Annotated in this window: 106 protein-coding genes, 2 tRNA genes and 1 riboswitch (1 of these 109 running past the window's edge); of the genes, 63 read left to right on the top strand and 45 right to left on the bottom strand. The window is 64.1% G+C overall.

Annotated elements, in window-relative coordinates; translation table 11 throughout:
* Positions 1-1,110: the 3' end of a DNA-binding protein gene (locus D7S86_RS01505; RefSeq protein ID WP_121082528.1), read on the top strand. 1,329 nt of this gene lie to the left of the window's left edge; 1,110 of the gene's 2,439 nt are visible here — the last part of the coding sequence; the start codon falls outside the window, past its left edge; its stop codon occupies positions 1,108-1,110.
* Positions 1,111-1,286: 176 nt separating this feature from the next.
* Here D7S86_RS01505 and D7S86_RS01500 read toward each other — a convergent pair whose 3' ends face one another.
* Entirely contained in the window at positions 1,287-2,252 is a 966-nt protein-coding gene (locus tag D7S86_RS01500) for a glycosyltransferase family 2 protein (protein WP_240647949.1), read from the bottom strand.
* A gap of 507 nt (positions 2,253-2,759) precedes the next feature.
* Between D7S86_RS01500 and D7S86_RS01495 the strand changes: the two genes are divergently transcribed.
* On the top strand, positions 2,760-4,004 hold the full coding sequence (locus D7S86_RS01495; RefSeq protein WP_240647992.1) for a TIGR03862 family flavoprotein: 1,245 nt from the start codon (positions 2,760-2,762) through the stop codon (positions 4,002-4,004).
* A 76-nt stretch (positions 4,005-4,080) separates the two neighbouring features.
* Here the strand turns inward: D7S86_RS01495 and D7S86_RS01490 are convergent, their stop codons facing one another.
* Positions 4,081-5,235 carry a methyltransferase gene (locus tag D7S86_RS01490; protein WP_121082519.1) on the bottom strand — a complete coding sequence of 385 codons (1,155 nt, stop codon included), beginning with the start codon at positions 5,233-5,235 and terminating at the stop codon, positions 4,081-4,083.
* Positions 5,236-5,644: 409 nt separating this feature from the next.
* On the opposite strand from D7S86_RS01490, the gene D7S86_RS01480 reads away from it, so the two are divergent.
* Positions 5,645-6,424 (top strand): glutathione S-transferase, encoded by a 780-nt coding sequence (locus D7S86_RS01480; RefSeq protein WP_121082516.1) that lies wholly within the window; start codon positions 5,645-5,647, stop codon positions 6,422-6,424.
* Positions 6,425-6,903: 479 nt separating this feature from the next.
* On the opposite strand, the gene D7S86_RS01475 is transcribed toward D7S86_RS01480, so the two are convergent.
* A complete protein-coding gene (locus D7S86_RS01475; RefSeq protein WP_121082514.1) occupies positions 6,904-7,320 on the bottom strand; it encodes a transcriptional regulator in 417 nt (138 codons plus the stop codon).
* A 412-nt stretch (positions 7,321-7,732) separates the two neighbouring features.
* Between D7S86_RS01475 and mnmE the strand changes: the two genes are divergently transcribed.
* The 19 genes from mnmE to D7S86_RS28965 all read left to right on the top strand — a co-directional run bounded on the left by mnmE (position 7,733) and on the right by D7S86_RS28965 (position 21,895).
* Positions 7,733-9,124: a tRNA uridine-5-carboxymethylaminomethyl(34) synthesis GTPase MnmE gene (gene mnmE / locus D7S86_RS01470; protein ID WP_121082512.1), complete on the top strand. Its 1,392-nt coding sequence runs from the start codon at positions 7,733-7,735 to the stop codon at positions 9,122-9,124.
* 169 nt (positions 9,125-9,293) lie between these two features.
* Positions 9,294-10,523 carry a tyrosine-type recombinase/integrase gene (locus D7S86_RS01465; protein WP_121082509.1) on the top strand — a complete coding sequence of 410 codons (1,230 nt, stop codon included), beginning with the start codon at positions 9,294-9,296 and terminating at the stop codon, positions 10,521-10,523.
* 167 nt (positions 10,524-10,690) lie between these two features.
* Entirely contained in the window at positions 10,691-11,725 is a 1,035-nt protein-coding gene (locus D7S86_RS01460) for a hypothetical protein (protein ID WP_147432192.1), read from the top strand.
* Positions 11,726-11,854: 129 nt separating this feature from the next.
* Complete coding sequence (locus tag D7S86_RS01455; protein ID WP_121082503.1) at positions 11,855-12,112, top strand: helix-turn-helix transcriptional regulator; 258 nt, start codon at positions 11,855-11,857, stop codon at positions 12,110-12,112.
* Between the two features lie 3 nt (positions 12,113-12,115).
* Positions 12,116-12,340, top strand: a complete 225-nt coding sequence (locus D7S86_RS01450; RefSeq protein ID WP_121082500.1) for a hypothetical protein — start codon at positions 12,116-12,118, stop codon at positions 12,338-12,340.
* Positions 12,337-12,510: a hypothetical protein gene (locus D7S86_RS29735; protein WP_166444083.1), complete on the top strand. Its 174-nt coding sequence runs from the start codon at positions 12,337-12,339 to the stop codon at positions 12,508-12,510. Before D7S86_RS01450 ends, D7S86_RS29735 begins: the two co-directional genes overlap by 4 nt.
* Before the next feature lie 123 nt (positions 12,511-12,633).
* Positions 12,634-12,909: an XRE family transcriptional regulator gene (locus D7S86_RS01445; protein ID WP_121082497.1), complete on the top strand. Its 276-nt coding sequence runs from the start codon at positions 12,634-12,636 to the stop codon at positions 12,907-12,909.
* A gap of 160 nt (positions 12,910-13,069) precedes the next feature.
* Positions 13,070-13,528 carry a hypothetical protein gene (locus D7S86_RS01440; RefSeq protein WP_121082494.1) on the top strand — a complete coding sequence of 153 codons (459 nt, stop codon included), beginning with the start codon at positions 13,070-13,072 and terminating at the stop codon, positions 13,526-13,528.
* The gene (locus D7S86_RS01435; protein WP_121082491.1) at positions 13,521-13,787 is read left to right on the top strand and encodes a hypothetical protein; all 267 of its coding nucleotides are present in this window, start codon (positions 13,521-13,523) and stop codon (positions 13,785-13,787) included. The genes D7S86_RS01440 and D7S86_RS01435 overlap by 8 nt, the downstream gene beginning before the upstream one ends.
* Positions 13,784-14,683 carry a hypothetical protein gene (locus D7S86_RS01430; RefSeq protein ID WP_121082488.1) on the top strand — a complete coding sequence of 300 codons (900 nt, stop codon included), beginning with the start codon at positions 13,784-13,786 and terminating at the stop codon, positions 14,681-14,683. Before D7S86_RS01435 ends, D7S86_RS01430 begins: the two co-directional genes overlap by 4 nt.
* A complete protein-coding gene (locus tag D7S86_RS01425) occupies positions 14,680-17,478 on the top strand; it encodes a DUF927 domain-containing protein (RefSeq protein ID WP_121082485.1) in 2,799 nt (932 codons plus the stop codon). The genes D7S86_RS01430 and D7S86_RS01425 overlap by 4 nt, the downstream gene beginning before the upstream one ends.
* A gap of 262 nt (positions 17,479-17,740) precedes the next feature.
* Positions 17,741-18,118, top strand: a complete 378-nt coding sequence (locus D7S86_RS01420) for a hypothetical protein (protein WP_147432189.1) — start codon at positions 17,741-17,743, stop codon at positions 18,116-18,118.
* Between the two features lie 218 nt (positions 18,119-18,336).
* A complete protein-coding gene (locus D7S86_RS01415) occupies positions 18,337-19,134 on the top strand; it encodes a hypothetical protein (protein ID WP_338069141.1) in 798 nt (265 codons plus the stop codon).
* Entirely contained in the window at positions 19,131-19,691 is a 561-nt protein-coding gene (locus D7S86_RS28975) for a hypothetical protein (protein ID WP_147432187.1), read from the top strand. Before D7S86_RS01415 ends, D7S86_RS28975 begins: the two co-directional genes overlap by 4 nt.
* A 76-nt stretch (positions 19,692-19,767) precedes the next feature.
* On the top strand, positions 19,768-19,983 hold the full coding sequence (locus D7S86_RS01410; protein WP_121082479.1) for a helix-turn-helix transcriptional regulator: 216 nt from the start codon (positions 19,768-19,770) through the stop codon (positions 19,981-19,983).
* Positions 19,984-19,994: 11 nt separating this feature from the next.
* Positions 19,995-20,231, top strand: a complete 237-nt coding sequence (locus tag D7S86_RS01405) for a hypothetical protein (RefSeq protein WP_121082476.1) — start codon at positions 19,995-19,997, stop codon at positions 20,229-20,231.
* Positions 20,232-20,258: 27 nt separating this feature from the next.
* Positions 20,259-20,693, top strand: coding sequence for a hypothetical protein (locus D7S86_RS28970; protein ID WP_147432185.1), 435 nt, complete (start codon positions 20,259-20,261; stop codon positions 20,691-20,693).
* 23 nt (positions 20,694-20,716) lie between these two features.
* Positions 20,717-21,472 (top strand): hypothetical protein, encoded by a 756-nt coding sequence (locus D7S86_RS01400; protein WP_121082473.1) that lies wholly within the window; start codon positions 20,717-20,719, stop codon positions 21,470-21,472.
* A 147-nt stretch (positions 21,473-21,619) separates the two neighbouring features.
* Positions 21,620-21,895: a hypothetical protein gene (locus tag D7S86_RS28965; protein ID WP_147432183.1), complete on the top strand. Its 276-nt coding sequence runs from the start codon at positions 21,620-21,622 to the stop codon at positions 21,893-21,895.
* Here the strand turns inward: D7S86_RS28965 and D7S86_RS28960 are convergent.
* Both D7S86_RS28960 and D7S86_RS29390 read right to left on the bottom strand, forming a co-directional pair.
* Positions 21,848-22,183 carry a hypothetical protein gene (locus D7S86_RS28960; protein WP_147432181.1) on the bottom strand — a complete coding sequence of 112 codons (336 nt, stop codon included), beginning with the start codon at positions 22,181-22,183 and terminating at the stop codon, positions 21,848-21,850. The two genes, D7S86_RS28965 and D7S86_RS28960, sit on opposite strands and share 48 nt — an antisense overlap.
* Positions 22,184-22,901: 718 nt before the next feature.
* Positions 22,902-23,072 carry a hypothetical protein gene (locus D7S86_RS29390; RefSeq protein WP_158601831.1) on the bottom strand — a complete coding sequence of 57 codons (171 nt, stop codon included), beginning with the start codon at positions 23,070-23,072 and terminating at the stop codon, positions 22,902-22,904.
* A gap of 558 nt (positions 23,073-23,630) precedes the next feature.
* Between D7S86_RS29390 and D7S86_RS01385 the strand changes: the two genes are divergently transcribed.
* On the top strand, positions 23,631-24,260 hold the full coding sequence (locus D7S86_RS01385; protein ID WP_121082466.1) for a hypothetical protein: 630 nt from the start codon (positions 23,631-23,633) through the stop codon (positions 24,258-24,260).
* Positions 24,261-24,870: 610 nt separating this feature from the next.
* Here D7S86_RS01385 and D7S86_RS01380 read toward each other — a convergent pair.
* Positions 24,871-25,401 carry a hypothetical protein gene (locus D7S86_RS01380; RefSeq protein ID WP_121082464.1) on the bottom strand — a complete coding sequence of 177 codons (531 nt, stop codon included), beginning with the start codon at positions 25,399-25,401 and terminating at the stop codon, positions 24,871-24,873.
* Between D7S86_RS01380 and D7S86_RS01375 the strand changes: the two genes are divergently transcribed.
* Entirely contained in the window at positions 25,382-25,912 is a 531-nt protein-coding gene (locus tag D7S86_RS01375; RefSeq protein ID WP_147432179.1) for a hypothetical protein, read from the top strand. The two genes, D7S86_RS01380 and D7S86_RS01375, sit on opposite strands and share 20 nt — an antisense overlap.
* A 643-nt stretch (positions 25,913-26,555) precedes the next feature.
* Here D7S86_RS01375 and D7S86_RS01370 read toward each other — a convergent pair.
* Positions 26,556-27,353, bottom strand: coding sequence for an alpha/beta fold hydrolase (locus D7S86_RS01370; protein ID WP_147432177.1), 798 nt, complete (start codon positions 27,351-27,353; stop codon positions 26,556-26,558).
* 140 nt (positions 27,354-27,493) lie between these two features.
* Positions 27,494-28,240 carry a YdcF family protein gene (locus D7S86_RS01365; protein WP_121082456.1) on the bottom strand — a complete coding sequence of 249 codons (747 nt, stop codon included), beginning with the start codon at positions 28,238-28,240 and terminating at the stop codon, positions 27,494-27,496.
* A gap of 860 nt (positions 28,241-29,100) precedes the next feature.
* Here D7S86_RS01365 and sap1 point away from each other — a divergent pair.
* Positions 29,101-29,451 carry a surface attachment protein Sap1 gene (sap1, locus tag D7S86_RS01360; RefSeq protein WP_121082453.1) on the top strand — a complete coding sequence of 117 codons (351 nt, stop codon included), beginning with the start codon at positions 29,101-29,103 and terminating at the stop codon, positions 29,449-29,451.
* Positions 29,452-29,584: 133 nt separating this feature from the next.
* Here the strand turns inward: sap1 and D7S86_RS01355 are convergent, their stop codons facing one another.
* The 7 genes from D7S86_RS01355 to D7S86_RS29880 form a co-directional block, all read right to left on the bottom strand.
* Positions 29,585-31,027: a sugar efflux transporter gene (locus D7S86_RS01355; protein ID WP_147432175.1), complete on the bottom strand. Its 1,443-nt coding sequence runs from the start codon at positions 31,025-31,027 to the stop codon at positions 29,585-29,587.
* Between the two features lie 408 nt (positions 31,028-31,435).
* The gene (locus D7S86_RS01350) at positions 31,436-31,825 is read right to left on the bottom strand and encodes a type II toxin-antitoxin system VapC family toxin (RefSeq protein WP_121082449.1); all 390 of its coding nucleotides are present in this window, start codon (positions 31,823-31,825) and stop codon (positions 31,436-31,438) included.
* The gene (locus D7S86_RS01345; protein ID WP_121082446.1) at positions 31,822-32,064 is read right to left on the bottom strand and encodes a type II toxin-antitoxin system Phd/YefM family antitoxin; all 243 of its coding nucleotides are present in this window, start codon (positions 32,062-32,064) and stop codon (positions 31,822-31,824) included. Before D7S86_RS01345 ends, D7S86_RS01350 begins: the two co-directional genes overlap by 4 nt.
* A 213-nt stretch (positions 32,065-32,277) precedes the next feature.
* A complete protein-coding gene (locus D7S86_RS01340) occupies positions 32,278-33,396 on the bottom strand; it encodes an ABC transporter ATP-binding protein (RefSeq protein WP_121082443.1) in 1,119 nt (372 codons plus the stop codon).
* A 621-nt stretch (positions 33,397-34,017) separates the two neighbouring features.
* The gene (locus tag D7S86_RS01335; RefSeq protein ID WP_121082441.1) at positions 34,018-35,082 is read right to left on the bottom strand and encodes a LacI family DNA-binding transcriptional regulator; all 1,065 of its coding nucleotides are present in this window, start codon (positions 35,080-35,082) and stop codon (positions 34,018-34,020) included.
* 355 nt (positions 35,083-35,437) lie between these two features.
* On the bottom strand, positions 35,438-36,565 hold the full coding sequence (locus D7S86_RS01330) for a porin (RefSeq protein WP_121082438.1): 1,128 nt from the start codon (positions 36,563-36,565) through the stop codon (positions 35,438-35,440).
* 146 nt (positions 36,566-36,711) lie between these two features.
* On the bottom strand, positions 36,712-37,290 hold the full coding sequence (locus D7S86_RS29880; protein ID WP_205962725.1) for a hypothetical protein: 579 nt from the start codon (positions 37,288-37,290) through the stop codon (positions 36,712-36,714).
* On the opposite strand from D7S86_RS29880, the gene D7S86_RS01325 reads away from it, so the two are divergent.
* The 4 genes from D7S86_RS01325 to D7S86_RS01310 all read left to right on the top strand — a co-directional run bounded on the left by D7S86_RS01325 (position 37,267) and on the right by D7S86_RS01310 (position 41,991).
* The gene (locus D7S86_RS01325; RefSeq protein WP_147432173.1) at positions 37,267-37,788 is read left to right on the top strand and encodes a DUF6622 family protein; all 522 of its coding nucleotides are present in this window, start codon (positions 37,267-37,269) and stop codon (positions 37,786-37,788) included. The genes D7S86_RS29880 and D7S86_RS01325 overlap by 24 nt on opposite strands.
* The gene (locus D7S86_RS01320) at positions 37,785-38,906 is read left to right on the top strand and encodes a sensor histidine kinase (protein ID WP_240647948.1); all 1,122 of its coding nucleotides are present in this window, start codon (positions 37,785-37,787) and stop codon (positions 38,904-38,906) included. Before D7S86_RS01325 ends, D7S86_RS01320 begins: the two co-directional genes overlap by 4 nt.
* Positions 38,907-38,980: 74 nt before the next feature.
* Positions 38,981-39,805, top strand: a complete 825-nt coding sequence (locus D7S86_RS01315; RefSeq protein ID WP_121082432.1) for a LytR/AlgR family response regulator transcription factor — start codon at positions 38,981-38,983, stop codon at positions 39,803-39,805.
* A gap of 308 nt (positions 39,806-40,113) precedes the next feature.
* Entirely contained in the window at positions 40,114-41,991 is a 1,878-nt protein-coding gene (locus D7S86_RS01310) for a methyl-accepting chemotaxis protein (RefSeq protein ID WP_121082429.1), read from the top strand.
* 198 nt (positions 41,992-42,189) lie between these two features.
* On the opposite strand, the gene D7S86_RS01305 is transcribed toward D7S86_RS01310, so the two are convergent.
* Positions 42,190-42,265, bottom strand: a tRNA-Lys gene (locus tag D7S86_RS01305).
* Positions 42,266-42,435: 170 nt separating this feature from the next.
* On the opposite strand from D7S86_RS01305, the gene D7S86_RS01300 reads away from it, so the two are divergent.
* Complete coding sequence (locus tag D7S86_RS01300) at positions 42,436-43,305, top strand: patatin-like phospholipase family protein (protein WP_121082426.1); 870 nt, start codon at positions 42,436-42,438, stop codon at positions 43,303-43,305.
* Positions 43,306-43,861: 556 nt separating this feature from the next.
* On the opposite strand, the gene D7S86_RS01290 is transcribed toward D7S86_RS01300, so the two are convergent.
* The 4 genes from D7S86_RS01290 to dprA all read right to left on the bottom strand — a co-directional run bounded on the left by D7S86_RS01290 (position 43,862) and on the right by dprA (position 50,869).
* Positions 43,862-44,884 carry a D-2-hydroxyacid dehydrogenase family protein gene (locus tag D7S86_RS01290; RefSeq protein ID WP_121082421.1) on the bottom strand — a complete coding sequence of 341 codons (1,023 nt, stop codon included), beginning with the start codon at positions 44,882-44,884 and terminating at the stop codon, positions 43,862-43,864.
* Positions 44,885-45,632: 748 nt separating this feature from the next.
* The gene (locus D7S86_RS01285) at positions 45,633-48,377 is read right to left on the bottom strand and encodes a DNA topoisomerase III (protein ID WP_121082418.1); all 2,745 of its coding nucleotides are present in this window, start codon (positions 48,375-48,377) and stop codon (positions 45,633-45,635) included.
* A 292-nt stretch (positions 48,378-48,669) separates the two neighbouring features.
* Positions 48,670-49,047: a thioredoxin family protein gene (locus tag D7S86_RS01280; protein ID WP_121082415.1), complete on the bottom strand. Its 378-nt coding sequence runs from the start codon at positions 49,045-49,047 to the stop codon at positions 48,670-48,672.
* A 403-nt stretch (positions 49,048-49,450) separates the two neighbouring features.
* Positions 49,451-50,869 (bottom strand): DNA-processing protein DprA, encoded by a 1,419-nt coding sequence (dprA, locus tag D7S86_RS01275; protein ID WP_121082413.1) that lies wholly within the window; start codon positions 50,867-50,869, stop codon positions 49,451-49,453.
* A 470-nt stretch (positions 50,870-51,339) separates the two neighbouring features.
* On the opposite strand from dprA, the gene def reads away from it, so the two are divergent.
* From def to D7S86_RS01190, 14 genes are all read left to right on the top strand, one after another.
* Positions 51,340-51,843, top strand: a complete 504-nt coding sequence (def, locus tag D7S86_RS01265) for a peptide deformylase (RefSeq protein WP_121082407.1) — start codon at positions 51,340-51,342, stop codon at positions 51,841-51,843.
* The gene (gene fmt / locus D7S86_RS01260; RefSeq protein WP_121082405.1) at positions 51,843-52,832 is read left to right on the top strand and encodes a methionyl-tRNA formyltransferase; all 990 of its coding nucleotides are present in this window, start codon (positions 51,843-51,845) and stop codon (positions 52,830-52,832) included. The genes def and fmt overlap by 1 nt, the downstream gene beginning before the upstream one ends.
* Positions 52,833-53,114: 282 nt before the next feature.
* Positions 53,115-53,834, top strand: a complete 720-nt coding sequence (locus D7S86_RS01255; RefSeq protein ID WP_121082402.1) for a LysE family translocator — start codon at positions 53,115-53,117, stop codon at positions 53,832-53,834.
* Between the two features lie 288 nt (positions 53,835-54,122).
* Positions 54,123-54,983 carry a zinc metalloprotease HtpX gene (gene htpX / locus D7S86_RS01245; protein ID WP_121082396.1) on the top strand — a complete coding sequence of 287 codons (861 nt, stop codon included), beginning with the start codon at positions 54,123-54,125 and terminating at the stop codon, positions 54,981-54,983.
* 346 nt (positions 54,984-55,329) lie between these two features.
* Positions 55,330-56,694 carry a 16S rRNA (cytosine(967)-C(5))-methyltransferase RsmB gene (gene rsmB / locus D7S86_RS01235; RefSeq protein ID WP_338069139.1) on the top strand — a complete coding sequence of 455 codons (1,365 nt, stop codon included), beginning with the start codon at positions 55,330-55,332 and terminating at the stop codon, positions 56,692-56,694.
* Positions 56,695-56,750: 56 nt separating this feature from the next.
* Positions 56,751-57,284, top strand: coding sequence for a DUF4390 domain-containing protein (locus D7S86_RS01230; RefSeq protein WP_121082388.1), 534 nt, complete (start codon positions 56,751-56,753; stop codon positions 57,282-57,284).
* Positions 57,271-59,655 (top strand): sensor histidine kinase, encoded by a 2,385-nt coding sequence (locus D7S86_RS01225; protein WP_121082386.1) that lies wholly within the window; start codon positions 57,271-57,273, stop codon positions 59,653-59,655. The genes D7S86_RS01230 and D7S86_RS01225 overlap by 14 nt, the downstream gene beginning before the upstream one ends.
* Positions 59,656-60,324: a response regulator gene (locus D7S86_RS01220; protein ID WP_121082383.1), complete on the top strand. Its 669-nt coding sequence runs from the start codon at positions 59,656-59,658 to the stop codon at positions 60,322-60,324.
* Positions 60,325-60,418: 94 nt separating this feature from the next.
* Positions 60,419-60,494, top strand: a tRNA-Phe gene (locus D7S86_RS01215).
* Between the two features lie 294 nt (positions 60,495-60,788).
* Positions 60,789-61,835 (top strand): patatin-like phospholipase family protein, encoded by a 1,047-nt coding sequence (locus D7S86_RS01210; RefSeq protein ID WP_121082380.1) that lies wholly within the window; start codon positions 60,789-60,791, stop codon positions 61,833-61,835.
* A gap of 218 nt (positions 61,836-62,053) precedes the next feature.
* On the top strand, positions 62,054-62,788 hold the full coding sequence (gene queC, locus D7S86_RS01205) for a 7-cyano-7-deazaguanine synthase QueC (RefSeq protein WP_121082377.1): 735 nt from the start codon (positions 62,054-62,056) through the stop codon (positions 62,786-62,788).
* A gap of 59 nt (positions 62,789-62,847) precedes the next feature.
* A complete protein-coding gene (gene queE, locus D7S86_RS01200; protein ID WP_121082374.1) occupies positions 62,848-63,480 on the top strand; it encodes a 7-carboxy-7-deazaguanine synthase in 633 nt (210 codons plus the stop codon).
* Between the two features lie 10 nt (positions 63,481-63,490).
* Positions 63,491-63,937: a 6-pyruvoyl trahydropterin synthase family protein gene (locus D7S86_RS01195; protein WP_121082371.1), complete on the top strand. Its 447-nt coding sequence runs from the start codon at positions 63,491-63,493 to the stop codon at positions 63,935-63,937.
* 108 nt (positions 63,938-64,045) lie between these two features.
* Positions 64,046-64,945, top strand: a complete 900-nt coding sequence (locus D7S86_RS01190; protein ID WP_240647947.1) for a tetratricopeptide repeat protein — start codon at positions 64,046-64,048, stop codon at positions 64,943-64,945.
* A 22-nt stretch (positions 64,946-64,967) separates the two neighbouring features.
* On the opposite strand, the gene rodA is transcribed toward D7S86_RS01190, so the two are convergent.
* From rodA to D7S86_RS01165, 5 genes are all read right to left on the bottom strand, one after another.
* Positions 64,968-66,116, bottom strand: a complete 1,149-nt coding sequence (gene rodA / locus D7S86_RS01185; protein WP_121082369.1) for a rod shape-determining protein RodA — start codon at positions 66,114-66,116, stop codon at positions 64,968-64,970.
* Between the two features lie 11 nt (positions 66,117-66,127).
* Complete coding sequence (gene mrdA / locus D7S86_RS01180) at positions 66,128-68,536, bottom strand: penicillin-binding protein 2 (protein WP_121082366.1); 2,409 nt, start codon at positions 68,534-68,536, stop codon at positions 66,128-66,130.
* Positions 68,537-68,550: 14 nt separating this feature from the next.
* Positions 68,551-69,063, bottom strand: coding sequence for a rod shape-determining protein MreD (gene mreD / locus D7S86_RS01175; protein ID WP_121082363.1), 513 nt, complete (start codon positions 69,061-69,063; stop codon positions 68,551-68,553).
* Positions 69,060-70,352 carry a rod shape-determining protein MreC gene (gene mreC, locus D7S86_RS01170; RefSeq protein WP_121082360.1) on the bottom strand — a complete coding sequence of 431 codons (1,293 nt, stop codon included), beginning with the start codon at positions 70,350-70,352 and terminating at the stop codon, positions 69,060-69,062. Before mreC ends, mreD begins: the two co-directional genes overlap by 4 nt.
* A gap of 181 nt (positions 70,353-70,533) precedes the next feature.
* Positions 70,534-71,577 carry a rod shape-determining protein gene (locus D7S86_RS01165; RefSeq protein WP_121082357.1) on the bottom strand — a complete coding sequence of 348 codons (1,044 nt, stop codon included), beginning with the start codon at positions 71,575-71,577 and terminating at the stop codon, positions 70,534-70,536.
* A 467-nt stretch (positions 71,578-72,044) separates the two neighbouring features.
* Between D7S86_RS01165 and gatC the strand changes: the two genes are divergently transcribed.
* The 6 genes from gatC (at position 72,045) to D7S86_RS01130 (ending at position 77,811) form a co-directional block, all read left to right on the top strand.
* Positions 72,045-72,344 (top strand): Asp-tRNA(Asn)/Glu-tRNA(Gln) amidotransferase subunit GatC, encoded by a 300-nt coding sequence (gene gatC, locus D7S86_RS01160; protein ID WP_121084176.1) that lies wholly within the window; start codon positions 72,045-72,047, stop codon positions 72,342-72,344.
* Positions 72,345-72,609: 265 nt separating this feature from the next.
* Positions 72,610-74,103, top strand: a complete 1,494-nt coding sequence (gene gatA, locus D7S86_RS01150; RefSeq protein WP_121084174.1) for an Asp-tRNA(Asn)/Glu-tRNA(Gln) amidotransferase subunit GatA — start codon at positions 72,610-72,612, stop codon at positions 74,101-74,103.
* The gene (gatB, locus tag D7S86_RS01145) at positions 74,100-75,578 is read left to right on the top strand and encodes an Asp-tRNA(Asn)/Glu-tRNA(Gln) amidotransferase subunit GatB (RefSeq protein ID WP_121082351.1); all 1,479 of its coding nucleotides are present in this window, start codon (positions 74,100-74,102) and stop codon (positions 75,576-75,578) included. The genes gatA and gatB overlap by 4 nt, the downstream gene beginning before the upstream one ends.
* A gap of 64 nt (positions 75,579-75,642) precedes the next feature.
* The gene (locus D7S86_RS01140) at positions 75,643-76,491 is read left to right on the top strand and encodes a polyphosphate kinase 2 family protein (protein WP_121082348.1); all 849 of its coding nucleotides are present in this window, start codon (positions 75,643-75,645) and stop codon (positions 76,489-76,491) included.
* Positions 76,492-76,585: 94 nt separating this feature from the next.
* Positions 76,586-77,362, top strand: a complete 777-nt coding sequence (locus D7S86_RS01135; protein ID WP_121084172.1) for an exodeoxyribonuclease III — start codon at positions 76,586-76,588, stop codon at positions 77,360-77,362.
* A gap of 17 nt (positions 77,363-77,379) precedes the next feature.
* Positions 77,380-77,811, top strand: a complete 432-nt coding sequence (locus D7S86_RS01130) for a PGDYG domain-containing protein (RefSeq protein ID WP_121082345.1) — start codon at positions 77,380-77,382, stop codon at positions 77,809-77,811.
* Between the two features lie 2 nt (positions 77,812-77,813).
* Here D7S86_RS01130 and D7S86_RS01125 read toward each other — a convergent pair whose 3' ends face one another.
* From D7S86_RS01125 to argB, 8 genes are all read right to left on the bottom strand, one after another.
* Positions 77,814-78,278 (bottom strand): hypothetical protein, encoded by a 465-nt coding sequence (locus tag D7S86_RS01125; protein WP_147432171.1) that lies wholly within the window; start codon positions 78,276-78,278, stop codon positions 77,814-77,816.
* Positions 78,279-78,514: 236 nt separating this feature from the next.
* Positions 78,515-79,453, bottom strand: coding sequence for a M48 family metallopeptidase (locus D7S86_RS01120; RefSeq protein WP_158601830.1), 939 nt, complete (start codon positions 79,451-79,453; stop codon positions 78,515-78,517).
* A complete protein-coding gene (locus D7S86_RS01115) occupies positions 79,450-80,766 on the bottom strand; it encodes an AmpG family muropeptide MFS transporter (RefSeq protein ID WP_121082336.1) in 1,317 nt (438 codons plus the stop codon). Before D7S86_RS01115 ends, D7S86_RS01120 begins: the two co-directional genes overlap by 4 nt.
* A gap of 21 nt (positions 80,767-80,787) precedes the next feature.
* On the bottom strand, positions 80,788-81,411 hold the full coding sequence (gene metW / locus D7S86_RS01110; protein WP_121082333.1) for a methionine biosynthesis protein MetW: 624 nt from the start codon (positions 81,409-81,411) through the stop codon (positions 80,788-80,790).
* Positions 81,408-82,556: a homoserine O-succinyltransferase MetX gene (gene metX / locus D7S86_RS30050; RefSeq protein WP_121082329.1), complete on the bottom strand. Its 1,149-nt coding sequence runs from the start codon at positions 82,554-82,556 to the stop codon at positions 81,408-81,410. Before metX ends, metW begins: the two co-directional genes overlap by 4 nt.
* 190 nt (positions 82,557-82,746) lie before the next feature.
* The gene (gene slmA, locus D7S86_RS01100; RefSeq protein ID WP_121082326.1) at positions 82,747-83,418 is read right to left on the bottom strand and encodes a nucleoid occlusion factor SlmA; all 672 of its coding nucleotides are present in this window, start codon (positions 83,416-83,418) and stop codon (positions 82,747-82,749) included.
* Between the two features lie 67 nt (positions 83,419-83,485).
* Entirely contained in the window at positions 83,486-84,298 is an 813-nt protein-coding gene (locus tag D7S86_RS01095; protein WP_121084170.1) for a pyrimidine 5'-nucleotidase, read from the bottom strand.
* 17 nt (positions 84,299-84,315) lie between these two features.
* Complete coding sequence (gene argB, locus D7S86_RS01090) at positions 84,316-85,215, bottom strand: acetylglutamate kinase (protein WP_121084168.1); 900 nt, start codon at positions 85,213-85,215, stop codon at positions 84,316-84,318.
* 205 nt (positions 85,216-85,420) lie between these two features.
* Here argB and D7S86_RS01085 point away from each other — a divergent pair, with 205 nt between their 5' ends.
* Both D7S86_RS01085 and D7S86_RS01080 read left to right on the top strand, forming a co-directional pair.
* The gene (locus D7S86_RS01085; RefSeq protein WP_121084166.1) at positions 85,421-86,704 is read left to right on the top strand and encodes an ATP-binding protein; all 1,284 of its coding nucleotides are present in this window, start codon (positions 85,421-85,423) and stop codon (positions 86,702-86,704) included.
* A 272-nt stretch (positions 86,705-86,976) separates the two neighbouring features.
* Positions 86,977-87,519 carry a response regulator transcription factor gene (locus tag D7S86_RS01080; RefSeq protein WP_121084164.1) on the top strand — a complete coding sequence of 181 codons (543 nt, stop codon included), beginning with the start codon at positions 86,977-86,979 and terminating at the stop codon, positions 87,517-87,519.
* 133 nt (positions 87,520-87,652) lie between these two features.
* Here D7S86_RS01080 and hslU read toward each other — a convergent pair whose 3' ends face one another.
* Both hslU and hslV read right to left on the bottom strand, forming a co-directional pair.
* On the bottom strand, positions 87,653-88,990 hold the full coding sequence (gene hslU, locus D7S86_RS01075; protein WP_121082323.1) for an ATP-dependent protease ATPase subunit HslU: 1,338 nt from the start codon (positions 88,988-88,990) through the stop codon (positions 87,653-87,655).
* A gap of 9 nt (positions 88,991-88,999) precedes the next feature.
* A complete protein-coding gene (hslV, locus tag D7S86_RS01070) occupies positions 89,000-89,536 on the bottom strand; it encodes an ATP-dependent protease subunit HslV (protein ID WP_121084162.1) in 537 nt (178 codons plus the stop codon).
* A 428-nt stretch (positions 89,537-89,964) separates the two neighbouring features.
* On the opposite strand from hslV, the gene D7S86_RS01065 reads away from it, so the two are divergent.
* Positions 89,965-91,131 carry a porin gene (locus D7S86_RS01065; RefSeq protein WP_121082320.1) on the top strand — a complete coding sequence of 389 codons (1,167 nt, stop codon included), beginning with the start codon at positions 89,965-89,967 and terminating at the stop codon, positions 91,129-91,131.
* A 288-nt stretch (positions 91,132-91,419) separates the two neighbouring features.
* Here the strand turns inward: D7S86_RS01065 and dksA are convergent, their stop codons facing one another.
* From dksA to D7S86_RS01020, 7 genes are all read right to left on the bottom strand, one after another.
* The gene (gene dksA / locus D7S86_RS01055; RefSeq protein WP_121082315.1) at positions 91,420-91,836 is read right to left on the bottom strand and encodes an RNA polymerase-binding protein DksA; all 417 of its coding nucleotides are present in this window, start codon (positions 91,834-91,836) and stop codon (positions 91,420-91,422) included.
* 219 nt (positions 91,837-92,055) lie between these two features.
* Positions 92,056-93,126, bottom strand: coding sequence for a CobW family GTP-binding protein (locus D7S86_RS01045; protein ID WP_205962742.1), 1,071 nt, complete (start codon positions 93,124-93,126; stop codon positions 92,056-92,058).
* Between the two features lie 194 nt (positions 93,127-93,320).
* Positions 93,321-94,520 carry a class I SAM-dependent rRNA methyltransferase gene (locus tag D7S86_RS01040; RefSeq protein ID WP_121082306.1) on the bottom strand — a complete coding sequence of 400 codons (1,200 nt, stop codon included), beginning with the start codon at positions 94,518-94,520 and terminating at the stop codon, positions 93,321-93,323.
* A gap of 14 nt (positions 94,521-94,534) precedes the next feature.
* Complete coding sequence (locus tag D7S86_RS01035; protein WP_121082303.1) at positions 94,535-95,578, bottom strand: tyrosine recombinase XerC; 1,044 nt, start codon at positions 95,576-95,578, stop codon at positions 94,535-94,537.
* Positions 95,579-95,590: 12 nt separating this feature from the next.
* Complete coding sequence (locus tag D7S86_RS01030) at positions 95,591-96,328, bottom strand: DUF484 family protein (RefSeq protein WP_121082300.1); 738 nt, start codon at positions 96,326-96,328, stop codon at positions 95,591-95,593.
* A 14-nt stretch (positions 96,329-96,342) separates the two neighbouring features.
* On the bottom strand, positions 96,343-97,188 hold the full coding sequence (gene dapF / locus D7S86_RS01025) for a diaminopimelate epimerase (protein ID WP_121082297.1): 846 nt from the start codon (positions 97,186-97,188) through the stop codon (positions 96,343-96,345).
* A gap of 226 nt (positions 97,189-97,414) precedes the next feature.
* Positions 97,415-98,299 carry a lipid A biosynthesis lauroyl acyltransferase gene (locus D7S86_RS01020; RefSeq protein ID WP_121084161.1) on the bottom strand — a complete coding sequence of 295 codons (885 nt, stop codon included), beginning with the start codon at positions 98,297-98,299 and terminating at the stop codon, positions 97,415-97,417.
* Between the two features lie 322 nt (positions 98,300-98,621).
* Here D7S86_RS01020 and metK point away from each other — a divergent pair, with 322 nt between their 5' ends.
* Complete coding sequence (gene metK / locus D7S86_RS01015; protein WP_121082294.1) at positions 98,622-99,809, top strand: methionine adenosyltransferase; 1,188 nt, start codon at positions 98,622-98,624, stop codon at positions 99,807-99,809.
* 236 nt (positions 99,810-100,045) lie between these two features.
* Here the strand turns inward: metK and D7S86_RS01010 are convergent, their stop codons facing one another.
* Together D7S86_RS01010 and D7S86_RS01005 are read right to left on the bottom strand one after the other, a co-directional pair.
* Positions 100,046-101,497: a coniferyl aldehyde dehydrogenase gene (locus D7S86_RS01010; protein ID WP_121082293.1), complete on the bottom strand. Its 1,452-nt coding sequence runs from the start codon at positions 101,495-101,497 to the stop codon at positions 100,046-100,048.
* Positions 101,498-101,537: 40 nt separating this feature from the next.
* On the bottom strand, positions 101,538-103,229 hold the full coding sequence (locus tag D7S86_RS01005; protein WP_121082291.1) for an isovaleryl-CoA dehydrogenase: 1,692 nt from the start codon (positions 103,227-103,229) through the stop codon (positions 101,538-101,540).
* A 331-nt stretch (positions 103,230-103,560) separates the two neighbouring features.
* On the opposite strand from D7S86_RS01005, the gene D7S86_RS01000 reads away from it, so the two are divergent.
* Positions 103,561-105,234, top strand: coding sequence for a GMC family oxidoreductase (locus tag D7S86_RS01000; RefSeq protein WP_121082288.1), 1,674 nt, complete (start codon positions 103,561-103,563; stop codon positions 105,232-105,234).
* A 92-nt stretch (positions 105,235-105,326) separates the two neighbouring features.
* Here the strand turns inward: D7S86_RS01000 and D7S86_RS00995 are convergent, their stop codons facing one another.
* Positions 105,327-106,280: a LysR family transcriptional regulator gene (locus tag D7S86_RS00995; protein WP_121082285.1), complete on the bottom strand. Its 954-nt coding sequence runs from the start codon at positions 106,278-106,280 to the stop codon at positions 105,327-105,329.
* A 152-nt stretch (positions 106,281-106,432) separates the two neighbouring features.
* Positions 106,433-106,529, top strand: a riboswitch (S-adenosyl-L-homocysteine riboswitch).
* 34 nt (positions 106,530-106,563) lie between these two features.
* On the opposite strand from D7S86_RS00995, the gene ahcY reads away from it, so the two are divergent.
* From ahcY to D7S86_RS00955, 8 genes are all read left to right on the top strand, one after another.
* On the top strand, positions 106,564-107,976 hold the full coding sequence (ahcY, locus tag D7S86_RS00990) for an adenosylhomocysteinase (RefSeq protein WP_121082282.1): 1,413 nt from the start codon (positions 106,564-106,566) through the stop codon (positions 107,974-107,976).
* A gap of 112 nt (positions 107,977-108,088) precedes the next feature.
* Positions 108,089-108,454, top strand: a complete 366-nt coding sequence (locus D7S86_RS00985; RefSeq protein ID WP_121082279.1) for a phage holin family protein — start codon at positions 108,089-108,091, stop codon at positions 108,452-108,454.
* A 10-nt stretch (positions 108,455-108,464) separates the two neighbouring features.
* Positions 108,465-109,301: a methylenetetrahydrofolate reductase [NAD(P)H] gene (metF, locus tag D7S86_RS00980; protein ID WP_121082276.1), complete on the top strand. Its 837-nt coding sequence runs from the start codon at positions 108,465-108,467 to the stop codon at positions 109,299-109,301.
* Between the two features lie 167 nt (positions 109,302-109,468).
* A complete protein-coding gene (locus D7S86_RS00975) occupies positions 109,469-111,208 on the top strand; it encodes an ABC transporter substrate-binding protein (protein WP_121082273.1) in 1,740 nt (579 codons plus the stop codon).
* Positions 111,205-112,215 (top strand): ABC transporter permease subunit, encoded by a 1,011-nt coding sequence (locus D7S86_RS00970; RefSeq protein WP_121082270.1) that lies wholly within the window; start codon positions 111,205-111,207, stop codon positions 112,213-112,215. The genes D7S86_RS00975 and D7S86_RS00970 overlap by 4 nt, the downstream gene beginning before the upstream one ends.
* Before the next feature lie 5 nt (positions 112,216-112,220).
* The gene (locus tag D7S86_RS00965) at positions 112,221-113,135 is read left to right on the top strand and encodes an ABC transporter permease subunit (protein ID WP_121084159.1); all 915 of its coding nucleotides are present in this window, start codon (positions 112,221-112,223) and stop codon (positions 113,133-113,135) included.
* A gap of 12 nt (positions 113,136-113,147) precedes the next feature.
* On the top strand, positions 113,148-114,170 hold the full coding sequence (locus tag D7S86_RS00960; protein WP_121082267.1) for an ABC transporter ATP-binding protein: 1,023 nt from the start codon (positions 113,148-113,150) through the stop codon (positions 114,168-114,170).
* Positions 114,167-115,255 carry a dipeptide ABC transporter ATP-binding protein gene (locus D7S86_RS00955; RefSeq protein ID WP_121082264.1) on the top strand — a complete coding sequence of 363 codons (1,089 nt, stop codon included), beginning with the start codon at positions 114,167-114,169 and terminating at the stop codon, positions 115,253-115,255. Before D7S86_RS00960 ends, D7S86_RS00955 begins: the two co-directional genes overlap by 4 nt.
* The last annotated feature ends 88 nt before the right edge of the window (positions 115,256-115,343 follow it).

The following is a 115,343-nucleotide window of genomic DNA, read 5'->3' as shown; positions in this document are numbered from 1 at the left end:
TCGTCGGCTTCGCATGCCGACGGCCTCGCGCAGCAAGTGGCCGCGCAATCCGAAAACCTGAGCTCGCAAGCCGCCTCGTCGGCGGCCAGCGTCGAGGCGCTCGAACGTCAGGTCGCGGCCGCGCAGTCGAAGATCGACGCGTTGAATGCCGAGATCGCCGAATTGTCGCCGGCCGCGGCGCACGCCGACACGAACGCGGCCAAGGTGGCCGAGCTCGAAGCGCAGATTGCCGCGCAATCGCAGCGCATCGAGTCGAGTGAAGCCCGCGCGTCCGAACTCCAAGCGCACTCGTCTGAACTCGAAGCGCGTTCGTCGACGCTTGCCGCGTCGCTCGAACAGGCTCAGGCGGATCTCGAGAACGAACGCACGAATCATGTCGCGTCGATCGGCGAGGCTTCGCGTCAGAGCGAGCTGCAGTCGCGCGTGACCGAACTCGGGATCGAACTTGCCCAAGCGCACGCCGAACTCGCCGAGCATCGCGCGAGCCATGCCGAATCGCTCGCGCAGGTCACGCGCGAGAACGACGATCTGCGCCGCTCGATCCAGATGCTCGACGCCGAACGCGAGCAGCTCGCCGCCGCCGCGCCCGCCGGATCGGCCGTTTCGGGCGACCAGCAGGCCGAGATCGATCGTCTGTTGAATGAACTCGACTATGCGGACTCGCGCGTCGTCGCGGCGGAAACGCGCGCGAACGAGTTCGATGCACGCCTGGCCGAACTCGCGACGACGATCAATGCGGCGCAGCAGGACCTCGTCTCCGAACGCGAAGCGAGCAACGACGCGGTGAAGAAGGCCACGGAGCTCCAGCGCGAACTGGCGTCGCAAGTCGAACGCCGCAACGCCGAGATGGAAGAAGTCCACAGCAACTACGAGAAGTGGGACGCGTATGCGAAGAAGCTCAAGCAGCATCTGAACGACGCGATGGAACGCAACGCGCTGTTTGAATCGCGTGCGGCCGGCGAAGCGGCGCTGCGCAACCAGCTCAGCGCCGAACTCGGCGCGATGAACCCGACGCACCCGTTGCTGCGGCTCGACGTCCAGGAGCAGACGATTGCCGCCGGTCAAGCCGAGCAGGCGCAACGGCAGCGTCAGGCGGAACCGGCGCGCTGATCGGGTCGAGACGGGCCAATACGACTCGATACGCTTGATTGCAGCGGCTTCGCGGCCGCGCCACCCTCACCCTACGCGCGCGTTGCGCCGTAGGGTGTTTGTTTTTCAGGGGGCGATGCCGCGATCGGGCGGCTTGCATCGAATGCTTTATGACCTTCGATGCTCGACGATGGCGTTCACGTATTCGCGAGGCGGCCGCGCTTGCGATGCAGCATCGATTTGCCGATCAGCAGCATGTGGTAGTAGAAGCGCGGACTCAGCCCGTAGTTGTACGCATGCAGATGCATGAGCGCGAGCTTGAGGCTTTTGACCGGTTCGTCGTGCCGCGAGAGCGTCGAGACGACGATCGGCACCATGCGTTTGTACGCCACGCGCCGCGCCGGTTCGAGTTCGCGCGCGAGCCGCAATCCATGCACGATCCGATAGGCTTCGACCGCGGCCGAATTCATCGATGCCCCGGTGGTCTGCGAAATCGCACCCGGCGTCACGCGATACGACGAGACGTATCGCTTGAGGTAGTAGATCTTCGACGCCGCGAGACAGACCTCGACGCCGAACGCGAAATCGCAGCCCGAACCGAATTGCGCCTTGTAGTTCACGCGCTTGACGAGATCCGCGTTCGCGAGCCAGCCGTTGTTCGGAAACATCGAAACGAGGCCCGTGCGGCCCGGCGCTTTCTGCAGCCCTTCCGCGGCCTTCGTACGATAAAACGCGATATTACCCGCGCGGCTTTGTTCGAGATCGACGGCGCCGTGGATATCGATCACGTATTGATCGCCGAACGCGATCTCGAGATCGGGATGCCGTTGCCAGAGTCCGAGCAGCGATTCGATCGCATCGTGTTCGAGCAGATCGTCGTCGTGCAGCAGCAGAATCTTGTCGCCTTCGGCGCGCGTGAACAGACTCGCGACGTTGAGGCCCTGGCCCAGCGGCGGCGTGTTGCGCACGTAGTGGATACGGCTGTCGTTACCGTAGCGCGTGCGCATCATCGTCTGCGTCGCATCGTTGCGCGAGTCGTCGCCGACGACGATCTGGATCGGCGCGTGGGTCTGGGCGAGGCATGACGCGAGCGCAAGTTCGAGCAACTCCGGCCGATCGCAGGTCGGAATGCAGATTGAAACGAGCACTTCTCTGTCGTTCACGTCGGACTCCCCTTCGCACGGGACATACGCTTTGAGTCTAGGTCACGAACCGGCTACCGGCGCGGCGATCCACTATCCGCGATCCGTTCTCGCGCAACCTTTCCGAAAGGAGTCTCGCAGGTGCGCCGACACGCGTCCGTGCCCGACCGCACAATAGGGCCCGACGACGGCCTGAGCCGCGCCGTGCGGCGCGGCACTCGCGCGGCGCTGGCGTTCGCGGTATGGTCTCGTCCGCGCTTCGTTAGATCGGATCCTATCGATCCAGCGTACGGGTCGAAAGGCATTCGGACGACACCGAGCGCCGCCGCGCGTCGCGTCCGGGACGTGCGATGGACCGTCGCACCGTCGCACCGTCGCACCGTTTAATCAGAGCATTGCATGGAAAACGAGGAACATCGCGGCCAGGCCGCGCATTCGACACTGCCCGCCGATGCGTCGCATCGCGCACCGACGCACGATGCGACGCGTCCGGTCATCGCCGTCATCGGCGGCGGCCCCGCCGGTCTGATGGCCGCCGAGACCATCGCGCAAGCCGGGTTCGCGGTCGATCTGTTCGACGCGATGCCGTCCGTCGGGCGCAAGTTCCTCATGGCGGGCAAGGGCGGCATGAACCTCACGCACGCCGAGCCCTATGAGGCCTTCCTGTCGCGATACGGCGCGCGACGCGACGCGCTCGCGCCGATCGTCGAGTGCATGCGTCCCGAGGCGCTGCGCGCGTGGACACATGCGCTCGGTTTCGAAACGTTCGTCGGAACGTCCGGACGCGTCTTCCCGACCGATATGAAAGCCGCGCCGATGCTGCGCGCCTGGCTGCATCGACTGCGCGAACTCGGTGTGCGGTTTCATATGCGTCATCGATGGACGGGCGCGTTTGAAACGACGGATGCCGCACGCGGGTCCGCTACGGCGGGGACGCACGACGCAGGCAGGCCGTCGCCGTTCGCGCTTCGGTTTCAAACGCCTGACGGTGAAAGGCCGTTCACGGCCGACGCCGTCGTGCTTGCGCTCGGAGGCGGCAGTTGGCCGCGACTCGGTTCCGACGGCGCGTGGGTTGCATGGCTGCGTGCAGCGGGGATCGACGTCGAGCAACTTCAACCGGCGAACTGCGGCTTCGACGTGGCGTGGAGCGAGCACTTTCGCACGCGTCACGCGGGCGACTTCATCAAATCCGTCTCGCTCGGCGTCGTGACTGCACAGGGCACGACGCCGATGCGCCAGGGCGAATGCGTCGTGACCGAGACGGGCATCGAGGGGAGTCTCGTCTACGCGCTATCGTCCGTGATCCGTGAAACGATCCATGAGCACGGACACGCGACGATCGTGCTCGATCTCGCGCCTGGACTCAGCGAGGCGCGCGTCTTGGACGAGGTCCGTCATCCGCGCGGATCGCGATCGATGTCGAGTCATCTGCGAAGCCGGCTCGGGATCGCGGGCGTCAAGGCCGGACTCGTATACGAATGCGTGGCGAAGGCGGATTTCAACGATCCGGCGCGGCTGGCCGCGGCGATCAAGCGCCTGCCGCTGCGCGTCGAGCGCGCGCGGCCGATCGAGGAAGCGATCAGCAGCGCGGGCGGCGTGAGGTTCGAATCGCTCGATGAACGGCTCATGCTGCGCGGACGCGCGGGCCTGTTTTGCGCGGGCGAGATGCTCGATTGGGAAGCGCCGACAGGAGGCTATCTGTTGACCGCCTGTTTCGCGAGCGGCCGCGTGGCGGGGCGCGGCGTCGTGGCGTATCTCGGAGAGACGCGGTAGCGGCGCGAAGCCGTCGTCCGCCGTCCGCTTCTTCACGGTTGGACGCCGAACGCATCGACTCAAACCCGCTTGCGACTCACGACGCGGGCCCGTCCGATGCGGCCACGCCAAGCCGCCAGAGCGAGGTCATTTCGCGCGAACGTACCGCATGAAGCGGATCGTCGGCGTCGCTCGCCTTCGGATGCCGCGGTCGGATGCTGCGCTTGTCGAGCACCTTGAGACCGGCGTGCGAGAACGCATTCGTCAACGTGTCGTGTTCGCGCAGACCGATATGTTCGGCGAGATCCGAGAGGATCAACCATCCCTCGCCATTCGGTGTCAGATGCGCGGCAAGTCCGGCGAGAAAGCCCTTGAGCATGCGGCTCTCGGGATCGTAGATCGCGTGTTCGAGCGGCGAACTCGGCCGTGCGGGCAGCCACGGCGGATTGCAGACGATGAGGGGCGCCCGGCCTTCAGGGAACAGGTCCGCCTCGACGATCGAGACACGCTTGGCATAGCCGAGCCGGTCGATGTTGTCGCGCGCGCATGCGAGCGCGCGCGGGTCCTGATCGGTTGCCACGATGCGCTCGACGCCCCGTTTGGCGAGCAATGCCGCGATGACGCCCGTGCCCGTGCCGATATCGAATGCGAGCGTGGTCGCGGGCAGCGGCGCTTCGGCGATCAGATCGAGATATTCGCCGCGCACCGGAGAGAAGACGCCGTAGTGCGGATGGATCCGCTCGCCGAGCGCGGGGATCTCAACGCCCTTCTTGCGCCACTCGTAGGCGCCGACGAGCCCTTGAAGTTCGCGCAAGGAGGCGACCGAGGGCTGATCGTCGGCGGGGCCGTATGCCTGTTCGCATGCGGCGCGCATATCGGGCGCACGACGCAAGGCGATGCCGTAGTCGGGCTCGATCGGGATCAGCAGTGCGTTGAGTGTGCGCGCGCGTTGGGATTGCGCCTGCCGATGCTGATTGAACGCATCGATCGGCGTCGCGGGGGCGGCCTTCTTTTTCTTGGGCGGACGGTCGACGCGACGCGCGATTGCTTGAAGAAGCTGACGCGCGTTTTGAAAGTCGCCGTGCCAGAGCAGGGCCGTGCCTTCGCTGGCCAGGCGATAGGCGGTGTCCGCGGTCAAGGTGTCGTCGGCGACCACGACGCTGCGCGGCGGGGGCGATCCGGCTTCCGAGCGCCAACGCGCCGAATGCGTGAGATCGCCGTCGGTCCATTCGATTGTCGGGTTCGCGCTCATGAGGTGACGGGCCTGTGAAACAGCGGATTCTACCGTGGCGGCCGTGGCGTGAGCGCACGGCGGGGCCGGCCGGCCGTTGGGCTCTTGGTCCTTGGTCCTTGGTCCTTGGTCCTTGGTCCTTGGTCCTTGGTCCTTGGTCCTTGCTCCTTGCTCCTTGCTCCTTGCTCCTTGCTCATTCGTCATTGGTCCTTCGTCCTCGGCACTTGGCCTTTAAGCTCCTGGCCCTTAGCTCTTGCCTCTCCGCTATCGGTGCGCGACACCGGGCTTCGGGCTTTCGGCTTTTGCCGCTCGCCGTTTGCGCGATCGAGCTCGCATGGCGCGTTCTGTTATGGTGAACGCGCGTGCCGTAGCACCCGGCCCGAGCCCGTTTGATACGGGATTCCGAGATCCCTTGAGTCACGGAGAATCCATGTCCGACACACGAAGCAAACGTCCGCACTACGAACTTCACTATTGGGATGGGCTGCCGGGACGCGGCGAGTTCATTCGACTCGCGCTTGAAGAAGCCGGCGAACCCTATGTCGACGTCGCCCGCGAGTCCACGGCGGAGCACGGCGGCGTGCGAGCGATGTTGGCGCCGATGAAGGACCGGCAGGCAGCCGTCATCCCATTCGCACCGCCGTTTCTCAAGATCGGCGATTTGACGCTTTGCCAGACTGCGAACGCGCTCCTCTATCTCGGTGAGAAACACGGACTCGCCCCATCCGACGAGCAAGGCAAGTATTGGGCGCACGGACTGCAACTCACGATCGCCGATTATGTGAGCGAGGTACACGACACGCATCATCCGCTGTCGAACGCGTTGTATTTCGAAGATCAGAAGCCCGCCGCGAAGGCCCGTACGAAGGCGTTCCTCGAGCATCGCGTGCCGAAGTTCATGAATTACTTCGAGCGGGTGCTGGCTCAAAATCCCGCGGGTGACGCGTGGATGGTCGGCGCATCGAGAAGCTATGTCGACTTATCGATATTCCAGATCGTCGAAGGCACGCAGTACGCATTCCCGCTTGCCGTCGAGGGATTCGATCGCGCATGGCCGCGCCTCGCCGCGCTGCGCGAACGCGTGCGCGCACTCGCGCGGATCGCCGCTTACCTCGAGTCTCCACGCCGGCTTGCGTTCAATGAGTCCGGCATCTTCCGGCACTACCCGGAACTCGATCACCGCGGGCTCGCGACGAGCCAGCCCGGCTGAACCCTCAAGTTCAGCGCGGTAAAAGCGCCCGATCGAGTCGTATGTGCACCACACCATTTTTGGGGAGTCGGGCCGCTAGAGGAAGGCCTCGATTGCTCGATTACATCCGTTTGCGCAAACGATTACATGTCGTCAGCTTGACGATGATCCTTGCCCCGCAAGGCTCACCCGGCGGGCGATTGCAACGCATTGACTGTGCCAGAGCGCAAAGAAGCACCATGGTCGGTAAAGCGTTTAATTTTTTGTTGTTGCAACGCAAAAAACGAATCGGTACATTGGAACTGTCTCCTCCATGTCCTCCGATATGGATTTAGCCCGGCGTAGCCCATCTACACCGGGCTATTTTTTTGCCTGAATTTTTTGCCTGGATGAAGCGCGCCGTGAGCGGATTCGCGCCGCGAGCGTGGCGCACGACGGCTCGCGTGCCCTTCGGACGGTCCGCGTGCCTTCGGTGTGGCGCGCTCCCACATCGACCCACTTCAATTCGTCGATATCGCGTGGAACTGCATGACGATCTCTTCGACGAGCAAACGATGTCGCGGCGACAACGCTTCGATCCGGCGCGCGAGCGACACGCATTCGATCGATCCGTAGCGCGCCTTGTCGCCCGATGGTCCGGCGAGCGCGCTCGACGCTTCGGCGTCCGGGGGCGGACCGTAGTGCAACCAATGTTCGGTCACGCCGAGCCAGCGCGCGAGCGTCCCCAACTTGTCCGCGGTCGGAATGGCTTTCCCGCTCAGCCATTTATGGGCGCTTTGAACGCTCACACCCTCGCCATCGCGATGCTGAAGGTTGAACTCACGCGCAAGATCGGTCGCGCCCCTAACCCGTGTCGCATGATCGAGCGCGGCACGCAGGCGAAGCGAGAACGACTGTTTTTCGGTATTTGAGGGCATGGGCGAATTCTGCAGTCAGGAATTCCGTGATGCTCAACTACCCAAGCGATCGTTCGTTCAGACTCGGATAGGCGCCATCGCGGACGCGCGTGCGCGATCTCGCACACGCATCCGTCTCTATCGAATGCCGTCCAATCCATCGCTTGCGGGTTCCGCGCACACCCTTCCGAGCATACGTGCGACAGCCGTGCGACATCTTGTCGCGGATATCCCGCCTGGTTTAAATCAGCGCCGATCCAGTGTCGACTGAGTCGCGCACTGAGCGCGAATCAGCCTTTTCTGTACAGGAGGTCCATCCGTGCGATCGCGGGCCCGGTACTTGGCTACGCGCGCCGCGTCGATTGACGACACGCTACAATGCGCCGCCACCCCATCGTGCCCCGACCGGTGCGCGATTGATTGAGAGCCGACCATGCTTGCGACCGACCACGATCCGATTGCCGCGATAGCGACTGCCGCCGGCCGAGGCGGTATCGGGGTCGTGCGCGTGTCGTTCGGCGGGCATCGTGGCGAAGTCGTCGAAGCGATGATCGAGGCGATTTGCGGCCAGCCGCTCACGCCGCGCCATGCGCACTATTGCGGGTTTCGGGATGCGCGCAACGCGGTGCTCGATCGCGGTATCGCGTTGTATTTCACCGGCCCCCATTCGTATACGGGCGAAGCCGTACTCGAACTGCAGGCGCACGGCGGGCCGGTCATCATGCAGTTGCTGCTTCAGCGCTGCCTCGATGCGGGGCGCGCGATCGGCGTGCGTCTTGCGGAGCCTGGCGAGTTCACGCGGCGCGCGTTCCTCAATGACAAGCTCGATCTCGCGCAGGCCGAGGCCGTCGCCGATTTGATCGAAGCGAGCACCGAGGCTGCCGCGCGATCCGCGGGCCGTTCGCTCGACGGTGCGTTTTCGAGACTCGTGCATGCGCTCGTCGACGACGTGATCAACCTCCGAATGCTCGTCGAGGCCACGCTCGATTTTCCGGAAGAGGAGATCGACTTCCTTGAGGCCGCGAACGCTCGCGGCAAGCTGGCGGCCATTCGCGCGTCGCTTGAGCGCGTGCTCGCCGAGGCGCGGCAGGGTGCGTTGTTGCGCGAGGGAATGTCGGTCGTGCTCGCCGGCGAGCCGAACGTCGGCAAGTCGTCGTTGCTGAACGCGCTGGCGGGCGCCGAGCTGGCGATCGTGACGCCGATCGCGGGGACGACGCGCGACAAGGTCGCGCAAACGATCCAGATCGAAGGCATTCCCTTGCACGTGATCGACACGGCGGGGCTGCGTGCGACCGACGACGAAGTCGAGCGCATCGGGATCGCGCGTTCGTGGAGCGAGATCGAACGTGCCGACGTCGTGTTGCATCTGCTTGATGCGCGCACGGGCATGACGGCGGAGAACGTCGAGATCGCGACGCGATTCCCGGCGGGTGTCCCGGTGCTGCGCGTGGTCAACAAGATCGATCTCGCGGGTGAACATGCGGAGGTCGTATCGAACGATGCGGGCGAGGGCGTCGAAGTCCGGCTATCGGCGCGCGACGGCGAGGGCATTGATCTGCTGCGTGCGGCGCTGCTGAAGATCGCGGGCTGGCAGCCGGGCGGCGAGGACGTGTTTCTCGCGCGCGAACGGCATCTGTCTGCCTTGCGCGCGGCATCCGGACATCTGTCGATTGCGCACGAGCACGCCGAGCAACGCTCCGAATCCCTCGATCTGTTCGCGGAGGAATTACGACTCGCTCAGGACCAGCTCAATTCGATTACGGGCGAATTCAGTTCGGATGATTTGCTGGGGGTGATTTTCAGTCGGTTTTGTATTGGAAAATAACCGGTTGCCCAGCGCTGTCAATCTTTCGCAACCCAATCGCCGAAACTCCATTATCAGAAAGGCTCTTGCCTTCCACGTTTGCCAAACCTCTGCAATTGACAGCCAGTCCCTATTAGTACACATTTAAGTACACAAAGCGCTTGTGTACTTTCCCCTGTGTACTAACGACATGCCCAAGCTCGCCACGCCCCTGAATGACACGCGCATCAAGGCGCTCAAGCCGAAGGCGAATCGCTACGCCGTTTCGGACGGTGGCGGCCTAGTGCTTGAGGTGATGGCGTCCGGCTCGAAAATCTGGCGCTATCGGTACTCGCTACACGGCAAACAGCAACCCGTCGTCACGATTGGCGAATACCCCGCCACCAGCCTGATGGCGGCGCGGGAGCGCGCCCGTCGATATGCTGAGATCGTCGCTGGCGGTGTCTCGCCAATGGCCGATGCCAAGAAGGACCGCGGCGCAGAGAAGAGCTTGAACACGGTGCGGGACTTCGGCGCTTATTGGACCGAGCAGCAGATGAGCGACAAGTCCGACGAGTACCGAAGGACCACGAACCGCGCACTAGAAAAGGACGTATATCCAGCGATCGGCAATAAGCCGCTGCCCGATGTGACGCCCGGAGACGTGCTGGCGATCTGCGACCGGATCAAGAAGCGCGGCTCGCCAAAGATGGCGCTCCACACTCGCAACGTCATCAAGCGCATGTTCGAGTACGCGATCGCGCGCCAATTTGTGACGATCAACCCCGCCGCGGCGGTTGTCGCCCGTTTTGTAGCCACTCAGGAAAGTCGTGACCGCGTGCTGTCGCCAGAAGAGCTCGGCCGGGTACTGCGTGCCGTGTACGCGTCCAGCATCCGCCGGCCGTTGAAGCTGGCGATTCATCTGTTGGTGCTGACGATGGTCCGCAAGTCCGAGCTGATCGAAGCCCGCTGGAACGAGTTCAACCTCGACGAGGGTATCTGGCGCATCCCCGCGGAACGCATGAAAAAGGACCGTGAGCACTGGGTCTATCTTGCGCCGCAGGCCATCGCGATGCTGCGCGAACTCCACGAAGGGCGCACCAGCCAGGAATACGTGTTCCCGACCGTGCGCGGCACCGATCGACCGATCGCTAAGAGCACGCTGAACCAAGCGATCCGCGCACTTGACATGGAAGTCCAGCACTTCGTCTTGCATGACTTCCGTCGCACCGCCAGCACGCACCTGCACGAGATGGGGCAATCGTCGGACGCGATCGAGAAGGCACTCGCACACACGATCAAGGGCATCAAGGGCGTCTACAACCGGGCGGAGTATGCCGACGAGCGGCGGCGGATCCTGCAGCTATGGGCCGAGTTCGTCGACGGCCAGATTGATGAAGGACGCAAGGTCGTTATTGGCAAATTCGGTTCTGCTGCCTGACTGACTTTCATCTGTATAAAAATACAGTATTCCGATCTACAATAATTAGCAATCGTTGCCAATCTATGGCGACGGAAAATCAAACCGCGCCTAGGCTGATCCCCGAAAAACCGGCTCCCTTACCGGACTGGCGCGGTTCCTCATAAAGGGCTTTGCGTGAGGGCGCAATGCTGTCAGAAGATACGTTCGACCCGATGATTTCGCCGGTTGAGGCGTCGATCATCCCGCACCTCTTGGACATTGCGCATCGAGCTCGTCGGTATTTGAATAAACGCGCATCGATCGAGGTGCGATCTGCACAAGAGACGATTGAGGAATGGGTCTCGATCTTCTTTGAAACTTTGTATGAGGACGAGGTTAGCGCTCTGCGAAGGCGAGCGGAGGATGGTGACCAGCGTGCGATTGGATATTTCCATGTGGAGCGTCATTTCTATGGCGATGATTGGGATGAATATCGTTTAGAAATCAACGAATTCAATGATCGCTATAGAGATGATCTCGATATTCCAGACGAAACAAATACTACGGAAGTGCGGGCGCTCGATTCGTGCATAGATTGGTTTGATCTTTCCGAAACTGCTTTCGGCGATCAATCGGAGTCGCTGTATTTCGCTGCGTTGGCGTTGAAATATGTCGAAAAATCAATTTGGTATATTAACAGATGGATGGAGCCCGAGGGCGAGTCGGCCGCCGCAGAAAAAATGATGGTCGAGCTTTATGAGGCGACGAGAAAATTTGTTGAAGTAAAGGAAGGAAGCACTGGTAAATTCTGCCGTCCGATAAATACTGATTTCCGATTTGCTTGCGAAGCCGCGATAGATGCAATGGAGGCGATAACCTGTGCGTCCAAGTATGACGAAGTGAACAAGGTCAGGAGGGATCTTGCGGAAAAAGTCGATCAGGTGTTATCGGCGGCCTCAAAGGAACTGCAGGAAAAACACATTGCTGAGCAAATGCAAGCCAAGAAAAAGAGATCAGCAGATCTTAATGCCAAACGCCACAAGAAAAACAGGGAGGCCCAAGCGCTTGTCCTTGCGGAATGGGAGCGCGACACCAGTCGATTTTCTTCGGCCGAAAAAGCTGGGCAATACTTCGAGACCTGGCTTTCCGATATTCCAGGAAAAGGGTTCACATTCAGCCAGAGAACCGTGCGTGATTGGATTAGAGCGCGAGCTACTGAGATTGGCGTGGTCTGGCGTTAACGCGCCTCCGCCGTAGATCGTACGTTCTCCGTCGTAGGCTGTACGCCGTACGCCGGAGACTGCTTTTTCTTCGGAAGTTGTGAAAATACGCTTTCGCCATGATTAACCACCTTCGACGAGGGTCAATTCATGGCGACCAAAGCAGCAACCGCGCAACCGATCGGCGGCGCGTCTCTCCCCACCCCCGAAGCATTACCGGCCGACGGATTCTCCCGCTGGAACAACCTGCGGGATCTTGTCCCCTTCAGCCGCGAGACTCTGCGCAAACGCGAGAAGGAAGGCCGGTTCCCGCGTCGTGTTCATCTAACCCAACGCTGTGCAGCGTGGTCGAATCGCGAATTGCATCGCTGGTTTGCTGATCCGGTCGGCTATCGAGCGGAGAGCTGAGCAATGCGCACAACCCAAATGCAAGTGGGCCGCTGCGCACCTACGACCCTAACGCTCCGCGTCAACGATGCAGCTCTCGTTCAGGTTCGCGTCCACGAGCTTTCCGCCAATAGCCTCACGACCGCCCACGAGTTCGGGCGGTCGCCCACGCGCATCGAGGCCACCGAAGCGGGCGTCGATCATCGCATCGGCGTCTATTTTCTGGCCGGCGAAAAGGAGGCGGCATGAGTGCAATCTTCGCTCACATGGAACCCGCCGATGACCCCGCTTTGGTATGGCTTCGCACGTCCGCCAGCCCCGACCCTGAGCGTAAGCCGGCGATGCTCGTCGCGCGTGCGGATCTGAACAACGTGCTGTTGATGCTGCTCGATGCGGCACAGACGGGGGTGACGCAGTGAATTACACCCTCTTGCAAATTAGCTCCTTGGGAGCTAATCTTCCGTCCATAGGGAAACGCATCTGCGAGTCCCGCTTATCCCGAAAGGACGGAAACATCATGCCCATACACGGCAGGCAGAATCATGCCCATCAAATACATCCCGCCAACACCGGTAGATTTAGCGACGCTGAAGGACGAACTGCAACTCACTGGCAAGCAAATGGCGGATCTCGCGTGGCTTGCCGGGGATCAGCACTGGCGCAAATATACGAACCCCAATCCGGACAATCAACGGCCCATGAGTGCGCAGATGCTTTTCGTGATGATGGCGCAACTCGAATTGGACTCGGCGACCATCGAACGGGTGCTGAATCGGATGCGCAAAGCTGGCGCAACGATCACGCTCGACGCGCAGTAACCTCGCCTGGCGCGACCCGTTCGGCGCCGCAATCCCCCATCGAAATCATCCGCGCCGCCCTGCGCGACGCCGCAATCGCGCCAACCGTGTTCGATGCGCTCGACGTGGCCGGCGAAGCGCTACGCCGCCTTGCTGAGCTTGCCCGCGCGGAGGTGTCGCGATGAGCAAGGCAGTCATCAACGGCGAGACATGGCGTCGTCGATCTGCATCCCATTCGACGCATGGCAGTAGTCGCGGCGTCAATCTTCTGAATTGGGATTTGATCGCTCAGGAGGTGCTCTCGCTCGAACAGCAGCGCGAGAGTTTGCTGCAAGCGCTGCGCTCGACAGAGCAGTCGCGAGCAATGCTTGACGCGGAGTCAGATGAATATGCCCGCGCAGGCGGCCGCATTGCCTACATCAGTCGCCAACTAAGCGAAATCAAGGCAAAGGGCACGGTGGCGAAGCGGTATCAAAATCTGAGCGACCACCTCATCAAGATGTTCAAAGATCGCGTCACGCCGACCGAGTGGAAAGCCATTGTCGCCGAAGCGCGGCGTCTGCACGATAACCAAGAGTGCCTGAGCGAACTGCAGGCGTTGTTCGGCGATTCCGTTGTAGCGGAGGTGCGCCGTGGATAAACACGTCAACAACAGAATCTCGAACGAAATCACCGATCTCGAAAGTCTGACGGACAGCCACCTCTCGATGCTGTCCGGACTGTTTTTCGCGATGCGCCGAATCACCGGCACACCGGCTAACGAGCGCCGCGCCGGTGAGTTTGAAGCGTTGGCGAGTCTGATCGAGTGTGGCTCGTGGATCGTCGAGAACATGTCCGCAAACACGGAACATGGTTTTCAGTGCATCGAGCAAGCCATCCGTGAGGGAGGCTTACTTTGAAAGCCAAACCCAAAGTTTATGGTGCTAGCACGATAAAACGTGAGCGTCGCACCAGGGCACAGCTCGACAAGCTCGACGAACAGATTATCGACGTGTTGCGCGCGGATCATCCGCAGTCGGTTCGGCACGTGTTCTACCGGATGACCGACCCTCGCATGGCGGAACCAGTTGAAAAGTCCGATCGCGGCTATCGGCATGTGCAGGATCGCTGCGTCAAGCTGCGTCGCTCGGGTCTGCTTCCGTATAGCTGGATCGCCGACATGAGTCGCCGCGGCTACTTCGTCAACACGTTCAGCGATGCGGGCGATTTTTTGATGCGGATGCGAGGGCTGTATCGGTCCGACCTCTGGCAAGACTCCGACCATCGCTGTGAGGTGTGGGCAGAGTCGCGCTCCATTGCATCGGTGATTCAGGCCGACTGCGCGGAGCTGGCCGTTCCTCTCTATCCGTGTGGCGGCTTCAGTAGCGTGAGCTTCGTGCACGAGGCGGCCGTGCAGCACAACGAGAGCGGCGATCAGCGGCCACTCACGGTGCTGTACATCGGCGATTACGACCCGGCTGGTGTGTTGATCGACTTGGCATTGCAGCGCGAGCTGCGGGCGCACTTGCGGACCGACGTCGACATGCGCTTCATTCGAATCGGGATCAACGAAGCGCAGATTGAGGAATTCGATCTGCCGACGAAGCCTCGTAAGACGACCGACAAACGCTCGTTGCACGTCAAGAGCACGGTCGAGGCAGAAGCGATGCCGGCGCGAACGCTTCGCAACCTGCTGCGCGCAGAGGTTGAATCGTTGTTGCCGCCCAATGCTCTCGATGTCGCCAAGGTCGCCGAGCGATCCGAGCGTGAGCACATCCGACGCATGGCGCAGCTTTTCGGCGAAGGAAGCGTATGAGCGCAATTCTCAATGAAGAGCACCGCATCAAGGCGGCGCTTGCGTGCATCCCGCCCACCGTCGATCGAGAGCAGTGGTTTCGAATTGCTGCGTCGCTCAAGCACGAGCTCGGTGGGGATGGGTTCGAGATCTTCGACGCCTGGAGCCAAGGGGCTGATTCGTACAGTGCGACGGCCGCCCGCGACACATGGCGCTCGTTGAAAGCGGATGGCGGGATCACGATCGGCACGCTGTACGCGCTCGCAAGGAAATACGGGTTCGACACGAAGGCGGCCCACGCGCCCGTTGTCGATCCGAGCGAGATCGAACTTCGTCGAGCCGAGCGTGCAGCCCGAACACAACGAGAGGCGGATAAACGGCTCCTGGGGCACAGCCAGGCCGCAACTCATTCGCTCGCGGTCTGGAGCAAAGCGATGCCGGCCCGCGATGACCATGAATATCTGATGCGCAAAGGGCTCGCCTCGATCGACACACTTCGCGAGATTGAAGCGAACGTGCTTAAGGGGCTGATCGGGTACGCGCCGAAGTCGAGCGACGAGCCATTGCGTGGGCGAATCCTGGTCGCCGGCATCCGCATCGGTGAAACCCTGAAGAGCCTTGAATTCATCGACGGCGCTGGGCGTAAGTCTGCACTGGCCGGCGGAGAGAAATCGGGCGGCTACTGGATTGCATCCGCTCCAGGCGAAGACTCACCGCGCATCCTGATTGCCGAGGGCGTGGCGACGGCGCTGTCCGCTCACCAATGCACGGGCGATCCGGCCGTGGCGGCACTGACGTGCGGCAATCTCACAAAGGCGGCGCAAGCAATGCACGAGGCTTATCCGAACGCGCAAATCGTGATCCTCGGCGATCTCGGCAATGGTGCGAATAAGGCGACTGAGGCTGCGCGCACTGTGGGCGGCCGGGTCGTATTCCCGGATTTCGGTGCCGAGCGACGCGACGACCAAACCGATTTCAACGATCTGCACGTGGAGCACGGCAAGGTGGCCGTGAAGCACCGCATCGATGAGGCGGCGGAGCCGGCGGCGGATGATCGGCAACCGGATGGAGACAAGGAACCGGGCTCGGCCCCTGTGTTTGCCTTCCCGAGTTTGGAGGAACGCCCGTGCTGGCGGATCTATCAGAACTGGGAGCGGCTGGACGGTCGCAAGGTCAAACCCGGCGTCTATTCGCACGGCGTGAAGCATGGACGAAGCGACGGCGAGCCCGAGCTCGTCGACAAGTGGATTTGCTCGCCGCTGTGGGTGTGCGCGATCACTCGGAATCGTGAGGACGGGGACTATGGGCGGCTGCTAGAGATCCTGTCGCCGTCGGGGCGCCTCAAAAAGTGGTCGATGCCGATGTCGATGCTTGCGGGCGACGGAAATGACGTGCGTGCAGTGCTGCTCAGCGAAGGCGTGTTGCTCGACCTGCGCAACCGTGGCGGCGTGACCGACTACATCATCGGCCAGCACCCCAACGTCACGATGCGCGCCGCCAGCATGACCGGCTGGCACGACGGGGCGTTTGTGTTGCCCGATCTAGTCATCGGCGCGAACGACATCTGGTTTCAGGCATCCGGGCGCACGGCGTCCTATGCGAGCGCGGGGACATTCGAAGGCTGGCAGGATCTGGCTGCGCTGGCGAACGGCAATCCACTGTTGATGTTCGCCATGTCGGCCGCGTTCGCCGGCCCGCTTCTGCATCCGCTCAACATCGACGGCGGCGGTGCACACCTATTCGGCGACTCATCGAGCGGCAAGACAACCGCCCTCATGGCGAGTATCAGTGTTTGGGGCGGTCCGGCGTTTAAACGGACGTGGCGCGCGACGGCAAACGGCTTGGAGGGCGCTGGCGGGATGCACTCGGACACGCTGCTCGCGCTCGATGAAATCGGAGAAATCGATCCGCGCAACTTGTACGAGTCAGCCTATGCGCTGATCAACGGTGTCGGCAAGACTCGGGCGAACCGAACCGGCGAAGCGCGGCAGGCAGCGCGGTGGCGCGTGTTCCTGATGTCCACGGGAGAACTGACGGTCAGCGCGCGCATGGGGGCGGGAGGCATCGAAGCCAAGGCCGGGCAGGCGATCCGCATCCTGGATGTGCCGGTAAGCGGCCGGCACGGGGTGTTTGACGAGCTGCACGGGCGCGTATCGGGCGGTGTGCTCTCCGACGAGGTACGCAATCTCGCGGCAAAGCACTACGGCCATGCCGGGCCGCGCTTCGTCGAGAAGCTGATCGAGAAGCTTGCAGGCGGTTTGCGATTGCCGGATTCGCTTGACTGGATCATGAAGCATTTTCCCGATGGCTCGGATCAGGAGCGACGTGCGGCCCGTACCTTCGCACTGTGCGCGCTCGCCGGCGAGCTGTCGGCATCGTGGGGCATTACCCCATGGGAGAAGGAGTCCCCGCTCAAAGCAGCCCTCCATGCCTTCAACCTGTGGCGGGGGCAGCGGGCCTCATCCGCTCACGGCTCCGAGCACGCGAGCATCCTGCGCGCGGTGGCTGACTTCATCGACCGCCACGGAGACAGCCGGTTTTCCAGTATCGAAGGCAGCGCGGATCTCGTTCGGGACCGCGCAGGGTACTGGAAGCAGCACGGCGAAGGTCGTCGGTACCTGTTTACCTCTGGCGGATTGCGCGAAGCGACGAAGGGTTATGACTTCGCTCGTTCGCTAAAGGCGCTCGATGATGCGGGCGTGATTGTGGAGCGGGATGCAGGCGGCGGAAAGCGATCGAAGAAAACGCGCATCCCCGGCGGAGAGCCGATCGCCCTATACCACATTGACCGAGGGGCACTCGGGGAGGGGCTGTGATGAATCACCACTTCATTGCGCACGAGTCTGCATTTCCGCAGGGGAACGCGGGGAACACAGGGAACGCCCCCGTCCGACAAGGGTTTGCGACGTTCCCTGCACTCGCGAGCCCAGGAGAACGCGAGAGAACGCCGGGTTGGTCTGTTCCCCGCGTTCTCCCGTTAAAGCGCGCGAGAGAACGGCCGACAGCCTTGCTGGATACGGCTGTTCCTTCAGTTCCCTGTGTTCTCTTGCCAAATGGAATGGGGGGCCTAGGGATGCGATGGAACGGGCTGGCGAGCGCGTCACAACAAAACATCGGGGTGCAATCGTGATCGATGGAAACCGTAAAGATGCCTCTGAGCAGACAGGGGGCGCGACGATGGCGTGGGGGGAGTACCTGAGCGCTGATCACATCTGCGGACTCAGAACTCGCCTTCTCGAAATGGCGCATGAGCTTGCCGAGCTTGAGGGCTGGCCGGACGAACTGGTCGATGCGGTGGCGTATGAGATGGCCGCCGGCCCGGTTGGCGACATCTTCCCCAACCTGCGGCATTTCGGAGAGCGCCTTCGCGTAGCGCGTGTCGATGCCGCCAAGCGCGCCTTTCTCAATCATCCCGCTTGGGACAGAAACGAGCGCGATGACCGGAGGCCACGATGATGCGATGGTCACCTGTGTGGCTCGCGGTACCGACGACCCTCACGGCCGCCAGCCTATCCGTGATGGCGGGATGGCAGCGTGGGGGCTGGTTACCTGAGCGACTTCTGTGGGTCGCGATCGGCGTTGCGCTCGTCATCGGCGCGCATCTGCTACCCGCCCTTAGTCGGTCGCGCGGGTGGGCGCTACGTTGTGTCGGGATCGGTCTGTGGGGCTGCTGCATGTTCGCGACGTGCTATGGCCACCTGACGTTCTTCGTGCTGGCGCAGCAACATGCAGGGGAGCTGCGAGCGGCCCGTCTTGACGACGGCATGGTAACCGCCGCTCCCGTTCAACCGGCGGGCCGGGACCTCGGCGCGATTGCATCGGATCGCGCTGCGCTGGTCTCCGATCTGGCTGCCCGGTGCGCACCCGGGTGTGCCGCACGACGCGCCACGCTGCGCGCCCGAATCGATGCGCTTGACGCCGAGGCCATTGAAACCCGGCGCAGTGAGGCTCAGGCCGATCGACTGACGATCGAAACGGATCGAGCCGAGTCGCGGCGCGACGGGGCGCAGCTTGACCCCGTGACAAGCCGGGTCGCTGCCGTACTTGGCTGGTCACAATCCCGCGTCGATCTGGCGACCGGCCTCGCGTTCGCTGCGGTGCTGGAGGGCGTCGCGTGCTTCTGCTGGTTACTGGCCGCCGAACCCGGCAACCATGTCCGTGACCGCAATCGGGAAACAAAGCCCATGGACGAAGTTTTCGAAACAACCCCTTGGAAGGCTCCCGTGATCGCTTCGGGGCCGTACGGTGCGCCCGTTGGTGCCTCTGCGCCGGTCGGCGTGACAGACGGTAGCGAGTCAGTAACGGGGCAAGTCGCGGAGATCGTCACGGATGACCGGGGGCAAGTAGCGGCCGAAATCGCGGCGGGCCGGCTGCGTTGCACGGTCGCCGAGATCAGACGCTTTCTAGGGTGCTCACAGACACGAGCACTTGAGCTGCGACGTGAATTGGCGAATGAAGGGAGGATGGCGTGATCGTCATTCATGAACATTCCGACGATGCGATCCTCGCGGGGGCGGCCTACTTTCGGGCGTGGAGATCGAGCCGAAACGCTCTGTTACTTTTCGACGCTCTTGCAAAAATCAATCTCGCGGAACGCGTTTGGATAGTAGATCGTGGCGCAAATTTGCCTATGCGCCGCGAATGGCAGGTGCTTCGTCGTTGTGTCATGCGAGCCATGGAAAAACTTCATGAGCCGCTATTGGCAGCCACGTCGCCCTCGCAGACGGAGCGCGCATTGTTTCCGAAGGGTGGCAAACGGGCCACGTTGGCACGGGCCGACCAATTGAATCGCATGTCGATCACGATCGCGTTGATCGGCTCGACCATCGATCAGGCACACGCCAATTTGAAGAGCATGGGAATCAGTCGAAAGCGTGGTTATCTGAAAAAGCTCGCTTCCGAGATGGGTTTCACTCGTCGACCGGCTCGAACTACTGTTCCGCAACCGACGGCGAGCGCGCTGCGACGGCGCTCCCGATCAATTGAAGTGTCATCAAGCGGATTGCGGCATCGCGGCAGTGCGTACTAGTTACGTCGACTGGCGCAGATGAAGTAACTGTCAAACAGCGTCAAATTTGGTCATCGGACTTCAGGAATGTTTAACGATGACCAATACGATTCCACGCTATCAAGGTGACTTCGCGAGCTTCGACGCAAAGCCCGATATCGCGCGTGTGCGGATTCACGATTTGGCGGGCCTGCTGTCGTGCAGCGTCAGCACGGTTCGCCGCCGCATCCAAACGGGTGCAGTTCCGACGCCGATGAAAGAAGGCGGTGTACTCGTTTGGCGCGTCGGCGATCTACGACGCGCGCTCGCGTAACGGGGGCACTCATGAGCCATCCCGGACACCCCATTTCCATGCTCGACGACGCCGACCAGGAAGCTAACCCGCACCTGGCCGCCGCGCGCGCCGATGAGCGCATGCGCTGCGCTCAAATTTTCGCCCACGGCATGAACATCGGCGCCACCGTTTATGCAGGCTGTCTTGCGTTTGACTCAGAGATGCCGGCTGACGACGCGATCGCTCTGCTTGATGGGTTGCACACCGTCGAGCACGTGCGGGTGTAAGCCTCAAACCCTTCCAAGGATCAACACATGCAAACGAGCAAACCTCACATGGCTCTCACTTCACCCTACGCGTCGCTTCTCGGTCTCCCGCGGGGCGCGTCGAAGAAAGCCGCTGCGACATCGGCCGCCGCACCGAATCGGGCGCCTAAGCAGTCGGGTAACACCCGCCCCACTGCGACAACGACGCGTAGTCAAACCCCTTTCTCTGACGCGATGGGCGGTTTCCGCGGCACTGCATCGAGCAAGGTGGTTACCGGCGCGAAATCGACGCCTCACAAGGTTGCTGCGTCACGTTCACAAGCGCAAGCCGCCACGGCAAGCTGGCCGGAAATGGCAAACGGCGCGTGGACCGGACGCCACATCGACGTTCGCGCCAATGCCGATGTGAAACCGACGTCCAATGCCGTCGGCGTCGCCCGTCAAATCATCGCGGCGGACAAGAAGCGCCGCGGTGAGCTGTGACCATTCGAACTCGGGACCAATCCATGAAAGAAATCAAAGCCCTCAGCAAGCAGATTCAAGCAAAGTCGATCGAGCGTGACCGCATACAGTCGGGGGCAAATTCGCAGGCTGCAAACATCGCAAACGCGAACGCCGAACACGATGCTGCCGCAGAACAGCTGCGCAAGCGCAAAGCGCAAGAACATGCATGCGCCGTGCTTGAGGCACGGGACCCCGACGTGAGCGCGTACGAGACAGAGCAAGCGATCGTCGACGAAGCCGGCGCGAATCTACGGACGGCCAAGGCCGTTGCCGACGAAGCTGCGGCGATTCTTCAGGAACACATATCCAACCTCGACGCCGAAATTGCAGACCTGACGGCGCAGCGCACAGCCGCAATTCTCGCCATATTGGTGGAGCGACGTACCGTGGCCATCAATGAATATGTCGCGGCTGCCGAGGCGTTGGGCGGAATCCTCGCGCGTGCCGTATCTGCGGACCGAGCCATCCGCCAGGTCGAGCCGATCAGCAGGCCCGCATCACTACCCGGAGAAGCGCTGATTGAGCGCGTAAGGCACGAGCGCTTGCCGATCCCTTGGGGCCACAGCGGTCGCGAGAGACCGACCGGAGGAGCTCCCCGTTACGTCACACCTGAAACGCGTGAAGTGTTCCAGATGCTCGGCAAATACGAACCTCAGCTTCCCGGGCCACGCTGGATGAGCGAGCGCGGCAATTCCGACTTGGCTTATGCCGAGATTGTTGCCGACCTGCAAGCAGTCGGTGTGACGTTGAACCAGTGATGCAAGGCACCCCAGCCGGCGGTGGGGACAACACCGGCAGTTGCCGACGCTTTTGGAAGCGGGTTCTCCAACTGATCCAGCATCAGGCTTAGTCCCGCGGCGGGCGGCAGCACACGACGACATGAACGACGATCTGCGAGGAAGACCATGAACGTAAGTCTCGCGATCTGCTGCGCCAACGGCACGTCGTTCGACGAGGCCGAAGGTTGTTGGAACGCCGTGAGCTTTATCGAACCGGACGGCAAGCGTCGCCGGGCCTTTGCTGATGACTGCTGCGATGAGCGCGAGCGCAAACCGCCTCAGCTCAGCATCGTGCGCGGCGATCGATACGACGAAAGTTTCGCAGTATTCGCCGGCAGTGGATCATCTATGAGGTCAACGCGGGATATGGAAGGCGCGCGCTACCTTCTTCTTGGCGTCTGAGACGGCCTTTTTGGCGCGTTCTAGCTCGGCTTCCGCTGCGCCGAGTTCCTGGATCGCGACATCAAGGCTGGTTCCAGCAAGCAAATGGGAGATCACTGGGACAAAGGATTCACCGTCAACGACGCCACCTAACTTACCGTCGAGAATGGACATTCGGTGTTTGCACGATTGCCCTGCATCACCGGCAGCACACGAACAAGAAGCGTACAACTCGCCATCAAGCGAAACGAATCGAACGTCGTATGGATCTGCGGCAGAACCTTGAACCCGCAAATGAAACTCCTGCATGGAAAGCCTCCTGTTCGGTTGGCTGCGACGGTCAATGCAAGCTATGGATTTTGCCACGAGCGGCGTGACGACCTTCCTGGCAAGGCCCAGGGGTACGGACGGGTCCTCCCTGGGCTTGGAGGGGCACGGGCAATTGCGCGCCTCGGTGTTTCTCTAGCTGCGCACTTTTCAAATTTGGGTAACAGGTAACAGCGGACCTAGACGGGACGGCGCTTTACGGGTGTTTCGCTTGTTACCTTGGCGCGCGGGTAACAGTTTTGGGTAACAGGCCGGCGACTGTTACCCGTCGCAGCGAGAGGTAACAACGTCGGGTGCCGCTCATCATCGCAATGTGCTTGCCCGCATCAATGATTACGACGCAATTCCTTGCGCGGACGGCCGCCAGTGGCGTTTTCTACATCTTCGTAGGAAAGGTAGTCGCGGCTTTCGACGAGGCGAGAGCGGTTAGCCGAGGCCGATCGACCGTACGCCATCGTGGGTCCTGGAAACGGCTTCGGAACAACGCGGGCATTGCGCGCGCCCGTATTTCCCGTTCCTCTGTGCAAAAAAAACGCGTTACACGTTACACGCCATGGCCGCATCGAATTCAGGCAAACGCCGCGCAGGCTCTGGCGATGCCGGTGTAACGCCTACGCGTGCTTCTGCTCAACCGAACGTGAAAAACGTTACACGGTCTCGCGTTACACAAGTCACGGTCGGTTTGTTCGAAGTCCGACCACTACCTGTTGAAACCTGAAACCTCGGCATCGGTTTCGGTTTCATCTTTGGTTTCAGGTTTCAAGTCATCTGAAACCTTTCCGCGCGCTCGCGCCGGGCGACCGTCTGTCGAGTCGCGATAGCGCTTCAGCTTCTCGTTCGAGGCATCGACATCGACCTTGGAGCCTTGCATGACAAGGTATCCAGCCTTCTGCCATTTGTTCACGGCAGTGTGCGAGACACCATGCATCCGACCGAATTCGGCCTTCGAGACGAGCATCGCCGCGCGCCGCTATCTGAAACCTGAAACCAATTTTTGGAACTCTGCGCTAGGAAAACAACGCAGCGCGCAATTGCCCCTGAGGAGATCCCGGGGGGAAGGACCCACCGGCCTTGCCCGACAGCGACAGGCCTCGATTCCTGTTCCTGCACTGCGTCAACTGCGAGCGCGCGACAGACTGAGTTTCTTGAGTCCCTAAAGAGCCCGCCCCCGATCCGCCGCTTCTAAACTATCGACTGTGTGGCTATCATCGTCCGAGCGGCGTCGAGGCGAGCTGTGTCACCCTTGGCATCATTCCCGTCAGTGTCCGTCCTCGTGACGGGGCCGCCCCGTCGTCTGTTCCGAGTCGTCGTTTCGGCGCGACTGCGTGATGCAATCCGGACCAAAGTGTGGGTCAACGCAAAATGGTGCCGCGCAGATCTATCGAGAAGCGCCCTCTAAGGGACATCGTTTGTCCTTCAGGAGATTCACTTGAAAGCAACCGAGGTCTTGCGGCAAATCCAAATTGCGATTGATGGCGTCCGTAACGATGGTCAAAGCGTGATTTCGGTGACCGCGATGGGCGAATTCATCGCGAAGCTTTTCGACGAAGCGGAGACGAGCGAGGCGGAGCCCACGAAGGCGCTGACGCCCGAGCAGCAGGCTCAGCAACTCGAAATTTGGAAAGCGACGCTCGCATCGGATTCGATGCATAGCGTGGAGATGTTCAAATCAGTTATCGAAGCCGGACAGACGGCCTTGAAATCCGCCATCGTTATTAATGGCGGTGCGGCCGCTGCGCTGCTCGCGTTTGCGGGAAACTCAGTCATCAAGGGCTATCTAGTTCCGGGGCAGCCCGTCCTTGTGCGCTTTGGGATCGCGATGCTTATATTCTCGATCGGATTGACGTGCGCCGGATTTGGAACTGGGTTTCGATACATATCGCAAGCGTCGTACGCTGCCGCGATGCGAGCAAGGCGGCCCGAGGGAGCAACGAAGAGTAAGCGCTGGGATCAGCTTGGCGGTGCTGCCAACTACGTCTCAATAGCCTTCGGCGTCGCGGCGTTTGCTCTACCTGTTTGGGGCGCGGTTCGTGCCTACAGCGCCCTGGCGACGCCTTAAATATTGATGAGCGACTCGCGTTCGCGGACACACGAACGGCGGCTGTATGAGGTTTGATGTTTGTCATCGCCCTGGTGCCGCCGAATTGTCCGCGTATTTGTTCGCATGTTTCGGAACTGCGAAAGCCTTGTGCGATGTGGCGAAGCGGCCGATTGCGGGTGGAATTTCTGAACGAATTTCCTCGCAGATAATTCCGCGCCGAGACGGCAGCTAACGACGATTGTTGCAAGTTAGGCAACGGCTCGCGAGCGTGGTTTCCACGTTGGTTTCCACAGAAGGCGGGGATTTGAAAACCATGCCAGTGGTTAGCGCCGCCGAGGTTCGCAGTCAGGTTCGCACGGAAAGGGGGCTCTCCCGAGTGCGTACCGCAGGCGCTGTAACAGCCGATGTAACAGTAGAGCGCGTCGTATCAGATTAGCGACCCCGAGGCCGACGCGGCGAATCGCGAAGGGCGTTCAGGCTTTTGCAACAGTACGTGCGCGTGCATTTTGCATAATGAAAGAAACGAAATATTTTGGTAATATTTTCCATGCATACGCCCCAAAAAAAGATGTTTTACTCGATTTGCGGCAATTACTACCTTCTATTCGACGGATTGATCGTTCACTGCTCAAAGAAAATCTCGTCCGACAAGTACGCGCCGAGTCGTTGAGAGCAAACATACCAAAAAGGGACGAGTCATGAATCCGTTGAAGAAATCATTGTTTCGCGTTACCGGAATAGTCTTCTGCAGCGCATTGGCTGCATGTGGCGGATCGAACACGCCAAGCACGGCGAGCACGGCGTCGACCACGCCTTCCGCCTCACCCACCACACTGTCCGCAAGCGCATCGACGCTCGTGCTCTCGGTCAACGATATCGGCACCAATGCAGCCCTGACTGGTACGGCTCGGACCCTCACTTTCACGAACACAGGTAGCGCGGCAGTGGTGGACTTCGAGGTTGCGGTGACACCTGCGTTGCCGAACGATGCACAGACATCCACGACGTGCGGCTCGACGATCGCCGTCGGATCGAGCTGCACGTTTACGATCACACCGGGAGCGACACCGACCGCAGGGGTGGGCGACGCAAGCGCTAGGCCACTCGTGTTGGCCGCGTCGGGATCGAACGCGACGGCCGTGAACGTCGCGGTCAGCATCTTGGGTTACGGCAGCGTGTATCAGGGCGGCTACGTGTACTCGATCGACGACACGCCCGCGGCGGCCGCAAGTGCGGGCGGCGTGGTTTTTGAAATGACGAACGCCACCTCGTCTCCTGCTGTCTGGTCCGCCGCGCTTACAACTACCAACGCGAGCAGTACGACCAACGGGCAATCGAATACGACCGCCATCATCAATGTGCTCGGATCGACGGCGGCCTCTGCTGCCGAGACCTGCGCGCAAGTCACCGATGGTGACGTGACGTCTTGGTACCTGCCTGCTATTCAGGAACTGGTCGGCGGAACGCAATCCGCATTTCCCACGTTAGGCGCGGTCGGCTTGCTCACGGACACGGAGAATGCAGAGTTTTGGTCGTCAACCGAAGACGCGGCCAACACGATTCAGGAGGTCGACGGCGTTTTAGTCCTGAGTTCGCCCGCCACGGCTACGGAAACAGACGGCTACTTTAAAGGCAGCTCGCTGTCTCTCCGCTGCGCTCACGCGTTCTAACGACAGAGGGCGATCTCGCTCGCTGATCGCCCGCATCTCCCGCTGAAGGGTATCGAAGTCGCGGCCCGGCGCGAGCATCGATCATGTGGACTCCGCCGCGAGCAACGCCATAATCTCGACTTTGCCAGCGCTATCGGCCAGTCTTTCGGACGCTCGCGATTCGGTGAACCGTCCGACGAGCGAAGACGGGTTCAACAGGTGACGCGCATGGGCAGTGTTTCGGAAAGGGTGCGCGGCCAACCGTTTGAGTAAGGTACCTCCCGCTGCGAGGGCGGGCTAGTTTGAACCTCCGGTTGCCGCACAGGCGGGATCGCCGTTTAAGTAAGGTACCTCGCACGCTACCAGGGCGGGATGGTTTAAACCTCCGGTGACCACGCGGCTCGATTGTAGGCCAAGTGGCATTTCAACCGCGTTGCCGATGCTTCCATCGGTACTCAAACCTGTGGACAACCCACGTCACTTCGATTTTTTAGTACACAGGTTAGTACACAAAAATCATGACCTTCTTGCAAGGACGCGCCAGCAACGGCACACAACGACTTTGCTAGGTTATGTATTGAACACGAGCCGTTTCCGAAATCCACTCGCCCGGAAACGGCACCCTGAATCATCCTTTCGGCGAAGCGCCCGAACGATCCCCTCGTCAGGTCCCCTGCCCAACCTTCGCCCCCAGCCAATCCCGGATCCCCTTGAGCACCTCGACCTCGATGCCGAGGAATCCGTGCGGCGAATGGCCGCCGCATTCTTCCGTTTTCGAACCGCCGCCTTCGGACGATTCCACGGAAATGAAGTCGAAATGATTCCGCTCGGCAAGCTGCTTGGCCGCATACGCGGGTGACGCCACACACCGATCGCCCGCATTCGAGACAACAAGCACGCGGTATTTCGTCCCGTCGACATCGAGATCCGCGATCGTCGGGCCTATCTTGCGTGCGATCGTCACAGGCGACGTCAGCACAAACGCATCGGCCAGCGTCGGGTCGCGGTCGAGCGCATTGCCCACCGACACCGTCCCCGCGCTCGTGCCCACGATGGCGATCTTCGAACTCGGGAAGCGCTTGCGTAACGTCGCGATCACGACTTGCGTATCGGCAAACGACGCCGAACTCCGGCGGAACGTGTCGTCAACCCCATCCGCGTAGTCCGACGGCGTGTCGACGAGCACGGCCGCGTCACCCCAGTCGACCCAATGGCTCGCCGAACGAATCAGGAAATTGCCTCTGAGCGAGGTCGCGCCGTCGGCATCGAGATGCAGATCGCCCGTCGTCCCCGCGAACAGCACGATCACCCACGGCGGATTCGCCGACGGCGATTCGACAAACACGCTCTGCGTCACCCCATCGCGCGTCGGGAACGTCACGAGCTCCCCTTGATCAAGCGGAGCGGCCTGCGCCCCCGCAACCAGCAGCCAAGCCGCCCCGACACTTAGCCAGCGTTTCACGAGTCGCCCTCTTCTAAACACCGATCGATCGAATCAACGCGCCGCCGACCCCACGCGCACAGCATCACGCGAAACATCGTGAGCCGAAGCAGCGCCATCCCGGCCGGCCTCGCCAGCCGGCTACCCCTAGCCAGCCTCGCCTAATACCACCCCAACGCCATATACATCCGCAACTGCACGAGACCCAGCACCTCGTGCACGCCGGCCAGCGTGAGCCGCACGTTTTCAAGCATCGGTCTGATCGGGCGGAAAAAATCGTGCGTGAGGGGCCCCGCAAGCGGCGACGCCACCGCGATCGGCGCAACGCCGAAGCGCCCGAACATCGCGAGCGCACGCCGCATGTGGTACGGCGCGGTGACCAGATAAACCTGACTCGAGCCCGGCGCACCCAGCATCGGCGTCGTGTATTTGGCGTTCTGATACGTATTGAGACTTCGGTCTTCGGGACGGATATCGCGGTCGGGCACCCCGAGCGCGAGCAGGTCCCGATGGAATGCCTCGGCCTCGGCAATGCCATGACGCTGCGGATCGCCGCCGCTCAGAAAGATCGTGCAATGCGACGAAGCCTGCTCGCAGCGTCGATACAAGCTCAGCGCGGTACCGAGCTTCGTGTCCGAATCGCGTTGCGGCACGTATCGCTGAAGGTCATCGTCAAAGCGCGTGCCGCCGCCGAGCACGACGATCGATACCGACGGCGCGCAGGGCGGCAGCGCCGCCTCCGGCACCCGTAGCCGCGCAAGCATGAACGCCGGAAACCAGCCCGAGAGGATCGCCGCCACACAGGCCACCCCGACCGTCACGGTGAGCCAACGCCATGCGGGTAGCCATCGGAACACCATCCACCAGATGACGATCAGCACGACAAACACACTCTCAACGATCAGCATGCGGTTCTTCCTCACTCGGACGCCATTCCGGGGCTACGTGATTAGGGAACCGCAAGCGTAACCCGGTTTGATGACGTCGAGCGAAGCGCAAGCGTGCGCATCCAGGCCGCGTAATCGATGCAACGCAATTGTCATTTTGACAATCGGCGGCCGCCACGCGAATCGCGCCGCGGAGCTCGAATATCGTCGTGACGATGCGATTAGGGATGAATCGCCGGTCCGCATCGCGTCGAAACGCACGCGCCGCGTGCTTTCGCAAATCCGACGGACCCGACGAAACAAAAGAAAACCCGCCCGCCGAAAAACGGGCATGTCTTTTGCGAAATAGAAAGCGGCTCAGGACTTTGAGCCAAGCAGTGTGTGTCTCTACTACCCGGTGAGTTTGAGCCCGGCGCAAGCGCCGGGCATTTTTTTGCGCTGTGTCGATTATTGTTGTCACGCGCTTGGACGGTGGTCTCCTCGCAGTTCAAAATGTAGTGCGCCGGCCCGCTTCCGCCCATCGGGAGTTCCACGGATTATGCGTTTTCGCCACAATGCCCGCCCTGCACGGCGCCTCCCCGGGCCGCCTTCGACTGCCTGAACCCGGGATTCCCGAGTCGCTCAAAACCGCACGACCACCGTATAAATTTCATCAGGAAATCCCTGATATTGCGGCTTTGCACAAAAATTAGTGTTTGTACTCAGCAATCCGGGATTTATGTTTATTGGGTGACTTACAAACATCACGGATTTTCTTGCTGCGTTCGCACATATAAATTTCTTGTTTAAAGGTTTGAATCTTCTAGCATGAACATTGCGGACGCAGCATTTGGAATTAAGTACATAGCTCAACTGAGCATCCGTCCGTTTGGAGACATCTCATGAAACTCAAGCAAGCATTCATTTCGGCCGTCGTTGCCGCGCCCGCTTTGATGGGCTTCGGGGCACTCGCTCATGCGGACGGCTCGATCGCGGCGTCGCAGAGCTTTCATTTCAAGGCGAACGCGTTCGGCTGTCTGTCGAAGGACAAGTTCGACGCCGCGCTTCAGCATGAGCAAGCCGGCGAACACGGGCAGGCGCAGCAGTTCTTCACGGGCTTCGACTGCGTCAACACGCCGCAGGAAAGTGAATTCCGCGCGATCCGTGTCGTGGGACACGACGTCGAATTCGTCGGCGCCTCGAACGCCGATACGGAAGGTCTCTGGACGTCGGACGCGTTTATCCGGCAATAAGCCGCTCGATGCGGTGAGCTGATGCATGTCGGCCCGAGCCGCTCGGGCCGGCCGATGGATGCCCGAGACACTCGGGCTGCCGGCGTTTTCAGCGACGGTCTTTACGACGACCCCGCGACCCGCTTGAACGACTTCAGCTCGCGAGCTTGGCTTTGCCCGCCTTGCCGCGCACCCGACCTTCTGCGCGCGCGAGATAGACGAGCATCACGAACGCAATGCCCGACAGGCACGCGCACATCACGAAGACCTGCCAATAGCCGAACAGGCCCGCGATCCATCCCGTCAGCACGCCCGCGACGATCGCGCCGACACGGTTCGTGTTGAAGAACAGCGTCGTCGCGGCGCCCGGTTCGCCAGGCATGAGTTCCTGAAAATACTGCATGCCCAGACACGAAAACACGGACACGACGAACGCATTTGCCGCCTGGAGCGGCACAAGATGCTCCGCGCTGTCGGCGAACAGAATGCTCACGAAATAGACGACGTGGATCAACGCGCCCGCGGCGATCAGCTTGCTCTTGGGCAGACGCTTCGAGCTCAGACCGAAGCCGAGCATGATCGGCACCTCGAGCAGCGCGCCCCAGCCGAACATCATGGCGACCTGGTGGCTATTGCCGTGCAGGACGTTGACCATGTAGATCGGCAACGCAATCATCAGCGCCGCACCCGACACGCCGATCAACGTGAACGCCGTGAAAGCGAGCATGATCGTCATGTCGAACGGCTTGCGCGGCGACGCGGCGGTGCCTGCATCCTTCGTCGGCACGGCCGCGGCAGCGGCCTCCTTCGACGGCACTGCGCCGGCATGCGCGGCTTTCGGGGCCGCGACAGCCGCGCGCGACGCGGATTGCGCGAGCGTCGCCGTCGAGGCGCGCGACGCGACCGCGGGCGCGGCACGGCGCGGCGCGCCGTCCGTGCACGGTGTCGCGCAGTCGGGCATCGTCAGTTCGACCATCCCGCTGTCGAGCGGCGCCGCGGGCTGCGTGCGCACGGTGTGATGCGGTACCGCGGGCGCCTTCACGCGCAGCACGAGCAGACCGGCCAGCAGGAAGCATCCGGCCGCGATGCCGAACAAGCCGTCGAAATCGAGCAGGCTCAGCAGAATCGCGCCGATCGACGGCCCGAACACCCAGGCGATCGACACGAGCGTCCGAAGTCCGGCCATGCCGAGATCTTCTTGTTCGTCATCGGAAAACGTGAGCGCCGTTTTCGAAAACGCGAACATCTGGGGAAGAATGGCTGCGGCAATGCCGAGAAACACGCAGCCGAGAATCATGATGATCCAGTAATTGCTCGTGAGACCGAGACCGCCATAACCGATCACGGCCGCGAAATTCGCAACGAGCACATACGGACGGCGATTCGGCGCGGCATCGGACCGCTTGCCGAGATACCGGCTGATCGCAACGCCGGAGACCGCCATCATCGTCATGAAGAAACCCAGATGTCCGGGAGACATATGGGCGTGATTCACACCGTAGAGCGAAACGTAGGGAGCCGTGAACGAGAGCGCCGTTCCGAGAACGAACATCGCGACCGCCATCGGCGTAAAACCCGACAGTCGCAGCAACTTCAAGAATTTGTGAGCTTGCCCCACCTGATACTCCCGCGGCAGTGACGCCGACTTGCCTTTCCAATTCCGCTTGATGGACTGCAAACGTTTTCATCAAGGCGACGGATGACACGGCGAATCAAAAAATCTGCATGGCGTGAAAATCGGTCAATTTGACGGATTCAATCCGCGCATGGGCCGCGAGCAAGAACGAGATTGGGGGGAATTCGACATGCGTGCGACATGGCCGTCAGTGTCGCAGAGATGCGTCTCGGCGCGCGTGCGCCATGCGTTGTATCGACTTAATTCAGCACAATAGCAACGGTCACGCGCGCGGATGACACCGCCATTCCGCGCGATTCGATTCGCGCGCGATCGTATTGCGCGACATTTAATGTCGATGCGCAAAGGCGACGCGATGTCGCGCGACCTCTACCAGATCGTCTCGACATGCGTGAGTGCGCGGACTTTCGCGTTCTGAGTCACGAGCGCGCCGCCAAACGTGCGAGCCGTTGCGACGATGATGCGCTGATTGGCGGGCAAGGTCGGCGAGAGCCGCGCCGCGCGAAATGCGATCTCGGCGTCGACGGGCACGATCCGAACGCCTTCGATCGACGCGACCGTCGCGAGCCAGCTCGGCGTATCCATCGACAGCACAAGCTTGCCGCCCTCGACGAGATCGGCGACTTCGAGCGCACTGATCGACGAAATCAGAATTTCACCGCCATTGAGCTCTTTTTCGATCGCGTCGCGCGCGGCCTTGCTCAACGAGCGGCGGCCGCTCAACCAGCAGACCAGCGCATGCGTGTCCAGCGTGATCATTCACCGCTCTCGACACCGTTCGCGGCGACTTCGCCCGCGGGTTCGTCGATGCCGTTGAAATGAACGATCGACGCGCGCAGGACGTCGAGCGGACTCCTTTGCGGACGGCGATACGGCCGGATCTCGACCGTCGGCTCGCCGCGATCGGTCACGATGACCGTCTCACCGAGCGTTTCCACATGCCGTAGAAATTCGCAGGCCTTGGCCTTGAAGACCGTTTTCGAAACACGCTTTTCCATCTCTCGTTTCCCAGTAGCGGGCGCCGACACAAACCCGGCGCCCGGCGAACTCAAACCCGCCCGATGCTCCACCCTGATCGACCGGAATCCTCAATCGAGACGATTCCGCTGCGTCGCCAGGCGCGGGAGCATGCAAGCAGCAAGAAACGATGCTGCCGACTGCACGCTTCGCATCGCGCCGACAGCCCGCGATGCGAAGCGCTTCCCGCGACCTTAGGCCGCCCGCAGCGTATCGCCGCGTTCAAACTTCACTGCACGCTCCGCCGAATCGAACAGCACGGCGGCGTCCGGCGTCGCACGGATGCCGATCGACGCGCCCGTTGCCAGACCCGCGTCCTGCTTGTCGACCTTGATCGCGATCGGCTTCGACACACCGTCGATCCGCGCGTGCAGGATCGACACGTCGCCGAGATGCTCGAGCAGTTCGACCTTCGCCGCGAACCCCTCGCCGACCGGCGCGACGCTCAGATGCTCGGGCCGCACGCCCAGCGTCAGATCACCCGACAGCGCGCTCTGCGCGCGGCCCGACAGCGTGATCTGCCCGGCGCCGCTCGTGAGGCCGACAACCACGCCGGCTTCGCCTTGCGACACGAGCTGCGCGGGCAGCATGTTCATCTGCGGCGAGCCGAGGAAGCCCCCGACGAACTTGTTCGCCGGACGGTCGTAAAGCTCGAGCGGCGCACCGACCTGCTCGATGTTGCCCTTGTTGAACACGACGATCTGTTCGCCGAGCGTCATCGCTTCAACCTGATCGTGCGTCACGTAAATCATCGTCGTGCCGAGATCGCGGTGCAGCTTCGCGAGCTCGATCCGCATCTGCACACGCAACGCCGCATCGAGGTTCGACAGCGGTTCGTCGAACAGAAACACGCGCGGCTTGCGCACGATCGCGCGCCCGATAGCGACACGCTGACGCTGACCGCCCGACAATGCCTTCGGCTTGCGTTCGAGCAAATGGCCGATCTGCAGAATCTCCGCGGCGCGGCCGACCGAATCCTGAATCTCCTTCTTCGACGCGCCCGAGAGCTTGAGCGAAAAACCCATGTTCTCGGCGACCGTCATATGCGGATACAGCGCGTAGTTCTGGAACACCATCGAAATGCCGCGATCCGCGGGCGGCAAATCATTGACACGTTGACCGTCGATAAAGACGTCGCCGCCCGTGACGGTCTCGAGGCCCGCGATCATGCGCAGCATCGTCGACTTGCCGCAGCCCGACGGCCCGACAAATACGGTGAACTGACCATCCGGAATCTCGAGATTGACCCCTGAGATCACCTTCGGCCCTTCGCCGTATGATTTCTCGACGTTGCGTAGTACGAGTTCGCCCATCTTTACATCTCCTGATTTCAATACTGGACAGCCCTGACAGCATGCCCTTTTCCGGTTAACGATCGGTTGCGCCTGTATGGTGCGCAATAACGTCGCGTGACGCGCGGTCCTTGGCCGAAGCCCGGATCGCGGCCCGCGTAACCGATATCCAGCCGCTGAATGGGCGGTGGACCTGACCGGAAAAGATCGAAATCGTGGTCGGGTGTCCGCACCTCGGATCGGCGGTCCCGTCGGGACCTATGATCCGCCGTTCGCGCGCTCGCGGAGCACGCAGCCTTGGCGCCCGTCGTTACGGGTCGTTAAGCCGCGTGCGTCAGCGAACCGCGCATCCGAATCGAAGCTGGAGATCGGTCGGTGATTGTATGCCCCGACTTTCACCCTCAACAATTCGGACGGACCCCGGTCGGGCAAAATCTCAACGCCGATCGGTGATTTTGTAACGTCTCCTTGTGTCTTCGTCCTGCCCTTGTTCGGTTTGCGTTCCACCTTGCCCTGCTTCGTCAGGCTCGGCGCGCTGCAGCTTCCCCTCTGTTTTCGTGCCGCACGCCGGCTTTTTGCGTGCGTTTATCGCTTGCATTCGTCGCTTTGAAAGCGCATTCATTTGCGCTCGAAAAAAATAACCTACCCCGCCACGGTGTTCGATGCGCGGTCGAGCGCCGGCCGCGCCGCGCAGCTTTGCGTGGTCTCGCGGACTTCGAGCGTGAGCGGAATCGGATCCATCGTGACGGTCTCTCCTCGAATCAGTTGCACGACGGCGCGCGCCGCGAGGCAGCCGATCTCGTAGGTCGGCTGCCGGACCGTCGTCAGCGGCGGCGTCATATAGACGGAGGTCGGCAAATCGTCGAAGCCGACCAGCGACACGTCCTCGGGCACACGGATGCCGCGCCGATAGAGCACGAGCCGCGCGCCGTAGGCCATCTGGTCGTTCGAACAAAAGACCGCCGTCAGATGCGGCGCCGCGTCGAGCAAGCGCTCCATCGCGCGAAAACCGCCGGCCTCCGTGAAATCGGCCTGCACGACAAGGGACTCGTCGAATGCGACACCGGCATCGGCCAGCGCCGACCGGTAGCCGACGAGTCGTTCGATCGAATCGCCGTGATCCGGCGGTCCCGCGACGAACGCGATATGCCGGTGCCCAAGCCCAAGCAAATGTTCGGTCGCGTCGCGCGCGCCCGCCTCGTTGTCGATCGGCAGACACGCGAGCGAGGCGCGCGGCGCGAGCGATCGGCCCAGCACGACGAGCGGCGCACGCGCCGAATAGCGCACGAGCAAGTCTTCCGAGATCTGGCCATGCAGGACGATGACGCCGTCGACGCGTCGCGCGAGCAGTTGTTCGAGCCTTGCCGCCTCTTCCTCGGGGCTCCAGTGACTGCTGACGAACAACGGCGTCAGGCCCGGCTCGCGCAACGTATCTTCGATACCGCGCAGCCACTCGCCATAGAACGGACTCGCGATCGCCTGCGTAAGCACACCGATCGTATGGGTGCGGCCGCTCGCGAGGCTGCGCGCGAGGACGTTCGGCTGGTATTGGAATTCCGCAATCGCCTTCTCGACCGCCTGCTGCTTTGCATCAGAGACACGTGCCGTGCCATTGAGAATGCGCGACACCGTACTCGGCGACACCCCCGCCGCACGCGCGATTTCCTCAAGGGTGACATTACCCGTACGTGAAACTGAATCATTCATGGGATCCAGTTTAGGGTTCTTGCAAGCGCTTTCAAATATGGGAGAAACCCTTTATCGCATTGCAGCAAAACGGCTTGGAAGGCGATGCGATTCGGCATCGTGCCGAATTCGGAGGACATCGCGCTCAAGGCCGGGCGCGACGATGACGGAAAAGTCCGGCGGCGGCAAGCCGCGCGAGACATGCAGGCGGGATGTCCGGCACGCTCGATACCCGATAGGCGCCGCTCAAAAAACAAAACCGGTGGGACGCTGCTGGGGTAGCGTCACACCGGTCATTTCTACGAAACGTAGATCAAGATGCTGCGAATATTTTTAACGACTTATCGCACGACAGGTCCTGCGGAACGCGCTTCGATTAGAAGCCCGTCATGATCCCCGCGAACACGCCGGTCTGGCTGTGGCCATAACCCGGGTTGCCGTTCGCGAACGCGCCCGTCGACGTCGTGTTCGACTGGTTACCGTAGGCGCTGTCAGCCACCGACAGGTTCGACGTTGCGCTGTTGTGGACGTAGCCGAATTCCGTGTACAGGAACGTGCGCTTGGACAGGTTGTACGTGCCGGCGAGCGTGTACAGCGTTGCGTTACCGTTGCCGTTGTTGGCGTTCGCGTGGTAGACCGCGCCCGTCAGAGCCACAGCCGGCGTTGCTTGCCAGGCCACGCCACCCCATTCGTGGTCAACCGACGTCGGAACGCCGATGCCATCCGGGTTGCCGGCGGCCAGCGTTGCGTTGTCGACTGCATCCGGTGCGTTCAGGTGTTGGTAACCGGCGTAGAACTTGACCGGGCCCAGCGTGAACGTGCCGCCAGCCATCGCCGAACGCGAATGGTTGTAGACGTCGTCGAAGTGACCATCCGCGCCGCGGACTTCGTCATAGATCGCGCGCAGTTCGAGGCCGCCGAGATCGTAGACAGCTTCGATACCGTCCGTACGGCCTTGGCCGCCTGCCGTCGCCGACGTGTTCCAGTTGTAGTTGTTGGTCAGGTTGTATTGACCCTTCAACGTCAGACCGTACAGGTTCGGCGTCGTGTATTCGAAGCCGTTCGTGGCGCTCGACCAGTTACGGCCGCGGACCAGCGACGAGATGGCGTAAGCCTGCATCAGCTGCGGGTCGAGGCCCCAGCTATCTTGCATGAGTTCGCCAGCGCCGAGGTTACCCAGCTTGAACGTACCGTAGTTGGCGTTCTGGACACCGACGGTTGCGTGACGGCCGAAGAGGGCGCCAGCGAGTTGACCGTTCGTCGTATTGAGCTGACCTTCCAATTGGAAGATCACTTGCGTGCCGCCGCCGATATCTTCGGTACCTTGCATACCGAACCACGAGCAGCCCCAGTCACCGCTTTCCGCGGCCCACTGATGGCCGCCAGGCAGGCCGTTCATGTACTGAATGCCGTTGTCGATACGGCCATACAGCGTGACGCTGCTTTGTGCTTGAGCAGCGGCTGCGATCGCCAGCAGCGACGTGGTCAAAACAACCTTTTTCATTACGTCTCCTCGAGGATTAAAACGCGGGCGGCGCCCCTATGTGCCGGTATTGAGTACCGGCAAACGTCCGAATGTGCGAAATGTTCGTAATCACATTTCGGCGCAATTATAGGTTTCACTTTTTTTGTCGCAACCGCGTCTCAGTCTTAGGGAAAACGTTGTGCAATCAGATGCTTGCAGAGGCCAATCGGATGATGTAGCGCGAGAAGACAGTCCCTTTTCAGTGACTGCAAAAATAATGATCCCTTTATAAACAGTAGCTTGTGCCGATTTAAAAAATAACAACGCGTAGATAATAAGCAGGTTACTAATTTACCTTGAATATTATTATTCATCACTTGCCAAGGCAGTGATCCGAGCGCTTCGGCGAAAGCGCTTTCGGCGAACGTTGTATTCATGCGACGTGATTTTTTGCCGAAACCGGCCCCGATCGGGGCGTTTGCGCGTAAACCCGCGCCACATAAGCGTGAGCGGGGAATTTCGACGCTTCGGAATCCGATCGGTAGGGGTCGACGGGCGGGTCCGTACGTGACGAAGCGCATGCGCTTCACGCCCGCTCGACGATCGCTCGCGACGCGCGGCCGCGTTTCGTCGCACAGGCCTCGCCCGCCGAGCGGGGTCATCCGAAGATGCGCCTCATCGATCGCGTCGCGACGCCCGTCGCACGATCCCATCGCACGCTCTATATAGGGGCCATCGCCATGTTCACCAGCATCCTCGTTCATACCCCCCATTGGGTCTGGGGCGTCTTCGCGCTGTTGATCGTCGTCGGCGTCAAGCAGACGCTGCCGCGCCGCCGCTCCGTGCGCAGCGCGATCGCACTGCCGCTCGTGCTGACCGCGCTGTCGCTTTATGGCGTGGCGTCGAATTTCGCGCACGAACCGCTCGCGCTCGTCGCATGGGCCCTCGGGGCCGGCGCCTTGCTCGCGGGATCGCTCGCGACCGGCGCCTGGCGCGGCGTGCGCTGGTCCGCGAGCGGACGATGCCTCGTCGTGCCCGGCAGTTTCATCCCGCTCGTGTTGTTCATCGTGATCTTCATCGTCAAGTTCGGCGTCGGCATCGTGCTCGCGACCGATCCGGCGATGGGCGGCGACGCCGGTTTCGCGAGCGTGGTCGGTCTCATCTATGGCGCATTCAGCGGTACATTCCTCGGACGCGGCGTCGCCATGTGGCGCGTTGCCTACGAAGCCCTCCACCACGAAGCCGCGAGTTCGCCGCTATGACGTTTGTTCAGGCCCGCACGGGCCTCGATCCGGATCGCCGAAAGTTCGACGCATCGCGTGCGCTCAAGTGGTTCGGGCGCGAGTTGCGGGTCGCGATCCTGATCGGTATCGCGAGCACGGTCCTGTCGATGACGATCGCGCAGCAGCCGCTCGGATCGACGCTGATCTATACGTTCAGCATCACGATCTGTATCCAGGCGTTGATCGAGGCCGGTCGCTACGGTCTCGCCGCCACGCAGCGCAAACATCAGGGCGACGCCGCGCCCGCCCACCGGGCGTGGCCCGGCTGGGCCTGGATGATGCCGTGGCTCGCGTTCTCGGTCGCTGTCGGGTATGTCTGCGGACACGCGATCGGCGATCGGCTCAACGGTGTCCACCGCACCCCGTTCGCGGTGTTCCATGACGCATCGACATGGATGTCGAACTTCGGTCCCTCGTTCGCGCTCGCGATCGGATGCACGTATTTTTTCTATGCGCGGGGCCGGCTGGCGGTCCTTGAGGTGCGCACGCAGACCGCGCTGCGCAGCGCGGCCGAGACCCAGCTCAAGCTGCTCGTGTCACAGCTCGAGCCTCACATGCTGTTCAACACGCTCGCGAATCTGCGCGTGCTGATCGGCCAGGATCCGCAACGCGCCCAGGCGATGCTCGATCATCTGAACGGCTTTTTGCGCGCGACGCTCGATGCGTCGCGTTCGGACACGCATGCGTTGTCGGCCGAGTTCGCGCGGATCCGCGACTATCTCGCGCTCATGCAGGTTCGCATGGGTCCCCGTTTGCGCGGCACGCTCGATCTGCCGGGCGATCTCGGCGCGCTGCCGGTCCCGCCGCTGCTGTTGCAGCCGCTTGTCGAAAACGCGATCAAGCACGGTCTCGAGCCGAGCATCGCCGGCGGGGACATCGACGTGTCAGCCCGGCGCGAGGGACAGACGCTCGTGCTCCGCGTCCGCGATACGGGCGTCGGACTCGCGCACGCGCCCGCGGACGGCGCGCGATTCGGTATTCAACAGATCCGCGAGCGGCTAGCGGCGCTCTATGGCGATGCGGCGCATCTCGAACTCACGTCCCCGGACGACGGTCGCGGCGGCGCGCTCGCCACCGTGCGCGTGCCGATCGCGTAGGTCGGACGATCCACGATGCGTCTGTATCGCCGCCGGGTACCGATCGACGCGCTCTTTGCCTCCAGGATGACTTCATGCACGCGACCGCCTTGATTGCCGAAGACGAACCCTTGTTGGCCGCGAACCTGCAAGCGGAATTGATGCGCCGGTGGCCGGACCTCGAGATCGTCGCATGCGTCGGCGACGGCGCGTCGGCACTCGAACGCAGCCTCGACGCCCAGCCCGACATCGTGTTTCTCGATATCCGGATGCCGGGCATGAGCGGCCTCGACGCGGCGCAGGCGCTGATCGAGGACTGGCCCGATACCGGTCGACCGATGCCGCTGCTGGTATTCGTCACGGCGTTCGACGAGTACGCGGTCGATGCGTTCGAACGCGCGGCCCTCGACTACGTGCTCAAACCCGTGCAGCCCGAGCGTCTCGCGAGGACGTGCGAGCGTTTGCAGAACGCGCTGCGCGCGCGTGCGCGGACTGTCGGCTCGGGCATGGATACGGCGCTCGAACCGATGATCGATCGATTGCGCGGCCTGCTCGGCACGGCGGATCGCACGGCGGGCGCGGCGTCGGCCGTCGAACCCCTGCGGATGATTCAGGCCAGCGCGGGCAATACGATCACGATGATCGCCATCGACGAGGTCATCTATTTCGAGGCCGCGGACAAATATGTGCGCGTGATGACCGAAGATCGCGAGCACTTGATCCGTACACCGCTGCGCGAACTGCTGCCGCGACTCGACCCCGCGCGGTTCTGGCAGATCCACCGCGGCACCATCGTGCGCGCCGACGCGATCGCGAGCGCATCGCGCGACGAAACAGGCAAGCTCACATTGAGCCTGCGCCGACATCCGGCGAAGCTTGCCGTGAGCCGCCTCTATATGGACCGATTCAAAGCCTTGTAAGCGTGTCTTGAATCGCCAGTCCGGAAAGGCTTTCGACATCCATTCAATCGGCATCGTTGCCTAAAAGGGGCAATATCGACCGCCGCCTGAATCGCCATTGCCATTAAACTGACATGTTTGTCAGCACAACAAAAATCAGCAACCCCATGTTTCTAAGTGAATTTATTTTTATTACGGTTGGTGACGCGATTATATCGGCGCGCAAATAGCGAATATTTGCATCGATATCACCGGTGACGGCCTTAGGGATGGGTGCATTTTGCCGATAGAGAGATGCGTAGGGCCCGGCAACTCTCAAGGATTTTCGAATGCGTATCTGGCAAAAGCTGTCGATTCAAAACAAATTAATCATGAGCATGGCAAGTTGCCTGCTCGTGTTCGTCGCCATTTCGAGTGGTCTGAGTGTCTGGCTGATCGGTGACACGATGCGGACGCGTGTCGTCGAAGAGGAATTGCCGACGGCGGTCAACGGGATTCGTGCGGATGTGCAGCGTCAGCTTGCGGGCCCCATTGCGGCTTCGCGCGCGGTGGCGGGTGATGCGTTCCTCCAGCAATGGGAGGCCGATGGCGAGCCGGACGCGGGCACACGGATCTGGACGCAGCTCGCGAACCAGATGAAGGCCGAGCAGCATGCCGCGTCCGTGCAGTGGGTCTCGACGAAAAGCGGCAACTATTATTCCGAGTCGGGTTTGTTGCGCAAGATCGGCGACGGCGATCGGTGGTTGAGCGCGTTCCTTGCGACGGGCAAGCCGTTCGAGGTCAATATGGACCACGACGTGGGGCTCGGCGGCTACATGATGTTCATTAACGCGCGTGTGCAAGACAGCGCGGGCGAAGCGATCGGCGCGGCGGGCATGAGCTTGTCCGTCGATGCGCTTGCGAAGGGGATTGCGACGTACAAGATCGGCGAGACCGGCTTCGCGTATCTCGTGCGGCCTGACGGCGCGCTCATGATGCATCGCGATACGTCGCTGATCGACGGCAAGCATTTCCTCAAGGATTTCCCGGGCATGCCGGACAGCGCGCAAGCGACGTTGCTTGCGGGACAGCCGTACGCGTACATGGCGTACAAGAGCGCGGGCGGGTCGCGGTTCATCGCGACGTCGTTCATTCCCGAGCTCAATGCGTATGTCGTCGTCGAGGCGCCGGAGGCGGAGTTGCTGGGCCCGGTGACGCGGGCGATTCGCAATGTTTCGGTGTTGGCGGCGGTGGTGGGATTGGGTGTCGCATTGCTTGTGATCGTATTTGTCGGCCGTGCGATTTCGGCGCCGATCCGGCGCGCGGCGACGTTGTTGTCAGAGATCGCGAGCGGGCACGGCGACCTCACGCGTCGTATGACGGTTGAGGGAGAGGACGAGATCAGTCAGCTCTCCGATGCGTTCAATCGCTTTGTGTCGTCGTTGTCGACGCTGGTGCATCGGGTGCGTGGGGCGTCGGCGTCGATTGCGACCGGCTCGTCGCAGATCGCGACGGGCAATGCGGATTTGAGTGCGCGGACCGAAATGCAGTCGGGCAACCTCGAGCGCACGGCGTCGTCGATGGAGCAGATCACGGCGGCGGTCAAGAACAACACGGAAACGGCGCGGAGTGCCGCGCAGATGGTCACCGATGCATCACGGACGGCGGGGCGAGGCGGGGAGGTGGTCGGGCAGGTCGTGAGTACGATGGAGCAGATCAACGATGCGTCGAAGCAGATTTCGGAAATCATCGTGTTGATCGACAGTATTTCGTTCCAGACGAACATTCTCGCCCTGAATGCCGCGGTCGAAGCGGCGCGGGCGGGAGAACAGGGGCGGGGCTTCGCGGTGGTCGCGTCGGAGGTGCGCAATCTTGCGCAGCGTAGCGCGCAGGCGGCGAAGGAGATCAAGACGTTGATCGAGCACAGCGCGGGGACGGTTGCAGTGGGTTCGCGTCTCGTCGGCGAGGCCGGCGAGGTGATGAGCGAGATCGTTTCGCAGGTGCAGGGGGTCAGCACGATGATGAACGAGATCGCGACGGCGAGTCTCGAGCAGAGCTCGGGCATCGACCAGATCGGCGATGCGGTCCAGCAGCTTGACGAGATGACGCAGCAGAACGCGGCGCTTGTCGAAGAGAGTGCGGCCGCGGCCGAAAGTCTCAGACAGCAGGCGGCGGAGCTGAGTCAGTTGATGGCGGTGTTCAAGGTGGAGGAGGCAGGGGCGGTGTGACGTGTGCCGCGTTCGAGTCGGCGCCGTCGAGTGCGACGGCGTCGATGTCGGTCGATATCGATGTCCGTGAATTGCGGAGCAAAGGCGTGAATTGCGGAGCGAGGGCCTGGATTGCGGAGCGAGAAGAGGGCGTGCCGTCGAGCGAAACGGCCTCGCAAAAGAAAAGGGCCTAGCGTGCGCTAGGCCCTTCGAATTCGGTGGTGGGGCGTGAGTGACTCGAACACTCGACCTACGGATTAAGAGTCCGCTGCTCTACCAACTGAGCTAACGCCCCAACAGAGGCCGAACTATAGCACAGCTTTTTTGCAGTGCGCCACCTCTATTCGAAAAAATTCCGATATTTCTGCACCTAGAGCCCGTCCTCGCCCGTCAAATCAGGGCCGACGCGGTATTGTCGGAGCCTCGGAGGCCATATTGCCTCGCCTTTGCTCCCAGGGATTCAGGATGTTCGATCAAGTTGTGTTCGCCGGCGGCGGCAATCGATGCTGGTGGCAAGCCGGGTTCTGGAACGTCGTGTCCGCCCGCTTCGACCTCAAACCGCGTCTGATCTCGGGGATCTCGGCCGGCGCGGCAACCGCCTGCATGCTGTTCACGCGCGACTCGAAATGGGTCATGAACTACTACCAGGACGCGCTCCGTCATAACAAGAAAAACGTCTACTGGGGCAACCTCATCGCACGCGGCAAGCCCATCTTTCCGCACTACAAGATCTATCGACAAGCCCTGCTCGACATCTACGGCGAGCCCTTCGAGATGCTCCAGCGCGCTCCTGAAATCCGCGTCGGCATTTCGCATCTGCCACGCTGGCTCGGCGCGCGCTCGGGCGTCATGACCGCACTGATCGCGTACAACATCGAAAAACACATCCGCAAGACGCTCCACCCGACACTCGGTCGCCAGATCGGCTTTCATCGAGAATTCATTCGCGTCCAGGACTGCCCGAGCGTCGAACACCTCGCAGACCTCATGCTCCAGTCGTCCTGCACGCCACCGTTCACGCCCGTGCTGCGTCGCGACGGCAAACCCGTGCTCGACGGCGGCATGGTCGACAACGTACCCGTCGACGGGCTCGATGACACGCCCGGCATGGTGCTCGTGCTCGTCACGCGCCGCTATCCTCGCCCGCAGATGTTCGTGATCAATCACGAACTCCAGCACCGACTCTACGTGCAACCGTCAAGCAAGGTGCCGATCTCGAGCTGGGACTACACGAGCCCCCAGCAGATGCAGCACGCCTATGACCTCGGCCGCCGCGACGGCGACGCCTTCATCGAACGCGCGCCCGACTTCATCGCGTCGACGCTCGCACACTGACGCCGCGACGAAGCACCACACGATCGCTCGAACACGTCGCCACACGCCGATACGTGCGCTCGACAATGACATATCGCCGCATGATCGCCCTACGCTGACCGGGCCTCCATCGAGGCTCGCCGTACCGAATCGCGCACGCACCTGCTGATGCCATGGCGTGCAACTTCCGCTAAAACCGTAGCTTCGGTTGGGACCTCCGGTTGGGACCTCGGTTGAGGCTTCCGCCGACGCTTAGGTCGGGACTTCGGTTAGCGCTTCGACCGTGGCTTCGGTTGGAACGTCGATCGGGACTTCGGTTGGGCTTTCGACAGGGACTTCGACAGAAACTTTACCCCGGGTCTCGGTCGCGGCTTCGGCGAGCACTTCGGCCGGGTCTTCGACAGGCCTCGCGAGAAGCCTCGGCAGAGCGAGCCAACAAGGCTTCGATTCGAGCGTCAATCGGACCTGCCATCGAACGGCAAGCGCACCTCGACCGATACCGCGCGAACGACAGCGACCGAAGCTCACAGGCCGACCGCACCGTCCTCTCGCAACCCAACCCGCACCCCGCGCCCCTCTACGTCCTCGCGCGACGATGCTTGCTCAAGGCTTCGGGATTGACGGCACTTTCGGTCTTGCCGTCGAGATAGTCGAGAATGTTCTGGAACGCGACGCTGAAATACAGTTCGTAACTCTCGTGCTCGACATAGCCGATATGCGGCGTGCACACGGCGTTCTCCATCCTCAACAGGCTATGTCCCTGCAGGATCGGCTCGCTCTCGAACACGTCGACTGCGACCATCCCTGGCCGCCCTTCGGTCAACGCGCTCACGATCGCGTTCTCCTCGAGCAACTCGGCGCGACTCGTGTTCACGAACAACGCCGTCGGCTTCATCTGCAAGAGATCGTGGCGATTGATAATGCCGCGCGTGTCGTCATGCAGCCGCAGGTGCACGGTCAATACGTCGGACTCCCGAAAAAGCGCCTCACGACTTTCGGCAACGTCGTAGCCATCCTTGCGCGCCGCCGTCAACGAATGCTCACGGCCCCAGACGACCACCTTCATCCCGAAAGCACGACCATATCCGGCCACGAGTTGCCCGATCTTTCCATAACCCCAGATGCCAAGCGTCTGCCCGCGCAACACATGACCCAGGCCGAAGTTCGCCGGCATCGACGAGGTCTTGAGACCCGATTGCTGCCAGGCGCCCTGCTTGAGGTTCGCGACATATTGCGGAATGCGCCGCTGCGCGGCCATGATCAACGCCCACGTCAATTCGGCCGGCGCGACCGGCGACCCCCTGCCCTCGAGAACGACGATGCCGCGTTCGGTACACGCGTCGATATCGATATGTCCGCTCCCGACACGGCCCGTCTGCGAAATGACATGAAGCTTCGGAAGCTTGTCGAGCAACTGCGCCGTCACGCGCGTGCGCTCGCGAATCAGCACCAGCGCTTCCGTCTCGGCAAGCCGGCTCGACAATTGACCGATCCCGCGCACCGTGTTGTTGAACACCTTGACGTCGTGATCGGCGAGCAAGGAAAAGCAGTCAAGCTTACGGACTGCGTCCTGATAGTCGTCGAGAATGGCAATTTTCATCTTTACTGGATTCGAGGCAGGCATATATCGCCATTGAACACGATAGACCCAGCGCGTGTCCGAGCGCGCTTGCCTTGTAGTTGTAACAGTTCGTCAACGGCTCACGCAAGTTTTTGAGGCCGCAAGGCATCCGAAGAATCAGGCCTGGCATCAGGCATCCGCGGCGGACGGCTCGGCGAGCGAGCGTCGGCATCGTGCCCAAACGGTTGAAACGCACGGAGGGGCGATCAAACTGGCAGCGCCGTCATCATGCAGCGGCGCGCACGCGAACCCGCGAGGGGGCCGTAGGGCACCACGTCGACAGAGACGCATGGCGCGCGCACTTCGGTCATTTCGCGGGTTTCGCCAATCGCCGAAGCGAGGCCGGATGCGAAACGGGAGCCTGAGCCGACGAGACAACGCACGGCCCGGTCGAATGCAAGCGCCGATCAGCAGACTCGAAAGCCTCGCGCGATCTTGTCACCCAACGCAGGCATTCGATTCGTATCCAGGCCAACGCAAGCGTATGTCCCCCGGACGCCGGCTTCCACGCCGATCAGGTCGGCTCGATCAAATCGCACGACCTCTTCACGCGACGCAGGCATTCGATCCCGCATCCGGGCAACGCTGGCGTACGCCCCCGGACGCGGGCGCCCACCCCGATCGGGTCGATTCGATCGACTCGCACGGAATTTCACGCGACGCGCGCATTCGATCCGCATCCAGGGCAACGCAAGCGTATGCCCCCGGTCGCGGGCGCCCACGCCGATCAGGTCGACTCGGTCGCCTTGCGCGGCGCCTTCTTCGCCGCGACCTTGGTGGCGGCGGTCTTCGAGGCCGCCGTCTTGGTCGCGCCCGACTTCGCGGCCGTTGTCGTCGACTTGGCCGGGGTCTTCGAGGCCGCCGTCTTGGCTGCCGTCTTGCGCGCGGGCGCCGACACGGCCTCCGCACCTTGCGCGGCGTCGCCGTCGGATTCCGCTGAATCATCCGATCGCGCGGACTTCGCGGCCACCTTGCCGGCCGTTTTCGACGCGGCGCCGTCCTTGCCCGGTTTCGGCTCCTTCTTCTCGAACTCGAAACCGATCGAACCGTCCTTCTGCTTGACGAGGAATGCCTTGAAATTGCGTCCCGTCCGCGACGACTTGAAGCCCGTCAGCAAGTCGGTACGCCCCTCGTTGAGCAGCTTGGCCATCTGCTCACGCGACATTTCCTGCTGAAGGATGACCTTGCCCGAGCGGAAATCGCACGACTTCGGACTCGTCGTCGTGTTTTCGCAGACATAGCTCATCCCGAGTTCGAACACGCGCCCGCCACACTTCGGACACGTGCCGACCGGCTCCTGCGTCGAGAAATCCGGGGCCTCGCCATCCTCGCCGCCCTGGTCCTGGCCGAAGTCGAATTCAAGCTTGAAGTTCTTGATCTCGTCGTCGAACGTGAGCTTGAGAATTGCCGAAAACGGCCGGCCCATCTTGCTGCGGAAGCCCGACAGCGGGCCGATTTCCTTCTTGCCGAGCAACTCCTCGACCTCGGCGATCTCGAACTGACGCCCCGCCGGCACCTTTGTGATCGAGAATTCGCACTTCGTGCACGCGAAGCGGCGATAGTTCTCCTTGACCTGACCGCCGCAATTCGGACACGGCGTCTCGAGCGTCGCATAGTCGCCCGGAATCGTGTCCGAGTCGTATTCCTTCGCGCGCTTGACGATCGTCTGCGTCATCTGCGCGATCTCGCGCATAAAGGCGTCGCGCGGCAACAGGCCACGCTCCATCTGCGCCAGCTTGTGTTCCCATTCGCCCGTGAGCTCGGGCGCGGTCAACTCCTCGACGCCCAGCCCGCGCAGCAACGTCATGAGCTGAAACGCCTTGGCCGTCGGAATCAGGTCGCGTCCTTCGCGCAGCAGATACTTTTCCGCGAGCAAACCTTCGATGATCGCCGCTCGCGTGGCCGGCGTACCGAGTCCCTTGGCCGCCATCGCCTCGCGCAACTCGTCGTCCTCGACGAGCTTGCCCGCGCCCTCCATCGCCGAGAGCAGCGTCGCTTCGTTATAGCGCGCGGGCGGCTTGGTCACGAGTGCATGCGCGGCAATCGACTCCGTGCGAACCTTCTCGTCCTTCGCAACCGGCACGAGGTTCGCGTCGTCGCCCGCGGCATCGCGGCCGTAGATCTGCAGCCAGCCCGGATTGACGAGCACCTTGCCTTCGGTCTTGAAGAAATGACCGACCACTTCGGTGATCCGCGTCGTGACCTGAAATTCGGCCGCCGGGAAAAACACCGCGAGGAAGCGCTTGACGACGAGGTCGTAAAGCTTCTGCTCGGGTTCCGACAGGTTCTTCGGCTCCTGCAGCGTCGGAATGATCGCGAAGTGGTCGCTGATCTTCGAGTTGTCGAAGATGCGCTTGTTCGGCTTGACCCAGCCCTTGTCGAGCGCCTGTTTCGCGAACGGCAGGTAGTTGTTCGAGCCCTTGAGCATCTCGAGCGTGCCCTTGACGGTATCGAGATAGTCTTCGGGCAGCGCGCGAGAATCGGTCCGCGGGTACGTCAGGACCTTGTGCTTTTCGTAGAGCGCTTGCGCGAGGCCCAAGGTGTTCTTGGCCGAGAAACCGAATCGGCCATTCGCTTCGCGCTGCAAACTCGTCAGATCGAACAGCGACGGCGACATCTGCGTCGACGGCTTCGACTCCTCGGTCACCGTGCCCTGCTTGTCGCGGCACGCCGCGACCACGGACTCGGCGGCGGCAAGGCTCCAGAGGCGCGATTCGCGCTTCTCGGGGTCGAACTCGTCGCGCTTGAACTTCGGATCGAACCAGCGGCCTTCGTAGAAACCCGCCGCGCAAACGAAGTTCGCCTTGACCTCCCAGTAGTCGCGCGACACGAAGCGACGGATCTTCTCTTCGCGCTCGACGACGATCGACAGCGTCGGCGTCTGGACGCGACCCACGGTCGTCAGAAAGAAACCGCCGCCCTTGCTGTTGAACGCGGTCATCGCGCGCGTGCCGTTGATGCCGACGAGCCAATCGGCCTCCGAACGGCAGCGCGCGGCATCGGCCAGCGGCAACATTTCGTTGTCGGTACGCAGGCTCGCGAACCCTTCGCGAATCGACTGCGGCGTCATCGACTGGAGCCAGAGGCGCTGCACGGGTTGCTTGGCCTTCGCATGCTGCGCGATCAGCCGGAAAATGAGCTCGCCCTCACGCCCCGCGTCACATGCGTTGATCAGGCGGTCGATGTCCTTGCGTTTGATCAGGCGCGTCAGCACCTTGAGTCGCGATTCGCTTTTCGCAATCGGATTCAAATCGAAATGCGGCGGAATCACGGGCAGATTCGTGAAACTCCATTTGCCGCGTTTGACGTCGTATTCCTCCGGCGCGGCGATTTCCAACAAATGGCCGACAGCCGACGAGATGACATAGTCGTCACTCTCGAAATACTCGTCATGTTTGGTAAAGCCGCCCAGCGCGCGTGCGATGTCGTTCGCAACCGACGGCTTCTCGGCGATGATCAGTGCTTTTCCCATGACGATTCAGTGGTGTGGCCTGTAAAGAGGTTGACTGTGAGACGAACGCTTTATAGCACACCGTTCGCCGAGAACCAGGGGCGGTCTCGACTTGCCCCGTCCTTGCCCCGTCGCGCGCTCGTCAAGCAAAGGGTGCGCCAGTCGTGGTCGGCGGCGGGCTCGGGCCTGCCATGCGGCGGCCATCTTAGGGCCGCCCCGATGGCCACGCAAGCAGGGACGCGCGCGAACGCGACGTCGTGGCCGCCAAGCACCGGCCAAACGGCGCGCCCGTCGACGCGCCTGGGCGCGCGATCTAGGCTGCGGCGAGTGCCTTACGCAGCTTGAGTCCGCCGAGCGCCCCGCCGTCGTTCGAGAATTCCTCGAGCATGCGCTCGACGATTCGAGGCTGCGGCAGCACGGTTCCGAAAAATCGCGTGGCCACGCCATCTTCGATCAGGATCGTCGGAAAATTCTCGACATCGAGTTCATCGACGAACTCCGAGTGCGTCTCGACGTCGATCCATACGAAACACGCGGCCGGATGCGAGCGCGCGAGCGTCTCGAACATGGCCCGATACTCGCGACAGGTGCCGCACCACTCGGCGCACAGGCACACGACAAGCATCGTTGTCGGATCGGAGAGTCGCGACGCAATCGTTTCTGCGTCGGTATCGAGGTCGAGAATCGCCATACGTGTTGAAATGTCTGAAACCGCGATTGGCCGTCGTTCCGCGTTGCGCGAAACGGTGCGGCGCAGCACACGCACCCAAGCGAGCACCAATCGAACCGAATGTAGCATGCCGCGCGTGACCGCGTGATCGATGCCCCTATCAGGGTTATCGGCGGCTTGTCGACATTCTTTGGGGGTGTCCGACGGGGGCCGTGATCATCGACCCCGCGCCGACGCCCGCTTCGACATTCGGTCGAGCTTCGCGCCGGCGTGATGTCGAAGCGCATCGCGTTCGCGGGCTCCAGCGCACATGCACACCGCGTCGCGTGACGTCGCGTCGCGCGCCCTGCAGAATCGGATCGGCCGATGCAGGTCCGTGATGCGGGTTGACGGTGGTGGGCATCGCGTCTCGCTGCGTCGCTCCTCAAGCGCCTGTCCTCACGAGCGCACAGCCCGACTGCCATTCGACCCGCCCATCGAGTTCGAGCGCGAGCACCGCAGCCTGAACCGCGGCGCCGTCGAACCCGGTCCTCGCGATCAGCACATCGAGCGGCGTCGGATCGTGTCCGAGCGCCTCCCAGACCGCTTCGACCGCACGCGATGGGCCCGACGCGCGTGACAGACGCGACGGACACGCGCCAAACCCGCGTCCTCGAATCGTGGACGATGGCGAATCAACGCACGCGCGCCGGCCGTCTCGCTCTTGCTGCTCTTGCTGCTCTTGCTGCTCTTCCTGCAAGTTCAGCGTATTCGGCGTATTCGGCGTGTTCGGCGTGTTCGAAGCATTGTGCGAATGCCGCGGGCGCTGCGCATGCCGTGAGCGCGAGCGACTCCGCCGCTGGGCCTTTCCACACCCGGAGGCGACTTCGGCCTCGGGACACACGAGTCCGAGCGCGGCGAGCAGATCCACCGGCGACTCGACGAGCATCGCGCCTTCTCGAATCAGCCGATTGCAGCCGCGTTTGTAGGACGCCTCGACCGAGCCCGGGATCGCATAGACATCGCGCCCATAATCCACGGCAAGCTGCGCCGTGATCAACGACCCCGAGTGCGGCGTCGCCTCGACGACGAGCACCCCCTTGGCCAGCGCGGCGATGACCCGGTTGCGTCTCGGGAAGTGCGCGGGCCGGGGCGGCGTCCCGAGCGGCCACTCGGAAACGATCGCGCCGTCGATGCCGATGCGCTCGCCGAGATCGATGTTCTCATGCGGATAGATACGATCCGCGCCCGTCCCGACGACCGCGACCGTTCCTCCGGGCGTCGACAGCGCGCTCGCATGGGCCACGGCGTCGATCCCCATCGCCAGCCCCGAAATCACGGTAACGCCCGCCTCACCCAACGCGCGCGCGAATTTATCGGCCTGAACCCGACCCGCGTGCGTCGCGCGCCGGCTGCCGACCACCGCGATCGCCGGCTCCCCGGCAGGCCCCGGATGCAACCGTTCAAGCCGCCCCTTGACGAAGAGGAGCGGCGGCGGATCCGGCGATTCGAGCAGCGCCGGCGGATACGCGGGATCGCCGAGCACGACGAGATGATGGCGCGTCTCGGCGAGCCACGCCGAGACGCGGTCGACATCGGCAAGGAACGCCGCCGAGTGTGGTCCGACGAGATAATCGGCAACGGCGCGCCCGATATAAGGTTCGAGCGCCGCGGGTCGCATATTCACGATATGAACGGGTAAGCCGAATCGATCGAGCAATCGACGGATCCGAATCGGGCCAAGCTGCGGCGTCCATGCGAGCCGCAACCACGCATGAAGCTCGTCCGGGTCGAGACGCTGCGCGCGGATGTGCGAGGGCGATTTCGGTCGATGCGTCTCGTCCCGCTTGGGGTCTGATGTCATTGCGCGCTCCAGCGTCGTTCGCGAACCCGACGGGGAAATCTCGGTCGGCCCGCGTCGGTTGTGTCGGTTGTGTCGGTTGTGTCGGTTGTGTCGGTTGTGTCGGTTGTGTCGGTTGGCTTGGTTGTGTCATCGCCGACGCGGTTTGCACCACCTGCGTTGTCCGCGCCGCTCCACCGACCAGCCAAGCGAGACGGCCGGGAAATTCGCCCGCAACGCCCGTCAGACGGGGCTCTCGGCCCTGTGCTAGACTTCAGCCATTCATCCATCTCTTGCAGTTGGCGCCCACCGCCCCGATCACCGCAGCTTCGCTCAAGGTGCCGCGATCGCGCGGCTATTTGCATTGAATCCGGGGAAATCGTCCTCATATTCTGCTGGGCGCCGACCGCGCGCGACAATTCGGCCAAACGGCCAGTCGCGGGACGCGGCTCCGGTGACGGCGTGGCCGACTTAGATTTCGCACGGATTTCGATATGGCATTGCTCAATATTCTTCAGTACCCGGACAAGCGCCTGCACAAGGTCGCGAAACCCGTCGCTCAGGTCGACGACCGCATCCGCAAGCTCGTCGCCGATATGGCTGAAACGATGTATGCCGCGCCCGGAATCGGTCTCGCCGCGACACAGGTCGACGTCCACGAACGCGTGATCGTCATGGACATTTCGGAGTCGCACGACGAACTGCTCGTGCTGATCAATCCGGAAATCGTCTGGTCGAGCGACGAAAAGCAGCAGTACGAGGAAGGCTGCCTGTCGGTACCCGGCATCTACGACAAGGTCGAACGTCCCGAGCACGTGCGCGTGCGTGCGCTCAACGAGAAAGGCGAAACGTTTGAAATCGACGCCGACGGACTGCTCGCGGTCTGCATTCAGCACGAAATGGATCACCTGATGGGCCGCGTGTTCGTCGAATATCTGTCGCCGCTCAAGCAGACGCGGATCAAGACGAAGATGCGCAAACAGACCGCGGCCGCCTGATGGCCCATACGTTGCGCGTCATCTTTGCGGGCACCCCCGACTTCGCGGCGGCAGCACTCGAAGCCATCGTCGCGGCCGGCTTTCTGGTGCCGCTCGTGCTCACCCAACCCGATCGTCCCGCCGGCCGCGGCATGAAGCTCGCGGCCAGCGCGGTCAAGCAGACCGCGCTCGCGCATGGAATCCCGGTCTGCCAACCGCCGTCGCTGCGTCGTGAAGGCAAATACCCGGCCGAAGCCGCGGCGGCGCTCGACACGCTCAAATCGACGCCGCACGACGTCATGGTCGTCGCGGCCTACGGCCTGCTGTTGCCCCAGGAAGTGCTCGATATCCCCCCGCATGGCTGTCTGAACATCCATGGGTCGCTGCTGCCGCGCTGGCGCGGCGCCGCGCCGATCCATCGGGCGATCGAGGCGGGCGACGCGCAAACCGGCATCACGATCATGCAGATGGACGCGGGGCTCGACACGGGCCCGATGATTCGTGAATCGGCCGTGCCGATCGGCGCAAGCGACACCTACACGACGCTGCACGACACGCTCGCCGCACTCGGCGCAAAGATGATCGTCGACGCGCTCGTCGAACTCGAGACGAACGGCGCGCTCGCGGCGCGCGCGCAACCGGCCGACGGCGCGACGTACGCGCAAAAGATTTCAAAGGAAGAGGCCGCGATCGACTGGACTCGGTCCGCGCGCGCCCTGCAACGGCAGATCCGTGCCTTCGATCCATTTCCGGGCGCGATCGCGCACTGGAACGGCACGACGCTCAAGCTCTGGTCGGCCGACCTCGTCAACGCGCCGGAAAACGTCGGCGCCGTCGCGCCGGGCACGATCGTCTCGGCCGACACCCAGGGCGTTGTCGTCGCCTGCGGCGAGGGTACGCTGCGCGTGACCGAATTGCAAAAGCCGGGCGGCAAGCGTCTGTCCGCACGAGATTTTCTCGCGGGCGTCGACCTGCGATCGGGACAAACGCTTACACATAGCGCTTCCTGACGAGAGCAAGCGCTCACATTTCGCGCCGAGCTGAGTCGGATCGAGCTGAGTCGGATCGAGCTGAGTCGGATCGAGCTGTGTCGGATCGAGCTGTGTCGGATCGAGCTGTGTCGGGCCGGGCTGTGTCGAGTCGGGCCCGGGCCGCGCATGTCCGCCAAGCCATGCCGCGCGAAACCTTGCAGCGCCCACCAGGCCGTGAAGGCCCGCCGCGATCGTGCTGCATCGCTCTACAATGAAGCGGTTTCGTCGTGCAGGCGCCGCAGCGCTGGTCTGGAGTCGCCCATGTTAGGCATTACCTCATTTCCGTTTTTCGTTGTCGCCGTGCTGTTGCTGAACATCACGCCGGGCCCCGATACGGCGTTTATCGTCGGACGCAGCGTGAGCCAAGGACGCAAGGCCGGCATCGTATCCGCGCTCGGCATCTCGGCCGGATGCATCGTTCACACGCTGGCGGTGTCGTTCGGCCTGACCGCGATTCTCGCGGCCTCGGCAGCTGCCTTCACGGTCATCAAGATCGCGGGCGCGATCTATCTGATCTATCTCGGCGTCCGGCTGCTGTTGGCTCACAAGACCGCCCCCGCGGCGAATGCCGGCGCCCGCATCGCCGCGACGCAGGCCGAACACGCGGCAAAACACGACCCCGGTGCGCCGGCGCCCGCGCCGTCATCGACGACGGCCGAGATCAAGCCCGCGCGGCCGCTTCGATCGATCTTCGTCTCGGGTTTCTGGACGAACGTCCTGAATCCGAAGGTGATCCTGTTCTTCGTCTCGTTTTTTCCGCAGTTCGTCAGCACCGCGAGCCCCCACAAGACCCTCGCGTTTCTCGCGCTCGGCGCCGTCTTCGTGCTCATGAGTACCGTCTGGAACGGCGGCGTCGCATGGGTCGCGGGTTCGGTCACGGAACGCATGCGCGGCCGGCCCGCCGTGCGTCGATGGATCGATCGGGTCGTCGGCACGGCATTCATCGGCCTGGGTATGCGGCTCGCGGCCCTGCATCGTTGAACGCGAGAAAGCCCGGTCACGCGGCGTGTCGCGCAGCGCTGCACAGGGACGGCCTGCGCGGCACGAACGCACGGCGGCGCGGCGGCGCGACGCGGAGGATCCGGCGCCTGACGTCTGCATTGCGCGCTCGCTTTGCGAAATCGAATCGCTTGGGTCGCGGCATCATGATCCGCTCAGAAACGCGTGCTTGAATCGAGTCGGCACGATCGATCCGGCGCCTTGAATTTCCGCCGGCAACCCAAATCTAACAATCTCCTTTCAAATCGAGCTTCCCGCGAGGCAACGTCCATGTTCAACTGGGTCAAGACCGCCATGCTCATGGCGGCGATCACCGCGCTGTTCATCGTGATCGGCAGCGTGCTCGGCGGTCATCGCGGCATGGTCGTCGCGCTGTGCATCGCGCTGGCGATGAATGTCTTCTCGTACTGGTTCTCCGATCAGATGGTGCTGCGCATGTACAACGCGCGCGAAGTCGACGAGACGAGCGCGCCGCAGTTCTATCGGATGATCCGCGAACTTGCGACACGCGCGGGCCTGCCGATGCCGCGCGTCTACCTGATCGACGAAGCCGCCCCGAACGCGTTTGCGACGGGCCGCAATCCCGAACACGCCGCCGTCGCCGCGACCACCGGCATCCTGCGCGTACTGTCCGAGCGCGAAATGCGCGGCGTCATGGCGCATGAACTCGCCCACGTCAAACATCGCGACATCCTGCTCTCGACGATCTCCGCGACGATGGCCGGTGCGATCTCCGCGCTCGCGAATCTCGCGTTCCTGTTCGGCGGCCGCGACTCGGAAGGACGCCCGGCGAACCCGATCGCGGGCATCGCCGTCATGATCCTCGCCCCGATCGCCGCGAGCCTGATTCAGATGGCGATTTCCCGCGCACGCGAGTTCGAGGCGGATCGCGGCGGCGCCGAGATGTCGGGCGACCCTCAGGCGCTGGCGTCGGCACTCGACAAGATCCACCGCTATGCGAGCGGCACGCCGTTCCCGACGGCCGAAGCGCATCCGGCGACGGCACAGATGATGATCATGAATCCCTTGTCCGGACGCGGCGTCGCGAATCTGTTTTCGACGCACCCAAGCACCGAAGAGCGCGTCGCGCGGCTCATGGAGATGGCGCGCACGGGCCGATACGATCTATGACGGCTTGTTCGGCGTGAGAGGCGGAGCGGCTTGATCGCCGTGATCGCCGTGATCGCCGTGATCGCCGTGATCGCCGTAAGCGGCGTAAGCGGCGTAAGCGGCGTAAGCGGCGTAAGCGGCGTAAGCGGCGTAAGCGATCAGTCTCAAACAGCGACGCGGCGTACGCAGTCACGCGCCGAGATCCGACGCGCCCTCGAGCGCCGCGCCCAAAACGATCGCCGGCGGCGCGCCTGACGCCGATCGGCCCGCATCGGAAGCGACCCGACCTGCGCCGACGCCCACGTTACAATACCGATCCCGCCGGCGACCTATCCGGGTCGCCGGCTTTTTTGCTTCCGATCGGTCGTTGAATTTGCGCAAGCGTCTTTCCGTCCTTCATCTCGCCCCCGACTCACTCGGGTTCGCGCTCGACAGCGCCGCCCAGGCGGTGCGCGCCGTGCGCGCGGGAACGTCGCTGCCCGCGGCCATCGCCGAGGTCACGCGCTCGGACAAGGCGGCGCTCGCGCGCGGCGCGGTGCAGGACGTCGCCTATCGCACGATGCGCGCGCTCGCGACCGCAGACGCCCTCGTCGCGCGGATGATGCAGAAGGCGCCGCCCGAGCACGTTCATGACGTGCTCGTCTGCGCGCTGGCCTTGCTCGTCGACGAACCCGGCACCGCACCCGCGTACAACACCTTCACCGTCGTCGATCAGGCGGTCCATGCCGTCACCGCGCGCCGCGAGACGTCCTTTGCCAAAGGACTCGTGAACGCGGTCCTGCGCCGCTTCCTGCGCGAACGCGACGCATTGCTCGCCGCCGCTCGCGCAGCCGAACCCGCCCAATGGAACTATCCGCAGTGGTGGATCGATCGCGTGCGCGAAGCGTGGCCCGACCATTGGCAAGCGATTCTGAGCGCGGGGAATACGCGCGCGCCGTTGACGCTGCGCGTCAACCGCCGCAAGACGACACCCGAAGGTTATCTGGCGCGCCTCGCCGAAGCCGGCCTCGAAGCGCGGCTCGCCGGCGCGGACGCGCCCGACGCGATCGTGCTCGAGCGCGCCGTCCCCGTCGATCGCTTGCCGGGCTTCTTCGACGGCGACGTGTCGGTCCAGGATAGCGGTGCGCAGCGCGCCGCCCCGCTGCTCGGCGCCACCGACGGCATGCGCGCGCTCGACGCGTGCGCGGCGCCCGGCGGCAAAACCGGACATCTGCTCGAACGCGCGACGCTCGACCTCGTCGCCGTCGAGTCGAGCGCCGAGCGTGCGCCGCGCATCACCGAGAATCTCGAACGCCTCGCACTCGCCGCGACCGTCAAGGTCGGCGACGCCGCAGCGCCCGAATCCTGGTGGGACGGCACGCCGTTCGACCGCATCCTCGCCGACGTCCCGTGCTCCGCGTCAGGTATCGTGCGCCGCCACCCCGATATCCGCTGGCTGCGCCGCGAATCCGACATCGCGGCGCTCGCGGCCGAGCAGCGCCGGATTCTGACGGCGCTCTGGACCGTGCTCGCGCCCGGCGGCGAGTTGCTCTATGTGACATGCTCGCTGTTCCCCGAGGAAGGCGAACTGCAAGCCCAGTGGTTTGAAGCGGCGCAGCCAGATGCGGTACGATTGGACGCGCCGGGTCAGTTGCTTCCCTCAATCACCGGAGTGAGTCCGGCCAGCGACACGATGCCTGGTTCCGGATTCGATCACGACGGATTCTTCTACGCGCGCTTTCTAAAACGGTGATCCGCTTACGCCATTTCCCGCTGCGTTGGCTTGGGTTGTGCTGCATCGTGCTTGCGATGTGGATGTCCCATGCCGCCCGGGCGGACACGATCGCAGTCGACCGCGCGTCGCTCGAAGCGGACGGCACGTCGGGCTGGAGCCTCGATGCGCGCTTCGCGTTCGACCTGAACGGCAGCCTCGAAGACGCGGTCAACCGGGGCATTCCGCTCTACTTCACCACCGAGTTCGTGCTCACGCGCGGACGGTGGTACTGGTTCGACGAAGAAGCCGTCCGGACCCAGCAAAGCATTCGATTGTCGTTCCAGCCCTTGACGCGCGAATACCGCGTCTCGACCGGCAGCGGTCTGCAACTCGCGTTTCCGAGCCTCAAGGACGCACTCGCCGTCGTGCAGCACGTGACCTCGTGGCATGTCATCGATCGCAACCAGGTCTCGAACGACACCACGTATCAGGCATCGGTACGCATGCAGCTCGACGTCGCGCTGATGCCCAAACCGTTCCAGATCGACGCGGTCAACAACCGCGACTGGAATCTCGCATCGGATTGGAAGCGCTTTTCCTTTACTGTGAGCGACCATGGCAAACAGTAACGCGAACCTCAAGAGCTTCCTGACCCGGCTGCTGCTGTCGACCGTCGCGATCACGGCGTTGCTGCTGCTCGTGCTGCTCGCGCTCGCGAGCGCGAACACGGACTTCTTCGACCGCTACTACTCGTGGCTCTATGCCGCGAACGTGGCGATCGCGCTCGTGTTCCTGCTGATCATCGGCGGACTCGTCTGGATCATTTACGCACGCTTGCGGCAAGGCCGCTTCGGCACGCGGCTGCTTGCGAAGCTCGCGATCTTCTTCGCGCTCGTCGGGGTCCTGCCGGGCGGCATCATCTATCTCGTGTCGCTGCAGTTCGTCTCGCGAAGCATCGAATCGTGGTTCGACATCAACATCGAAACCGCGCTCGAATCGGGCCTCGACCTCGGCCGCGGCATGCTCGACAACGCGCTGTCCGATCTCCAAGGCAAGGCGCGCGCGATGGCCGACCAGCTCGGCACCGACCAGGATCCGTCGACACTGGCCCTGCTGCGGCTGCGCGATCAGTTCGGCGTGCACGACGCGACGATCATCGACGCGAACAACCACGTGATCGCGCAAGCCTCGTCGAACTTTGCGGCGCTCGTGCCGGACGATCTGCCGACGAATCTGATGATCCAGCAGGCGCGCGCGCGCGGCTATGCGGCGGTCGAGGGCGAACCCGACAGCGACCCGACCCTGTCGGGCGACTCGGCCAAGCGCGCGGCGCCGGCGAAGAACACGCCGCTCGAATTGCGCGTCGTGGTCCGGATCCCGAGCGGACTCGGCGCCGGTCTGCGCAACGACGAACGGTTCCTTCAGGTCACGCAGCCCGTCCAGCCGACGCTCGCGCAGAACGCCGAAGCCGTCCAGCGCGCGTATCGCGAATACTCCGAGAAGGCGCTCGGACGCACGGGCCTGCGCAAGATGTACATCGGCACGCTGACGCTCGCGCTGTTCCTCGCGACCTTCATCGCGATGCTGCTCGCGCTTGCGCTCGGCAATCAGCTCGCGCGTCCGCTGTTCCTGCTCGCCGAAGGCACCAAGGAAGTCGCGCGCGGCGACTACACGCCGAAACGCGAGATCAAGTCGAACGACGAACTGGGCTTCCTCACGCAATCGTTCAACGCGATGACGCGTCAGTTGTCCGAAGCGCGCGTGGCCGTCGAGCGCAATCGTGCGGCGCTCGAACAATCGAAGGCCTATCTCGAAAGCATTCTCGCGAACCTGACGGCCGGCGTGTTCGTATTCGATCGTCAATTCCGCCTGACGACCGCCAACGCCGGCGCCGAGCGGATCTTCCGCCAGCCCTTCGACGCGGCGCTGAATCAGCCGCTCGATCAGATCGGCGCGCTCAAGGAACTGGGCGCGATGGTCCGCAAGGCATTCGCCGACAGTCAGGCCACCGCGGGCCCCGACATGGGCGAGCGTCGCGGCCATTGGCAGCAGCAACTCGAAATCCCCGTGCCCGGCGAAGCGGATCCGCTGACGCTGCTCGTGCGCGGCGCGCCGCTGCTGCGCGCGCCCGCGAGCCCTGTCAACGGCGCGGCGCCGGAAGACGTTGCAGCGACGGATGGGTACGTCATTGTGTTCGACGACATTTCGGATGTGATATCGGCGCAGCGCTCGGTCGCATGGGGCGAGGTCGCGCGCCGGCTCGCACATGAAATCAAGAACCCGCTGACACCGATACAGCTCTCCGCCGAACGTCTCCAGATGAAGCTGACTGATAAGCTCGCGCCGGCCGATGCGGATGTCCTCAAGCGCGGCGCGACGACGATCGTCAATCAGGTCGCCGCGATGAAACGGATGGTCGACGACTTCCGCGAATACGCACGGACGCCGCCGGCCGTGCTGCAGAATCTGCAGCTGAACGATCTGGTGGCGGAGGTGCTCACGCTGTACGGCATCGACGATGCGAAGGGGCCGCTCAAGATCGAGCTGATGCCGTTGCCGATCATTCGCGGCGACGCGACGCAGATCCGGCAGGTCATTCACAACCTGCTGCAGAACGCGCTCGACGCGGTGGCCGAAACGCCAGGGCCGCGCGTGTTGCTCGAAACGCGAACAGTAGAATACGGAGACCCCGATGCGCTGGGTCGCAGTCGCCAGTCGGTACGGCTATCGATCTCCGATAACGGGCAGGGCTTCCCCGCGCGAATCCTGACGCGCGCATTCGAGCCGTATGTGACGACCAAGGCCAAGGGAACAGGCCTCGGACTTGCAACAGTCAAGAAGATTGTCGACGAGCACGGTGCGCGAATCGACATTCGCAACCGAACCAAGGCAGGCGATGGATCGATTGCCGGTGCGCAGGTCTCGATCCTGTTTCTCGAGCTCGCGGACGACACGGCCACGCAGAGAACAAAAGCAACAGCGCATACAAAGGTAGAGTAAATGGCAACCATCCTCGTGGTAGACGATGAAATGGGCATCCGCGAGTTGCTGTCGGAGATACTCAGCGACGAAGGGCATGCGGTGGACGTCGCAGAAAACGCGCAGGCGGCGCGTGAGTACTTCGAACAACAATCGCCGGATCTGGTGCTGCTCGATATCTGGATGCCGGACACCGACGGGGTGTCCTTGCTGAAGGAATGGGCCGCTCAGGGCCAGCTGAAAATGCCCGTGATCATGATGTCGGGGCACGCGACGATCGACACCGCCGTCGAGGCGACGAAGATCGGCGCGCTGAATTTCCTCGAAAAGCCGATCACGCTCCAAAAGCTGCTCAAGGCCGTCGAGCAGGGTCTCGAACGCGGCGCGATGCCGCCCGTCGTCGCGCCGCCCGCAGCCCCGGCCGGCGCACCGGGCATCGAGCCCGCGCCCGGCATCGACGGCGCGCCCGCGACGCCGAGCGCACCCGCTTCGCATGCGGGCGCGATTTCGTTCGATATCCCGCTGCGCGACGCGCGCGATGCGTTCGAGCGCGCGTACTTCGAGTACCACCTCGCGCGCGAGAACGGCAGCATGACGCGCGTCGCCGAAAAGACGGGACTCGAGCGCACGCACTTGTATCGCAAGCTCAAGCAGCTCGGCGTCGACCTCGGCAAGAACAAGGGCGAGTGAGAAGGGCGAATAAGCGAAATCCGGCCGCTCGAAAAAAGTTTCCGCCGAGGCTTGAACCGCTCGTCGAATCGCTGCTATACTTTCGCTTCTGCGTGGCCCGGTAGCTCAGTTGGTAGAGCAGCGGATTGAAAATCCGCGTGTCGGTGGTTCGATTCCGCCCCAGGCCACCATCGGAATCGAGTGGAAAGCCCAACCTGAACGGTTGGGCTTTTTGCATTTCGGCGCCCTTTTTCGTTCCGACGTCCGATTCAGCGCATCCGATCGGATCGCGCCCGATCCGGCACGGACCATGCGTCGCGCCTCATAGTGCGATAATGACTCGCACTCGAAGCCGCTTACCCGATCGCAACAATGACTTTCCACGCAGCGCCGACAGCGACCGCGTCGATCGACGCGCACCGCCCGGATTACGGACGCGGTACGCGGCGCACGTCCCGCGTGCATGCACACGGGAGGCGCGCGCAATGATCCATCGGCACGCACCCCGCAAACTCGGTTTGGTGCTCGGCGGCGGCGCCGCGCGCGGCTGGGCGCATATCGGCGCGATTCGCGCGCTCGAAGCGGCGGGCATTCACCCCGATATCGTCTGCGGCACGTCGATCGGCGCGCTCGTCGGCGCGGTCTATGCGAACGGCGATCTCGACTGGCTCGAAGACTGGGTTCAGCGGCTCACGTGGCAATCGGTGCTGCGCCTGCTCGATCTCAAGTTCTCGGGCGGCCTGCTCGGCGGCAAGAAGGTCCTCGATGTCTTCGCGCGCCAGTTCAACGGGCGCACGCTGACCGAACTCGCCAAACCGTTCGCGGCCGTCGCGACCGAACTCGATACGGGACGCGAGATCTGGCTTCAAGAAGGCAGCATCGTCAACGCGGTCCGTGCATCGATCGCGATTCCGGGGATCTTCCAGCCCGTCTTTCACGACGGCGTCTGGCTCGTCGACGGCGGACTCGCGAATCCCGTACCGGTCTCGGTCGCGCGTGCGATGCGTGCCGATTGCGTGATCGCGATCGACCTCAACAACGACATTCTGAACGGGCGCGACTTCGGCGGTCCCGCGCCCGACTTGCCGCCGCCGATCGCGAAGGAAGCGCTTACGGCCGGAGATGCGCCGCACGCCTCGGTCTCCGATGTCCTTTTGCCGGCCGCGGCCGAGGCCGAAGCAGACCCGGCGCGGCCCGTCGCGCTACGCAAGAACGGCAAGCCGTGGCCTCGATGGCTCGCGCCGAACCCCGCGTACGACGTCCATACGCCGCCGGCCCCGAGCGCGCGGATCCCGTCGCTGATGAGCGCGATCGGCCAGAGCATCGACATCATGCAGGTTCGCATCACGCGCAGCCGGCTCGCGGGCGAACCGGCCGACATCCTGATTCAGCCGCGGCTCGGCGGCATGCGGATCTTCGATTTCCATCACGCCGCGCCCGCGATCGAGGAAGGCCGAGCCGCCGTCGAACGCATGATGCCGGCCATTCGGTCACGGCTCGGGCTCGACGAACGCGACGGGTCGCGCGCCTAGCGACCGATGTCGAACGATTGGGCATCGCAGGATAGGCGGATAGCGGCGGCTCATCGTGTATGCGACCCGGCCTGCGATCCGGCGCCACGCGCGGCGCGCTTGGGCTCCGGACGGCGCTCTCGGCTACAATAGCGGGTTAGTCGTTTGCCGCTGCCCCCCAAGCTTCAATGTTCCGGCGACGACGCAGGGATCATCGGGAGTCCGTTGTGCAATCGACAATGCGTGAAAGCGCGCGCCAAGGCGCGCTCGTGCTCTTTTCGGGCGGTCAGGATTCGGCCACCTGCCTCGCCTGGGCGCTCGACCGCTTCGACCATGTCGAGACGCTCGGTTTCGACTATGGCCAGCGCCACCGGATCGAACTCGAATGCCGCACGCAATTCCGCGAGCGCATCGTCGAGGTCATGCCGGCGACGCGCGCGCGGCTCGGCGACGATCACGTGATCGACCTCTCGGTGCTCGGCGCGATCAGCGACACGGCCATGACGCGCGACATCGAGATCGTCACGACGGCATCGGGCTTGCCGAATACCTTCGTGCCGGGACGCAATCTGATGTTCATGACGATCGCGGCGGCAATTGCTTATCGGCGCGGACTCCGCGTGATCGTCGGCGGCATGTGCGAGACGGACTTCTCGGGCTACCCGGACTGCCGCGACGATACGCTGAAGGCGCTCCAGGTTGCGCTGAACCTCGGCATGGACAGCCGCTTCGTGCTCGAAACGCCGTTGATGTGGCTCGACAAGGCCGACACTTGGCGCCTCGCGCGGTCGCTCGGCGGCGACCCGCTCGTGGACCTGATTCGCATGGACACGCACACGTGCTATCTCGGCGAACGCGGACTGCTCAACGACTGGGGCTATGGCTGCGGCGAGTGTCCGGCATGCAAGCTGCGCAAGCGCGGCTACGAGGCGTATCTTGCCAATGAACCCGTCGGCGCCGATCCGACACGGTGAGCGCCACGCTCCCCAACACGCACCGGGCCGAGATCCGGTGCTGATATGACGCTGTTACGATGACTTACGCTGTCAAGGAAATCTTCTATACGCTGCAGGGCGAAGGCGCGAATGCCGGGCGCCCGGCCGTGTTCTGCCGGTTCGCCGGATGCAATCTCTGGTCGGGCCGCGAACAGGACCGGGCCGAGGCCGTCTGCCAGTTCTGCGATACCGACTTCGTCGGCACCGACGGCGAGAACGGCGGCAAGTACGCGAGCGCCGAGGCGCTCGTCGCGCGCGTCGCATCGCTGTGGCCCGAAGACGAGGCCTATCGATTCATCGTCTGTACAGGCGGCGAGCCCTTGCTGCAGATCGACGCGACGCTGATCGACGCGCTGCACGCCGCCGGCTTTACGATCGCGATTGAAACGAACGGCACCTTGCCCGTCCCCGACGGTATCGACTGGGTCTGCGTGAGCCCGAAGGCCGATGCGGAACTCGTCGTCACGCGCGGCGACGAACTCAAGGTCGTCGTGCCGCAGGCGAACCAGCGGCTCGCGGACTACGAACGCCTCGACTTCACGTACTTCATGGTCCAGCCGATGGACAATGCGTCGCGCACGCTGAACACGCGACTTGCGATCGACTGGTGCAAACGGCACCCGCGCTGGCGTCTGTCGATGCAAACCCACAAATATCTGAACATTCCCTGAGCGGTCTGCCGTGCTTTCGATTACCCGAAAACTTGAATTCGACGCGGGCCACCGCATTCCCGATCATCGGAGCCAGTGCCGCAATCTGCACGGACATCGCTATGTCCTCGAGATCACGCTCGAAGGCGAACTCGTCGACGTCGAAGGCGCGCCCGACCGCGGCATGGTCATGGACTTCGCCGACGTCAAATCGCTCGCGAACACGCACCTCGTCGACCTCTGGGACCACGCGTTCCTCGTCTTCGAAGGCGACACGCAGGTCCGCGACTTTCTCGCGACGATGCCCGGCCACAAGACGGTCGTGCTCGATCGGATTCCGACCGTCGAAAATCTCGCGCTGGCGGCGTTCGGCATCCTGTCGAAGGTCTACGACCAGCACTACGGCGTGGACTTGCGCCTCAAGCGCGTACGTCTCTATGAGACGCCGAACTGCTGGGCCGACGCCGAACGCGCATAAACGCCGGCATCCCGTACGGTCCGACGACCGCTGCACGGCACGCGCCATGCAGCGGTTTTTTTACGTCCAGTATCATGGGGAGCGCAGCAGACCCGTAGGGAGAGAACGATGGACATGCCCGATCTCGATTCGATCCGCTCCCTGGGTCATGCCCATGCGCGCGCAATCACGCGCGCGCGCTCCGGACCTGCGCGCATCGTCTTGACCCGGATCGCCGCACTGCTCGTGACGATCGGTACGGTGACGTCGCCCGCGAGCGCCGCGGTGCCGGTCATGGCCGCCGCAGCATCGATCGCCTCCGGATCGACCGCATCGGAAGCACCGCCCCACGCGAGCAACCCGCCTCGGACTGCACCGCAAGACGCCCAGCCCCTGCACGCGAAGCCCGCCCCCGCGCAAAAGGAAACGCAGACCGCAATCGACGACTACGAGGCGGGCAACTATCCGGCCGCGCTCGGCGAATTCAAGGATGCGGCCGAGAAAGGCAATCGCCTCGCGGCATTCAACTACGCGATGATGAAGCTCAACGGCGAAGGCACGCCGGTCGACGTCCCCGAAGCCGAGCACTGGCTCAAGAAAGCCGCCGAGGCCGATATGTCGCACGCCCAGTACGCGTACGGCCGTCTGTTCGACGACGGCGTGCTCGAACGGCTCGATCCGGGCGAAGCCCATATCTGGTATCTGAAAGCCGCCAAGCAGGGACATGTGCAAGCGCAGATCGCGCTCGCGAATCAGTTCATGGACGGCCGCGGCACGAAGCAGGATTTCGCGCAGGCGTTCGTCTGGTATCACAAGGCGGCGCTCGCGGGCGACATGGCGTCCGAATACATCGTCGGCACCTACTACGAGCGCGGCGGCGACGGCGTTACGCCGAATCTCGAGACCGCACGGCAGTGGTATGCGAAGGCGGCCGCGCAGGGCGATCCGGCCGCGCTCGTCAACTACAAGGCGCTGACCGAAAAACTGCATCCGGCTGCAGCCGATCACGACGCGCCGGCCAGCGAATAGCGCGCCGGCGCATCGCGCCGCCTCAGCTCTGCATGAGCCGCTTCTGTTTGCCGACGCTCATGATGATGCCCACGCCGAGCCCGAGCGTCACGAGCGCGGTCCCGCCGTAACTCATGAACGGCAGCGGCACGCCGACCACGGGCAGAATCCCGCTGACCATGCCGACATTGACGAACGCGTACGTGAAGAACGACATCGCGAGTGCGCCGGCTAGCAAGCGCGCGAACAATGTCGCGCCGTTCGCCGCGACATAGAGTCCGCGCGCGATCAGACATAAGTAGAGAAAGAGCAGCGTGACCCCACCGACGAGACCGAACTCCTCGGAGAACACGGCGAAGATGAAATCGGTGTGCTTCTCGGGAATGAACTCGAGGTGCGCCTGCGTGCCCTTGAGCCATCCTTTGCCGAGCATGCCGCCCGAGCCGATCGCGATGACCGCCTGAATCGTGTGGAAGCCCTGGCCGAGCGGATCCGACTGCGGGTCGAGCAGGATGCAGATCCGATGCTTCTGGTAGTCGTGCATCATCGGCCACTTGACCTCGGGCTGGCAGATCTTGCTCTCGGTCGCGACGACGGTCCCCGCGCCGATCACGATCGCGAGCAGGACCGGCAGGATCAGCTTGAAGCTCAAGCCCGCGAAATAAATCACGAACAGACCCGACGCGAGCACGAGCACGGCCGTGCCGAGATCGGGCTGCTTCGCGATCAGCCCGACCGGGATCGCAAGCAGGATCAGGCCGACGATATAGTCGAACCACTTCACGACGCCTTCGCGCTTCTGGTAATACCACGCGAGCATCAGCGGCATCGCGATCTTCATGACCTCGGACGGCTGGATCACGACGCCGACGTTGATCCAACGCTTCGCGCCCTTGCGCGTGAGACCGAACAGCGCGACGCCGACAAGCAAACCGATGCCGACCGTATAGAGCGGTACGGCGAGTTTCATCAGCGTCTGCGTCGGGATATTCGCGATCGCCCACATCAAGGCGAACGTCAGCAGGATATTGCGGACCTGGTCCTCGACGCGGCCCGGCATGTCGAGGCTCGCGCTATAGAGCGTGACGATGCCCACGCCGAGCAGCAGGAACATGAACAGCGCGAGCGGTTTGTCGAAGCCGATGAACAACCGCTTGATGTGCGTGAAAACGGCGCGTGAATCGAGTTGCATAAGGGACCTCGTCAGTCGTCGCCGTTGGGGCTCGCGTGAGACACGGGCGTGTTGCCGCCCGTATCGACGCCGTTCAAGTTGACGCTATGGTCGTCCGCCGGCACGTCCGCGTCGGCCGGCGAAACCGTCACGCGGGGAGCGGGCGCTAGCGGCGCGCCCGTGTTGTCGGCCGGCGTCGTCGGCGCATTCGGCAGCGGCCGCTTCGGCGCCGCCTTGTCCGAACGCGGCGGCGTCGCTTCGGCCGCACTCGCGGCGGCACCGCTCGTGCCGTTCACACCGCTCGCACCACGCGGCACGGCGGCCGCGCCGCTTGCCGCGGACGCGGGCTGCGCGACACCGACCGCCGATGCCGCGATCGCGGCCGCCGTCGCGGCGCTTCCACCCGGCAGGGCCGCCGCGACCGACGCAGGCAAGGCGGCCTGCAGCGGCGTTTGCGGTCCGCCGCCGATGACGGGCGCCGTATCGACGCCGCCGCCCGACGCATTCGAATCGGCGACCGCGTTCGCGACCGCCGCGGCGAGCACGCCGGGCTTGAAGCGATCGATCATCCAGTAATCGAGCACCGCGCGCGCGACCGGCGCGGCGGCTTCCGCACCCCAGCCGCCGTTTTCGACGATCAGCGCGAGCGCGATCTGCGGCTTCTCGACCGGCGCGAACGCGGTGAACAGCGCGTGGTCGCGCCGGTTTTCAGCGACCGCGCTCGCATGATACTTCTCGCCGCCGAGCGAATAGACCTGCGCCGTCCCCGTCTTGCCCGCGACCTCGTACTGAACGCCGCGGAACGGCTGCGCGGCCGTCCCGTTGAGAATCACGTTCTGCATCGCGTGCTTGATGAAGTCGATGTCCTGCTGCTTGACGTCGATCTTGCCCGTCGGATCGGAATCGACCGTGCGGATCTGATGCGTGATCGGGTTCTCGATCCCGCTCACGAGGTGCGGCGTCATCACGACGCCGTTGTTCGCGAGCGTCGCGACCGCATGCGCGAGCTGCAGCATCGTGAACGAGTTATAGCCCTGGCCGATCCCGAGACTGATCGTTTCGCCTTCGTACCACTTCTGCATCTCGGGACGCTTGTAGGCGTGACGTTTCCAGTCGGTCGACGGCAGGATACCCCTGGCTTCGCCCTCGATATCGATGCCCGTGATCTGACCGAAGCCGAACGGCTTCATGAAGTCGGAGATCGCGTTGACGCCGAGGTCGTGCGCGAGCATGTAGAAGTAGTCGTCGTTCGAGACCGTGATCGCGCGATTCATATCGATCCAGCCTTGCCCCGTGCGCACGTCGTTGTGGAACACATGGCCCGCGAACGTGTACGAACCCGTGTCCTGGAAGCCCCACTCGGGCGTGCGCTTGTGCAGCGTCAGCGCGGCGAGCGCCATGAACGGCTTGTACGTCGAACCCGGCGGGTAGGTCCCGCGCAATGGACGATTCAGCAGCGGCTTGTCGGGCGAATTGTTGAGATCGTCCCAGGTCTGCTGGTCGACGCCGTCGACGAAGATATTCGGATCGAAACTCGGCGCGGACACGAAGGCCAGCACTTCGCCCGTCGAGGGATCGATCGCGACGAGCGCGCCCTTGCGATCGCCGAACGCGCGCTCGGCGGTCTCCTGCAGGCCGACGTCGAGCGACAGCCGCAGATTGTTGCCCGGCGTCGCCTGCGTGCTCGACAGCGTACGCACGGGCCGGCCGCCGGCCGTGACCTCGACTTCCTCGGAGCCCGTCAGGCCATGCAGTTCGGTTTCATAGCTCTGCTCGACGCCGATCTTGCCGATGTAGTCGGTCCCCTTGTAGTTGTTTTCGTCGAGCCGCGGATCGTAGTGATCGGGATCGTTGTCGTTCTGCTCGCTGGCGGCCTCGATATGATCGCGATCGCGCTGCGAAATGCGGCCGATATAGCCGATCGCATGCGCGAACGTCGTGCCGAGCGGATAGCTGCGGAACAGCCGCGCGCGCACGTCGACGCCCGGGAAGCGATAGCGCTGCGCGGTGAATCGCGCGACCTCGTCGTCGGTCAGCCGCGAACGGATCGGCAGGCTTTCGAAGTGCTTCGAATCTTCGAGCAGCTTCTTGAAGCGGCGCCGGTCGCGCTCCTCGACGGGGATCACGCGACCCAGTTCGGTGATGACCTGATCGAGCGGCGCATCGAGTTTCGATGGCGTGATTTCAAGTGTGTACGCGGAATAGTTGCGCGCGAGGATGATGCCGTTGCGATCGGTGATCACGCCGCGGTTCGGCAGGATCGGCGCGACCGAGATCCGGTTCTCGTCGGCCTGCAGCGAATATTCGCTGTACTTCCAGATCTGCAGATAGACGAAGCGAAAGCCCAGCAGTCCGAAGCAGAGCATGACGAAGAACGCCGCGCCCGCCACGCGCAGGCGGAAGCGGGACAGCTGCTGTTCGGTGTTCTTGAACTCGGTCATGCTGGGCGCGCCGATCAGATCGGCCGCGTATCGTCAGGGTCGGACGCGCGCTTCTGCGGCGCGAGCAACAGCAGGCTCGCGACCGGCCAGAGCAGCGCCTCGACGAACCCGTCGACGAGATAGCCCCAGCCCGGGAACGCGGCGCCCGCGAGCAGGCGGATCACGAACGGCACGAGTTGGGCGAGCACGAGCAACGGCAGCACATGCAGCGCCTGCACGGGCAGCGAGAACCAGAGCACGCGGCGATGCAGCGAGATCGCGCCATACGAAAGCAGCGTGTACGCAAGCGCGTGTTCGCCGAACAGACTCGCGTCGTGGACGTCCATGAGGATGCCGAGCACGAACGCGATGCCCATGCCGACCTTGCGAGGCTGATGAATATTCCAGAACAGCAGCACGACGGCGACGAAATCGGGAATCCCGACCGTGCGGCCCCAGGGCAGGAAATTGAGCACGAACGCCGCCGCGATGCTGAACGCGATGAACGACGGGTTGACCGGCAGCAGGATGTATTGCGGGCGGCTCATTCGTCGATCCCCCCGCGTGCGGGTACGTGCGGGCCGTCATCGGCGGGCTTGGCGGGCGCCGGCGCGCGCGGTGCGGCCTTCGCGGCAGGCGCAGACGATGCCGCCGCGCTGGCTGCCGCGGCATCCGACGCCGCCGGTGCGGCCGGTGCGGGCTTGGCGACCTGCGCGGCCTTGGCCGACGAGGCGGCCGAAGCCGCCGACGCTTCGGCTGCGACTTCAGCCTGGCCCGACGCGTGCCCTCGCAAGTGGCCGTGCGTATCGCCGTCGAAGCTGACGCTGCCCGCGACCGTCTGCGCGAGCGACGCGTCGCTCGCGGCCACGCCGACCGCCGCGCCCGATGCCTCGCTCGACGCCGACGCCGCCTTGTTCTTCGATTTGGCGTCCTTCGACGTCGCCTTCGTCTGCGGACCGTTGATCTGCTCGCCGACCGCGCTGTCGGGCGGCGGCGGCAACAGGACGTTGTCGTAGTGCAGCACGAGCACCTGACGCTCGCCATGAATCGGCGACACGGGCTCGCAGAGCACGCGCGTGAACGCCGTATCGGTCTTGCGATCGACGCGCACGACGCGCGCGACCGGCAGGCCGGCCGGATAGACGCCGTCGAGACCGCTCGTCACGAGCTGGTCGCCGACCTTGACGTCGGCCGAGATCGGCACGAAGCGCAGGTCGAGCCCGTCGCCGGCCGGCGTGCCGTAAATGACGCTGCGCAGCCCCGTGCGCACGAGCTGCACGGGCAACGCCTGATCCTTGTCGGTCAGCAAGGTGACTTCGGCCTGCAACGGGTAGACGCGCGTGACCTGACCGATCACGCCGTTTTCGTTGACGACGGGTGCGCCGGGCTGAATGCCCGCGGTCGAACCATGATCGATGATGACCTTCTGCGTGAACGGATCGCGCGTGTCATAGGCGATTTCGGCGGGCACGCTTTGAATCGCGGAGCGCCGCGTGAGTTCGAGCAACGCGCGCAGATGCGCGTTTTCGGCTTCGAGCTGTTGGGCCTGACCCGCGTGAAGCGCGAGCTGGAGATTACGCGACTTGAGTTCGGTGTTCTCGCGATGGAGCGCCGTGCCGGTCACGAAGAAATCCGCGACGGCAAGGCCGATGTCGCGCGGCACGAGCGCGGCGCGCTGCAGCGGATAGAGCCCCGTGCCGATCACTTCGCGAATCGCCTCGAGCGTGCGAAACCGTGCATCGGAGATCAACAGGCCGAGCGCAAGCGCGACGAAGAAGATCAGGCGCGCAAGCGCCGAAGGGCCCTGTTTGAAAAGTGGCGGCGGACTGTATTCCATGAGCGTCTGCGCCGGTCAGGATGACGGAGTGCGTGAGCGGGTCGAATGCAAGGGCAACGTCGGGAACCGCGCGGCTTCGCCCTGTCCGAATGCGTCTGCTGCGAAACGGCTCCCGCGGGAGCCAGTCGGCGTTTGCACTGGGGTGGCGGACCGGCGGTCGACCCGGATCAGCGTTGCGGCTTCATTCGTACGAGAAGATGCTGCCCAGTTTGTCCATCCGCTCGAGCGCCATGCCGGAACCCCGCACGACGCACGTAAGCGGGTCTTCGGCCACGAGCACCGGCAAGCCGGTCTCTTCGGCGAGCAGGCGATCGAGATCGCGCAAGAGCGCGCCGCCGCCCGTCAGCATCATCCCCCGTTCCGCGATGTCCGCACCGAGTTCGGGCGGCGTCTGTTCGAGCGCAATTTTTACCGACGACACGATCTGGTTCAGCGGGTCGGTCAGCGCTTCAAGTATTTCGTTGCTCGAGATCGTGAAGCTGCGCGGAATCCCTTCCGACAGGTTACGTCCCTTGACTTCCATTTCCTTGACTTCGGAACCCGGGAACGCCGAGCCGATTTCCTTCTTGATCGCTTCGGCGGTCTGTTCGCCGATCAGCATCCCGTAGTTGCGGCGGATGTAGTTGACGATCGCCTCGTCGAACTTGTCGCCGCCCACGCGGACCGAGCCCTTGTAGACGATGCCGCCCAGCGAGATCACGCCGACTTCGGTCGTGCCGCCGCCGATATCGACGACCATCGAACCCGTCGCTTCCGAGACCGGCAGGCCCGCGCCGATCGCGGCAGCCATCGGCTCCTCGATCAGATAGACCTGCGAAGCGCCCGCGCCGTGCGCGGCTTCCTTGATCGCGCGGCGCTCGACCTGGGTCGAACCGCAAGGCACGCAGATGATGATGCGCGGCGACGGCGAGAACATCCGCGACTCGTGCGCCATCTTGATGAACTGCTTGATCATCTGCTCGGTGACCGTGAAGTCGGCGATCACGCCGTCCTTCATCGGACGGATGGCTTCGATGTTGCCCGGGACCTTGCCGAGCATCTGCTTCGCTTCCTTGCCGACGGCCTGGATCGTCTTCTTGCCGTTCGGGCCGCCTTCCTGGCGAATCGAGACAACCGAGGGCTCGTCGAGCACGATACCCTTGCCGCGCATGTAAATCAGCGTATTTGCCGTGCCGAGGTCAATCGCCAGGTCGTTTGAGAAGTAACTGCGCAGAAAACCGAACATTCAAAATCCTGTGTCGCTTCGGGTCGAACGCGCGAGGCGCGCCGACAGCGGAAAAAAATAACAGCTTCGTGGGACCGCGGGCCGCCCTCAAGCGGGTGCTGCGCGAACTCGAAGCTGCCGATGACTTGACCGGCCGTCCTGCCTACTGCCTTGATTACCGAGGCTGCTCCGGGCAGCCGACACGATCACCGAAACCGTTTTTCGCGCAAGCGGATCCTGTCGGAATCCTTGCAATCGGTTCGGTCATCCGTCGTTCGCGCGACATCGGCGCGAACTCAGGCGAGGCAAGCTCGTCCGGATTTGAGTTTAGGGCGTAATCATACCTTATAATTTTGGCTATTTTGAAGGGAAATGGCGACGCTTCGCCTTGTTCTTGCTCGTGTTTTCCCGTCCCCGACCCCCGCGTCGCCATTGCGTTCGACAGCACGACAATGGTGGCCGTCCGATCCATTTTTTCCGGTGACCGCATGTCCCTCACTTTGACCGACGTCAAACGGATCGCGCATCTGGCGCGCCTCGAGCTCGCCGATGACGCGGCCGAACGCACGCAAACGCAACTCAATCATTTTTTCTCGCTCGTCGAGCAAATGCAGGCGGTCGATACGGCCGGCATCGAACCGCTCGCGCACCCGATCGAGCAGATCCAGTCCGTCGCGCTGCGCTTGCGCGACGACGCGGCGACCGCCGTCATCGATCGCGATGCGAATCAGGCGCCGGCGCCGGCCGTGCAGGACGGGCTCTACCTCGTGCCGAAGGTCATCGAATAGGGACACGCCGACGCAGCGCGCTGCGGCAGCCGCATCGCGGACAGACGCGACGCGCGCCGGTCGCACGCGATGACGGCCGATTCGTCGGCGTGTTGATTTGCCGATGCGCCGATGCGGGCCCGACCGCCCGCGTGCCGCACCGCCGCACAGACGGCTCCGGGATCGGTCGCACCGACGCCCGCGGCGCACCGGTCGGGCGCCCCGATGCCGGACCGCAATGCCGGACCGTATTGAAACCGCCGAACTGGCGAACTGGATCCAGATCATGGTTGAAAAGAGTCTTACAGCCCTTCGCACCGCACTCGACACCCGCCAGGTGTCCGCGGTCGAACTCGCGCAGGAATCGCTCGCGGCCATCGAGGCCGCGCGTGAACTCAACGCATTCATCGACGTGAACCCCGAGCCGACGCTCGCCGCGGCCAAGGCCGCCGATGCGCGCCTCGCGCGCGGCGAATCGGGCCCGCTCGTCGGACTGCCGATCGCGCACAAGGACGTCTTCGTCACGCGCGACTGGCGCTCGACGGCCGGCTCGAAGATGCTCGACAGCTACCGGAGCCCGTTCGACGCGACGGTCGTCGAACGCCTCGCCGCGGCCGGCATGGTCTGCGTCGGCAAGACGAATATGGACGAGTTCGCGATGGGCTCGTCGAACGAGAACTCGCACTTCGGTCCGGTCCAGAACCCATGGGATCGTCGCGCGGTGCCCGGCGGCTCGTCGGGCGGCGCGGCGGCAGCCGTCGCGGCACGCATCGTGCCCGCGGCGACCGGCACCGACACGGGCGGCTCGATCCGCCAGCCCGCTTCGTTCACGGGCGTCACGGGGATCAAGCCGACCTATGGCCGCGTGTCGCGCTACGGCATGATCGCGTTCGCGTCGTCGCTCGACCAGGGCGGTCCGTTCGCGCAATCCGCGCACGATTGCGCGCTCCTGCTCAACGGCATGGCCGGTTTCGATCCGCGCGATTCGACGAGCCTCGAGCATCCCGACGAAGACTTCACGCGCGCGATCGGCAAGGGCTGGAACGGCGGCACGAACGCGGCGAAGCCGCTCGACGGCCTGCGCATCGGTCTGCCGAACGAGTACTTCGGCGACGGCCTCGCAAGCGACGTGCGCGACGCCGTCGAGGCCGCGCTCAAGCAGTACGAGGCGCTCGGCGCCGTGCGCGTCCCGGTCTCGCTGCCGAAAACCGAGCTGTCGATCCCGGTCTACTACGTGATCGCGCCGGCCGAAGCGTCGTCGAACCTCTCGCGTTTCGACGGCGTGCGTTTCGGCCATCGCGCCGCGCAGTACACGGATCTGCTCGACATGTACAAGAAGTCGCGCAGCGAAGGCTTCGGCGAGGAGGTCAAGCGACGCATCCTCGTCGGCGCCTATGTGCTCTCGCACGGCTACTACGACGCCTACTACCTGCAGGCGCAGAAGATCCGCCGAATCATCGCGAGCGATTTCCAGCAGGCGTTCACGCAATGCGACGTGATCATGGGTCCGGTCGCGCCGACCGTCGCATGGGATCTCGGCGCCAAGGGCGACGATCCCGTCGCGATGTATCTCGCCGATATCTATACGCTGTCGATCAGTCTTGCGGGTCTGCCGGGCATGAGCGTGCCGTGCGGTTTCGGCGCGAACGGACGCCCGGTCGGTCTGCAGATCGTGGGCAATTACTTTGACGAAAGCCGGATGCTGCAGGTCGCGGATGCGTTCCAGCGTGCGACGGACTGGCACCTGCGGGCCCCTGCGCTCGCGACGGCGGGAGTATGACTATGCAATGGGAAGTGGTGATCGGCCTCGAGACGCACGCTCAGCTCTCGACGGTCTCGAAGATTTTCTCGACCGCGTCGACGCAATTCGGCGCACAGCCGAACACGCAGGCTTCGGTCGTCGACCTCGCGCTGCCCGGCACGCTGCCGGTCATGAATCGCGGCGCCGTCGAACGCGCGATCCGTTTCGGGCTCGCGATCGGCGCGACGATCGCACCGCGTTCGATTTTCGCGCGCAAGAATTATTTCTATCCCGACCTGCCCAAGGGCTATCAGATCAGCCAGTACGAAATCCCCGTCGTGCAGGGCGGGACGCTGACAATCCAGGTCGAAGCCAATGCGAAGACCGGCAAGCCCGCCTATGAAAAGGTCGTCGAGCTCACGCGCGCGCACCTCGAAGAAGACGCGGGCAAGTCGCTCCATGAAGACTTCGAGGGCATGACGGGCATCGACCTGAATCGCGCCGGCACGCCGCTGCTCGAAATCGTCACGGAGCCCGTCATGCGCAGCGCGGCCGAGGCCGTCGCCTATGCGAAGGCGCTGCATTCGCTCGTCACGTGGCTCGGCATCTGCGACGGCAATATGCAGGAAGGATCGTTTCGCTGCGACGCGAACGTATCGGTACGGCCCGTCGGCCAGGACGCGTTCGGCACGCGCGCCGAGATCAAGAACCTCAATTCGTTCCGCTTCCTCGAAGAAGCGATCAACTTCGAGGTACGCCGGCAGATCGAACTGATCGAGGACGGCGGCACGGTGGTCCAGGAAACGCGGCTCTACGATCCGGACCGTCGCGAAACGCGCTCGATGCGCAGCAAGGAAGACGCGCACGATTACCGCTATTTCCCCGATCCGGACCTGTTGCCGCTCGCGATCGACGCCTCGTGGATCGAGCGCGTGCGCGCGGACCTGCCCGAGCTGCCCGAAGCCATGCAACAGCGCTTTGCCGATCAATACGGGCTCGCGCGCTACGACGCGGGCGTGCTCACGGCGTCGAAGGCGGGCGCCGCGTATTTCGAAGCGGTCGTCGCAAAAGCCGGCGTCGCGCATGCGAAGACGGCGGCGAACTGGATCATGGGCGAACTCGCGTCGCAACTGAACAAGGACGGGCTCGAGATCGACGCGTGTCCGGTCAGCGCGGCGCAACTCGCGGGCCTCATCGCGCGGATCGCCGACGGCACGATTTCGAACAAGATCGCGAAGGAAGTCTTCCAGGCGATCTGGGACGAACGCGCGACCGACGACGGCGCGGCCGACCGGATCATCGAAGCCAAGGGACTCCGGCAGATCTCCGACTCGGGCGAACTCGACGCGATCATCGACGCCGTGCTCGCGGCCAATCCGAAATCCGTCGAGGAATTCCGCGCGGGCAAGGAGAAAGCGTTCAACGCGCTCGTCGGCCAGGCGATGAAGGCGACGAAGGGCAAGGCGAATCCGGCGCAGGTCAACGAGCTCCTCAAGAAGAAGCTCGCGGGCTGATCGATCTGTCATCGTCGCGGTTACCGATGCGGAGTTTCATCCTCACTTGATCGAAGGAGTGCCCATGTCGAAGGTCACGATCGACGCGTTCCGCGTCCCGCATTTCAAGGACAAGACCGCGTCCGAAGGCAAGAACGGGAGCTTCAAGCTCGCGTCGTACGACTGCGCCGCCAAACCGTTCTCGGCGGGCGGCAAGGACGCGGATCGCCAGCAGCTCTCGGATCTGAGCCTGGAACTCGACGTGCTCCAGGACCGCATGCACGCGCAGACGCGCGAGCGCGTGCTGCTCGTGCTGCAAGGCATGGACACGAGCGGCAAGGACGGCACGATTCGCGCGGTGTTCCGTGAAGTCGATCCGTTGGGCCTGCGCATCGCGGCGTTTCGCGCGCCGACGCCCGACGAGATCGCGCACGATTTCCTCTGGCGCGTGCATCGGCATACGCCGGCCGGCGGCGAGCTCGCGATCTTCAATCGGAGCCACTACGAAGACGTGCTCGTGCCGCGCGTCACGGGCGCGATCGACAAGGGCGAGTGCGAGCGCCGGTACGCGCATATCCGCCACTTCGAATCGCTGCTCGCCGACACGCATACGACGATCATCAAGTGCTTCCTGCATATCTCGAAGGACACGCAGCGCGAGCGTCTGCAGGCGCGCGTCGATGACCCGACCAAGCACTGGAAATTCGACCCGAGCGATCTCGAGGCGCGCCAGTACTGGGACGACTATCAGGCCGCCTACGAAGACGCGCTCGCGGCGACCTCGACACCCGAAGCGCCGTGGTACATCGTGCCGGCCGATTCGAAGACGCATCGCAACGTGATGGTCGCGACGATCCTCGCCGAGACGATGCGCACGCTCAAGCTCGAATATCCGCCCGCGAAACACGATCTCGAAGGGATCAAGGTCAAATAACGCGGGCCGCTCCCGATCATCGCGGACACGCTCCGCACCCGTGGCCGCGCGCGTGCTCGACGCGCGGTCCGGACTCGAACACGAGGACTCATCGATGCTGAAGATCGTCGCGGCCAATCTGAACGGCATCCGTTCGGCGGCCAAAAAGGGCTTTTTCGAGTGGTTCGGCACGCATGCGGCGGACTTCGTCTGCGTGCAGGAACTCAAGGCGCAGCAGGACGACATGACGCCCGAGTTCCTTGCGCCGCATGGCTATCGCGGCTATTTCCAGCACGCGGTCAAGAAGGGCTACAGCGGAGCGGGTCTGTACACGCGGCACGAACCCGATGACTTCATCATCGGCTTCGGCAGCGAGGAATTCGATCCCGAGGGGCGGTATGTCGAAGTCCGTTACGGCAAGCTCTCGATCGTCTCGGTCTACGTGCCGTCGGGTTCGAGTTCCGAAGACCGGCAGGCCGCGAAATTCCGCTTTCTCGACGTGTTCCTGCCGCATCTGACCGAACTGCGGCGCGAGCGCGAAGTCGTGCTGTGCGGCGACATCAACATCGCGCACAAGGAAATCGACCTCAAGAACTGGAAGGGCAATCTGAAGAACTCGGGCTTCCTGCCCGAGGAACGCGCGTGGCTCACGAACCTGTTCGACAACGTCGGCTACGTCGACGTGCATCGCTCGATCGATCCGCGCGAGGAACAGTACACGTGGTGGAGCAATCGCGGCCAGGCCTATGCGAAGAACGTGGGCTGGCGCATCGATTATCAGATCGCGACGCCGGACATCGCCGCGACGGCGAAGTCCGTTTCGGTCTTCAAGGACATCAAGTTCAGCGACCACGCGCCGCTGACGATCGAATACGACTGGACATTGCGCTGACGCGCGGGACTCGACGCATGCTGGCACTCGACACCATCGATCTGCGCGACGACCCCGACGCGCATGAATACGTGAAGGACGAAATCGTCACGGTCGCGTTCGCGCGCGAGGACGGCGAGCTTCTGAGCCGCGAGGGACCGAATCGGTACCGCGCGGGCGACGCGCTGATCACGGGATCGACCGGCGACCGCTGGAGCGTGACGCGCGATCGCTTCGATCTCAAGTACGTGCCCGTCGCACCGACGCTCGCGGGCGGCGACGGCCCCTATCGCGCGCGGCCCGTCGCCGTGCTCGCGAAGCAGATCCACGAACCGTTTTCGATCGCGCGCGTCGCGGGCGGCGATCGACTCAAGGGCGTCGCGCACGACTGGGTCATGCAATATGCGCCCGGCGACTACGGCCTCGTCGAAAACGCGCGTTTCAAGCAGGTCTATCGGCGCAAGGTTTGAGGCTAGCGCGACACGATGACGTTGCGCTGCACGTTCGCGTTGCCCGCGGCGATATTGATGCCGATATTGCCGACGCTGTCCGAGAGCGCACCCGCGCCGAGCGCCGCGATCGCGACACGCACGGGCATCGCGCCCGCGCTTCCCCTCGCCGCGGTCGTCTCGTTGACGGTCACGGCGGACGGCGCGGTCGGGTTCCCGTTGCCCGAAGCCACCGACTCGCCCGTTTTCACGATCGTCAACGTGTTGTCCTGCCGATTGCCCGTGCCGGCCGCGATATTGACGCCGACGTTCCCCGTCACGTGAGCCAGCGCGTCCGCGCCGACCGCGGCGACGAGCCGCGACGCGAACACGTCGCCGGATGCATCGCCGTCGGCCGTATCCGCGTTCGCGGCCATCGGCGCCATCGTGAGCGCGCCCGCGATGGCAACGGCCATCGCCGACACTGCGCAGCGTGAATTGAATTGCATGACTGAGCCTCCCGTTCACGACCGGCGCCGGCCGGCAACCGTGTCGATGGCCGGTTCGTTCCGGCCTCCTGAACGAGATATCGGCAATCGCGCCGGGAGCTTGAACGCCCGATGATTGCCGATAACGCATGAATCAGGCGTTTGGATTCGCGCCTTGAATACGCATCGTCCGCGTGCGTCGCCGATCGCGCGCCGTCCATGCGAGTCGCGCCCCGATCGACAGGATCGAGGCCGGATCAACGATCGGATGCGTTGAGCTTCGACGTGACCTTCGGCGTGCGCTTCGACTCGCGCACTTGCTCGAATCCGCGATGGGCGGCCTTTTCATAGATCGCGAGCATGTCGGGCTGCCGCCGCCGGAGATCGTCGATCCGCGCCATCGTGATCGGGTGGGTTTCGGCGAGTTCGACGGGCATCCGGTGATCGATTGCCGCGATGCGCTGCCAGAGCGTGACGGCCGCGCGCGGATCGAACCCCGCGCGCGACGCGATCTCGGTGCCGATGACGTCGGCCTCGCGCTCGTCGTCGGCGTCGTAACGCAGATCCGGAAAACCCGATCCCGAATCGAAATCGAAGTCGCTATAGCCGAACAACTGCGGCGCGCTCAGCGTGCCGCGGTAGCGGCTCAGCATCGACGCGTCGAGCATCACGCGCGCGTGTTCGCGCAGCGCGTGCGCGATCTCGTGTCCGATCAGCATCGCGAGTTCGTCGTCGGTCGGACGCAGCTTGTCGAAAAGCCCCGTGAACACGACGACCTTGCCGCCGGGCATGCAATACGCGTCGAGCCGCGCCGAGCGCACGACGTTGACTTCCCAGGTCCACTTGCTCGCGTGTTCGTTCCATTTGAACGCGTAGGGCGTCAAGTCGTCGACGATGCCGCGCACGCGTCGCACGCGCGGGTCTGTCTGGGCGAGGGCACGATGCTGCGCGAGCGCGTCGCCGATGAGTTGCCGGTATTCGATCGATGCGATCTGCTCGAGCATCGCATCGGTTGCCGCGCCGCGTATCGCCATCGGATTGCCGACGCGCAACTCGCCCGTCGGATCGCGGCTGTCGGCCGCCGGCGCTTCCGCCGCACGCGCGCCCATGCAGGCGAGCACAAGCGCCAGACCGCCGATCGCGGCCGCGGCGCGCGCCCGGCCCGCGATCCGTGCAATCCTGCCCGTCGTTTTCATGGATCGCGGCCCCATGGCGCCACGCGCGGCAGCATCAGGAGTCCCGGCACGGCCAGCACGACGCACACGACGAAGAACTCGAACCACCCCATCTGCGCGACGACAAAGCCGGCCCCCGCGTTCGCGAACGTGCGCGGCACCGACGCGAGACTCGTGAACAGCGCGAACTGGGTCGCCGTATAGCGCGGATCGGTCGCGCGCGCGATGTATGCCGTGAAGGCCGCCGTCCCGAGGCCGGCCGCGCCGGCTTCGAGCGCGATCACGAGCGCAAGGCCCGTCGTCGTCGGTCCGTGATGCGCGAGCCACGCGAATCCGGCCGACGAGAGCATCTGAAAGAGGCCGAAGATCCAAAGCCCGCGATTGATGCCGAGCCGCACAAGCCAGACGCCGCCCACGAGTCCGCCGACGAGGCTCGCCCAAAAACCGACCGTCTTCGCGATCACGCCGATCTCGGTCTTCGTGAAACCGAGGTCGATATAAAACGACGTCGCGAGCGAGGTCGCCATGCTGTCGCCGAGCTTGTAGAGAAAGATGAAACCGAGCACGAGCATCGCACCGCGCCATCCGTCGCGCGCGACGAATTCGCGAAACGGCAGCACGATCGCCTGCTCGAGCGTTTTCGGCGGCGCGCCGCGCACGGTCGGCTCACCGATCACGAGCGTCATGACGATGCCCGGCAGCATGAACACCGCGATCACGAGGAACACGGTCTGCCACGGCAGATGGTCGGCGAGGATCAGGCCGAGCGAGCCGGGCACGAGCCCCGCGACCTTGTACGCGTTGACGTGGATCGCCGTGCCGAGCCCCTGTTCGCGATCGGGCAGCAACTCGCGACGGTAGGCGTCGAGCACGATGTCCTGGCTCGCGCTGAAGAACGCGAGCAGCGTGGCGAGCGCCGCGACGGTCCAGATCGCGTCACGCGGCGACACGAAGCCCATGGCGCCGATCGCCACGGCCACGAGCACCTGCGTGACGAGCATCCAGCCGCGCCGCCGGCCCGGACGCCAGATGCCGAACGCGGGCACGAAGCGGTCCATCAGCGGCGACCAGACAAACTTCCACGTGTAGGGAAACTGGATCAGCGCAAACAGTCCGATCGCCTTGAGGTCGACGCCCGACGACCGCAGCCACGCCTGTACGAGACTGATGAGGACGAACAGCGGCAGGCCCGAGGTGAACCCGAGGACCACACAGATCAGCATCCGCCGGTTCAGATAGACGCGCCATCCGCCGGCGGCCGGCGGGTCGTCATGCGCGACAGCGGGTTCGGACGCGGGCGTGGCGGCGAGCGTATCTTCGTGCGGCGACGTCATGCAGGATCGGGCAGGTTCGTGTCAGCGGGCGCGGGTGACCCGATAGACCGCAAGGCTACCACGCCAGTTCTGCCCCCAAGCGATGGACGCGCCGTTGTGCAGGACCGCGCGGTCGAGGATCTCGATGCCGGTCTCGGGCGCGAGCGCCTCGAAGTCGCGGATCGTCAGGACCCGGACGTTCGGCGTGTTGTGCCATTGGAAAGGCAGCGACTTCGAGACGGGCATCCGTCCGCCGAGCACCGACACGCGATGCGCCCAGTAGCCGAAGTTCGGAAACGACACGATCGCCTCGCGCGCGACACGCACGGTCTCGCGCAGGATCGCGGCGGTCTGATGGATCGTCTGCAGCGTCTGCGAGAGGATCGCGAGATCGAAGCTCTGGTCCTCGAACAAGCGCAAGCCGTCCTCGAGGTTCTGCTGGATCACGTTGACGCCCTTGCGCGCGGCCTCGAGCACGCCCGCGTCGTTGATCTCGATGCCGTAGCCCGTGACATCGAGTTCCTCGGCGAGCAACGCGAGCAGCGACCCGTCGCCGCAGCCAAGATCGATCACGCTCGAACCGGGTTCGACCCAGCGCGCGATCACGCGGAAGTCCGCGCGCGGCGTCAGGTTGTCGATGACTTTCAGATAGCCTTCGCGGTTCATACCCCGACCTCCGCGGCGATGCGTTCGTAGTAGGCGCGCACGAGATTGTGATAGCGCGGATCGTCGAGCAGGAACGCGTCGTGTCCGTGCGGCGCGTCGATCTCGCCGTAGGTCACCGAGCGCTTGTGGTCGAGCAGGGCCTTGACGATCTCGCGCGAGCGCGCGGGCGCGAACCGCCAGTCCGTCGAAAACGAGACGACGAGGTAGTTCGCGCGCGTATGCGCGAGCGCGGCCGTCAGGTCGCCGTTGAATCGCTTCGCCGGATCGAAATAGTCGAGCGCGCGCGTAATCAGCAGATACGTGTTCGCATCGAAGAAATCGGCGAACTTGTCGCCTTGGTACCGCAGATACGACTCGACCTCGAATTCGATATCGAAATTGAAGTTGTAGTCGTCGTCGGCGCCTTCGGCGCGTCGGAGCGCGCGGCCGAACTTGGCGGCCATGTCGTCATCGGACAGATAGGTGATATGACCGATCATGCGCGCGACGCGCAAGCCGCGACGCGGTTTGACGTTATAGGCGTAGTAGTCGCCGCCGTGGAAATCCGGGTCCGAGAGGATCGCCGAGCGCGCGACTTCGTTGAATGCGATGTTCTGTGCCGACAACTTCGGCGTCGAGGCGACGACGATGCAATGGCCGACGCGATCGGGATACAGGATGCTCCAGGCGAGCGCCTGCATGCCGCCCAGACTGCCGCCCATGACGGCCGCGAAACGCTCGATGCCGAAGCTGTCGGCCACGCGCGCCTGGGCGTTGACCCAATCCTCGACGGTCACGACGGGGAAGCGTGCGCCGTACGGACGGCCGGTCGCGGGATCGGGGCTCATCGGGCCCGTCGAGCCGAAACACGAGCCGAGGTTGTTGACGCCGATCACGAAAAACCGGTTCGTGTCGAGCGGCTTGCCGGGACCGACCATGTTGTCCCACCAGCCGACGTTCGACGGCGCGTCCGCGTAGTGACCCGCGACGTGATGCGACGCGTTGAGCGCGTGGCAGACGAGCACGGCATTCGTGCGGGACGCGTTCAGCGTGCCGTAGGTCTCGACGGTCAGGTCGTAATCGGCGATCGAATGGCCGCTGCGCAGCGCGAGCGGCTCGGTGAAATGCATTTGGCGCGGCACGACGACGCCGACAGATGAATCCATGACTCGACCCCAGAGGGGCTAAAGCGTCGGCTGTGACTCGCGGTGGAGACCGCTGACGACCGCTTTAGCCGAATTTGTCCGAACCGTCGCGCGGGCAACGCACCCGCGTCGGGTTCACGCGCCCGCAATCGTGTCAGCAAATCGGCGCGTTTACTCAAGTGCGCAAGTATAGCCGATGACCCCTCGATCCTTATTGCAGGATGATCCGGATCATCGCATCGGCATGGTCGCCGGGCGCTTTGACGAAACCGGTCTTCGCGTAGCGTTGCCAGCGTCCGAGCACGAAGGTCGTCGCGAGGTTCGCGCGCAGCGGCGCGTCGTAGTCGGACGGCAGCGTCGGATCGTTCGCGCTGACCGCGAGCTTCAGGCATTGGCGGATCGATGCCTCGATCCGGTCGATCGTCTGGTTGATCCGCTCGTTGAGACGCTCGTGCTCGCCGACGAGCGCCTCGCCGGTCAGCACGCGCGTCATGCCCGGGTTCTTTTCGGCAAAGCCGAGCAGCATCGTCACGATCGCGCGGACCTGGAGCACGCCGTTCTCTTCGCGGCTCGTGATCTGGTTGATGAGACCGAAGACGGTCTGCTCGATGAACTCGATGAGCCCCTCGAACATCTGCGCCTTGCTCGCGAAATGGCGATAGAGCGCGGCTTCGGACACCACGAGCCGCGCGGCAAGCGCGGCGGTCGTGATCTTTTCGCTCTTCGGCGATTCGAGCATCGCGGCCAGCGTCTGAAGGATCAGCACGCGCCGCTCGCCGGGCTTCAGACGCGGCGCGCGACCGCTCGCGGCCGGCCCCGTTTCGCCTGGATCGGATGGGCCATCCCTGTTTGCCGCAGCGTCTTGTGAAAGTGTGTGCTGCATCGTGGTCGCCTCGTGTCGAGCCAGAACCTGCGCGGCGGCCCACCCCGGACCCCGCCCGCCATCAACGTCAGAGCGATTTTATCGAACGAATCCGCCGGTCGATATAATGCGGCCGCCCGCTCTCGCCCCGTCGCTGCGCGTGGCCACCCGTCACGTCCGCCGGCTGGCCGCCTTGCGGAGTCGGCACGGAGCGCAGATGTCCGACCATCCAGACCGTCTTGAGACCGGTGCGCTTGTAGTGCTTGAGATGGGAGCGCGTGTCCTCGACGAGCACCGTCTCGCGGTGCGTGGCCTGCAACTGCCGAAGTGTCCGCCGCAGCATGCCACGGTCGGGCTTGGACCGCCAGCCGCGGCGATCACGCATATGCTCGACCGCAACCACGCGCTCGAAAACGTCATGGATGCCGATGATGTCGAGCACGGCCCGCGCGTAATCCTCGGGCGCGTTGGTAAACAAGATCTTGCGGCCCGGCAAGCGCAGCAAGGCCTGACGCACGCCGCGTTCGAAGCGGACGAGCTGGTCGAGCGCGTCGAACCGGTGGACTTCTTCAAGAAACGCTGCGGCGTCGATGTCGTGCCGACGCATGAGACCGATGAGCACCGCGCCGTATCGCCGCGTGTAGGCGCTGCGCAACGCATCGGCCTCGGCGCGCGCGAGATTCAGCTCGCGCTCGATGAAATCCGTCATCGCCACGTTCATGCGCGGAAAGATCGCATGCGACGCGTGATGCAGCGTGTTGTCGAGATCGAACAGCCAGACCGGCTGTCCGGGCCGGCGCCGCACACGCGCCAGCGGGGTGCGGCGTCGCGCGGCGGCCTCGGCCGCGCGCGGGGTCGGCGTGCGGCGCGCGTCGGCGCCGCGAGGGGGAACTGCGCTCACCGGGAAGGGATCCGCGCTCAATGCGAGCGGATCATCGTTCCGAACGGCTGCTCGGTCAGGATTTCAAGCAGCACCGAGTGCTCGATCCGGCCATCGACGATATGCACCGAGCGCACGCCGCTCTTCGCCGCGTCGAGCGCCGACGAAATCTTCGGCAACATGCCGCCCGAGATCGTGCCGTCGGCAAACAGCGCGTCGATCTCGCGAGCCGACAGGTCCGTCAGCAGGTTGCCCGACTTGTCCATGACGCCCGGAATATTCGTCATCATGAGCAGCTTTTCGGCGTTGAGCACGACGGCAAGCTTGCCCGCGACGAGATCGGCGTTGATGTTGTACGACTGGCCTTCGCTGTCGAAACCGATCGGCGAAATGACCGGGATGAACGCATCGTCCTGCAGCGCCTTGACGACCGCCGGGTTGATCGCCTCGACTTCGCCGACGAGACCGATATCGAGAAACTCGCCCGGCTTCTCGCGGTCCGGCATCATGAGCTTGCGCGCGTGAATCAGGCCGCCGTCCTTGCCGGTCAGGCCCACGGCCTGGCCGCCGTAATGGTTGATCAGCATCACGATGTCCTGCTGGACTTCGCCGCCGAGCACCCATTCGACGACTTCCATCGTCTCTTCGTCGGTCACGCGCATTCCCTGGACGAACACGCCTTCCTTGCCGACCTTGCGCAGCGCCTGGTCGATCTGCGGGCCGCCGCCGTGCACGATCACGGGATTGATGCCGACGAGCTTGAGCAGAATGACGTCGCGCGCGAAGCCTTGCTTGAGCCGTTCCTCGGTCATGGCGTTGCCGCCGTATTTGATCACGATGGTCTTGCCGTGGTACTGCCGGATATAGGGCAGCGCCTCGGCCAGGATTTCGGCTTTCAGAACGGGCGCGATTTGCGACAGATCGGGCAAGGCGGACATGGCGGCAGGCGTGAGGACGGGTTCAAAATGCGCGAATTGTACAGGACGCACGTGACGGCTGGACGGGCAGCGCATCGATGTTGCATGGCGTGCCGGATGCACGGCGATTTGCGCGATTCGTGCCGATTCGACCGGTCGGCGCGACATATTGTCGCAGGCCGCCGGCAAGACGGGCTTTTTGCGCTTCAACCGGTACACTTTACAAATGAACCGTTTCAGCAACAGTCCGCGCGTCAATCTGAGCCAACTGTTCTGGTTGCGGTGCCTCGCGATCATGGGCCAGCTGCTCACGATCACGATTGCCCAGACGCTGCTCGGCGTGCATCTGCCGATTGCCGCGATGCTGTTTGTGATTGCGCTCGAGGCGCTATTCAACGCGGCGACGTTCTGGCGCGCGAACGAGGCCCGGACCGAGACCGAGCGCGAGCTCTTTGGCCAACTTTTCGTCGATCTCGGCACGCTCTCCGCCTTGCTCTTCCTGTCGGGCGGGACGACGAATCCGTTCGTGTCGCTCTATCTGCCGGGACTCGCGATCGCGGCGGCCGTGCTGCCGTGGACGCTCGCGCTGATCCTCGCGGCGTTCTCGCTCTGTTGTTACGGGCTGCTTGCCGTCGAATCGATCCCGCTCAATATCGATGAACCGTCGAACCTGTTCGATTATTACCGCACGGGCGCGTGGATCAATTTCGTCGTCAGCGTCGGGCTGATCGCGTGGTTCGTGGCGCGGATGTCGCGGACGCTGCGCGCGCGCGACGCCGCGCTCGCGAGCGCGCAGCAGCAGCTCTTGCGCGACGAGCGGGTCGTCGCGCTCGGCGCGCAGGCCGCGACGGTCGCGCACGAAATGGGCACGCCGCTGTCGACGATCTCGATGCTCGCCGAGGAATTGCGGCTCGCGGCCGAGACGGACGGCGATCTCGGCGCCTATCGCGCCGACCTTCAGACGCTCGAACAACAGATCGCGTTGTGCCGCTCGGCGCTTGCGCGGCTCCAGTCGCGCGCCGCTTCGCCTGACAGGCAGGAGATCGGGCGCTGGCTCGACGTGTTCGCGCGTCAGTGGCGGCTGCGTCACCCGCACGTCCGCTTCGAGTGGCGCACGGCGCCGGCGCTCGAATCGATCTATGTCGAGGACGCCGTCGCCGTCGGCCAGACGCTGACGATCCTGCTCGACAACGCCGCGCGCGTGAGCCGCGACTACGTGACGCTGACGGTCGACGCGGTCGATGCGTCGCTGTTGCTGACCGTCGAGGACCGCGGGCCCGGCATTGCGCCGCCCTTGCGCGCGCAGCTCGGCAAAGCGCCCGTGACGAGCGATCAAGGCGGACACGGTGTCGGCTTGTATCTCGCGTCGGTCACGGCGGCACGACTGAGCGGACGCATCGAGATCAGCCAGGCGGATCCGCACGGCACGCGGGCGACGCTGACGCTGCCCGCGCGCGCGCTGGAGCGCGCCGAGCGCGCGAACTCGGGCGATGCCCTCGCCCGGCGCTGAACGGTCACGCTCTCGCAAGCACGGAGCATTCGATGACGTCCGATTCATCGCAGGGATACGGTCCGGCGCGGTTCGCGGGCTCGGGCGCGCCGAGCTCAGGCCGCTGCGGCGTGCGTACCGGCCGCGATACACTGGACCGAGCACGGCACCGCGCATTGGACCGAGCCTCGGACGCACACATCGCATGCGCGGGCATGCCGCACGACGCGAAAACGCAGGTTTGTATCGGAGCCTCGACTCCGATCTGGATGCAGCACTATGAATGGCGTGACATGAATAACGCGAATTTCCTTGTTATCGACGACGACACGGTGTTTGTCGGCGTACTCGCACGGGGCCTCGCTCGCCGCGGCTATGTCGTCCATGAGGCGCATGACGCAGCGAGCGCGTTGCGGCTCGTGAGCGCGATGCCGTTCGGGCAGGTGACCGTCGACCTGAATCTGGGCGCCGACTCCGGGCTCGCGCTGATCGGCACGATTCGAAATGCGCAGCCTCGCGCGCGCATTCTCGTGCTGACGGGCTTCGCGAGCATCGCGACGGCGGTCCAGGCCGTCAAGGATGGCGCGGACAACTATCTCGCCAAACCCGCGAACGTCGAAATGATCCTCGACGCGCTCCACGAGAACGCGAGCGTCGTGCGGGCCGAGGAGGAACTCGAGAAGGCCGCGCCGCTTTCGGTCCAGCGGCTTGAATGGGAACACATCCAGCGCGTGCTCGCCGATCACGACGGCAATGTCTCGGCGACGGCGCGCGCGCTGAACATGCATCGCCGGACGCTGCAGCGCAAGCTGTCGAAGCGACCGGTCAAGCAATAGCAAAACGAGGCCGGCGACACGATGGACGGCCGCCTGCGTCGGATCCAAGTCCGACGCAGGCCCAACCGCGGATCGTGCCGCCGGCCTCGCCGACGCATGTCGAAACCCGGCCGGAGCCGGGTTTCGTCGTCCATCAGAGCACGTAGCGCGAGAGGTCCTCGTTTTCGGCGACTTCGCCGAGCGCATCGTTGACGTACTGCGCGTCGACGTGAACCGTTCGCCCCGTGTGGTTCCCGGCCTCGAACGAGACTTCCTCGAGCAGCTTCTCGATCACCGTATACAGACGGCGGGCGCCGATGTTTTCGGTCTTCTCGTTGACCGAGTACGCAATCTCCGCGAGACGCCGGATGCCGTCGGGCGCGAATTCGAGCGCGACGTCGTCGGTCGCGAGCAACGCCTGATATTGCTTGACGAGGCTCGCATCCGTTTGCACGAGGATCGACTCGAAGTCCTCGACCGACAGCGAATCAAGTTCGACGCGAATCGGAAAGCGGCCCTGCAGCTCGGGAATCAGATCGCTCGGCTTCGCGAGATGAAACGCGCCGCTTGCGATGAACAGGATGTGATCCGTCTTGATCATCCCGTATTTCGTATTGATCGTGGTCCCTTCGACGAGCGGCAGCAAATCGCGCTGCACGCCCGCGCGCGACACTTCGGCGCCGCCGACCTCGCTGCGCGACGCGATTTTGTCGATCTCGTCGAGAAACACGATGCCGTTCTGCTCGACGTTCTGGATGGCCTTCGTCTTGACCTCCTCGTCGTTGAGCATCTTCGCGGCTTCCTCGTCGATCAGCAGCTTCATCGCTTCCTTGACGCGCACCTTGCGCCGCTGCTTCTTGCCGCCGCCCATATTGGCGAACATGCCGCGGATCTGCTCGGTCATTTCCTCCATGCCCGGCGGACCCATGATGTCCATGCCGGGTTGCGGCGCCTCGATATCGAGTTCGACTTCCTTGTCGTCGAGCAGGCCTTCGCGCAGACGCTTGCGAAACGTCTGACGCGTCGGGTTGTCGTCTTCCTCGGCCGGCAACGAGCCAAAACCGCCCGGCGCGCGCGTCGGCGGAATCAGGATATCGAGCACGCGGTCCTCGGCGCGATCCTCGGCTTTCGTGCGGACCTTGCGCATCTCGGTCTCGCGCGTCTGCTTGATCGCGATTTCGGCGAGATCGCGCACGATGCTGTCGACATCGCGGCCGACATAGCCGACTTCGGTGAACTTCGTCGCCTCGATCTTGATGAACGGTGCATCGGCGAGCTTCGCGAGACGGCGTGCGATCTCGGTCTTGCCGACGCCGGTCGGCCCGATCATCAGAATGTTCTTCGGCGTGATTTCCTGCCGCAGCGGATCGGCGACCTGCTGGCGACGCCAACGGTTGCGCAACGCGACGGCCACGGCGCGTTTGGCCTTGCCTTGGCCGATGATGTGTTTGTCCAGCTCCGAGACGATCTCGGCGGGCGTCATATTGCTCATGGGGTGTCCTTACTCGAGCGTTTCGATGACGAGGTTGTGATTCGTATAGATACAGAGATCGCCGGCGATCTTGAGCGACTTCTCGACGACGTCGCGCGCGCTGAGCTCCGTATACTCGACAAGGGCGATCGCGGCGGACTGCGCATAGTTGCCGCCCGAGCCGATCGCGCAGACGCCGCCTTCGGGGTCGAGCACGTCGCCGTTGCCCGTGAGCACGAGCGTCGTCTCGGCATCGGCGACGATCATCATCGCCTCGAGCCTGCGCAGCATACGATCGGTCCGCCAGTCCTTCGCGAGTTCGACGGCGGCGCGCGTCAGATTGCCCTGGTGCTTCTCGAGCTTGCCCTCGAACCGGTCGAGCAGCGAGAACGCATCGGCGGTGGCGCCCGCGAATCCGACGAGCACCTTGCCATTGAAGATCCGGCGGACTTTGCGCGCCGAACCCTTCATGACGACATTGCCAAGCGTCACCTGGCCGTCCCCGCCGAGCGCAACCTGCTTGCCGCGCCGGACCGAGACGATCGTCGTGCCGTGATATTGCTCCATGAGCGTTCCTTGGTTGAAATCTTCGAATCCATGCCGCTTGGACGGCAACATGGGTCGGTACGTTAGGGCGTACTTCGATTTATCAAGAGGCGCCTCGCGCGTTATGCGGGCCTAGACGATCAATATATGTTTGTCTCGAATAAACAAATTCCCGCTACGGGAAAGCCCGCGTTGCGTATTCGTGATGTCTCTGTAATGCAACATTCACAAAAATATCGTTTCAATCTGATAAAGAAAATTTAATGGGGCGCGATCATAGCAAACCCTTATCCGCAAAGGCTTCTTGGCTAAAACATTCTTCATTAAATCAAATTACGTAAAAGACTGTTACGTCTGATGGAACTATGCGATCGTGAGCGAGCTTCCCTACACTCGGCTCCGATCTCGGGTCTTTCGAACCCCGAGCGCCCACTTACGGAGTTGTACAGATGAAGAAGACTCTCCTTGCTCTCGCAGCATCGAGCGCCCTCGTTTCGATGGCACATGCCCAAAGCTCGGTCACGCTGTACGGCTTGCTCGACGCCGGCATCGCCTACACGAACAACGCCGGTACGGCGGGCCATCTGATCCAAGCCGCCTACGGCGCAGCCAGCAGCAACCGCTGGGGCGTGCGCGGCACGGAAGATCTCGGCGGCGGTCTGAGCGCGATCTTCGTGTTGGAAAGCGGCTTCAACATCCAGAACGGCACGAGCAGCCAGGATAGCCGCCTGTTCGGCCGTCAAGCGTTCGTGGGTCTGTCGAGCACGCAATACGGTACGATCACTCTCGGCCGTCAGTACGACTCGGTCGTCGACTTCGTCGCGCCGCTGTCGGCAACGGGTTCGTGGGGCGGTACGTGGTTCCAGCACGTCTTCGATAACGACAACCTGAACAACTCGTTCCGCGTCGACAACGCCGTCAAGTACACCTCGCCGCTGATCAATGGCTTCAAGGCCGGCGCGGTCTACGCGTTCTCGAACAGCACGGACTTCACGGAAAACCGTCTGTACAGCTTCGGTGCGAGCTACAACTGGGGTCCGTTGAAGGCCGCCGCGGCTTACCTGCAAGTTCAAGGCTCGGGCAACACGGGCGCGCAGAACGCGGGCTCGACGGCCGGCGCGGTCGACCAGAAGGAATCGAGCTCGGTCGGCAAGGACACGACGCTGTTCGGCACGAACGGCTTCCAGATCGCTGCGCAAACCCAGCGGATCTTCGGCGGCGGCGTGAACTACGCGGTCGGACCGGCACTCGTCGCCTTCGTCTACACGCAATCGCAGTACTACGGCACGCTGGCGGGCTCGTACAAGTTCAACAACTACGAAGCCAACGGCAAGTACAACCTGACGCCCGCACTGAGCATCGGCGGCGCGTTCACGTACACCGACGGTTCGATCAGCGCGTTCGGCCCGGGCGCTTCGGGTGAAACCGATCCGAAGTGGACGTCGGCTGACCTCCAGATCGATTACGCACTGTCCAAGCGGACCGACGTCTACGTCGAAGGCCTGTATCAGCACGCCATCGGCCAAGATAACCACGCGTACATCTCGTACTCGGGCGGCACGTCGTCGACGGCCAATCAAGTCGTCGTCACGACGGGCATCCGTACGCGCTTCTAAGCGACGGCTGTACCGCAAGACACAAAACCCGCCGGGGCAACGGCGGGTTTTTTTATGCGCGCTCGACAGGCCGCGACATGACGTCTTGGCTCTTGGCTCTTGGCTCTTGGCTCTTGGCTCTCGGCTCTCGGCTCTCGGCTCTCGGCTCTCGGCTCTCGGCGTCGGCGTCGGCACACCGATGCGATGCATCGGCGAAAAAAAACCGACTGGACGGACAGTCGGTTTTTTTCAAGGACGGACAGCCACCCACGGCGCGCTGCGCCGAGTCGCGGCAGGCCCGGCAGGCGATCAGTCGCCGAACAGCTTCTGGCGAAGTTCGCGACGTTCCTGTGCTTCGAGCGAGAGCGTCGCGGTCGGGCGCGCGAGCATGCGCGGCACACCGATCGGCTCGCCGGTCTCCTCGCACCAACCGTATTCACCCGATTCGATCCGCGCGAGCGATTGCTGCACCTTCTTGAGCAGCTTGCGCTCACGATCGCGCGTGCGCAGTTCGAGCGCATGCTCTTCCTCGATCGTCGCACGGTCGGCCGGGTCGGGCACGATCACGGTTTCACGGAGGTTTTCGGTCGTCTGCCCCGCGTTGCGAAGGATCTCCGCCTGAAGCTGTTCGAGCCGGTTTTTGAAGAACGCGAGCTGATCTTCATTCATGTAATCCTTCTCGCTCATCTTCAGGATTTCGGCTTCCGTCAAGAGTCGTTTCGTCATCTTGCTTGCTATCTTCCGTGCGAGTATCAACCCGCTTTGCAATGTCCGTCGCGGAGTGGCGACTCCGCCGCAAGCCCGATATTCCGGGCCTCGACGCGCCACGCCGGCACGGGGCCGAACTCCGTGGTATCTCCAGTGGGGTCGTATTGTAACTGAATCAGATTGGCCCAAACCAACGCGAAGCCACCGGAAATAATCCCCGCCTGCACGCTCCGATTATCACGCGAGACACGCGGTCAAACCATCGATAATCAGGTCCTGCGGCAAATCCACGCCAATAAAAACCATTTTGCTGTTCTTCTTGTCGGCCGGCATCCAGCGCGACGCCAGATCGCTCCCCATCATCTGATGCACGCCTTGGAACACCACGCGGCGGTCGATGCCTTTCATATATAGCACGCCCTTATATCGGAGCAGCCGCTCACCATAAATCTGCAACACCCCGCCGAGAAAATCCTCGAGCTTTTTGGCGTCGAACGGACGGTCGCTCCGGAAGACGAACGACTTGATCCGGTCGTCATGATGCGCGTGGTGATGGTGCGCATGATCGTGACCCTCGTGCGCGCACTGGCCATGATCGTGATCGCAGTCGGCATGATCGTGATCATGCGCGTGGTCATGGTCATGATCGTGCGCGTCTTCGGCGAGGAAGTCGGGATCGATCTCGAGCTTCGCGTTGAGGTTGAAGCCCTTGAGATCGAAGATCTGCTTGATGTCGGCTTCGCCGAAGTTGACCGTGCTGATCGGCGCGCGCGGGTTCATATGCAGCAGGCGATGGCGCAGCCCTTCGAGCGCGCCGCCGTCGACGAGATCGGACTTCGTGACGAACAGGCGATCGGCGAACCCGACCTGGCGCTGAACGACCTCATGTTCGTCGAGCTGCTGGTTCGCATGTTTCGCGTCGACGAGCGTGATCACCGCGTCGAGCAGGAAATCGGACGCCACTTGATCGTCGATGAAGAACGTTTGCGCCACCGGGCCGGGATTCGCGAGACCCGTGGTCTCGATGACCACGCGATCGAAATCGAGCTTGCCCTGCGTGCGCTGGGCGGCGAGATCGCCGAGCGCGCGGACCAGGTCGCCCCGGATCGTGCAACAGATGCAGCCATTGCTCATCTGGACGATCTGTTCGTTGCTGTCCTGCACGAGAATTTCGTTGTCGATGTTCTCCGCGCCGAACTCGTTCTCGATGACCGCGATCTTGAGACCGTGCTGCTCGCCGAGAATCCGCTTGAGCAGCGTGGTTTTGCCGCTGCCGAGAAATCCGGTCAGGATCGTGACCGGGATCATGCTGTTAGCCGTGCTCGCCATAACTTGTCTCGTCGATGCGCCGCGGTGTCCAGACGGACCGCCGCAGCGTGATGGTCGGTCGCCGTCCCGGGGTACCGGGCCGGCGTAATAACATTACATTGAAGCACATGCGTCAAGATCCTCGCAATCGACGCGCGGCGCGCACGGCTTCGCCGGCCGTCCGGCCGGATCCCCTAGATGCGTTGCAACCAGAGTCCTTTCAAGTACTCGCCTTCAGGAAAACTCGCGAGCATCGGGTGATCGACGCCCGCACCGAGCCGACCGAGGATCCGCACGTCGACGCCCGCATCGGCGGCCGCGCCCGCGACGATCTTCTGGAACAGCAGCGCATCAATCGCGCCTGAACACGAATACGTCGCAAGCAGGCCCCCCGGGCGCAACAATCTGAAGCCCGACAGGTTGATGTCCTTGTATGCGCGCGCGGCGCGCTCGATATGGTGCTGCGACGGCGCGAACTTCGGCGGGTCGAGCACGACGAGATCGAAGCGCGCGCCGCCGTCATGGAGCGAGCGCAAGGTCCGGAATGCGTCGGCATCGAGCCATTCGGCGCGCGCGGGGTCGAACGCATTCGCTTCGACATTCGCGCGCGCCGTCGCGAGCGCGTCGCCCGACGAGTCGATCGATACGACGCGCGTCGCGCCGCCCTTGAGCGCCGCGAGCGAGAAGCCGCCCGTGTAGCAGAAGCAGTTGAGCACCTCGCGGCCCGCCGCGTGACGCGCGATCAGCGCCCGGTTGTCGCGCTGATCGATATAGAACCCGGTCTTGTGGCCGTGCCGGACGTCGACGTGATACCGCACGCCGCCTTCGTCGACGATCAGCGTATCGGGCGGCGCGTCGCCCGCGAGCACGCCGGTCGTCTGCGCCAGCCCTTCCTTTTCGCGGATCGACACGTCCGAACGCTCATAGACGTGCGCGCAGCCCGTCGCGCCGACGAGCGCCGCGACGATCGCGTCCTTCCAGGCCTCGACGCCCGCGGCCATGAACTGGCAGACGAGCTGCTCGCGCGCCTGATCGGCGCTCCGGTAGTGATCGACGATCAGGCCGGGCAGGCCGTCGGCCTCCCCGAAGATCAGGCGAACCGCGCCGGTGCCGCTCACCATCGCCCGGCGGTGTTCGAGCGCGCGCTGGACACGCCGCTTGAAGAACGCATGATCGACGCTCTCGCGCTCGTCGAACGTCCACGCGCGCGCGCGGATCGACGACACGGGACTGAACGCGGCACGCGCCAGAAAGCGGCCGTCGTGCGCACGCACGATGACGGTCGCGCCGGCCGCCGGCTGGCCGTCGATGCGGTCGATCGCGTTCAGGTAAATCCACGGGTGCCGGCGCAGCAAGGATTTCTCCTTGCCCGGCTTCAGGGTCAGCGTATTCATATAGGAGACAGGACTTACGAGCGTTTCTTCGCGCGCGGATGCGCGGCGTCATAGACCTTCGCGAGATGCTGGAAATCGAGCGAGGTATAGACCTGCGTCGCCGCGATGCTCGCGTGACCGAGCATCTCCTGGACGGCGCGCAGATCGCCGCTCGACTGCAGCACGTGGGTCGCGAACGAGTGCCGGAGCACGTGCGGATGGACATTCGCGGGCACGCCCGCGCGCAAGGCGAGCCGCTTGACGCGATCCTGGATGACCGAACGCGAGAGCCGGTTGCCGCGCACCGACAGGAACAGCGGATGCGGATCGTGACGCACCCACTGGTCGCGCAAGGCGAGCCATGCGAGCAACGCCTCGCGCGCCTTGGCGCCGACGGGCACGATGCGCTGACGCTTGCCCTTGCCGGTCACGTGGACGTCGCCCGCATCGAGATCGATCCAGCCCAGCGAGCGGTATCCGTCGCGATCCGTGTATCGAACGTCGAGACCGACGAGTTCCGCGAGCCGCAGGCCCGACGAATAGAACAGTTCGAGCATCGCCTTGTCGCGCGCGCTTTCGACGGGATGGTCGGGATGGATCGGCGGCGCCTCCATGAGGCGCGCCGCGTCGTCGGCGGAGATCGCCTTCGGCAGCGTCTTGGCGCGTTTCGGCGCGCGCACCGTCGCGACGGGATTGGCGGGTAGTTCGTGGTGCAGCGCGACCCAGCGGTAGAAGCTGCGCCAGATCGAAAGCCGGTACGCGATCGTGCGCGGCGCGAGCCCGCTTGCATGCGCGCGCGCGGCAGCCCCGCGGATGTCGACCGCGCTCAGCGCCGTGAGCGGACGCGTCCCCGCCAGCGCGGCGAGCACGTCGAGCTCGCGCGTGTAGCCGCTCAAGGTGTAGCTCGATAGCTTGCGCTCGTTCGCGATCGACGAGAGATACCCCGCGATCAACGGATCGCGCTGCGCGGGACGATCCGCGTGGGGGCGGTCCGACTCGGGCGTCGCCGACGTCGGATCCCCCTCGGCATCCGGCGCCCCCCGATCCGATTGGCGTGGCTCGCGGGGGCCCCCGTTCATCGCGATCCCCGTTCAGTGCGCGAGCAGCCGGCTCAGCGCGGCGCTCGCGAGCGAACCGATCTGCGAGAGGAAATCGGTGCCCATGCCCTCATGGAAACGTCGCGGATCGTGCGAGCCGAGCACCAGCAGACCGAATGCGTTCGCGCTTTCCTCGCGCTGCGGATCGCGCAAGGCGACGAGCGCGATCGACGCGGTCGATCCGTCGGTCGCGGCCGAACCGGCTCCGTCGCTGCCGTCGGCCGTCATCGCGCGCGCTTCCGCGTTCGCGCTCACGAGCCATTGCGCGGCCTCGAAGCCCGTGTTCGCGCCGCAATACGGCGTCGCGAGACTGTTCGCGAAAATCCGGACCTCCTCGCCGACATAGCGCGAGAAATCGGCCATCGAATACGTCTCCGCGACATCCCACAGACGCAGCGCCGCCTGCGGCACTTCGAAGATCTCGAGCAAGCCGCGCGTGACGGTCGCCGGCAGCGCATGCGGATCGCGCTCGGCGAGCACGCGCGACGTCCAGCGCGTGAAGCGCGCGGCGATGCTGTCGTTCTCGTGCCCGTAGCGCAGCAGCTCGGCAAGCCGGCGTTCGATCTGCTTGTTCTTGTCGCGCAGCATGTCCATCTGGCGTTCCTGCAGCGAGACGGCGCGGTTTCCGTGCGGGCTCATGAGCTTGATGCTCGCGAGCAGCTCGGCATGGTGTTCGAAGAATTGCGGATTCGCGAGCAGGTATTCGGCGATTTCGCGTTCGTTAAGCGACATGGATGCGTCCGTAGTCAAACTTCGATGGAGCCTTCAAAAACCGTTTTCGCCGGCCCGGCCATATGCACCTCGGCGCCGGTCCATGCGATCGTCAGCACGCCGCCGTGCGTCTGGACGCGGACCGGCGAGTCGAGCAAGCCGCGCCGGATACCCGCGACGACGGCCGCGCACGCCCCCGTACCGCATGCGAGCGTCTCGCCCGCGCCGCGTTCATAGACACGCAGCCGGATCTCGTGCCGATCGACGATCTGCATGAAACCCGCGTTCACGCGCTGCGGAAACCGCGGATGCCGCTCGATCAGCGGACCGTCGATGCCGACCGGGGCCGTTTCGGTGTCGGCCACGACCTGGACCGCGTGCGGATTGCCCATCGAGACGACCGAAATCCACGTCGTCGCGCCGCCTACGTCGAGCGGCCACAGCGTGTCGTTCGCTTCGGCGCGCGGCGCGACGCCCGCAGCGTCGAACGGAATCTGCGCGGGCTCGAACTTCGGCGCGCCCATGTCGACTTCGACGTCTCCGTTATCGTGCATCGTCAGCGTCAGCACGCCGTGCCAGACCTGCACGCGGACCGTGCGCTGCGTCGTCAGCCCCTTGTCGAGCACGAATTTGACGAAGCACCGCGCGCCGTTGCCGCAATGTTCGACCTCGCCGCCGTCGTTGTTGAAGATCCGGTAGCGGAAGTCGACGCCGTCGATGGTCGGCCGTTCGACGACGAGCATCTGGTCGGCGCCCACGCCGAAATGACGATCGGCGACGCGGCGGATCTGATCCGAATCGAGCGTGAACGGGGTCGACGTCGCGTCGATCACGACGAAATCGTTGCCCGCGCCCTGCATTTTGGTGAAATTGAGCATCATGTCGCTATTGTAGGGCCTCCCGGGCCCGCGCTTCTCGAACCCGGTTTCTCGGATCCGGCTTCTCCCGTCTCACATCTCGCATCTCGAACCGGGCTTCTCGTACGTCGCGTCTCGCTTCTCATATCTCGCTTCTCGCACGTCGCGTCTCGTGACCGGCTTCGCGCATCCGAGCGCGCGCGCCGACACGCGTCGCCCCGGGCAATAGCGCGCGCGGGTCATGCGCGGATCAATAGAAGCCGGGTTCGCCGGGCGGGCGCGTCTTGAAGCGCTTGTGCACCCAGTAATACTGCTCGGGCATCGTGCGCACGAGGTCTTCGAGCACCGCGTTCATGCGCCGCGCATCGGCGACGTCGTCGCCGCTCGGATAGTCGGCCCACGGCTTGAAGACCTTGAGCCGGTAGCCCTTGTAGTGCGGCAGCACTTCGCCGACGAACACGATGATCTGCGCGGGCGCCGTCGCCGCGAGCCGCGCGGTCGACGTGAGCGTGCACGCCGGCACGCCGAAAAACGGCACGAACGCCGAATTGCGCAAACCGTAGTCCATATCGGCGCCGAGCATCACGGGCTGGCGGTTGCGCAACATCCGGATCACGGCGCGCGCGCTGTCGGATTTCGAGACCATCTCCGCATTGAACCGGCCGCGCGCCTCGCTTGCGATCCGATCGAGATCCCGATTCGAGAACGGCTGATAGAGCGACCCGCAGCGACGCTTGAGCGCGTGATTGATCGCGACGGACGCGGCCTCGATCGCGACGAAGTGATAGCCGAGCAGAATCGTCGGCGGAAGATCCGGATCCTCGAGATCGATCTCGCTGTCGACGACGACGAGCTTTTCGATCGTACGCGCCGAGCCGAACCATTGATAACTGCGCTCGACGTAGCTGCGCACGGCGTGACGGAAATGCCGGCCCGCGACGCGTTCGCGCTCGGCGTCGTCCCACTCCGGAAAACACAGGCGCAGGTTCGTATGCACGACGCGCTTGCGCGAACTCGGGATCTGATAAAGCAGCCAGCCCAGCCCATCGCCGAATCGGGCCACGAGCCCGTACGGGAGCAGCGCCAGAAATTTGAGCAGCCCGACCGCGAGATACGTGCCGATTTTGCCTAGCATGCGCCCTCCGCGTGCCGACGCCGCGCGCACCCGATGCAGGTCGCGCACCCCGGCCGTCGCGCGGCGGCGCGCAGGCCATGCGGCTGCGAACGAAACAATGTTGGGATCAGGGGCACGCGCGGGGCTCAAGCATAAAAAAACGAAGCCGCTATAATAAGGGCTTCGCCGAGTTAATGGACAACTTGCGGGGCGAGTGCCGGATATCCGATATCTGGCAAAAAATTCCGCTAAAGCGTCGCCGCTTCGGTCCGAAGTCGGCTACGTGGAAGCGCCAGTACTCGGGTTTTCCGGTTACGTACCGATTATTTAAGGAGCATGCGAAGTGGCGAACGACTATCTGTTCACGTCCGAATCCGTTTCCGAAGGGCACCCCGACAAGGTCGCCGATCAGATTTCCGACGCGATTCTTGATGCGATCCTCGCGCAAGACAAATATTCGCGCGTTGCGGCCGAAACGCTCTGCAACACGGGTCTTGTCGTTCTCGCCGGCGAAATCACGACGACGGCCAACGTCGATTACATCCAGGTCGCGCGCGACACGATCAAGCGCATCGGCTACGACAACACCGACTACGGCATCGACTACAAGGGCTGCGCGGTCCTCGTCGCCTACGACAAGCAATCGCCCGACATCGCCCAAGGCGTCGATCGCGCGCACGACAACAACCTCGATCAAGGCGCGGGCGACCAAGGCCTGATGTTCGGCTATGCGTGCGATGAAACGCCCGAACTCATGCCGCTGCCGATCTATCTGTCGCACCGCCTCGTCGAGCGCCAGGCCGATCTGCGCCGCGACGGCCGCCTGCCCTGGCTGCGCCCGGACGCGAAGTCGCAAGTCACGATCCGCTATGTCGACGGCAAGCCGCACAGCATCGACACCGTCGTGCTCTCGACGCAGCACGCGCCCGACATCGAACTCGCGCAACTGCGCGAAGCGGTCATCGAAGAAGTCATCAAGCCCGTGCTGCCGAAGGATCTGATCAAGGGCGACATCAAGTTCCTCGTGAACCCGACGGGCCGTTTCGTCATCGGCGGTCCGCAAGGCGACTGCGGTCTCACGGGCCGCAAGATCATCGTCGACACGTACGGCGGCGCCGCGCCCCATGGCGGCGGCGCGTTCTCGGGCAAGGATCCGTCGAAGGTCGATCGCTCGGCCGCCTACGCGGGCCGCTACGTCGCGAAGAACATCGTCGCGGCGGGGCTCGCCAAGCGCGCGCTGATCCAGGTCTCGTACGCGATCGGCGTCGCGCGTCCGACCTCGGTCATGGTCAACACGTTCGGCACGGGCCGCGTACCCGATGCGGTCATCAACGAACTCGTGCAGACGCATTTCGATCTGCGCCCGAAGGGCATCGTGCAGATGCTCGACCTGCTGCGTCCGATTTACGAGAAGACGGCGGCGTACGGCCACTTCGGCCGCGAAGAGCCGGAATTCACGTGGGAAGCGACCGACAAGGCCGCTGCGCTCGCCGAGGCCGCGAACATCGAGCCGACCGCCGTCGGCGCATGATCGCGCGCTAGATGCGCACGGGGGCGGGCGGTGTAGGCCGCGCCTCCGGTGCGCCCCTCGCGCCGGCTTCGAACCCTCGCGCGGTACACGCCGTACATGATGCGCGACTGACATCCCGATCCACGCCCGGCAGGCTTCGTCCTGTCGGGCGTTGTTGTTTGCGCGATCGTCAGGCTCGCTCGGACGGTCGGCCAATCCAGCGGTTGGCGATTGGCGGGGTCGGCAGCCGACGGATCCTAACGAAGGAACATCCGCACGACCGCGGAGACGCGCTTGCCATACGGCGGCCGCACGATCGCGCGCAAATTGAAGCGCGCTTGCGTCAGGACGGGCTTCATATGCGAGAACGTCCGGAACCCCTCGACGCCGTGATACGCGCCCATGCCGCTCGGTCCGATGCCGCCGAACGGCAGGTCATCGCATGCAACGTGCAGCAGCGTGTCGTTGATCGTGACGCCGCCCGAATGCGTGCGCGCGAGCGCGCGGTCGACGACCGCGTTGTTCGTCTCGAACAGATACATCGCGAGCGGACGCGGCCGCGCATTGATATAGGCAAGCGCATCGTCGAACCGGTCGTATTCGACGAGCGGCAGCAAGGGGCCAAAAATCTCCTCGCGCATGATCGCGGTGTCGTCGGGCGCGTCCGTGATGATCTGGGGCACCACGCGACGCACGGCGTCTCGTTCGCGCGCGGCGGCCGGCATCGCCCCGGACGCGGCTTGACGCAGATCCGCGAGCGCATGGAGCGTCGCACCGCGCGCGGCGGCCTCCTGCGTCAGCGCATCGAGCCGCTCGACGTGCCGCACCGAGATGATCGACGTGTAATCCGTATTGTTCGCGAAGTCCGGATAAAGCTTCGCGGTCAGCGCCCGCGCACGTTCGATGAAGGCCTGCGCGCGCCCGCGCGGCACGAGCACATAGTCGGGCGCGACGCACGTCTGGCCCGCATTGAACAGCTTGCTCGAAATCACGGCGTCGACGGCTTCGGCGAAGCGCGCGCCCGGCCCGATCAGCGCGGGCGACTTGCCGCCGAGTTCGAGCGTGACGGGCGTCAGGTGCTCGGCCGCCGCGCGCATCACATGGCGGCCGACGCCGGTCGACCCCGTGAACACGAGCCGATCGAACGGCAACGACGCAAACGCGCGCGCGACGTCGGCCTCGCCATTGACGACAGTCACATGGTCGGGCGCGAAGGTCTGCGCGATAATCCGCGCAAACAGCTCGCCGAAACGCGGCGTGAATTCCGACAGCTTGATCATCGCGCGGTTGCCCGCCGCGAGTGCGCCCGTCAACGGTCCCACGGCAAGGAACAGCGGGTAGTTCCACGGCACGATGATGCCCACGACGCCCAGCGGCTGCGGCACGAGTTTCGCGCTCGCGGGCGCGAGCAGCATGCCCGGCGAACGCCGCCGCGCGCGCATCCATCGGCGTCCGTGCCGCAGCGCGTGCTTGATGCCGAGATGCGAGCCGAGCACGTCCGCGATATCGGTTTCGTTTTCGGCACGGTTGCCGAAGTCCTCATGAATCGCCCCGGCGATGGCCTTGCGATGCGCGAGCATCATCGCGTCGAGCGCACGCAGATGCGCGGCGCGCTGCGCCCAGTTCGGCATCGGGTCTTCGTTAAACGCAAGGCGCTGCGCGTTCAGCAGCCTCTCCAGATCGAGCGTCGGATCGAAATCGTTTTTCATCGCGTGTCGTTGTCTTTATGTGTCTGCGGCGAATACGGACTCATACGCTCACGTGCGACGGCCATGCACGCTCGATCAACTGCGCATGCCACGCGGTTTCGGATGCGGGCAAGGTGCCGTAGACGCGCCCGCAGTACCCCGCGCCGTCGGCGAGCCGCGTCGCGATGAACGCATCGGCGCTCGCTCCCGCGCCGTGGCGTCGCAACAGCACACTCTGCGCGATCAGCACGATCGTCTGTGCGATCCGGCGCGCGGACCCCTCGCGCTCGGCGGCGGACGCGCCGAGCACGCGCGTCACGTACGCGAGCGCGTCGAGCAGCCCGCGATCGCCCGCGGCCGCATCGCGCCAGTCGTCGAGCAATGCACGCGCCGCGTCGGGTTCGCGTTCGATCGCGCGCAGGACGTCGAGGCACATGACATTGCCCGAGCCTTCCCAGATCGAGTTGACCGGGGCCTCACGGTAGAAGCGCGCCATCGGACTCTCCTCGACGTAGCCGTTGCCGCCCCAGACCTCCATCGCCTCGCCCGTGAATTCGAGCGCGCGTTTGCAGACCCAGAACTTCGCCGCGGGCGTCACGATGCGCTGCCAGCCGCGATCGAGTTGCGAGATCGGCTCGGCCGACGCGTCATACGCATGCGCAAGCCGCATCATCAGCAGGGTCGCGGCTTCGCTTTCGAGCGCGAGATCGGCGAGCACGTTCTGCATGAGCGGCTGCTCGGCCAGCATCCGGCCGAACGCGCTGCGATGCCGCGCATGATGAACGGCCTGCACGAGCGCGGCGCGCATCAGCGCCGCGCTGCCGATCACGCAGTCGAGCCGCGTGTAGTTCGCCATCTCGATGATGGTCGGGATGCCGCGGCCTTCTTCGCCGATCAGGACGCCCCACGCGTCTTCGAATTCGACCTCGCTGCTCGCGTTCGAGCGATTGCCGAGCTTGTCCTTGAGACGCTGGACGCGCACCGTGTTGCGCCGGCCGTCGGGTGTGAAACGCGGCACGTAGAAACATGAGAGACCGGTATCGCCGTCGGCTCGCGCGAGCACGAGATGGGCATCGGCCTGAGGCACCGAAAAAAACCATTTGTGCCCGACCAGCCGGTACGCGGCGCCGCGCCCCGTGTACGCGGGCTCGATCGGAAACGCGCGCGTCTGGTTCGTGCGCACGTCCGATCCGCCCTGCTTTTCGGTCATGCCCATGCCGACGAGCATCGATCGCTTTTCCGACAACGGCAGATCGCGCGGATCGTGTTCGCGCGCGAAAAGCTTGTCGCGCAGCGGTTCGAACAAGGAAGTCTCGCGTTGCAGCACGGGAATGCTCGCGAACGTCATCGTCGTCGGACACAGCGTGCCGGATTCGATCTGCGCATGCAGGAAATAACCCGCGGCGCGCGCGCTCATCGCGCCTTCCCCCGGATCGGAGAACGGCAGCGCCTGCAGCCCGTGCGCGCGCAGCAAGTCGAGCAGCGCATGCCAGCTCGGATGCAGCTCGACCGCATCGAGACGCCGTCCGCGCGAATCGTGCGTGAACAGCTCGGGCGTATGCCGGTTCGCCAGTTCGGCCAGCACCTGGACATCGGCGCGCCCCAGCCGCGCGCCCATCGCATAGAGCGCGTCGCGGTGCCAGCCCGCGCCGTCGCGCTCGACGGCCCCGCTCAATACGACATCCGTTTCAAACAGGTTGTAGTCGACAAGCGGCGGGACCTGATTGGTCACTTCGTGCGTAGTCCAGTCCATGGCTCCGTGAGCTCCCTATGCTCGCGCAGAACGCGGGATGACAAGCGAAGGGCTCAGCATGGTCGATTGCACGCCCATGCGCAAGCGTAAGGATCCCGATCCGCGCGCCGGAATCGCGACCACGCGCGCCGGCAAGCGCCTCGTCGCGAATTAGAGCGCGCGCTCAATCGCGCGCGCGGGTTTATCCCCATGCTCGCCGGGACCGAATGCTCAAGAATCCCGAGGTCGCATATTTCGAGACGTCGGCGCGCTCCCTACCAAAAAAAAGCGCGGCTATGCTGGCGTCCGACTGAAAGGCGCCGACTTCCAAGGCGCAGGGAGACAACACCTCATGGGATCCACCGCGAGGTCCTCGACCTATGACTACATCGTCGTCGGGGCCGGCTCGGCCGGCTGCGCGACGGCGGCGCGACTCGCCGACGCATGCCCGCATGCGACGATCGCCCTGCTCGAAGCGGGGCCGTCCGATCACAGCGCGCTGATCCACACGCCGCTGGGTCTCGCCGCGCTCGTCGCGCGGCGCTCGCGCTACAACTGGATGTTCCGCACGGCCCCGCAGGCCGCGCTCTCCGATCGCAAGACCTGGCAGCCGCGCGGACGCGGTCTCGGCGGCAGCAGCTCGATCAATGCGATGGTCTACACGCGCGGCCACCCGCTCGACTACGACGAGTGGGAAGCGGCCGGGTGTCCCGGATGGGGCTGGCGCGACGTGCTGCCGTATTTCCGGCGCGCCGAATCGAATGTGCGCGGCGCGAGTACCTATCACGGCGAAAACGGTCCGCTCATCGTGTCGGATCTGCGCGACGTCAACGTGTTTTCATGGCGCTTCGTCAATGCCGCGGTCCAGGCCGGCTATCTGCCCAACGACGATTTCAACGGCGAGTCGCAAGAGGGCGTCGGCATCTATCAGGTCACGCAGCGCAACGGCGAACGATGGAACGCCGCGCGCGCGTATCTCCATTCGCGCGTGCGCGGCAATCTGCACGTGATCACGCACGCCCACGCGCTACGCATCGTGTTCGACGGCCGACGCGCGGCGGGTGTCGACATCTCGCGCGCGGGACGCGCCGAAACGCTGCACGCACGCGCCGAAGTCATCGTCTGCAGCGGCGCGTTCGGCTCGCCGCAACTGCTCATGTGTTCAGGCATCGGGCCCGCATCGACGCTGCGCGGCCTCGGCATCGACGTCGTGCACGACGCGCCGGGCGTCGGCGCGAACCTGCAGGATCATCTCGACTTCACGTTCCAGAAGCGCATACCCGGCGATACCGAAACGGTCGGCCTCACGATCGGCAGCCTCCCCGCGTGGGTGCGCCGCTGGTCGATGTATCGGCGTCACCGCCGCGGCCTGTTCGCGAGCAACGTCGCCGAAGCCGGCGGCTTCGTCAAAACCGACCCCGCGCTGCGACGCCCCGACATCCAGTTCCATTTCTGCGTGGCGCTCGTCGACGAGCACGGCCGGCGACTGCACTACGGCGCCGGGTACTCGCTGCATGTCTGCGTGCTGCGTCCGCGCAGCCGCGGCACCGTCACGATCGAGAGCCGCGATACGCGCGATGCGCCCGTCGTCGATCCTCGCTTCCTCAGCGATCCCTACGATGCCGAAGCGATGCTGCGCGGCGTCAAGGCCGCGCGGCGCATTCTCGAAGCGCCGGCGCTCGCCGACCACGGCGGCCGCGAATTGCGCACGCACGACCTCAAGACCGACGCCGAACTCATGGCGGCGGTCCGCGCGGATGCGGAGACGATCTATCACCCGGTCGGCACGTGCAGGATGGGCAGCGATCCCGCCTCGGTCGTCGATCCGGATCTGCGCGTACGCGGCGTCACGGGGCTGCGCGTCATCGACGCGTCGATCATGCCGACGCTCATCGGCGGCAATACGAATGCGCCGACGATCATGATCGCCGAGCGTGCGGTCGATCGCATGGTCGGCACGATGTCGCCGGCCGCCGCGCCCCTCGTGCTCGCGCCGGGATCCGCACTGGGGCCCGCGGGCGCATGAGCGGCGCGCCCGGTCCGGCGCGCGAACCCCATCGGCGCGCCTGAGCGTTTCTGCATGGCGCCCCGCGTAAGCGCGCCTGCGCATCGACGCGCCTAGGCGCCCTTGCGTGTCGCGCCGGCGCGCGCGCCGCCGAGCCAGAGATCGGCGGACGCGCTGCTCGGCCCCTCGTCTCCGGGCAACGCACGCGCGACATCGAGCCACGCACGCGCGGCATGCGACAGATAACCGTCCTTGCGCCACGCAATCGCCATATCCCACGCGATGACGGGATCGACAACGGGCACGAGCGTATAGCGTTCGGGGTCGAGCGGCCTGCAGTACGGCTCGGGCAGCAACGCGATGCCGACCCCCGCGCCGACGAGCGCCGTGATGAAATCCCAGTGTCCGCTGCGCCCGACGATCGTCGGCGTAAAGCCCGCGTCGCGGCACGCGCGCATGACGATATCGTTGAGCGCCAGGCTCTCGCCATAGAACACGAACGACTCGTCGGCAAGCTGCGCGAGCGGCACGCGGTCCGCGCCGCGCCAGCGCGACGTCGCGGGCGCGACGAGCCACAACCGATGGTGACTGACGGGCAGCAGGCTGAACACGGCCTCGTCGACGGGCAGCAGCACCGCGCCGAGTTCGAGATCGCCTTCGAGCAACGCCGCCTCGATCGCGCGCGAGCCGTGCTCGAACAACTTGAGTTCGACCTTCGGATAACGTTGCCGGAACGCCGCGATCGCGGGCGTGAACAGCGTGCCGCCCATCGGCGGAATGCCGATCCGGAGCTCGCCGCGTCCGAGCGATTCGAGATCGTTGAGCTCGGCGCGCAATTGCGCGTGCGCGGCGAGCACGTCCTGCCCGCGTTGCGCGACGATGCGTCCCGCGTCGGTCAACACGAGCTGCCGGCCTTCGCGCAGCAGCAAGGGCGTGCCGATCTCTTCCTCGAGCGATTTGACCATCTTGCTGATCGTCGGCTGCGTCACGCTGAGCGACTCGGCCGCGAGCGTGAAGCTTTGCTGCCGAACCACCTCGACAAAGTAGCGCAGAGCGCGCAATTCCATGGGTCGGTCTCCGAAGGGCGCGTCCGGTTCCCGGCGCATGAACATTCCGGTCTGGAATGCAAGATCCGAGTTTAAGTCAATCGAGGCATGACCCGCACCGGGCATGGGTCTTCGCGCGCCGCCGACGCGCTTCTTTGCTACAATCTGCGCCACCTTCCGAGGAGCGTTGCGACGGAATTTCTTCCGCCAGGCTCGGAATCTCACCGGGGATCGCCGACGCGGCCCCGTTCTGAACGGCGCTCACGTCTTTAATTTCTAGGTCTTTTTTAGAAAGGAGGGCGTGATGAACGCCGCTGTAGTCGATTCCCAGGATTTTGTCGTCGCCGATCTGTCGCTTGCCGCTTGGGGCAAGAAGGAACTCGTGATCGCGGAATCGGAAATGCCGGGCCTGATGGCCACGCGCGCCGAATACAAGACGAGCCAGCCGCTCAAGGGCGCGCGCATCGCCGGCTCGCTGCACATGACGATCCAGACCGCCGTGCTGATCCAGACGCTCGAAGCGCTGGGCGCGCAAGTGCGCTGGGCCTCGTGCAACATCTTCTCGACGCAGGATCACGCCGCCGCCGCGATCGCCGCGAACGGCACGCCCGTGTTCGCTTTCAAGGGTGAAAGCCTCGACGAATACTGGGAATTCAGCCATCGGATCTTCGAATGGCCGAACGGCGAGCAAGCGAACATGATCCTCGACGACGGCGGCGACGCGACGCTGCTGCTGATTCTCGGCACCAAGGCCGAGAGCGACCGCTCGGTGATCTCGAAGCCGGCCAACGAGGAAGAAACGGCGCTGTTCAAGTCGATCGCCGCGCACCTCGACGCCGATCCGACGTGGTACTCGAAGCGTCTCAAGGAAATCAAGGGCGTCACCGAGGAAACGACGACGGGCGTGCATCGCCTGTATCAGCTCGAAAAGGACGGCAAGCTGCCGTTCCCCGCGTTCAACGTCAACGACTCGGTCACGAAGTCGAAGTTCGACAATCTCTATGGTTGCCGCGAGTCGCTCGTCGACGGCATCAAGCGCGCGACCGACGTCATGATCGCGGGCAAGGTCGCGGTCGTCGCGGGCTACGGCGATGTCGGCAAGGGCTGCGCGCAGTCGCTGCGCGGCCTCGGCGCGACGGTCTGGGTCACGGAAATCGATCCGATCTGCGCCCTGCAGGCGGCCATGGAAGGCTATCGCGTCGTCACGATGGACTATGCGGCCGACAAGGCCGACATCTTCGTGACCGCGACGGGCAATTTCCACGTGATCGACCATGATCACATGAAGAAGATGCGTCACCAGGCCATCGTCTGCAACATCGGTCACTTCGACTCGGAAATCAACGTCGCGTCGCTGCGCCAGTACACGTGGGACAACATCAAGCCGCAGGTCGATCACATCGAGTTCCCTGACGGCAAGCGCATCATCCTGCTCGCCGAAGGCCGCCTCGTGAACCTCGGCTGCGCGACGGGCCACCCGTCGTTCGTGATGTCGAACTCGTTCACGAACCAGACGCTCGCGCAGATCGAACTGTTCACGAAGGGCAACCAGTACGAGAAGAAGGTCTACGTGCTGCCGAAGCACCTCGACGAAAAGGTCGCGCGCCTGCACCTGGGCCGCATCGGCGCAGACCTGACCGTGCTGACCGACGAACAGGCGAACTACATCAGCGTCGACAAGAACGGTCCGTTCAAGCCGTCGCATTACCGTTACTGATCCGCTTACAGTTCGCGCGAGCGAACTGTCGTCAGGCGAGGTATCGGAGTTGCGCGTCGGGCCCTGAATCGGCCCGGCGCGTTCGTTTATAGACTGACCGAAAGGAGCGGCGATGCATCTGATCGTGACTTGGCTGTTGAACGCGGTGGCCTTGCTCGGCGTAACGTACGTGATCCCCTCGATTCACATCCGGAGCTTCGGCACCGCGCTCGTGATCGCGATCGTGCTCGGCTTGATCAACGTGCTGCTGCGGCCCGTGCTCGTGCTGCTGACCTTGCCCGTGACGATTCTCACGCTCGGCTTGTTCCTGCTCGTGATCAATGCGCTGCTGTTCCAGCTCGCGGCATGGTTCGTCAGGGGTTTCGAGGTCGATGGATTCTGGGCCGCGTTGTTCGGCTCGATCCTCTACAGCGTGATCTCGTGGATCCTGACCGCGATCGTATTCGGTCACCGCGAAGGCATCACACGCTGGTATTGATCGAAACACTATGGCTAGCTGCGAACTCTCGTTTGAATTCTTTCCGCCGAAGACCGCCGACGGTCTCGACAAGCTGCGCGCCACGCGCGCCCAGCTTGCGGCACTGAACCCGAAATTCGTTTCGGTCACGTTCGGCGCCGGCGGCTCGACCCAACAAGGCACGCTCGATCTCGTCGTCGAAATGAAACGCGACGGCCTCGAAGCGGCGCCGCATCTGTCGTGCATCGGCGCGACGCGCGAAAGCATCCGCGAGATCCTCAAGCACTATCGCGAACACGGCATCCGTCACATCGTCGCACTGCGCGGCGACATGCCGTCGGGCATGGGCGAGATCGGCGAATTCCGCTATGCGTCGGATCTCGTCGAATTCATTCGCGCGGAGACGGGCGACTGGTTCCGCATCGAAGTCGCCGCGTACCCCGAGTATCACCCGCAGGCGCGTTCGCCCAAGCACGATCTCGATGCGTTCGCGCGCAAGGTCAAGGCGGGCGCCGACTCGGCGATCACGCAGTACTTCTTCAACGCGGACGCGTATTTCCGCTTTGTCGACGACGCGCGCGCGCTCGGCGTCGAGGTGCCGATCACGCCGGGCATCATGCCGATCACGAACTACTCGCAGCTCCTGCGATTCTCGGAGATGTGCGGCGCCGAAGTCCCGCGCTGGATCGCCAAGCGGCTCGAAGGCTTCGGCGACGACCGCGAATCGATTCGCGCGTTCGGCCTCGATGTCGTGACCGATCTCTGCGAACGGCTGCTCGATCACGGCGTGCCCGGGCTTCACTTCTATACGTTGAACGCCGCGGCCGCGAGCCGCGCGATCTACGAACGGCTGCGCAACAAGGACTGAACGAATCGCGCGCGGGACGGAAACGCCCGCGCGGCGGCACGCGGCGCGTGAGGCAAAACGACCGATCGCGCGACGGGATCCGCAAGATCGCGCCTTGTTCGTCATTTTGATCGTCAGTAACATCGGTTCACCGCGTCGATCCCGTCGCGCCACCCAGAGAGGCCCCGATGAACCTCGTCCGTGGTCGTTTGCGTCGCGTGCGCGCGCGTCTCGCCGTCGTGTCGATCGATCGGTGCGCTGTCGACAGGATCGCCGCCAGGCGCGTCGCCATTCACGCGCCGCGCTTTCGGGGCGCGGTCGTCCGGGGCATCGCCGCACTCGCCGCATGCGCGGCGCTGTGCAACGCGCCGCTCCCGGCCTCGGCCGCCGTGCCCGACAAGACGCTCGTGTTCTGCTCGGAAGGCAGCCCCGCCGGCTTCGATCCCGCGCAATACACGACTTCGGTCGAATCGACGGCGTCGGCGTATCCGGTCTATAACCGGCTCGTCGAGTTCGCGAAGGGCGGCACGAAGGTCGAGCCCGGCCTCGCCGAAAGCTGGGAAATCGCGCCCGACGGACTCACGTACACGTTCCACCTGCGTCACGGCGTCAAGTTTCAGACCACGCCGTACTTCAAGCCGACGCGCGAATTCAACGCCGACGACGTGCTGTTCACGTTCGATCGCATGCGCGACCCGGACAATGCGTTCCGCAAGGCCTATCCGGTCCGGTTTCCGTACTTCACGGACATGGGCCTCGACAAGAGCATCGCGAAGATCGAGAAACTCGATCCGTACACGGTGCGCATGACGCTGAGCGCCGTCAATGCGCCGTTCCTGTCCGACCTCGCGATGCCGTTCACGTCGCTCCTGTCGGCCCAATACGCGGACCAGCTGCTCAAGTCGAACACGGCGTCCGACATCAATCAGAAGCCCGTCGGCACGGGTCCGTTTATTTTCCGCAGCTACACGAAGGACGCGACGATCCGCTTCGACGGCAACCCCGACTACTGGAAACCGGGCGACGTCCAGGTTTCAAAGCTGATCTTCGCGATCACGATCGATCCGTCGGTGCGCGTGCAGAAGCTCAAACGCAACGAGTGCCAGGTCATGGCCTATCCGAAGCCGGCCGATCTCGACATGATCCGCTCGGACGCGAATCTCCAGATGCCGAGCCAGGCGGGCTTCAATCTTGGCTACCTCGCGTACAACACGCAGCACAAGCCGTTCGACAACGTCGACGTGCGGCGCGCGCTCGATATGGCGATCGACAAGGACGCGATCATCAAATCGGTCTACCAGGGCGCCGGACAACGCGCGAGCGCACCGATGCCGCCCACGCAATGGTCGTACGACAAGGACCTCAAGGACGCGCCATTCGATCCCGCCAAGGCCAAGGCGATGCTCGCGAAAGCGGGCTTCGCAAACGGGTTCGACGTGACGCTCTGGGCGATGCCCGTCCAACGTCCCTATAATCCGAACGCGCGCCTGATGGCCGAGATGATCCAGGCGGATTGGGAGAAGATCGGCGTGCACGCGAAGATCGTCACCTACGAGTGGGCCGAGTACATGAAGCGCGCGCAGGCCGGCGAGCACGACGCGATGCTCATCGGCTGGACCGGCGACAACGGCGACCCCGACAACTGGCTCGCCGTGCTGCTCGGCTGCGATGCGATCAACGGCAGCAATTACGCGCGCTGGTGCTACAAGCCGTTCGACGATCTGATCGTAAAAGCGCGCGCGACGACCGACATCGGGACGCGCACGAAGCTCTACACGCAGGCCCAGGAAATCTTCAAGGATCAAGTGCCCTATACGCCGATCGCGCATTCGACGGTCTATCAACCCCTCGGCAAGAACGTGACCGGTTTCGCGATCGATCCGTTCGGGCCGACGCAATTCGCGGGCGTGGGCCTCAAATCGCCATGATTCGTTTCGCTTTGACACGGCTGCTGAGCGTGGTGCCGACCTTCATCGGCATCACGCTGCTCGTGTTCATCCTGATCCATCTGATTCCGGGCGACCCGGTCGAAGTCCTCATGGGCGAGCGCGGCATCACGCCGGCCGCGCATGCCGAGGCGATGCACCGGCTCGGTCTCGACGCGCCGCTGCCGATTCAGTACGGACGTTATCTCCTGCATGCGCTGCACGGCGATCTCGGCACATCGCTCGTGTCGAGCACGAGCGTCATGCAGGAATTTCTCGCGCGTTTTCCGGCCACCGTCGAACTGTCACTGTGCGCGTTACTGTTCGCGCTGATCGTCGGCGTGCCCGCGGGCGTGGTCGCCGCGCTGCGGCGCGGCTCGGCCGTCGATCATGGCGTGATGGGCACGGCGCTCGCTGGCTATTCGATGCCGATCTTCTGGTGGGGGCTGATCCTCATCATGTTCTTCTCGGTCAAGCTCGGCTGGACACCCGTCTCGGGACGCATCGCCGTCGAATACGATGTGACGCCCGTGACGGGCTTCATGCTGATCGATACGCTGTTCTCGAACGATCCCGGCGCGCTGAGGTCGGCGCTCAGTCATCTCGTGCTGCCGGCGATCGTGCTCGGCACGATTCCGCTCGCGGTCATCGCGCGCATGACGCGTTCGTCGATGCTCGAAGTGCTGCGCGAGGACTATATCCGGACCGCGCGCGCCAAAGGTCTCGCGCCGCTGCGCGTGATCGTCGTGCATGCGCTGCGCAATGCATTGATTCCCGTCGTCACGGCGATCGGCCTGCAGGTCAGCTTGCTGCTCGCGGGGGCGGTGCTCACGGAGACCACGTTCTCGTGGCCCGGCGTCGGCAAATGGCTCATCGACGCGGTCGCGCGACGCGACTATCCCGTCGTGCAAGGCGCGATCCTGCTGATCGCGCTGCTCGTGATCGCCGTCAACTTCTGCGTCGACATGCTCTACGGCGTGTTGAATCCGCGCATCCGGCATACGAGGTGACGCCGATGTCCGATCTCTCGAATCCGGTCATCGATCCGCCGTCGGCCGACAGCCGCCTGCTCGCCGCGCGCGCGTTCTGGCGACATTTCGCCGCGCATCGCGGCGCGGTCGTCGCGGGCGCGGTCTTCGCGCTGCTGATGCTCGTCGCGCTCTGCGCGCCGTGGCTCACGCCGCACAATCCCGTCGAACAGTTCCGCGATGCGATCCGCACGCCGCCCGCCTGGCTCGACGGCGGCCAGGCGCGCTTTCTGCTCGGCACCGACGAGGCCGGGCGCGATCTGCTCTCGCGCCTGATCTCGGGCGCGCGCGTGTCGTTCTCGATCGGTCTCGTGTCGGTCGTGCTCGCGTTGATTCCGGGCGTCGCGCTCGGACTCGTCGCCGCGTTCTCGGCGGGCGCGCTCGATGCGCTGATCATGCGCGTGATCGACGTGCTGCTCGCCTTGCCCTCGCTGTTGCTCGCGGTCGCGATCGTCGCGGTGCTCGGCCCGGGTCTCGCGAACACGATGTTCGCGATCGCGATCACGGCCCTGCCCGCGTATGTGCGGCTCACGCGCGCATCGGCGCTCGGCGAGCTGCAGAAGGATTACGTGACGGCATCGCGCGTGGCGGGCGCGGGCACGCTGCGGCTCATGTATTCGCAGGTGCTGCCGAACTGCGCGGCGCCGCTCATCGTGCAGGCCACGCTCGGCTTCTCGTCGGCGATCCTCGACGCGGCGGCGCTCGGCTTCCTCGGCCTCGGTGTCCAGCCGCCCTACGCCGAATGGGGCGCGATGCTCGCTTCGGCGCGCGACTATATCGACACGGCATGGTGGATCGTCGCGATGCCCGGCCTCGCGATCCTGATCTCGGTGCTCGCGATCAACGTGTTCGGCGACGGCCTGCGCGACGCGCTCGACCCCAAACTCAAACGGATCCGATAGGCGACTCGCGCCATGCACGGCACCCCCACCCCCTTGCTGCGGATACGCAATCTGAGCGTCGATTTCGACGGCCTCGCGGCGGTCGATCATGTCGATCTGTCCGTCGCGCCCGGCGAGGTCGTCGGCATCGTCGGCGAATCCGGCTCGGGCAAGAGCGTCACGATGCTCGCGCTGATGGGGCTCGTCGATGCGCCGGGTCAGGTTCGCGCCGACGAGATCCGCTTCAATGGCGTCGATCTGCTCGCCGCGACCGCGCGTGAACGGCGCAGGATCGTCGGCAAGGACATGTCGATGGTGTTCCAGGACGCGCTCACGAGCCTCAATCCGAGCTATACGGTCGGCTTCCAGGTGGCCGAGGTGCTCCGGCGCCATCAGGGCCTGCGCGGATCGGCGCTGCGCAAGCGGGTCGTCGAGCTGTTCGAGCACGTCGAGATCCCCGACGCCAAGGCGCGTATCGGCGCGTTTCCGCATCAGCTCTCGGGCGGCATGAACCAGCGCGTGATGATCGCGATGGCGATCGCGTGCGATCCGAAACTCTTGATCGCCGACGAGCCGACGACCGCGCTCGACGTCACGATCCAGGCGCAGATCATGCGGCTGCTGCTCTCGCTCCAGAAGGAACGCGGCATGGCGCTCGTGCTGATTTCGCACGATCTCGCGGTCGTCTCCGAGGTCGCGCAGCGCGTGGCCGTCATGTACGCGGGCGAGGTCATCGAGACGCGCACGGTGCCCGCGATCTTCGATGCGCCGCATCATCCGTACACGCACGCGCTGCTGCAGGCGATCCCCGAAAACAATCCCGGCGCGGCGCGGCTCGCGGCGTTGCCCGGCGTCGTGCCGGGCCGCGACGACCGGCCCTCGGGGTGCCTGTTCGCGCCGCGCTGCGTCCATGCGGTCGATGCGTGCCGCGCGGCGCGGCCGGCGCTCGCGCGACTCGATCCGCTCGATTCGCGCGATCCGCACGCGGATGCGGCCGTCCGATGCATCCGCCCGCTGAATCTCGCGCGCGCCGGCGCGCAAGGAGCCGTGCAATGACGACGCGCCCCGACACCGGTATCGGCACGGCGGCGGGTCTACGCGCGCACGACGCGGGATCGAACGCCGGATTGAGCCCCGACGCGCGCGGGGAGCGCGACGCGGCGCGCGCGTCGTCCGAGCCCGTGCTCGTCGCCGACGTGCTGAGCAAGCACTACGCGGTGCGCCGCGGCCTGTTCGGGCACGCGAGCGTCAATGCGCTGAACGGCGTGTCGTTTTCGCTCGCGCAAGGCCGCACGCTCGCGGTCGTCGGCGAGTCGGGCAGCGGCAAATCGACGCTCGCGCGCCAGCTCACGATGATCGAAACGCCGAGCGGCGGCACGCTGACGATCGGCGGCGAACGCGTCACGCGCTTCGGCAGCGACGTCCCGGCCGCGTTGCGCCGCCGCGTGCAGATGGTGTTCCAGAATCCGTTCGCGTCGTTGAATCCGCGCAAAACCATCGCGCAGACGCTCGACGAACCGCTCGCGATCAATACGCCGCTCGATCGCGCGGCGCGCGCCGCGCGCGTGGCCGACGCGATGCGCGTCGTCGGCCTGCGGCCCGAGCATGCGCGCCGCTATCCGCATATGTTCTCGGGCGGCCAACGGCAGCGCATCGCGATCGCGCGCGCGATGATCGTCGAGCCGCGCATCGTCGTCGCCGACGAACCGGTGTCGGCGCTCGACGTGTCGATCCAGGCGCAGATCCTCAATCTGTTCATGGATCTCCAGCAGCAGTACGCGGTGAGCTTCGTATTCATCTCGCACAATCTGGCCGTCGTCGAACATGTGGCCGACGACGTGCTCGTCATGTACTTCGGCGGCGTCGTCGAACTCGGCGACAAGCGCCGGGTGCTGAGCCGGCCGCGTCATCCGTATACACGCTCGCTGCTGTCGGCCACGCCCGCGATCCGTGCGTCGGAGCGCCGCCTCCAAGTTAGACTCTCGGGTGAGCTGCCTTCGCCGTTGAATCCCCCGTCCGGCTGCAGCTTCCATCCGCGCTGCCCGATGGCCGTCGAACGATGCCGTGTCGAACGGCCGGCGCTGCGCGACGTGGATGGCCGCAGTGTGGCGTGTCATCGCGCGGAAGAGACGGGGGAGTAACACCTTGGCGCGGCGCAGCGTTGGCTTACCGCCGCCGAATGTGACGCGCAGGCGATCTGGTGCAAGCACACGTGTGGCAGCTTTCGTT

Origin of the sequence: Pararobbsia silviterrae (genome assembly GCF_003628125.1) — a bacterium.
In the GTDB taxonomy this organism is placed as follows: Bacteria; Pseudomonadota; Gammaproteobacteria; order Burkholderiales; family Burkholderiaceae; genus Pararobbsia; species Pararobbsia silviterrae.
Note: the sequence above shows the minus strand (reverse complement) of the source record. Positions and strands in the feature narration are given on the sequence as shown.

Bases quoted from the DNA above. Each gene is read 5' to 3' on its own strand.
- D7S86_RS01495 (WP_240647992.1), top strand. From the start codon at position 2,760: ATGGCCGCCGAGACCATCGCGCAAGCCGGGTTCGCGGTCGATCTGTTC.
- D7S86_RS01490 (WP_121082519.1), bottom strand. From the start codon at position 5,235: ATGAGCGCGAACCCGACAATCGAATGGACCGACGGCGATCTCACGCAT.
- D7S86_RS01480 (WP_121082516.1), top strand. From the start codon at position 5,645: ATGTCCGACACACGAAGCAAACGTCCGCACTACGAACTTCACTATTGG.
- D7S86_RS01475 (WP_121082514.1), bottom strand. From the start codon at position 7,320: ATGCCCTCAAATACCGAAAAACAGTCGTTCTCGCTTCGCCTGCGTGCC.
- mnmE (WP_121082512.1), top strand. From the start codon at position 7,733: ATGCTTGCGACCGACCACGATCCGATTGCCGCGATAGCGACTGCCGCC.
- D7S86_RS01465 (WP_121082509.1), top strand. From the start codon at position 9,294: ATGCCCAAGCTCGCCACGCCCCTGAATGACACGCGCATCAAGGCGCTC.
- D7S86_RS01460 (WP_147432192.1), top strand. From the start codon at position 10,691: ATGCTGTCAGAAGATACGTTCGACCCGATGATTTCGCCGGTTGAGGCG.
- D7S86_RS01455 (WP_121082503.1), top strand. From the start codon at position 11,855: ATGGCGACCAAAGCAGCAACCGCGCAACCGATCGGCGGCGCGTCTCTC.
- D7S86_RS01450 (WP_121082500.1), top strand. From the start codon at position 12,116: ATGCGCACAACCCAAATGCAAGTGGGCCGCTGCGCACCTACGACCCTA.
- D7S86_RS29735 (WP_166444083.1), top strand. From the start codon at position 12,337: ATGAGTGCAATCTTCGCTCACATGGAACCCGCCGATGACCCCGCTTTG.
- D7S86_RS01445 (WP_121082497.1), top strand. From the start codon at position 12,634: ATGCCCATCAAATACATCCCGCCAACACCGGTAGATTTAGCGACGCTG.
- D7S86_RS01440 (WP_121082494.1), top strand. From the start codon at position 13,070: ATGAGCAAGGCAGTCATCAACGGCGAGACATGGCGTCGTCGATCTGCA.
- D7S86_RS01425 (WP_121082485.1), top strand. From the start codon at position 14,680: ATGAGCGCAATTCTCAATGAAGAGCACCGCATCAAGGCGGCGCTTGCG.
- D7S86_RS01420 (WP_147432189.1), top strand. From the start codon at position 17,741: ATGGAACGGGCTGGCGAGCGCGTCACAACAAAACATCGGGGTGCAATC.
- D7S86_RS01415 (WP_338069141.1), top strand. From the start codon at position 18,337: ATGTTCGCGACGTGCTATGGCCACCTGACGTTCTTCGTGCTGGCGCAG.
- D7S86_RS01410 (WP_121082479.1), top strand. From the start codon at position 19,768: ATGACCAATACGATTCCACGCTATCAAGGTGACTTCGCGAGCTTCGAC.
- D7S86_RS01405 (WP_121082476.1), top strand. From the start codon at position 19,995: ATGAGCCATCCCGGACACCCCATTTCCATGCTCGACGACGCCGACCAG.
- D7S86_RS28970 (WP_147432185.1), top strand. From the start codon at position 20,259: ATGCAAACGAGCAAACCTCACATGGCTCTCACTTCACCCTACGCGTCG.
- D7S86_RS01400 (WP_121082473.1), top strand. From the start codon at position 20,717: ATGAAAGAAATCAAAGCCCTCAGCAAGCAGATTCAAGCAAAGTCGATC.
- D7S86_RS28965 (WP_147432183.1), top strand. From the start codon at position 21,620: ATGAACGTAAGTCTCGCGATCTGCTGCGCCAACGGCACGTCGTTCGAC.
- D7S86_RS28960 (WP_147432181.1), bottom strand. From the start codon at position 22,183: ATGCAGGAGTTTCATTTGCGGGTTCAAGGTTCTGCCGCAGATCCATAC.
- D7S86_RS29390 (WP_158601831.1), bottom strand. From the start codon at position 23,072: ATGCAAGGCTCCAAGGTCGATGTCGATGCCTCGAACGAGAAGCTGAAG.
- D7S86_RS01380 (WP_121082464.1), bottom strand. From the start codon at position 25,401: ATGCTGACCGCGACGTTCACGGCCGTCGCGTTCGATCCCGACGCGGCC.
- D7S86_RS01365 (WP_121082456.1), bottom strand. From the start codon at position 28,240: ATGCTGATCGTTGAGAGTGTGTTTGTCGTGCTGATCGTCATCTGGTGG.
- sap1 (WP_121082453.1), top strand. From the start codon at position 29,101: ATGAAACTCAAGCAAGCATTCATTTCGGCCGTCGTTGCCGCGCCCGCT.
- D7S86_RS01350 (WP_121082449.1), bottom strand. From the start codon at position 31,825: ATGATCACGCTGGACACGCATGCGCTGGTCTGCTGGTTGAGCGGCCGC.
- D7S86_RS01345 (WP_121082446.1), bottom strand. From the start codon at position 32,064: ATGGAAAAGCGTGTTTCGAAAACGGTCTTCAAGGCCAAGGCCTGCGAA.
- D7S86_RS01340 (WP_121082443.1), bottom strand. From the start codon at position 33,396: ATGGGCGAACTCGTACTACGCAACGTCGAGAAATCATACGGCGAAGGG.
- D7S86_RS01335 (WP_121082441.1), bottom strand. From the start codon at position 35,082: ATGAATGATTCAGTTTCACGTACGGGTAATGTCACCCTTGAGGAAATC.
- D7S86_RS01330 (WP_121082438.1), bottom strand. From the start codon at position 36,565: ATGAAAAAGGTTGTTTTGACCACGTCGCTGCTGGCGATCGCAGCCGCT.
- D7S86_RS01325 (WP_147432173.1), top strand. From the start codon at position 37,267: ATGTTCACCAGCATCCTCGTTCATACCCCCCATTGGGTCTGGGGCGTC.
- D7S86_RS29880 (WP_205962725.1), bottom strand. From the start codon at position 37,290: ATGAACGAGGATGCTGGTGAACATGGCGATGGCCCCTATATAGAGCGT.
- D7S86_RS01320 (WP_240647948.1), top strand. From the start codon at position 37,785: ATGACGTTTGTTCAGGCCCGCACGGGCCTCGATCCGGATCGCCGAAAG.
- D7S86_RS01315 (WP_121082432.1), top strand. From the start codon at position 38,981: ATGCACGCGACCGCCTTGATTGCCGAAGACGAACCCTTGTTGGCCGCG.
- D7S86_RS01310 (WP_121082429.1), top strand. From the start codon at position 40,114: ATGCGTATCTGGCAAAAGCTGTCGATTCAAAACAAATTAATCATGAGC.
- D7S86_RS01300 (WP_121082426.1), top strand. From the start codon at position 42,436: ATGTTCGATCAAGTTGTGTTCGCCGGCGGCGGCAATCGATGCTGGTGG.
- D7S86_RS01290 (WP_121082421.1), bottom strand. From the start codon at position 44,884: ATGAAAATTGCCATTCTCGACGACTATCAGGACGCAGTCCGTAAGCTT.
- D7S86_RS01285 (WP_121082418.1), bottom strand. From the start codon at position 48,377: ATGGGAAAAGCACTGATCATCGCCGAGAAGCCGTCGGTTGCGAACGAC.
- D7S86_RS01280 (WP_121082415.1), bottom strand. From the start codon at position 49,047: ATGGCGATTCTCGACCTCGATACCGACGCAGAAACGATTGCGTCGCGA.
- dprA (WP_121082413.1), bottom strand. From the start codon at position 50,869: ATGACATCAGACCCCAAGCGGGACGAGACGCATCGACCGAAATCGCCC.
- def (WP_121082407.1), top strand. From the start codon at position 51,340: ATGGCATTGCTCAATATTCTTCAGTACCCGGACAAGCGCCTGCACAAG.
- fmt (WP_121082405.1), top strand. From the start codon at position 51,843: ATGGCCCATACGTTGCGCGTCATCTTTGCGGGCACCCCCGACTTCGCG.
- D7S86_RS01255 (WP_121082402.1), top strand. From the start codon at position 53,115: ATGTTAGGCATTACCTCATTTCCGTTTTTCGTTGTCGCCGTGCTGTTG.
- htpX (WP_121082396.1), top strand. From the start codon at position 54,123: ATGTTCAACTGGGTCAAGACCGCCATGCTCATGGCGGCGATCACCGCG.
- D7S86_RS01230 (WP_121082388.1), top strand. From the start codon at position 56,751: ATGTGGATGTCCCATGCCGCCCGGGCGGACACGATCGCAGTCGACCGC.
- D7S86_RS01225 (WP_121082386.1), top strand. From the start codon at position 57,271: ATGGCAAACAGTAACGCGAACCTCAAGAGCTTCCTGACCCGGCTGCTG.
- D7S86_RS01220 (WP_121082383.1), top strand. From the start codon at position 59,656: ATGGCAACCATCCTCGTGGTAGACGATGAAATGGGCATCCGCGAGTTG.
- D7S86_RS01210 (WP_121082380.1), top strand. From the start codon at position 60,789: ATGATCCATCGGCACGCACCCCGCAAACTCGGTTTGGTGCTCGGCGGC.
- queC (WP_121082377.1), top strand. From the start codon at position 62,054: ATGCGTGAAAGCGCGCGCCAAGGCGCGCTCGTGCTCTTTTCGGGCGGT.
- queE (WP_121082374.1), top strand. From the start codon at position 62,848: ATGACTTACGCTGTCAAGGAAATCTTCTATACGCTGCAGGGCGAAGGC.
- D7S86_RS01190 (WP_240647947.1), top strand. From the start codon at position 64,046: ATGGACATGCCCGATCTCGATTCGATCCGCTCCCTGGGTCATGCCCAT.
- rodA (WP_121082369.1), bottom strand. From the start codon at position 66,116: ATGCAACTCGATTCACGCGCCGTTTTCACGCACATCAAGCGGTTGTTC.
- mrdA (WP_121082366.1), bottom strand. From the start codon at position 68,536: ATGACCGAGTTCAAGAACACCGAACAGCAGCTGTCCCGCTTCCGCCTG.
- mreD (WP_121082363.1), bottom strand. From the start codon at position 69,063: ATGAGCCGCCCGCAATACATCCTGCTGCCGGTCAACCCGTCGTTCATC.
- mreC (WP_121082360.1), bottom strand. From the start codon at position 70,352: ATGGAATACAGTCCGCCGCCACTTTTCAAACAGGGCCCTTCGGCGCTT.
- D7S86_RS01165 (WP_121082357.1), bottom strand. From the start codon at position 71,577: ATGTTCGGTTTTCTGCGCAGTTACTTCTCAAACGACCTGGCGATTGAC.
- gatC (WP_121084176.1), top strand. From the start codon at position 72,045: ATGTCCCTCACTTTGACCGACGTCAAACGGATCGCGCATCTGGCGCGC.
- gatA (WP_121084174.1), top strand. From the start codon at position 72,610: ATGGTTGAAAAGAGTCTTACAGCCCTTCGCACCGCACTCGACACCCGC.
- gatB (WP_121082351.1), top strand. From the start codon at position 74,100: ATGACTATGCAATGGGAAGTGGTGATCGGCCTCGAGACGCACGCTCAG.
- D7S86_RS01140 (WP_121082348.1), top strand. From the start codon at position 75,643: ATGTCGAAGGTCACGATCGACGCGTTCCGCGTCCCGCATTTCAAGGAC.
- D7S86_RS01135 (WP_121084172.1), top strand. From the start codon at position 76,586: ATGCTGAAGATCGTCGCGGCCAATCTGAACGGCATCCGTTCGGCGGCC.
- D7S86_RS01130 (WP_121082345.1), top strand. From the start codon at position 77,380: ATGCTGGCACTCGACACCATCGATCTGCGCGACGACCCCGACGCGCAT.
- D7S86_RS01125 (WP_147432171.1), bottom strand. From the start codon at position 78,278: ATGCAATTCAATTCACGCTGCGCAGTGTCGGCGATGGCCGTTGCCATC.
- D7S86_RS01120 (WP_158601830.1), bottom strand. From the start codon at position 79,453: ATGAAAACGACGGGCAGGATTGCACGGATCGCGGGCCGGGCGCGCGCC.
- D7S86_RS01115 (WP_121082336.1), bottom strand. From the start codon at position 80,766: ATGACGTCGCCGCACGAAGATACGCTCGCCGCCACGCCCGCGTCCGAA.
- metW (WP_121082333.1), bottom strand. From the start codon at position 81,411: ATGAACCGCGAAGGCTATCTGAAAGTCATCGACAACCTGACGCCGCGC.
- metX (WP_121082329.1), bottom strand. From the start codon at position 82,556: ATGGATTCATCTGTCGGCGTCGTCGTGCCGCGCCAAATGCATTTCACC.
- slmA (WP_121082326.1), bottom strand. From the start codon at position 83,418: ATGCAGCACACACTTTCACAAGACGCTGCGGCAAACAGGGATGGCCCA.
- argB (WP_121084168.1), bottom strand. From the start codon at position 85,215: ATGTCCGCCTTGCCCGATCTGTCGCAAATCGCGCCCGTTCTGAAAGCC.
- D7S86_RS01085 (WP_121084166.1), top strand. From the start codon at position 85,421: ATGAACCGTTTCAGCAACAGTCCGCGCGTCAATCTGAGCCAACTGTTC.
- D7S86_RS01080 (WP_121084164.1), top strand. From the start codon at position 86,977: ATGAATAACGCGAATTTCCTTGTTATCGACGACGACACGGTGTTTGTC.
- hslU (WP_121082323.1), bottom strand. From the start codon at position 88,990: ATGAGCAATATGACGCCCGCCGAGATCGTCTCGGAGCTGGACAAACAC.
- hslV (WP_121084162.1), bottom strand. From the start codon at position 89,536: ATGGAGCAATATCACGGCACGACGATCGTCTCGGTCCGGCGCGGCAAG.
- D7S86_RS01065 (WP_121082320.1), top strand. From the start codon at position 89,965: ATGAAGAAGACTCTCCTTGCTCTCGCAGCATCGAGCGCCCTCGTTTCG.
- dksA (WP_121082315.1), bottom strand. From the start codon at position 91,836: ATGACGAAACGACTCTTGACGGAAGCCGAAATCCTGAAGATGAGCGAG.
- D7S86_RS01045 (WP_205962742.1), bottom strand. From the start codon at position 93,126: ATGATCCCGGTCACGATCCTGACCGGATTTCTCGGCAGCGGCAAAACC.
- D7S86_RS01040 (WP_121082306.1), bottom strand. From the start codon at position 94,520: ATGAATACGCTGACCCTGAAGCCGGGCAAGGAGAAATCCTTGCTGCGC.
- D7S86_RS01035 (WP_121082303.1), bottom strand. From the start codon at position 95,578: ATGAACGGGGGCCCCCGCGAGCCACGCCAATCGGATCGGGGGGCGCCG.
- D7S86_RS01030 (WP_121082300.1), bottom strand. From the start codon at position 96,328: ATGTCGCTTAACGAACGCGAAATCGCCGAATACCTGCTCGCGAATCCG.
- dapF (WP_121082297.1), bottom strand. From the start codon at position 97,188: ATGATGCTCAATTTCACCAAAATGCAGGGCGCGGGCAACGATTTCGTC.
- D7S86_RS01020 (WP_121084161.1), bottom strand. From the start codon at position 98,299: ATGCTAGGCAAAATCGGCACGTATCTCGCGGTCGGGCTGCTCAAATTT.
- D7S86_RS01010 (WP_121082293.1), bottom strand. From the start codon at position 101,497: ATGAAAAACGATTTCGATCCGACGCTCGATCTGGAGAGGCTGCTGAAC.
- D7S86_RS01005 (WP_121082291.1), bottom strand. From the start codon at position 103,229: ATGGACTGGACTACGCACGAAGTGACCAATCAGGTCCCGCCGCTTGTC.
- D7S86_RS01000 (WP_121082288.1), top strand. From the start codon at position 103,561: ATGGGATCCACCGCGAGGTCCTCGACCTATGACTACATCGTCGTCGGG.
- D7S86_RS00995 (WP_121082285.1), bottom strand. From the start codon at position 106,280: ATGGAATTGCGCGCTCTGCGCTACTTTGTCGAGGTGGTTCGGCAGCAA.
- ahcY (WP_121082282.1), top strand. From the start codon at position 106,564: ATGAACGCCGCTGTAGTCGATTCCCAGGATTTTGTCGTCGCCGATCTG.
- D7S86_RS00985 (WP_121082279.1), top strand. From the start codon at position 108,089: ATGCATCTGATCGTGACTTGGCTGTTGAACGCGGTGGCCTTGCTCGGC.
- metF (WP_121082276.1), top strand. From the start codon at position 108,465: ATGGCTAGCTGCGAACTCTCGTTTGAATTCTTTCCGCCGAAGACCGCC.
- D7S86_RS00975 (WP_121082273.1), top strand. From the start codon at position 109,469: ATGAACCTCGTCCGTGGTCGTTTGCGTCGCGTGCGCGCGCGTCTCGCC.
- D7S86_RS00970 (WP_121082270.1), top strand. From the start codon at position 111,205: ATGATTCGTTTCGCTTTGACACGGCTGCTGAGCGTGGTGCCGACCTTC.
- D7S86_RS00965 (WP_121084159.1), top strand. From the start codon at position 112,221: ATGTCCGATCTCTCGAATCCGGTCATCGATCCGCCGTCGGCCGACAGC.
- D7S86_RS00960 (WP_121082267.1), top strand. From the start codon at position 113,148: ATGCACGGCACCCCCACCCCCTTGCTGCGGATACGCAATCTGAGCGTC.
- D7S86_RS00955 (WP_121082264.1), top strand. From the start codon at position 114,167: ATGACGACGCGCCCCGACACCGGTATCGGCACGGCGGCGGGTCTACGC.